106 protein-coding genes and 1 riboswitch (1 of these 107 only partly in view) are annotated in these 115,343 nt (G+C 46.4%); of the genes, 77 read left to right on the top strand and 29 right to left on the bottom strand.

Translation table 11 applies throughout. The features are described 5' to 3' along the window. The 5 genes from ACXHJ1_RS03185 to ACXHJ1_RS03165 all read left to right on the top strand — a co-directional run. Positions 1–869, top strand: the 3' portion of a protein-coding gene (locus tag ACXHJ1_RS03185; protein WP_457905583.1) for a sensor histidine kinase. It extends 931 nt beyond the left edge of the window; 869 of the gene's 1,800 nt are visible here — the last part of the coding sequence; its start codon lies beyond the left edge, outside the window; it ends in the stop codon at positions 867–869. Beyond that, positions 866–1,933, top strand: coding sequence for a response regulator transcription factor (locus tag ACXHJ1_RS03180; RefSeq protein ID WP_457905582.1), 1,068 nt, complete (start codon positions 866–868; stop codon positions 1,931–1,933). Before ACXHJ1_RS03185 ends, ACXHJ1_RS03180 begins: the two co-directional genes overlap by 4 nt. Positions 1,934–2,043: 110 nt before the next feature. After that, complete coding sequence (locus ACXHJ1_RS03175; protein ID WP_102999230.1) at positions 2,044–3,324, top strand: ABC transporter substrate-binding protein; 1,281 nt, start codon at positions 2,044–2,046, stop codon at positions 3,322–3,324. Between the two features lie 38 nt (positions 3,325–3,362). Then, a complete protein-coding gene (locus ACXHJ1_RS03170; protein WP_457905581.1) occupies positions 3,363–4,247 on the top strand; it encodes a carbohydrate ABC transporter permease in 885 nt (294 codons plus the stop codon). Further along, entirely contained in the window at positions 4,244–5,071 is an 828-nt protein-coding gene (locus tag ACXHJ1_RS03165) for a carbohydrate ABC transporter permease (RefSeq protein WP_017425736.1), read from the top strand. The genes ACXHJ1_RS03170 and ACXHJ1_RS03165 overlap by 4 nt, the downstream gene beginning before the upstream one ends. Before the next feature lie 271 nt (positions 5,072–5,342). Here the strand turns inward: ACXHJ1_RS03165 and ACXHJ1_RS03160 are convergent, their stop codons facing one another. Next, positions 5,343–6,293 (bottom strand): glycoside hydrolase family 26 protein, encoded by a 951-nt coding sequence (locus ACXHJ1_RS03160; protein WP_016819391.1) that lies wholly within the window; start codon positions 6,291–6,293, stop codon positions 5,343–5,345. Positions 6,294–6,885: 592 nt separating this feature from the next. After that, a complete protein-coding gene (locus ACXHJ1_RS03155) occupies positions 6,886–7,284 on the bottom strand; it encodes a hypothetical protein (protein WP_107734944.1) in 399 nt (132 codons plus the stop codon). A 217-nt stretch (positions 7,285–7,501) separates the two neighbouring features. Here ACXHJ1_RS03155 and ACXHJ1_RS03150 point away from each other — a divergent pair, with 217 nt between their 5' ends. Further along, positions 7,502–8,548 (top strand): hypothetical protein, encoded by a 1,047-nt coding sequence (locus tag ACXHJ1_RS03150; RefSeq protein WP_016819389.1) that lies wholly within the window; start codon positions 7,502–7,504, stop codon positions 8,546–8,548. Positions 8,549–8,847: 299 nt separating this feature from the next. Here the strand turns inward: ACXHJ1_RS03150 and ACXHJ1_RS03145 are convergent, their stop codons facing one another. Continuing rightward, positions 8,848–12,147: a DUF5695 domain-containing protein gene (locus ACXHJ1_RS03145; RefSeq protein ID WP_457905580.1), complete on the bottom strand. Its 3,300-nt coding sequence runs from the start codon at positions 12,145–12,147 to the stop codon at positions 8,848–8,850. 150 nt (positions 12,148–12,297) lie between these two features. On the opposite strand from ACXHJ1_RS03145, the gene ACXHJ1_RS03140 reads away from it, so the two are divergent. Further along, a complete protein-coding gene (locus ACXHJ1_RS03140) occupies positions 12,298–12,936 on the top strand; it encodes a pentapeptide repeat-containing protein (RefSeq protein WP_025363990.1) in 639 nt (212 codons plus the stop codon). Positions 12,937–13,008: 72 nt separating this feature from the next. On the opposite strand, the gene ACXHJ1_RS03135 is transcribed toward ACXHJ1_RS03140, so the two are convergent. Beyond that, positions 13,009–13,437, bottom strand: coding sequence for a DUF1259 domain-containing protein (locus tag ACXHJ1_RS03135; RefSeq protein ID WP_016819386.1), 429 nt, complete (start codon positions 13,435–13,437; stop codon positions 13,009–13,011). Positions 13,438–13,559: 122 nt separating this feature from the next. Beyond that, positions 13,560–15,098, bottom strand: coding sequence for a MocR-like pyridoxine biosynthesis transcription factor PdxR (pdxR, locus tag ACXHJ1_RS03130; protein WP_174821148.1), 1,539 nt, complete (start codon positions 15,096–15,098; stop codon positions 13,560–13,562). A 115-nt stretch (positions 15,099–15,213) separates the two neighbouring features. Between pdxR and ACXHJ1_RS03125 the strand changes: the two genes are divergently transcribed. From ACXHJ1_RS03125 to ACXHJ1_RS03090, 8 genes are all read left to right on the top strand, one after another. After that, positions 15,214–15,825, top strand: a complete 612-nt coding sequence (locus ACXHJ1_RS03125) for a pyridoxamine 5'-phosphate oxidase family protein (RefSeq protein WP_107734939.1) — start codon at positions 15,214–15,216, stop codon at positions 15,823–15,825. A 260-nt stretch (positions 15,826–16,085) separates the two neighbouring features. Then, positions 16,086–16,670, top strand: a complete 585-nt coding sequence (locus ACXHJ1_RS03120; RefSeq protein ID WP_167438665.1) for a TetR/AcrR family transcriptional regulator — start codon at positions 16,086–16,088, stop codon at positions 16,668–16,670. 106 nt (positions 16,671–16,776) lie between these two features. Further along, entirely contained in the window at positions 16,777–16,878 is a 102-nt protein-coding gene (locus tag ACXHJ1_RS03115; RefSeq protein ID WP_014599460.1) for a hypothetical protein, read from the top strand. Positions 16,879–17,227: 349 nt separating this feature from the next. After that, complete coding sequence (locus ACXHJ1_RS03110) at positions 17,228–17,683, top strand: MerR family transcriptional regulator (RefSeq protein WP_167438643.1); 456 nt, start codon at positions 17,228–17,230, stop codon at positions 17,681–17,683. 40 nt (positions 17,684–17,723) lie between these two features. Continuing rightward, on the top strand, positions 17,724–18,935 hold the full coding sequence (locus tag ACXHJ1_RS03105) for an MFS transporter (protein ID WP_016819379.1): 1,212 nt from the start codon (positions 17,724–17,726) through the stop codon (positions 18,933–18,935). Between the two features lie 27 nt (positions 18,936–18,962). Next, positions 18,963–19,391 (top strand): universal stress protein, encoded by a 429-nt coding sequence (locus ACXHJ1_RS03100; RefSeq protein WP_019686110.1) that lies wholly within the window; start codon positions 18,963–18,965, stop codon positions 19,389–19,391. 42 nt (positions 19,392–19,433) lie between these two features. Continuing rightward, positions 19,434–20,852, top strand: coding sequence for an aldehyde dehydrogenase family protein (locus tag ACXHJ1_RS03095; protein WP_457905579.1), 1,419 nt, complete (start codon positions 19,434–19,436; stop codon positions 20,850–20,852). Positions 20,853–21,204: 352 nt separating this feature from the next. Beyond that, positions 21,205–21,765, top strand: a complete 561-nt coding sequence (locus tag ACXHJ1_RS03090; RefSeq protein ID WP_025363996.1) for an NAD(P)H-dependent oxidoreductase — start codon at positions 21,205–21,207, stop codon at positions 21,763–21,765. 406 nt (positions 21,766–22,171) lie between these two features. On the opposite strand, the gene ACXHJ1_RS03085 is transcribed toward ACXHJ1_RS03090, so the two are convergent. Continuing rightward, complete coding sequence (locus ACXHJ1_RS03085; protein WP_016819375.1) at positions 22,172–22,636, bottom strand: AbrB/MazE/SpoVT family DNA-binding domain-containing protein; 465 nt, start codon at positions 22,634–22,636, stop codon at positions 22,172–22,174. A gap of 249 nt (positions 22,637–22,885) precedes the next feature. On the opposite strand from ACXHJ1_RS03085, the gene ACXHJ1_RS03080 reads away from it, so the two are divergent. The 3 genes from ACXHJ1_RS03080 (at position 22,886) to ACXHJ1_RS03070 (ending at position 25,248) form a co-directional block, all read left to right on the top strand. After that, complete coding sequence (locus tag ACXHJ1_RS03080; protein WP_017425719.1) at positions 22,886–23,758, top strand: hypothetical protein; 873 nt, start codon at positions 22,886–22,888, stop codon at positions 23,756–23,758. A 114-nt stretch (positions 23,759–23,872) separates the two neighbouring features. Then, positions 23,873–24,244 (top strand): MerR family transcriptional regulator, encoded by a 372-nt coding sequence (locus ACXHJ1_RS03075; RefSeq protein ID WP_019686119.1) that lies wholly within the window; start codon positions 23,873–23,875, stop codon positions 24,242–24,244. A gap of 239 nt (positions 24,245–24,483) precedes the next feature. Further along, a complete protein-coding gene (locus ACXHJ1_RS03070) occupies positions 24,484–25,248 on the top strand; it encodes a MerR family transcriptional regulator (protein WP_457905578.1) in 765 nt (254 codons plus the stop codon). Between the two features lie 97 nt (positions 25,249–25,345). Here the strand turns inward: ACXHJ1_RS03070 and ACXHJ1_RS03065 are convergent, their stop codons facing one another. After that, the gene (locus ACXHJ1_RS03065; protein ID WP_017425717.1) at positions 25,346–25,822 is read right to left on the bottom strand and encodes a hypothetical protein; all 477 of its coding nucleotides are present in this window, start codon (positions 25,820–25,822) and stop codon (positions 25,346–25,348) included. A 90-nt stretch (positions 25,823–25,912) separates the two neighbouring features. Continuing rightward, positions 25,913–26,392 (bottom strand): GAF domain-containing protein, encoded by a 480-nt coding sequence (locus ACXHJ1_RS03060; protein ID WP_040102158.1) that lies wholly within the window; start codon positions 26,390–26,392, stop codon positions 25,913–25,915. A gap of 349 nt (positions 26,393–26,741) precedes the next feature. Here ACXHJ1_RS03060 and ACXHJ1_RS03055 point away from each other — a divergent pair, with 349 nt between their 5' ends. From ACXHJ1_RS03055 to ACXHJ1_RS03020, 8 genes are all read left to right on the top strand, one after another. Beyond that, positions 26,742–27,047, top strand: a complete 306-nt coding sequence (locus tag ACXHJ1_RS03055; RefSeq protein ID WP_016819370.1) for a TIR domain-containing protein — start codon at positions 26,742–26,744, stop codon at positions 27,045–27,047. Positions 27,048–27,235: 188 nt separating this feature from the next. Then, positions 27,236–27,832, top strand: a complete 597-nt coding sequence (locus ACXHJ1_RS03050) for a GNAT family N-acetyltransferase (protein WP_039276759.1) — start codon at positions 27,236–27,238, stop codon at positions 27,830–27,832. Next, a complete protein-coding gene (locus ACXHJ1_RS03045) occupies positions 27,816–28,574 on the top strand; it encodes an energy-coupling factor transporter transmembrane component T family protein (RefSeq protein WP_290410427.1) in 759 nt (252 codons plus the stop codon). The genes ACXHJ1_RS03050 and ACXHJ1_RS03045 overlap by 17 nt, the downstream gene beginning before the upstream one ends. 158 nt (positions 28,575–28,732) lie before the next feature. Beyond that, positions 28,733–29,320: an ECF transporter S component gene (locus ACXHJ1_RS03040; protein WP_107734931.1), complete on the top strand. Its 588-nt coding sequence runs from the start codon at positions 28,733–28,735 to the stop codon at positions 29,318–29,320. A gap of 54 nt (positions 29,321–29,374) precedes the next feature. Then, on the top strand, positions 29,375–30,934 hold the full coding sequence (locus ACXHJ1_RS03035) for an ABC transporter ATP-binding protein (RefSeq protein ID WP_457905577.1): 1,560 nt from the start codon (positions 29,375–29,377) through the stop codon (positions 30,932–30,934). Positions 30,935–31,107: 173 nt separating this feature from the next. Further along, a complete protein-coding gene (locus ACXHJ1_RS03030; protein ID WP_457906158.1) occupies positions 31,108–32,622 on the top strand; it encodes an MDR family MFS transporter in 1,515 nt (504 codons plus the stop codon). Between the two features lie 612 nt (positions 32,623–33,234). Beyond that, positions 33,235–34,734, top strand: a complete 1,500-nt coding sequence (locus ACXHJ1_RS03025; RefSeq protein WP_457905576.1) for a glycoside hydrolase family 68 protein — start codon at positions 33,235–33,237, stop codon at positions 34,732–34,734. Between the two features lie 107 nt (positions 34,735–34,841). Further along, positions 34,842–36,434, top strand: coding sequence for a glycoside hydrolase family 32 protein (locus tag ACXHJ1_RS03020; RefSeq protein WP_457905575.1), 1,593 nt, complete (start codon positions 34,842–34,844; stop codon positions 36,432–36,434). Positions 36,435–36,602: 168 nt separating this feature from the next. Here ACXHJ1_RS03020 and ACXHJ1_RS03015 read toward each other — a convergent pair whose 3' ends face one another. Continuing rightward, complete coding sequence (locus ACXHJ1_RS03015; protein ID WP_013369372.1) at positions 36,603–37,067, bottom strand: MarR family winged helix-turn-helix transcriptional regulator; 465 nt, start codon at positions 37,065–37,067, stop codon at positions 36,603–36,605. Between the two features lie 286 nt (positions 37,068–37,353). Here ACXHJ1_RS03015 and ACXHJ1_RS03010 point away from each other — a divergent pair, with 286 nt between their 5' ends. From ACXHJ1_RS03010 to ACXHJ1_RS02995, 4 genes are all read left to right on the top strand, one after another. After that, entirely contained in the window at positions 37,354–37,776 is a 423-nt protein-coding gene (locus tag ACXHJ1_RS03010; RefSeq protein WP_017428453.1) for a hypothetical protein, read from the top strand. 194 nt (positions 37,777–37,970) lie between these two features. Next, entirely contained in the window at positions 37,971–38,156 is a 186-nt protein-coding gene (locus ACXHJ1_RS03005; protein WP_016819360.1) for a spore coat protein, read from the top strand. Between the two features lie 16 nt (positions 38,157–38,172). Next, the gene (locus ACXHJ1_RS03000; protein WP_016819359.1) at positions 38,173–38,472 is read left to right on the top strand and encodes a spore coat protein; all 300 of its coding nucleotides are present in this window, start codon (positions 38,173–38,175) and stop codon (positions 38,470–38,472) included. Positions 38,473–38,627: 155 nt separating this feature from the next. After that, a complete protein-coding gene (locus ACXHJ1_RS02995) occupies positions 38,628–39,968 on the top strand; it encodes an amino acid permease (protein ID WP_457905574.1) in 1,341 nt (446 codons plus the stop codon). A 20-nt stretch (positions 39,969–39,988) separates the two neighbouring features. Here the strand turns inward: ACXHJ1_RS02995 and ACXHJ1_RS02990 are convergent, their stop codons facing one another. Beyond that, entirely contained in the window at positions 39,989–40,621 is a 633-nt protein-coding gene (locus ACXHJ1_RS02990) for a LysE family transporter (RefSeq protein WP_029514328.1), read from the bottom strand. 276 nt (positions 40,622–40,897) lie between these two features. Between ACXHJ1_RS02990 and ACXHJ1_RS02985 the strand changes: the two genes are divergently transcribed. The 6 genes from ACXHJ1_RS02985 to ACXHJ1_RS02960 all read left to right on the top strand — a co-directional run bounded on the left by ACXHJ1_RS02985 (position 40,898) and on the right by ACXHJ1_RS02960 (position 48,509). Continuing rightward, positions 40,898–41,866, top strand: coding sequence for an SIS domain-containing protein (locus ACXHJ1_RS02985; RefSeq protein ID WP_019686129.1), 969 nt, complete (start codon positions 40,898–40,900; stop codon positions 41,864–41,866). 28 nt (positions 41,867–41,894) lie between these two features. Then, positions 41,895–42,707: a fructoselysine 6-kinase gene (locus ACXHJ1_RS02980; RefSeq protein ID WP_457905573.1), complete on the top strand. Its 813-nt coding sequence runs from the start codon at positions 41,895–41,897 to the stop codon at positions 42,705–42,707. A gap of 92 nt (positions 42,708–42,799) precedes the next feature. Then, positions 42,800–43,516, top strand: a complete 717-nt coding sequence (locus ACXHJ1_RS02975; protein WP_231124987.1) for a GntR family transcriptional regulator — start codon at positions 42,800–42,802, stop codon at positions 43,514–43,516. A 134-nt stretch (positions 43,517–43,650) separates the two neighbouring features. After that, positions 43,651–45,234, top strand: coding sequence for an amidohydrolase (locus ACXHJ1_RS02970; protein WP_457905572.1), 1,584 nt, complete (start codon positions 43,651–43,653; stop codon positions 45,232–45,234). A 2-nt stretch (positions 45,235–45,236) separates the two neighbouring features. Beyond that, positions 45,237–46,667, top strand: coding sequence for a YfcC family protein (locus ACXHJ1_RS02965; protein ID WP_017428446.1), 1,431 nt, complete (start codon positions 45,237–45,239; stop codon positions 46,665–46,667). A 171-nt stretch (positions 46,668–46,838) separates the two neighbouring features. Then, entirely contained in the window at positions 46,839–48,509 is a 1,671-nt protein-coding gene (locus ACXHJ1_RS02960; protein ID WP_016819351.1) for a ribonuclease J, read from the top strand. A gap of 150 nt (positions 48,510–48,659) precedes the next feature. Here ACXHJ1_RS02960 and ACXHJ1_RS02955 read toward each other — a convergent pair whose 3' ends face one another. Further along, positions 48,660–49,919, bottom strand: a complete 1,260-nt coding sequence (locus ACXHJ1_RS02955) for a BaiN/RdsA family NAD(P)/FAD-dependent oxidoreductase (protein ID WP_107734965.1) — start codon at positions 49,917–49,919, stop codon at positions 48,660–48,662. Positions 49,920–50,214: 295 nt separating this feature from the next. On the opposite strand from ACXHJ1_RS02955, the gene ACXHJ1_RS02950 reads away from it, so the two are divergent. The 3 genes from ACXHJ1_RS02950 to nadE all read left to right on the top strand — a co-directional run bounded on the left by ACXHJ1_RS02950 (position 50,215) and on the right by nadE (position 53,443). After that, positions 50,215–51,954 carry a two-component system sensor histidine kinase NtrB gene (locus ACXHJ1_RS02950; RefSeq protein WP_031462859.1) on the top strand — a complete coding sequence of 580 codons (1,740 nt, stop codon included), beginning with the start codon at positions 50,215–50,217 and terminating at the stop codon, positions 51,952–51,954. A 142-nt stretch (positions 51,955–52,096) separates the two neighbouring features. Beyond that, positions 52,097–52,531, top strand: a complete 435-nt coding sequence (locus ACXHJ1_RS02945; protein WP_016819348.1) for a BrxA/BrxB family bacilliredoxin — start codon at positions 52,097–52,099, stop codon at positions 52,529–52,531. Between the two features lie 102 nt (positions 52,532–52,633). Continuing rightward, positions 52,634–53,443 carry an ammonia-dependent NAD(+) synthetase gene (gene nadE, locus ACXHJ1_RS02940; RefSeq protein WP_016819347.1) on the top strand — a complete coding sequence of 270 codons (810 nt, stop codon included), beginning with the start codon at positions 52,634–52,636 and terminating at the stop codon, positions 53,441–53,443. 91 nt (positions 53,444–53,534) lie between these two features. Here the strand turns inward: nadE and ACXHJ1_RS02935 are convergent, their stop codons facing one another. Beyond that, positions 53,535–54,362, bottom strand: coding sequence for an alpha/beta hydrolase family protein (locus ACXHJ1_RS02935; protein WP_016819346.1), 828 nt, complete (start codon positions 54,360–54,362; stop codon positions 53,535–53,537). Positions 54,363–54,544: 182 nt separating this feature from the next. On the opposite strand from ACXHJ1_RS02935, the gene acpS reads away from it, so the two are divergent. Together acpS and mutY are read left to right on the top strand one after the other, a co-directional pair. Further along, entirely contained in the window at positions 54,545–54,949 is a 405-nt protein-coding gene (acpS, locus tag ACXHJ1_RS02930; RefSeq protein WP_016819345.1) for a holo-ACP synthase, read from the top strand. Positions 54,950–54,953: 4 nt separating this feature from the next. After that, positions 54,954–56,186 (top strand): A/G-specific adenine glycosylase, encoded by a 1,233-nt coding sequence (gene mutY / locus ACXHJ1_RS02925; RefSeq protein ID WP_457905571.1) that lies wholly within the window; start codon positions 54,954–54,956, stop codon positions 56,184–56,186. A gap of 103 nt (positions 56,187–56,289) precedes the next feature. Here the strand turns inward: mutY and ACXHJ1_RS02920 are convergent, their stop codons facing one another. Next, positions 56,290–57,111, bottom strand: coding sequence for an AraC family transcriptional regulator (locus ACXHJ1_RS02920; protein WP_107734921.1), 822 nt, complete (start codon positions 57,109–57,111; stop codon positions 56,290–56,292). A 174-nt stretch (positions 57,112–57,285) separates the two neighbouring features. Between ACXHJ1_RS02920 and ACXHJ1_RS02915 the strand changes: the two genes are divergently transcribed. Both ACXHJ1_RS02915 and ACXHJ1_RS02910 read left to right on the top strand, forming a co-directional pair. Further along, positions 57,286–59,478 carry an alpha-galactosidase gene (locus ACXHJ1_RS02915; protein ID WP_457905570.1) on the top strand — a complete coding sequence of 731 codons (2,193 nt, stop codon included), beginning with the start codon at positions 57,286–57,288 and terminating at the stop codon, positions 59,476–59,478. 24 nt (positions 59,479–59,502) lie between these two features. Further along, the gene (locus ACXHJ1_RS02910; RefSeq protein ID WP_016819341.1) at positions 59,503–60,942 is read left to right on the top strand and encodes a PTS transporter subunit EIIC; all 1,440 of its coding nucleotides are present in this window, start codon (positions 59,503–59,505) and stop codon (positions 60,940–60,942) included. An 85-nt stretch (positions 60,943–61,027) separates the two neighbouring features. Here ACXHJ1_RS02910 and ACXHJ1_RS02905 read toward each other — a convergent pair whose 3' ends face one another. Both ACXHJ1_RS02905 and ACXHJ1_RS02900 read right to left on the bottom strand, forming a co-directional pair. Beyond that, entirely contained in the window at positions 61,028–61,516 is a 489-nt protein-coding gene (locus ACXHJ1_RS02905) for a DinB family protein (RefSeq protein ID WP_016819340.1), read from the bottom strand. A 137-nt stretch (positions 61,517–61,653) separates the two neighbouring features. Continuing rightward, the gene (locus ACXHJ1_RS02900) at positions 61,654–62,268 is read right to left on the bottom strand and encodes a superoxide dismutase (RefSeq protein ID WP_107734919.1); all 615 of its coding nucleotides are present in this window, start codon (positions 62,266–62,268) and stop codon (positions 61,654–61,656) included. Positions 62,269–62,788: 520 nt separating this feature from the next. On the opposite strand from ACXHJ1_RS02900, the gene ACXHJ1_RS02895 reads away from it, so the two are divergent. The 7 genes from ACXHJ1_RS02895 (at position 62,789) to ACXHJ1_RS02865 (ending at position 68,332) form a co-directional block, all read left to right on the top strand. Further along, positions 62,789–63,214: a GNAT family N-acetyltransferase gene (locus tag ACXHJ1_RS02895; protein WP_013369410.1), complete on the top strand. Its 426-nt coding sequence runs from the start codon at positions 62,789–62,791 to the stop codon at positions 63,212–63,214. Positions 63,215–63,333: 119 nt separating this feature from the next. Further along, a complete protein-coding gene (lepB, locus tag ACXHJ1_RS02890) occupies positions 63,334–63,918 on the top strand; it encodes a signal peptidase I (RefSeq protein ID WP_117290627.1) in 585 nt (194 codons plus the stop codon). 93 nt (positions 63,919–64,011) lie between these two features. Beyond that, positions 64,012–64,449 (top strand): ribonuclease HI, encoded by a 438-nt coding sequence (rnhA, locus tag ACXHJ1_RS02885; protein WP_019686138.1) that lies wholly within the window; start codon positions 64,012–64,014, stop codon positions 64,447–64,449. A gap of 97 nt (positions 64,450–64,546) precedes the next feature. Further along, entirely contained in the window at positions 64,547–66,280 is a 1,734-nt protein-coding gene (gene queG, locus ACXHJ1_RS02880; RefSeq protein WP_457905569.1) for a tRNA epoxyqueuosine(34) reductase QueG, read from the top strand. 105 nt (positions 66,281–66,385) lie between these two features. Further along, a complete protein-coding gene (locus ACXHJ1_RS02875) occupies positions 66,386–66,640 on the top strand; it encodes a YneF family protein (protein ID WP_013369414.1) in 255 nt (84 codons plus the stop codon). A gap of 54 nt (positions 66,641–66,694) precedes the next feature. Further along, complete coding sequence (gene folE, locus ACXHJ1_RS02870; protein ID WP_013369415.1) at positions 66,695–67,288, top strand: GTP cyclohydrolase I FolE; 594 nt, start codon at positions 66,695–66,697, stop codon at positions 67,286–67,288. A 198-nt stretch (positions 67,289–67,486) separates the two neighbouring features. Continuing rightward, on the top strand, positions 67,487–68,332 hold the full coding sequence (locus tag ACXHJ1_RS02865) for a lipoate--protein ligase family protein (RefSeq protein WP_434659569.1): 846 nt from the start codon (positions 67,487–67,489) through the stop codon (positions 68,330–68,332). Between the two features lie 11 nt (positions 68,333–68,343). Here the strand turns inward: ACXHJ1_RS02865 and ACXHJ1_RS02860 are convergent, their stop codons facing one another. Both ACXHJ1_RS02860 and ACXHJ1_RS02855 read right to left on the bottom strand, forming a co-directional pair. Beyond that, positions 68,344–69,723 (bottom strand): Fe-Mn family superoxide dismutase, encoded by a 1,380-nt coding sequence (locus tag ACXHJ1_RS02860; protein WP_019686141.1) that lies wholly within the window; start codon positions 69,721–69,723, stop codon positions 68,344–68,346. A 252-nt stretch (positions 69,724–69,975) separates the two neighbouring features. Beyond that, positions 69,976–71,013 carry an alpha/beta hydrolase gene (locus ACXHJ1_RS02855; protein WP_017428436.1) on the bottom strand — a complete coding sequence of 346 codons (1,038 nt, stop codon included), beginning with the start codon at positions 71,011–71,013 and terminating at the stop codon, positions 69,976–69,978. Positions 71,014–71,290: 277 nt separating this feature from the next. Here ACXHJ1_RS02855 and ACXHJ1_RS02850 point away from each other — a divergent pair, with 277 nt between their 5' ends. Together ACXHJ1_RS02850 and thiC are read left to right on the top strand one after the other, a co-directional pair. Continuing rightward, complete coding sequence (locus ACXHJ1_RS02850) at positions 71,291–72,034, top strand: IclR family transcriptional regulator (protein ID WP_457905568.1); 744 nt, start codon at positions 71,291–71,293, stop codon at positions 72,032–72,034. A 117-nt stretch (positions 72,035–72,151) separates the two neighbouring features. Further along, positions 72,152–72,263, top strand: a riboswitch (TPP riboswitch). 186 nt (positions 72,264–72,449) lie between these two features. Then, positions 72,450–74,294, top strand: a complete 1,845-nt coding sequence (thiC, locus tag ACXHJ1_RS02845; protein WP_457905567.1) for a phosphomethylpyrimidine synthase ThiC — start codon at positions 72,450–72,452, stop codon at positions 74,292–74,294. A 206-nt stretch (positions 74,295–74,500) separates the two neighbouring features. On the opposite strand, the gene ACXHJ1_RS02840 is transcribed toward thiC, so the two are convergent. Further along, entirely contained in the window at positions 74,501–74,653 is a 153-nt protein-coding gene (locus tag ACXHJ1_RS02840) for a hypothetical protein (RefSeq protein WP_010348453.1), read from the bottom strand. 506 nt (positions 74,654–75,159) lie between these two features. Between ACXHJ1_RS02840 and ACXHJ1_RS02835 the strand changes: the two genes are divergently transcribed. Then, positions 75,160–75,996 (top strand): YitT family protein, encoded by an 837-nt coding sequence (locus ACXHJ1_RS02835; protein WP_013369422.1) that lies wholly within the window; start codon positions 75,160–75,162, stop codon positions 75,994–75,996. A 171-nt stretch (positions 75,997–76,167) separates the two neighbouring features. On the opposite strand, the gene acnA is transcribed toward ACXHJ1_RS02835, so the two are convergent. Beyond that, positions 76,168–78,879 carry an aconitate hydratase AcnA gene (acnA, locus tag ACXHJ1_RS02830; RefSeq protein WP_457905566.1) on the bottom strand — a complete coding sequence of 904 codons (2,712 nt, stop codon included), beginning with the start codon at positions 78,877–78,879 and terminating at the stop codon, positions 76,168–76,170. A 420-nt stretch (positions 78,880–79,299) separates the two neighbouring features. On the opposite strand from acnA, the gene ACXHJ1_RS02825 reads away from it, so the two are divergent. The 14 genes from ACXHJ1_RS02825 to ACXHJ1_RS02760 all read left to right on the top strand — a co-directional run bounded on the left by ACXHJ1_RS02825 (position 79,300) and on the right by ACXHJ1_RS02760 (position 93,979). Continuing rightward, positions 79,300–80,295, top strand: a complete 996-nt coding sequence (locus tag ACXHJ1_RS02825; protein WP_019686143.1) for an amidase domain-containing protein — start codon at positions 79,300–79,302, stop codon at positions 80,293–80,295. 73 nt (positions 80,296–80,368) lie between these two features. Continuing rightward, complete coding sequence (locus ACXHJ1_RS02820) at positions 80,369–81,457, top strand: D-alanine--D-alanine ligase (protein WP_019686144.1); 1,089 nt, start codon at positions 80,369–80,371, stop codon at positions 81,455–81,457. A 102-nt stretch (positions 81,458–81,559) separates the two neighbouring features. Further along, positions 81,560–81,883, top strand: coding sequence for a hypothetical protein (locus tag ACXHJ1_RS02815; RefSeq protein ID WP_016819326.1), 324 nt, complete (start codon positions 81,560–81,562; stop codon positions 81,881–81,883). Positions 81,884–82,022: 139 nt separating this feature from the next. Then, entirely contained in the window at positions 82,023–83,024 is a 1,002-nt protein-coding gene (gene uvsE / locus ACXHJ1_RS02810; protein WP_290410442.1) for a UV DNA damage repair endonuclease UvsE, read from the top strand. 173 nt (positions 83,025–83,197) lie between these two features. Then, positions 83,198–84,064, top strand: a complete 867-nt coding sequence (locus ACXHJ1_RS02805) for an inositol monophosphatase family protein (RefSeq protein ID WP_029514326.1) — start codon at positions 83,198–83,200, stop codon at positions 84,062–84,064. A gap of 37 nt (positions 84,065–84,101) precedes the next feature. Further along, positions 84,102–84,338 (top strand): hypothetical protein, encoded by a 237-nt coding sequence (locus tag ACXHJ1_RS02800; RefSeq protein ID WP_107734913.1) that lies wholly within the window; start codon positions 84,102–84,104, stop codon positions 84,336–84,338. Between the two features lie 171 nt (positions 84,339–84,509). After that, complete coding sequence (locus ACXHJ1_RS02795) at positions 84,510–86,240, top strand: sensor histidine kinase (RefSeq protein WP_217484939.1); 1,731 nt, start codon at positions 84,510–84,512, stop codon at positions 86,238–86,240. After that, positions 86,218–87,777 carry a response regulator transcription factor gene (locus tag ACXHJ1_RS02790; RefSeq protein ID WP_457905565.1) on the top strand — a complete coding sequence of 520 codons (1,560 nt, stop codon included), beginning with the start codon at positions 86,218–86,220 and terminating at the stop codon, positions 87,775–87,777. Before ACXHJ1_RS02795 ends, ACXHJ1_RS02790 begins: the two co-directional genes overlap by 23 nt. 174 nt (positions 87,778–87,951) lie before the next feature. Further along, a complete protein-coding gene (locus tag ACXHJ1_RS02785) occupies positions 87,952–89,244 on the top strand; it encodes an ABC transporter substrate-binding protein (RefSeq protein WP_016819320.1) in 1,293 nt (430 codons plus the stop codon). 190 nt (positions 89,245–89,434) lie between these two features. Next, positions 89,435–90,343: a carbohydrate ABC transporter permease gene (locus tag ACXHJ1_RS02780; protein WP_016819319.1), complete on the top strand. Its 909-nt coding sequence runs from the start codon at positions 89,435–89,437 to the stop codon at positions 90,341–90,343. 5 nt (positions 90,344–90,348) lie between these two features. Continuing rightward, positions 90,349–91,188: a carbohydrate ABC transporter permease gene (locus ACXHJ1_RS02775; RefSeq protein ID WP_013369435.1), complete on the top strand. Its 840-nt coding sequence runs from the start codon at positions 90,349–90,351 to the stop codon at positions 91,186–91,188. A gap of 116 nt (positions 91,189–91,304) precedes the next feature. After that, positions 91,305–92,417 (top strand): rhamnogalacturonan acetylesterase, encoded by a 1,113-nt coding sequence (locus ACXHJ1_RS02770; RefSeq protein ID WP_457905564.1) that lies wholly within the window; start codon positions 91,305–91,307, stop codon positions 92,415–92,417. 73 nt (positions 92,418–92,490) lie between these two features. Further along, entirely contained in the window at positions 92,491–93,525 is a 1,035-nt protein-coding gene (locus ACXHJ1_RS02765; RefSeq protein WP_117290635.1) for a glycoside hydrolase family 88/105 protein, read from the top strand. Between the two features lie 52 nt (positions 93,526–93,577). Beyond that, positions 93,578–93,979: a sensory rhodopsin transducer gene (locus tag ACXHJ1_RS02760; protein WP_019686151.1), complete on the top strand. Its 402-nt coding sequence runs from the start codon at positions 93,578–93,580 to the stop codon at positions 93,977–93,979. 102 nt (positions 93,980–94,081) lie between these two features. Here the strand turns inward: ACXHJ1_RS02760 and ACXHJ1_RS02755 are convergent, their stop codons facing one another. The 3 genes from ACXHJ1_RS02755 to ACXHJ1_RS02745 all read right to left on the bottom strand — a co-directional run bounded on the left by ACXHJ1_RS02755 (position 94,082) and on the right by ACXHJ1_RS02745 (position 97,760). After that, positions 94,082–95,032 carry a DMT family transporter gene (locus tag ACXHJ1_RS02755; RefSeq protein ID WP_457905563.1) on the bottom strand — a complete coding sequence of 317 codons (951 nt, stop codon included), beginning with the start codon at positions 95,030–95,032 and terminating at the stop codon, positions 94,082–94,084. 207 nt (positions 95,033–95,239) lie between these two features. Further along, positions 95,240–96,556 (bottom strand): glutamate-1-semialdehyde 2,1-aminomutase, encoded by a 1,317-nt coding sequence (locus ACXHJ1_RS02750; protein WP_457906157.1) that lies wholly within the window; start codon positions 96,554–96,556, stop codon positions 95,240–95,242. 82 nt (positions 96,557–96,638) lie between these two features. After that, positions 96,639–97,760 (bottom strand): LCP family protein, encoded by a 1,122-nt coding sequence (locus ACXHJ1_RS02745; protein WP_044788127.1) that lies wholly within the window; start codon positions 97,758–97,760, stop codon positions 96,639–96,641. Between the two features lie 103 nt (positions 97,761–97,863). On the opposite strand from ACXHJ1_RS02745, the gene ACXHJ1_RS02740 reads away from it, so the two are divergent. Genes ACXHJ1_RS02740 through bcp form a run of 4 tightly spaced genes read left to right on the top strand, consistent with a single transcriptional unit; the run spans position 97,864 to position 101,003 of the window. After that, positions 97,864–98,904 (top strand): ABC transporter ATP-binding protein, encoded by a 1,041-nt coding sequence (locus ACXHJ1_RS02740; protein WP_016819312.1) that lies wholly within the window; start codon positions 97,864–97,866, stop codon positions 98,902–98,904. Further along, complete coding sequence (locus ACXHJ1_RS02735; protein ID WP_016819311.1) at positions 98,897–99,691, top strand: ABC transporter permease; 795 nt, start codon at positions 98,897–98,899, stop codon at positions 99,689–99,691. Before ACXHJ1_RS02740 ends, ACXHJ1_RS02735 begins: the two co-directional genes overlap by 8 nt. A gap of 4 nt (positions 99,692–99,695) precedes the next feature. After that, positions 99,696–100,484 carry an ABC transporter permease gene (locus tag ACXHJ1_RS02730; RefSeq protein WP_019686156.1) on the top strand — a complete coding sequence of 263 codons (789 nt, stop codon included), beginning with the start codon at positions 99,696–99,698 and terminating at the stop codon, positions 100,482–100,484. A gap of 42 nt (positions 100,485–100,526) precedes the next feature. Then, on the top strand, positions 100,527–101,003 hold the full coding sequence (gene bcp / locus ACXHJ1_RS02725; protein ID WP_013369445.1) for a thioredoxin-dependent thiol peroxidase: 477 nt from the start codon (positions 100,527–100,529) through the stop codon (positions 101,001–101,003). A gap of 66 nt (positions 101,004–101,069) precedes the next feature. On the opposite strand, the gene ACXHJ1_RS02720 is transcribed toward bcp, so the two are convergent. From ACXHJ1_RS02720 to ACXHJ1_RS02695, 6 genes are all read right to left on the bottom strand, one after another. Then, positions 101,070–102,185, bottom strand: a complete 1,116-nt coding sequence (locus ACXHJ1_RS02720; RefSeq protein ID WP_457905562.1) for a GerAB/ArcD/ProY family transporter — start codon at positions 102,183–102,185, stop codon at positions 101,070–101,072. 15 nt (positions 102,186–102,200) lie between these two features. Beyond that, the gene (locus tag ACXHJ1_RS02715) at positions 102,201–102,437 is read right to left on the bottom strand and encodes a hypothetical protein (RefSeq protein WP_457905561.1); all 237 of its coding nucleotides are present in this window, start codon (positions 102,435–102,437) and stop codon (positions 102,201–102,203) included. 30 nt (positions 102,438–102,467) lie between these two features. After that, on the bottom strand, positions 102,468–103,577 hold the full coding sequence (locus ACXHJ1_RS02710) for a GerAB/ArcD/ProY family transporter (protein WP_457905560.1): 1,110 nt from the start codon (positions 103,575–103,577) through the stop codon (positions 102,468–102,470). A gap of 5 nt (positions 103,578–103,582) precedes the next feature. Next, complete coding sequence (locus ACXHJ1_RS02705; RefSeq protein ID WP_457905559.1) at positions 103,583–104,791, bottom strand: Ger(x)C family spore germination protein; 1,209 nt, start codon at positions 104,789–104,791, stop codon at positions 103,583–103,585. Next, entirely contained in the window at positions 104,788–106,329 is a 1,542-nt protein-coding gene (locus tag ACXHJ1_RS02700; protein WP_457905558.1) for a spore germination protein, read from the bottom strand. Before ACXHJ1_RS02700 ends, ACXHJ1_RS02705 begins: the two co-directional genes overlap by 4 nt. 515 nt (positions 106,330–106,844) lie before the next feature. Further along, the gene (locus ACXHJ1_RS02695) at positions 106,845–107,501 is read right to left on the bottom strand and encodes a DedA family protein (RefSeq protein WP_164965336.1); all 657 of its coding nucleotides are present in this window, start codon (positions 107,499–107,501) and stop codon (positions 106,845–106,847) included. A gap of 145 nt (positions 107,502–107,646) precedes the next feature. On the opposite strand from ACXHJ1_RS02695, the gene guaA reads away from it, so the two are divergent. After that, positions 107,647–109,185, top strand: a complete 1,539-nt coding sequence (gene guaA / locus ACXHJ1_RS02690) for a glutamine-hydrolyzing GMP synthase (protein WP_017428420.1) — start codon at positions 107,647–107,649, stop codon at positions 109,183–109,185. A 468-nt stretch (positions 109,186–109,653) separates the two neighbouring features. After that, positions 109,654–110,271, top strand: coding sequence for a Type 1 glutamine amidotransferase-like domain-containing protein (locus ACXHJ1_RS02685; RefSeq protein WP_019686161.1), 618 nt, complete (start codon positions 109,654–109,656; stop codon positions 110,269–110,271). Between the two features lie 99 nt (positions 110,272–110,370). On the opposite strand, the gene ACXHJ1_RS02680 is transcribed toward ACXHJ1_RS02685, so the two are convergent. Beyond that, positions 110,371–111,501, bottom strand: coding sequence for a Gfo/Idh/MocA family protein (locus ACXHJ1_RS02680; protein WP_457905557.1), 1,131 nt, complete (start codon positions 111,499–111,501; stop codon positions 110,371–110,373). 129 nt (positions 111,502–111,630) lie between these two features. Between ACXHJ1_RS02680 and ACXHJ1_RS02675 the strand changes: the two genes are divergently transcribed. The 4 genes from ACXHJ1_RS02675 (at position 111,631) to ACXHJ1_RS02660 (ending at position 115,154) form a co-directional block, all read left to right on the top strand. Continuing rightward, entirely contained in the window at positions 111,631–112,476 is an 846-nt protein-coding gene (locus ACXHJ1_RS02675; protein ID WP_107734907.1) for a LysR family transcriptional regulator, read from the top strand. A 186-nt stretch (positions 112,477–112,662) separates the two neighbouring features. Beyond that, on the top strand, positions 112,663–113,136 hold the full coding sequence (locus tag ACXHJ1_RS02670; RefSeq protein WP_126666919.1) for a MarR family winged helix-turn-helix transcriptional regulator: 474 nt from the start codon (positions 112,663–112,665) through the stop codon (positions 113,134–113,136). Positions 113,137–113,173: 37 nt separating this feature from the next. Continuing rightward, positions 113,174–113,563, top strand: a complete 390-nt coding sequence (locus tag ACXHJ1_RS02665) for a hypothetical protein (protein WP_457905556.1) — start codon at positions 113,174–113,176, stop codon at positions 113,561–113,563. Between the two features lie 220 nt (positions 113,564–113,783). Continuing rightward, complete coding sequence (locus ACXHJ1_RS02660; protein WP_016819288.1) at positions 113,784–115,154, top strand: NCS2 family permease; 1,371 nt, start codon at positions 113,784–113,786, stop codon at positions 115,152–115,154. Positions 115,155–115,343: the final 189 nt, after the last annotated feature.

Here is a 115,343-nt window from a genome sequence, read left to right as displayed (position 1 = left end):
TTTCCATCTGCATCGCTATTTTCATCGCATGGCGGACCGCACGCCCGATTGTCCGTTTGGCGCGTTCGGTGCAGGAACTGGATATGATCAAGGGACCGGTTGGAGAACCAAGTATACGACCGGATGAGATTGGGTTGCTGGAAAGAAGTTTGCATGGGATGGCAGGCCGAATACGCGAACATATCCAGACAGAATACAGTATCAATTTGCAAAAAAAGACGGCTGAATTGAAAGCGCTCCAGGCGCAGATTCATCCTCATTTTCTGCAAAATACGCTGCAAATGATCGGAAGTATGGTGTTTTCCCAAAAGCCGGAGGATACCTATGAAGTCATTCGTTCGCTGAGTGAGATGTTCCGTTACGTGGTGAGGGAGCCTCAGGATATGGCCTCTCTGCGCGCAGAGCTCGATCATGTGGGACATTATATGCGCATCCAGCAGCGTCGTTTTCCGCAAAGATTGGTATTTCAGGTGGAGACAGAAGAGCAGGCAATGGATATTCGTTTGCCGAAGCTATCGCTTCAACCATTGTTGGAAAACGCATTTCAGCATGGTCTTGATCGCAAGGCAGGGGCGTGGAAAATAACAATCCGCGTGGAGATTATGAAAGAAGATGTGTGCATTACGGTCAGCGATAATGGTAACGGTATGCCCCCCGACAAGCTGGAAAAAGTTCGAGCTAGGCTGGAAAACGCATCGGAGGAACCAATTTGGGCGCAGGGCAGTCATATTGGATTAAGCAATGTGTCTTCACGTATACGGATGAATTTTGGAGTGCATTACGGAGTGACGATAGATAGTGAGCAGGGAGTCGGTACATGTGTCACTATTCGTATTCCATTCACCTCAGCAGAGGAGGGCAAAGTATGATCAAGGTATTAATCGTTGACGATGAGCCGTGGAACCGCGATATTTTGAAGACATTTGGCACATGGGAAAAGCTTGGAATGGTGGTGGTGGGTGAGGCAGAGGACGGAGATGAAGCATTCAGGCTGGTCGGGGAGTTAGCTCCCCACATTGTGATTACGGACATGCACATGCCAGGTGCGGACGGAGTGGAGCTGCTACAAGCGCTAAATAACCAATGTCCTGATGTGAAAATCATTGTCGTGAGCGGATATGATGACTTCGCGTATGCCAAACATGCGATCCGTTACAAGGCTGTTGATTATTTGCTAAAGCCTGTCAATCCTGTCGAGCTGAATGCGGTGCTGCTCAAATGCAAAAACGATCTGGAGGTCAAGTTGGCCGAACAGCAACCAGAAGCAACAGAACTGGATTATGAGTTTTTTCACAAGTTAACCCGGTATAAGCAACTGCTGCGTCTTTATTTTAATGAGCTGAATCGTGACGGGGTGAACTTAACATGCAGACAGGTTGTGCAGGAGTTGGAGAGTTATGGAGCACCAACTCCACATATGCTGGGCAGGCTGGTGCAGGAGCTGCTTTCTCTGCTGAAAGAGCTGTCAGCGGATAACGGGCTGGATACTTCTACGGCAAAGGGTGGATTTCCGCTTTCGCAGGCTGTTCTATCCTCTGTAGAACATGCGCTGGAATTCGTATCGTCATGCTATGTTCAGGAACTGGATCAGCTGATTCGGCAGCGGAAATACAAAAACAAGCTGAATTTGGAGGAGGTACGGCGGTATATCGATAGTTACTATGCTGGGCCGATCACACTGGAGCAGTTGGCGAAAAACTTTTTTGTGAGCAAAGAGTATATGAGCAAGGTATTTAAGCAGGAGTACGGTCAGAATGTAACGGACTACATTGTAGAACGGAGAATGGAAAAGGCGCGGGAATGGCTGGCCAATAAACAGATTTCAATTAAAGCCGTTGCAGAGATGGCTGGGTACGAGGATGTGTCTTATTTTTATCGGGTATTTAAAAAGCATTTTGGCATGGCCCCCGGTGAAATGAGAAAGGAAGTTTAAAAAAATCCAATTCAATATGCTAACGGTGTCCAATGGCAGAAGTGGCCTCCCATCCTATAATGAAAGCGTATACAAAATCGTTATTTTCAACTTAGGGGAGGTCATTTTGCATGAAGATGTGGAAAGGTGTATTGAGTACGATGCTGGTTGGCACGTTGTTGGCCGGATGTGGAGCGAATTCTTCAGGCAGTGACAGCAGCGGTGCCAGTGGAGACGGCAAAACCGTAAATCTCAAAATGTTTATTGCTCAGCCCCGTTTGAAGGAGCACTACGATAAATACATTAATGCATTTATAGCCAAAGAGAAGAAAGATAAAAATATCGACGTCACCGTTCAATTGGAGATGCCGCCTGCTGACAATGCCGCACAAATTTTGAAGACAAGGCTCGCATCCAACGATGCACCGGACGTATTCGCACTGCATGCGGTGAATGAAATTCCACCGTTTTACAAAGCGGGATACTTGGAGGATTTGTCCGGTCAGCCATTTGTCAGCAAATTGATGGACAGTGTGAAGCCCTCGGTGACAACTCAAGACGGCAAGGTTGTAGCGGTTCCTTTGGAAACGATCTCCTGGGGCTATTTGTACAATAAAAAGATATTTAAGGATTTGGATTTGAAGCCGCCGGGAACGTTGACCGAAATGAAGGCTGTCGTCGAGAAGCTGAAAGCGAATCATGTAAAACCGTTCCTGTTGTCCTACAAGGAATCCTGGATTCCACAGTTGTTCGTGCCGCTCACTGCAGGTGCAATGATGAACACACAGAATAAGGATTTTATCGAACGGATGAATCAGGACAAAGGCTCATTCTCGGAAATGAAGAGCATGTTCGATATTATTGATCTGGTGAACAGTAATGGTACAGATAAGGCGCTGGAAATTGGCGGGGATGATGGGTCGGCGGCATTTGCCTCAGGTAAAGCGGCGATGTGGATTCAGGGGCCGTGGTTTGCGGAAACGATTTTAAAATCGGATCCGAAGATGGACTTTGGAGTAGCCCCGCTACCGATTAATGACGATCCGAATGCGACCTTGATCAATCTGTCCACTTCGACTTCGCTGGCTGTATCCTCTACAAGCAAGAATAAGGAGGTTGCACTCGATTTTGTTAACTATGTGTTGGACGACAAGGATTCCAGCGCGTTCTATGAAGCATTGAAATTTAACCCTATCTCCAAAGTGCATACGTTCAAAAGCTATCCTTGGGTTAATGACGCTACCGAATATGTGAAAGCAGGCAAGTCGTACCAAGATCCATCCATCCCGCAGGCGGTCAAGGACGAGGCAGGCAAGTCGCTACAATCCTATTATGCTGGTCAGCTCTCGCAGGATGACGTCATTAAGGCGCTGGATAAGGCATGGAAATCGTATAACAAAGTGAACAAGTAGCGGGAACCTACAGAATGACATCGGGAGGGAGAGACTCCATGCCTTTTAAAATCTACAAAAAATACGTCATGCTGCTGGCGTTTACTGCCCCGGCACTGATCTTTTACGCCATCTTCCTGCTTATTCCAACGATCAGCGGCATGTACTACAGCTTTACAGACTGGAACGGATTAAATCCCAATTACAACTTTATCGGCTTGGGGAACTTTGTGGAATCCTTGAAGGAAGACCCCGATTTTCTCAATTCCCTTTGGTTTACACTTAAATACGTGTTGGTCATGATCGTGCTACAAAATGTACTTGCGCTAGTACTGGCAGTGTTGATTGAATCACGCACACGTAGCAAAGGATTTTTTCGGACGATATTTTTTATGCCCAATATGATCAGTACTATTATTAGCGCATTTATGTGGACATTCGTTTTTTCCTCTGTGCTGCCGCAGATTGCCGAAAAGACGGCTATCGCCTTTTTAGGTCAATCATGGCTGGGTGATCCGAAAGTATCGTTCTTTTCCATCATTATTGTCTCGCTCTGGAATGGTGTGGGATATATGATGATCATCTATCTGGCTGCGCTTCAGGGTGTACCGCAGAGCTTGAAGGAGGCTGCTATTATTGATGGAGCGAACGCAATTCAGACATTGCGAAGTGTGACGCTGCCGATGATTACCCACGCGATTACGATCTGTTTCTTCCTGACACTTAACGGTGCTTTCAAGGTGTATGAGGTTGTGTATGGACTGACTGGCGGAGGACCGGGACGCAGCACACAGGTAATTACGATGAACATTTATGAGGAGGCCTTCTCGAATAATTTCCGCTATGGCTATGCGAGTGCTAAATCCGTTATTTTGTTCGCCATTGTGCTCATCTTTACTCTGATCCAGCTGCGTGTCATGAAGAAGAGGGAGGTGGAGGCATGAGGCTGAAAAAGGCTAATTCCTTGCTGATCACGCTGATGCTGTGCGTGGGCGCAGTCGTGTCCTTCTTCCCAATCTACATGGCGGTCATTAATTCGTTTAAAACACAGGGTGAGATGTTTGCATCCTTTACGGCGCTGCCGACGAAGCTTCACTTTGAAAATTACAGCCAGGCCTTTCATCAGACCCATTTGCTGAACAGCGCTCTGAATTCTACGATTATTTCTTTTATCGGCATTGGCGGGATCGTGGTCTGTTCGGCACTGGCAGGCTACAAGCTGTCTCGTACAAGTGGAAAACTGAGCAGTGCGATTTTCTTTCTGTTTGTTGCGTCCATGCTGGTGCCTTTTCACTCTATAATGATACCGCTTACACGAATGGCAAAAGATTTGTCTGTTCAAGGCAGTACGTACGGCTTGGCTTTGATCTATATCGGTTTGGGCGTGAACATGGCCATCTTCTTGTATCATGGATTCGTCAAATCCATCCCGCGTGAGCTGGAAGAATCCGCGCAAATGGACGGCTGCAATGAGTTCCAAACGTTCTTTCGCATTATATTTCCCTTGCTGCTGCCGATCACCGTCACAATTGCCATTTTGGATTTCCTGTGGATTTGGAATGACTTTTTACTTCCACTTTTGATGCTGACGGATGTGAACCATTACACCCTGATTCTCTCGACCAATATGTTGTTTGGAGAATACAACAAGGATTGGTCGCTCATTCTGGCTGCGCTCGTGCTGACCTCCATCCCGGTTATTCTGATCTATGCCTTTTTTCAAAAATTCATTATGGAAGGCATTGCGGAGGGAGCAGTTAAGGGATAAGCTGTGCTTCTCATTGCTAAAAAAAGCCTTTCTTAACCACGAACGTTTTCAAAAGAGACTAAACAGCCTGAGCCCCTACGAATATGGGACTCAGGCTGTTTAAATAGGGCTTATTAATAACTGGCTGCTTGATAGGGAACTTCAGTTCATAAGGGCATGCTTTTTTGTCGTGCTTGATGACGTCCTAATCTTCCAGGAACTTGCTGTCTTCTTGGGATAACACGTACGATGCCTTGCTGCCGAACCGGGAGCCGAATGCTTACTGTGAGCTTTACTTCGCAAACAGCGTGCTGCTATTCGTATTGTTCTGCGGAGCATAGGCACCGTCCCAGGTGATAAAGAAGCTTGCTCCAGTATAGATCTCATTCAGGGCATTGCTCCAAAGCGAATAATCGAATTCCTTGAGCTGATTATTGTTGCGATCCACATGGTCGCCGCCCACGGCTGGTCCAATCTCACAGAAGCCATAAGTTTTGCCAAGTCCTTTGATGTCATTGTAAGCCATCTTGATTTCATTGTCATTGGATGGATCGTCGCTGTAGGCGTCGATGCCAATCCAAGTGACATAGCTGGAGCCGGGATAATAAGCGGCCGCGTTGGCTCCTTTATTTGGAGCATAGACAAAATTGACGTTGGACATGCCATGGGTCGTTACGATGTAATCGTACAGATTGATGTACAGGTTCTTATAGTCCGTCGTGTTCTTGTTTCCCCACCAGAACCAGCCTCCGTTCATTTCATGGAAGGGTCTGTAATAGACGGGGGATGAGTCAAACTTTTGCAGGCTAGTCACAACATTGTCAATCTGAGCCTTATAATTTTGCAGCCATACGGGGCTGGATGAATTGATGGATGAAATGTCTGTATTGGCCAAGATCTTAAAATCGGAATCAGACATCGGGGCGTTTACATTTCCACCCTGGGGATTGGGCATGTGGGTAGAAATGGTAACGATTTTACCTAAGCCTTGGATGGCTGAAGCGCTATGGGAGGTAATGGAGGCTGCATCGCTTCCCCCGTAGTTCCAGTTCAGCAGATCATAAGAGACGATGTCAGGGTTGTAGGTCTGGACAGGACTGGTGTCTACACTTCCGTCATAGCCCAGGAACATGCCAGTATAATTGATATTACTCTCCGCGCCTGCCGTCATCGGTAGCGCGAATAATAACGCAGCCCCGGTCAGGGCGGTGATCAAGCTCTTCGTTTTCTTGAATGAATTCATATTGGTTGGTTATCCTCCTAATGTTTTATATCTTGCTATCGGTTAACGCAAGATAAGGTGTGTTAAGTGAAAAATGTTCTAGTACACTACCTCCTCGGATCGGCTGGTTGACTTTTACTATCAATCACAACGTACATTATTTTTAGCGAGTTGATCCCATCTTCCTATAGGAAAGGGCTTTTTGGCGAACCCTCAATTATATCGACTGCAAGGAAAAAAACTAAAATAGTTCTATTGAAGTAAAAATTATTTCATATAACAATAAACTATCAATTTCTGCAAACAGTGGTAGAGGCTAAGTATGTGAAAAAGAAAATATTTCCGGTTCATTTTTATGAATTTTTAATTCACTCTTATGAATTTTGATTGCAATTATTGTTATTCTTGTACTATATAGAGAATTCATACTCGCACACTTGACGTTACATCTATTTCTACACACCATTGTTTTTAACAGAAATTAAGCAGCCTAAGACCGTATGAATATCGGACTTAGGCTGCTTAAGGTTGCTTTTTTATTACTGTTTACTTAACAGAGATCAGTTCAATTATAGAAAGGCCTCTTATTTTGGAATGACCACACATCCAACTTTCACTTCGACAAACAGCTTATTATGAAAAATAAAAGCGAAATGATGATTATAATTAGATAAATACTAGAAATTCGTCTTCCAATAAGAGCTCCAAAATCTTCAGGATTTTTATATCCAATGATTAAGCTAGGAATAAAAAAAATACTCGATACAAAAATAGTGTAGTGGAACCCAGTATTATTAACAGGATTGGACCATGCTGACATTCCTAAAAAGGAAAGCAACTGGTCTCCGAATATGTAATCGCCAAATTCAAAAGAAACAGCCATGCCAAGAAGAGATAACAGCAGTGAAAGTGATCCCCGGCCTATTTTCTTTCTGTTGTTTCTCAACACTGTGAAGATAATCAGTAAAATTACAATTGCCTGTATGCTGTATGTCAATATCATTGAAAACATGAAATACCTCCTCGAACATTAGAATCAAATGATCGAATGCCAATTTCGCGAGTGATTATACCATATTTTGTAATTCCTTCATATATAGTTCGATACGGAGTTCGGTAGCGCAGCGGTCCGTTTGGAGCTAGAGAAGCAACAGCGATCGTAAGATCAAATGGAACGCAGAGCGGCCTTAGCCATACAATATTTCATCTGAAAGTAAAAGGAGATGATTATGTTGGCTACCTTCTCGGCCGCGCTTCAGGTGAAAAAGCGGATGGCCAAGCGAGTCTTAAAAATGTCCGGTGTTCACGGCATTGGCGTAGGCTACAGGGACCCTGCGCACCCCAAAAAGGGAGCCGCTGTCATTGTGTACACGGACCGTCTAGCGTCGGCCTCTACTGGACTCTTGTCGGCCACTGCCTTAGGGAAGAAATCGAACGTTCCTGTCCGAATTGTAAAGACTGGAAAAATCAGGGCTAATGCTACGGACTACAAAGTGCGCATCCGCCCGGTCATCGCCGGCTACAGTGTCGGGACAATTGAAGGCTCCGGTACAACCGGACTTATCGTTGCCCCAACTGGAGCGCCGGCTACACGTTATCTTTTAAGCAATAACCATGTGCTCAATCCCTCCAATACAGACAATCGGGAGGCTACAATTCAGCCAGGCGGAGCCGATGGGGGGACGGTTGCCCAGGATCGTATAGGACGACTGTATCGTTACGTACGCTTAAATCCCACTGGAACGAACCTGATTGATGCAGCGCTTTCGCTTCCGACCCGCAACAACCTGCTCAATCCCCGTTATGCTACAGTGGGAGCGATTCCGGGTCATGTTACCGCCTATCGCATAGGAGAAAGATTGAAGAAGGTAGGGCGTACGAGCGGGCGGGTTAATGGCACGGTAGAGTCCGTCTATACGGACTTGCAAATCAATTATGGTGGTGAGTTGGGCCTGCTGACCTTCGAAGATCAGACGGTTATTAGAGGTACGACTCCTGTATCACTACCCGGGGATTCCGGCTCTGTATGGCTCAGACAGTCCGATAATTATGCAGCCGCGGTCAACTATGCAGGCACGGCAGATGGTCGCTTATCCATAGCCTTTCCAGTGCAGTGGGTCATGCAGGTATTCAACACACGAGTAGCCCGCCCCAGCGGGGCAGGCAGGGTACTCAGGGTAGATACAGGATCTTCCCCTCGTTCCTATACTAGACAACTCACCAGTGAGGAGCTCGTTCGCTTAAGACCAAGAACGACACGTATTAGACGAAGCTAATTGCTCTGCAGATGGAAGAGCTACGGCTAGACCCCTCGGTAAAGTGGTCGATTTACCAGCTTTCCATAGGAAGGCTCGCTTCGGAAGCATCATCTCCCCGGATTTCTCCCCTGATTGCAGAATTAAGATAAGAAATCCGGGGCGGAGGCGATGGGAAGCACCCGCAAAAATAATTCACGATACCAATCATTTACGACGCCAATGATTCACGGTACGAATCATTCATAATACAAATCATTCACAATCTAAAACGTTAATGGCATGAAAGGAATGCATTAAATTAAATTTATAATTACATTCTAATCGGCCCCTTCAGCATATGCTTGGACTCTCAAATCATGGGCTGTAATGGTGCTGCTTGCCGAGGCCAAGCCCCTGATTTCCTGAGCAGTCAGAGCTCTGTTGTAAATGATCAGCTCATCTACTGCACCGTTAAGATAAGGATCATCAAACTGGGATTTCCCAATGTAGTTCCAATCTGTCAGTCCAAGGCTGGAAGGTCTCAGCGTCATACCCGTGTTACGTGTCGCCTCTATACCGTCCACATACATAATTCCCGTAGTGCCTGACAGAGTCACTGCGACATGCTTCCACACCCCTGTCGCCAGTTCCGGGGCGTTCAGCTGCTGTTCCTCTCCGTTCCCCAAGACAGTGATGGCAAAACGCATACCTGTCCCTTCGGCCTTCGGGGTCAAAAACATATACCGATCTGTTCCTGCTCCAAAATCAAACAGACGAGCCCAGCCATTATGCGTGTTCACTCGTACCCATGCTGCAATCGTAAAGTCATTTAAACTGCTAACTATTCCGCCGGGCAGGCTGGCATAGGCGCCAATACCGTTAAGGCGCAGGGCATTGCCATTCCGCCCCGCGCTCCACGAGCCGCCAATTACACTGGCCTGCTGCCCATAACCTGACGAATCGGCTGCGGTTGATCCGGCCGTTTCGTTAAATTCATAATGGGCTATAATGTCCCCAGCGGGAGCTGGATTGCCTGTACTGGACTGAATGCGGATATCGTAGTTGGCTGCCGTACCGATATTCAGGCTGGTTGTAGTCGCAGCACTGTTAACAGCAGTGACTGAGCCGGTTTTTGTGCCGTCTACCAGTACGTCATACGTACCTGTCGCGAGTCCGGTTATTGTCACAATAGTAGTATGAGCTGTGCCTGGTGTCGTATTTTTCAACATCAGACGGATGTTGTTCTTGGATTTGGACACGACGGCCAAGGTATATTGGTCCCGGTTCAACTCCAGACTCAGCTTCTGGGTAATCAGATGCAGACGTTGGAATACGCCGTCTTTTGAAGTAACCGTATAGCTGTTATTGCTTTCTGTAACGTCACAGCCATAACCGAACAATCCGAATATGGGATCGACAGCAACATCCGAACTTAGGATTTTAATGGCTCCAAACAGCCCCAGATCGGCTTCCCCGGACATGCCACGCCATCCGTTAAAGAGAGGGCCGCCGTCCAGACCAAGGGCGCCGTAATTGCCCTTACCTGCCTGATATGTCCACGATACTGCCCCGATATTGGCAGGGTCCGGGCTGATCTGTCCTGAATTAATCGCCCCGATGTTCGCCAGTTTGGCGGCATAGGATAGGCGCTGGTCCACTTCTGGCTTGGACGAATAACGACGTGTCCAGTCATCCATCGCATAGCCCGCCAGCGAAGTGGTGTACTGGAAGTTCCACCAATTCTCTCCGGTGATTGTGACCGGATCGGCGTAATAGTACCAGACAGGCATATGTCCGCGTGCGGCACGTGTTTTGGCATTGATTTTGCTCATCATTGTCGTATTGCCGTTCATTTTGGCAAGTGTATATACCGCCTCTTCGCCTGTATTGTCATAGTTGTACTCAGAGCCATAGGGATAGGTGGTGTTTTTGAAATTGTTGTACTTGGTAGCCATTTTGGCAATCATGTCGTTAGCCTCAGTAGTCAATCCTTCTTCCTGAAGCGCCTTAATCATATCAGGTGTGGTCAGCTCACCCATAAGCCCTGTGTTCCAGTTATAAGCAACAGGACCTTCATACAACGCTTTAAAAATACGATAAGCACGTAGCAAATATGTGTTTTTGCTATTGCGATAGCTGACCAGGTTGGGATACAGCTTGGCAAGTTTATACATGCTGAAAAACGTATTATAAATGTGCGGATAGGCATAGCCCCGGTATGTTGGTGTCGTATTAGGTTGTGGCATCAGGAAATCAGGGACCAAATAATCGGTATGATGGCCTTCCATCAGATTCGTCCAGATAGCCACCTCCAGATAATCATCGACAGCCTTGATCTCAGAGGCCACGGGCTTCTGGACATTTTTCTCCGCTAGAAACTGGCCGTGAGTTAATCCCCAATCATCACCCCAGCCCCAGTAGCCAGCAAAGCTGTTGCGTTTGGCCTTATATTGCATCATCCAGTCGTCAAACACCTTGTCCCGCAGGTCTCCCGGTACGTTCCATTGGGTGCTGTTGACCATGAAGGTGGAGTGACGCTGAAGTGCAGTGTCAACCGGCTCAATGGCATAGAACTGGAGAACGGTTTTTTCGCCGTTACCGTAATTTACTGTAATATTGTTGTGACCCAATCGTCCCAGTGTAAGCTCATATATTTTGTGGTTTGTAGGGGCATTTTCCAAATAGCTGATGGTCGTTTCGGAGGGATACTGCGCTGTGACAGAGGTAATGGATTTACGGGTATGCAGATCGAATTTAGCTTTGAGATTGGTCGGGACAATCATACCCGGAACCACAGTCACATCCACATGCCCCTCGCTGTATAGCCTGTCCTTTACAGCCTGCTCGTCCGTTACCTTGTAGAATTTAAAGGCATACGTTTTGCTTTCACCAGGGGCCAGCGACAGACTGTTGCTTCCGAGATAACCACGGTTGGTGCTTTTGATGACATTGGAGTGGATATAGAACACATTCAGTCCCTCAGACCAGCCGCCTTGCTCCATAGCCCATGTACTGCCAGGATGCTCCTCGACTCTCCAGTGGTCCTGATATTCGAGACCAGCACCCGTTGCGGCATCAGGTAGCAGCAGGATATACGGTCCGATGCCGCTAGGTCGTCCAGCTGTAATAAAGGAACTGTGATGACCTACAAAGGAGTGAGAGAGTACCCTTGTTTCATAGATTTGTTCATTATTGCCACCGGACCAGTATTCGTTAAAAGGAAGCGGCAGCCCCCAATCTCCGATTTCCAGTGCTTGATTAGAAGTATTCGTTACTTTCATTTGCCAATGTAAATAGTCGTTAACCAATGAATAGGTTTCTTGTAAAGTGAAGTTGCGTATTCCCTGATGGTTGGAGGAATTTTGATAGGATACCTGGACGCTGTTACCAGAAGAGATGATCTGGCGCACATCAGCAGAATTGCTTGTCCATGCCCGAGTCCACGCCCCGTTACCGAGACGATAGGTGAACATGAGTTCACCCAGCCACTGATGATCTGACGTATTTTGTTTAGGTGCGTTAGAGCCGTTCATGACATAATTCGTATTGAAGGTGTCTCCTGTCAGACGTAAGGAAGAGATATCCCCATAATCCCCGATTGAGATGGAGAATATTTGATTAGATAGCTGTACTGCCATGCTATCAACCTCCTAACAAAGGTTCGTGAGTTTGCTCACATGTTAATATATGTGTCAAAAATACTTTTGCTACCCTATGCGTGAGAATTAATAGAAAATAGATTCATATAGATATCCTAGAAATATATTCATAGTGGAGGTAGAGCTATAATGAAAAATAAAATGGAGTCACCGAAGATTCCTGCGGACTTACCCGTATTAAATGAAGAAATACGCTCCATACGATCCAAAGACGAACTTAGTACAGGGTCTGTAGAGGATATTATTTTGGACAATATGGAAGCAGTTAAGGTTTCATTAGAGAAGATGGTCTTCAAAAATGTCACCATCATGGAATCATCATTGCCGGAAAGTGAATGGACAGACATCATTTTTGATAAATGCGATCTGTCTAATATTAATTTTTCCGGCTCCTTTATCCATCGGGTAGAGTTCAGAAATTGTAAATTGCTCGGAACGGATTTTTCGAGAAGTAGGCTCCAAAACGTTCGTTTTCTGGATTGCCTAGGGGATTATTCGATGTTCCGTTTTGCTAATTTCAAGCAAGTTGGTTTTGAGGATTGTTCTTTGATAAGTGCAGATCTTTATCATGCAACACTACAAAAAACCTCTTTTGCCCGTTGCAATCTGGATCAAGCCATCCTGTCGGGGGCCAAGCTCAAGGGAATTGATCTCAGTGATTGCGAATTTGACGGATTACAAGTGGAGATAGAAGACTTGAATGGTTGCATCATCTCACCGCATCAGGCTTCATCCTTTGTTGGCCTTTTGGGGCTAGTGATTAAATAAGGGGTTCAGGGCAAAGGTAGCCATAACAAAGAAAAGATCCGCCTAAGCGGATCTCTTGCATTTATTGATAGCTTATTTCTTTTTAATCACCGGACGTACAGGCTTCGTTGTCAAGACATTAAGCGCGTCACGTACTTCTGTGGCGAAAACAAGCGGCTTTTCTACTTTTTCAAAGTGGATGTACCAAAGGTTAGGGTTATCGAATAGCCAGTGATTGTGGAGTGCCGTCACTTTGATATCATGGTTACGAAGTCGAGAAATAAACGGATTAATTTCTGCGGTCAGAATCACAGTTTCGCCAAGACATAAACCTTTTCCGTTACGGCCAATGCTTTCGAAAGAAAAAGCTTGGGGGATGGCAAGAAAGGATCTGGCCCTTTTCCCCAAAATGATCGGCTTGATGTTATTTCTGACTGTAGATGCAGTACAAACTCCGTTAATGATTTGAGGTGTTGCTTTTAATATATCGGCAAACCGTTTACAAAGTGGACTAACTGCCATTTCTCTCACTCCAATTCTTTTAAGTTACTAGCATCATATGAAAAAGTAAGGGAATGGAAAGGGCAAGTCTTCTTTATCGTTAGTCCAATTTGCTATATATAAAGTGCGAATGGAGCACCCTTTTAAAGCCTCAGCTTTGCTCCGTGATACTCATGTTTGATACGGTCCCAGGCCTGGCGCAGACGCTTAACACCTTCGATAATCTGCTGCTCCGTTAAGTGAGCAAAGTTAAAGCAGGCTGAAGGAGGCCCCGGTGTCAGTTGGTAATCAGCAGCATCACGCCATGTGACTCCATAAAATTGTGCTGTCTGCATCAAATGATGATACTGGGCAGGTCCATGCTTCCAGATGGCATAGGCGTGTAGACCGCAATCGTTCTGCTGCCAGTGAAACAGCTCACTCAACGGCTGTATTTCATGCTGGAATACGTCGTAGCGTGATCTGTATATTCGAGTCATCCGCCGCAAATGACGAATGTAGTCTCCGCGCATCATAAAACGTGCCAGTGCACGCTGTTCCAAGCGGGCAGGCGGCAGGGGATCGTATAGTCGTTTGGCAGCAGTCAGCGCTTGAGCTAATGCCACAGGCAGGATGGCAAACCCGAGTCGAAGGCTGCTGAACATGCTTTTGGAAAAGGAACCGACATAGATGACACATTCCGCGCGATCCAGTGCTTTTAATGGTTCAATGGGGCGTCCTGCCCAGCGGAATTCACTGTCATAATCATCCTCAATGATCCACGCCCCCTTGGACGCTGCCCATTGCAGAATATGTTGACGGCGCGTTAATGGCAATACAGCACCGGTTGGAAACTGTCGTCCAGGCGTAACAAACAGGAGCTTGGCATCCCAATCCTGTGGAATAATTCCATGCTGATCCAGCTCAGCAGCGTATATCTGTCCGCCTGAGGCAGTAACTGCACGGTAGATGCCGGAATAACAGGGATTCTCCAGTACAATGTTATCTTGTTCATGAATAAGCAGCTGACTTAATAACGTGATCACTTCCATGGAACCACTGCATAATACGACTTGATCCGGGGTAGCCGTAATTCCGCGTGTTCTGCCAACATGATGGCAAATCGCTTCACGCAGCCCTTTATCACCGTTCACTGGTGCAGGCGTCGAGTCATCCGAAGGCTTTTGCAGGTCCTTGCCAGCGGCAGCCAATGCACTTTTCCATGCGATCTGTGAGCTGCCCTCCAATACATCTTCTTCTGCTTGAAAAGAAATCAAAGGCTGCTCTGCACCGTCTCTATCCGTAGCAGACACAGGAGCCGAGTATAAGGCCCGTTCTCTTTCGAGCTGCATTATTCGTTGTCCCCATGCTGACAGAGCAGGGGCTTTTTGTTTTGCAATAGGCGGGGGTTGGTTCTGCTGATCGATTAGAGATTCGTCTGGCAGCATTGCAGTCTGTTCCATAACAAAGGTTCCTCTGCCTACTAGCGAATTCACATATCCTTCTGCCAACAGCATATCGTATGCTTCTTTAACACTTCCGCGCGAAATGCCATACATCACAGCCAGATCACGACTGGAAGGCAGGCGCGTACCGCTGGCAAGGGAGCCAGTGAGAATCCCCTCTCGAAGAGCGTGATACAATGCCAAGTATTTCAAATGATATTTTTGAATTGCACGCTGATAAGCAATCGTAATGTCCATACTTTTCTCCTTATATTGGACCAGTCATTTCCGTTCATATTGGATCTTTTTAATAATCCATTTTCAACATAATCTGAAATGTATCATTGGTCAATAGATGGAAGGAGAGTCCCCTATGAGAAGAAAGGAATTTACGGTAGAAGAATTAGAGGAAATAGAGCAGTTTCTAAGCGAGGTCAGTTTCGGATTTTTAGGCATGAACAGCGAGGATGGTTTTCCGCGTGTGGTTCCCTTGAATTTCGCTTATGGAAATGGCGTTTTTTATATTCATGGCAGCCGTGCTGGAGAAAAGATGGAACGGATGAAAGAGGATAATCGGGTTACTTTTTCAGCTGCGAAAGAATATGCGCTCATTCCATCTTATTTCACGGATGAACATATGGCATGTCCTGCGACCTCATTTTTTAAAAGTATTACCGTGCGTGGTCATGCGGAGCATGTAGTGGATTTGGAAGAAAAAGCATCAGCATTTTCCATTTTTATGAGTAAGCTGCAACCGGAAGGCGGATATGACACGATTGATGCCAGCGATTCTCGATATGCCTCACGTTTGAAAGGGGTCGCTCTGATCAAAATTGTACCCGAGGAATGGACCGCCAAGTTTAAATTCGGACAAAATGTTAAAGATCAGGAGCGTCAGCAAATTATCGACGGCTTGCAACAACGGGGGCTGGATGATGATCTGATAACGATTGAAATGATGCGCAAATATGGTCCTCATCACTGATATATATATATCGAAAGTCTGGATTTCACAAAATTCTCAAGTATAAATTTTTAAATTCGGCGTAATAATTCCTGCTCGCTTATCTATCTAATTGGTTAATTATACCTTGTAGGGGGAATACCCTTGATTTTCCATAACATTCAGTCCTTCTATATTAGGACTTTTGAAGGAAAGGTATATATCATCCTCAAGCCCGTTGTTCTTACTGCAAAGGAACTTTATAATACGATAGATTTGTGGTGTAAGGGGGCAAAACCGTGATGAGAGCAGGAGTCAGAAGTCGGGAAGGTCGGCGGTTGTTACTGGAAGCGGGGGCTGAAGAGTTCGCTCAGACGGGGTTTTACCAAACTAAGGTAAGTTCGATTGCGGCACGTGCAGGATTGACGCAGCCGGATTTTTATATTCATTTTGAAAGCAAGGAACAAATGTATGAGGAGCTTGTGGAGAGCTTCCGTACTTTGGTGAATGAGACGGTACAAAGTATGAAGATTGGCCCGGACCTAAGCGAAGCTGAAGTTTTGAGACGGGGACAAGCTTTTCTGGAAGCTATTTTTCGCATGTTGTCTAATAATCCGGCGATCACTCGTGTCGGTTTTTATCAGGCGGCAGACTCGGTACACATCAAGGCGGAAATGGCAGAGCATATCAAGAAGCATCTGCTGGCGGCACAACGATGGGGTTCCTGCCGTGAGGAACTTGACCCTGAACTGACAGCAGAATGCGTGATCGGTTTGATAGAACGACTGACGTTAACGAAATTGCTGCCTGGACGTGAAAGCCCGTCTGTACTTGCCAAGCAGGCAAGAAATCTCCTGTATCACGGAATGCTCGCATCCGAGGAATAACTGAACCCCAAATCCACATTTGGGCGGCAGGCGCGGCATTTGTCCCTATCATGGACGGTGGCATAAGCATAAGATGCTTTTGTAAACCATGAAGGGAGGAATCACCATGTCTGGAGTAGGCGCTGGTTATGGAGCTTTTACATCTACAGGAGCGATTCTGGTACTTTTCATTCTGCTCGTTATTATTTCCAAAGCATTCGTTATCTAATTCTCAGTTGAAGAATTTGATTTCGGGCGATTTGTTGTAATCGACAGAGGGAGGAGGAATTTGAGATGGGTGAAGTAGATAGAAGCTGTGGCGGTGGCGGCTACGGCATGTGGACTTCCACTGGTGTAATTTTGGTACTCTTCATATTGCTGGTTATCATCACACGGACTATTTTCATCTAAGCGATATTCATGGGCTTGAGCGCCGATGCTTCGGGTCTATGACTATGCAATCCCAAATAGGAACCGTCTCTAACAGAGGCGGTTTCTTTTTAATTCAAAGTTTACGTTGACGTTAACGTTATATAGGCGTAGTATTTATATATAATCTTTTTCATAAGGTGGGTGTCATGGTTACGTATAAAATTGATGAGGTCGCGAAGCAAAGCGGTTTGACCAAGCGAACTATTCGTTATTATGAGGAAATCGGCTTATTGCCCTCTCCGCAGCGCAGTGAAGGAAATATGCGGCTGTATACGCAGGAGGATGTGGATTTACTAAAAAAAATAGTGAGTGCCAAGGAAGTGCTTGGCTTTTCTTTGCAAGAACTTCAGCGTTACATGTCCGCAGCAGAAATGCTCAAGGGGCAGCGGGAGGAATATCGCGAGCGCACAGAGCATTTGCAGCCAATCGAGCGACGGGCCATGTTGGAGGATATGGAACGTACGCTGAACGAACAGTTGGACTTAATGGTGGGGAAAATCAACAGTATCCGTATGCTCCAGACAGAGCTGGAGGAGCTGCGGGTTAGGGTGCGTGAACGTAAGATTCTTCTGGATGAGGAACTTGAGCGCGATCCATCATAACAAGAACATTGACATTCAGATGTGGAGGTAACATCCTATTATGAGTTCACAACATGCATTACCTGAAGAGTTAAAAGAACGCTCAGGCTTGCTGTCTCAACCTAAAGCGGTATGGGCAGTCGCCTTTGCCTGTGTTATTTCATTTATGGGTCTGGGATTGGTCGATCCGATCCTGCCGGCCATTGCCGATCAGCTTCATGCTACGAAAAGCCAAGTGTCGCTGCTGTTCACCAGCTATAATCTGGTGACGGGCGTTGCGATGCTGATTACGGGCGTTGTATCTAGTCGTTTGGGTGTCAAATGGACGTTATTAACCGGCATATTATTTATTATTGTGTTTGCCGGACTGGGCGGCACGGCTAGTACAGTTGGCGGAATTGTGGGCTACCGGGCAGGCTGGGGCCTGGGAAACGCTTTGTTTATCGCAACAGCGTTGTCTGCGATTGTAGGTCTGTCCACTTCTGGAACAGCTAAAGCGATTATTTTGTATGAAGCGGCCTTGGGGCTTGGGATTTCAGTCGGCCCGCTGCTAGGCGGTGAGTTAGGTTCCATTTCCTGGCGCGGTCCATTTTTCGGTGTAGCTGGATTGATGGTTATTGGCTTTTTGTTCATTACGTTTATGCTGCCTTCGATTCCAAAGCCGAAAAAACGCGGTTCCATTGCGGACCCATTCAAAGCGTTAAGTTATCCTGCCTTGTTCACGCTCGGCATTGTAGCATTGTTATATAACTTTGGATTCTTTACGTTGATGGCGTATTCTCCATATGTCATGCATTTAGACGAGCATGGTTTGGGTTATGTGTTTTTTGGTTGGGGAATTATGCTGGCCTTTACCTCGGTGTTTGTAGCTCCAAAGATTCAAGCACGCTTGAGCGTGGTATCTTCCATTAGTATCATGCTGACGTTGTTTGCCATTGATTTAGGTGTTATGGCGATTGGGACTTTAGCTGGTTCGCCAACGACTGTCATTGTAGCGGTCATTGTGGCTGGTATTTTTCTGGGGATTAACAATACATTGATTACAACCGCTGTTATGCAGGCTGCTCCAGTGGAGCGCTCCACAGCATCTGCGGCTTACAGCTTTATGCGTTTTTTGGGCGGGGCCATCTCACCATGGCTTGCAGGGAAGCTGTCAGAGTGGTATGCAGCAGAAACTCCGTTTTATTTTGGAGCATTGATGGTACTGATTGGCGTAGCTGTGCTGATCGTACGTCGCCGACATATGCAGGATATTCAGGTAGATGCACACTAACATTGAACTTCTGGGGAGGAAAAGAGTATGAGCGAATTCAAACAGATTCTGGTCGCGATTGATGGCTCGGAACACGCTATGAAGGCATTGGAGACAGCCAAAACGTTATCCAAGCAGCTTCAGGGAAACCTGCATCTGACCGTATTGCATGTAAATCCGACTTTATCCATGAATGAGCCCCCGGTTGGGATTGATGTGGATGAGCGGATCGAAGAGGAAGGTCGTCATATTCTGGAGCCTGCAGCCGACTATTTGAAGGACGAGGGCATTTCGTACCGTATGCTGGCAGGTCATGGTGATCCGGCGAGTTTCATTTGTAAAATTGCAGATCAGGAAAAGGCAGATCTGATCATTATGGGAACACGGGGACAGGGACTTGTTTCGGAGCTGATCCTGGGTAGCGTGAGCCATCATGTGATTCAGCATGCACCTTGTCCAGTGCTGACAGTGAAATAGTATTAAATGAGACATTGATATAGAGCAAAGGAGGAAAAAAGCATGCAGCAGCACTTATTTATTGGCGGTGAATGGAAAGCAGCTTCATCATATACGACGCTGAAATCACCGTATTCCGGGGAAGTCATTGCCGAGGTAGCAGAGGCCACTGCTGAGGATGCCAAGACCGCTATTCAGGCGGCTTCTGATGCACGTGCAGAGATGCGGGTCATGCCAGCCCACCAGCGGTCAGCTATTTTGGAGAAGCTGGCTGACCTGCTGGAAGAGCGGCGTGAGGATGCAGCGCGTATCATTGCACGCGAAGCGTCCAAGCCATGGAAGGCTGCGCTTGCGGAAGTTGATCGGACGGTACAAACCTACAAGTTTGCAGCCGAAGAAGCCAAGCGCATTCACGGAGAGACCATTCCGCTGGATGCTGCACCAGGCGGCGAGGGCCGTATGGCCTACACGCTCAAAGAACCCGTCGGGGTAGTAGGAGCTATTACACCATTTAACTTCCCGATGAACTTGGTCGCTCATAAAGTGGGCCCTGCGCTGGCAGCAGGCAATACGGTCGTATTGAAGCCTGCGGAGCAGACACCACTGTCGGCTTACTTGATCGCGGAGCTGTTGGAGCAGGCCGGGTTGCCAGCGGGCGCTCTTAACGTGATCAGCGGCGATGGCAAAACCATTGGCGACGTACTTGTCACTGATCCACGTGTCAGCTATATCACCTTCACCGGTAGCCCGGCAGTCGGTACAGAAATTCGCTCCAAGGCTGGCTTGAAGCGGGTTACGCTGGAGCTGGGTTCCAACGCGGCTGTTATTATTGACCGTGATACAGATGTGGACGCGATCATCGACCGTTGTGTGAGTGGAGCCTTTGCCAATCAGGGGCAGGTATGTATCTCGGTTCAACGTATTTACGTTGTCGGTGAGCTGTATGATACGTTCGTATCCCGATTTATAGAAGCGACTCAACGTTTAAAAATCGGAGATCCGCTAGACCCGGACACGGACGTATCGGCGCTCATCTCAGCCAAGGATGTCGAGCGTGTTCGTGAGTGGCTGGAGGAAGCAGTCCAAGCAGGCGGGAGAATCGCTCTGGGTGGTCATGCCGAAGGTGGGATTCTGGAGCCGACCGTATTGCTCAATGTGGACCCGACTTCCAAGGTGTCTTGTCGCGAAGTGTTTGCCCCACTTGTGCTGATTCATTCCGTTAGCTCTGTAGATGAGGCTGTGAGCCATGTGAATGATTCAATTTATGGCTTACAGGCGGGGATTTACACACGTAATATCACGACCGCGCTGGATGCAGCGGACAAGCTTGAGGTAGGGGGCGTGATGATCAATGACATACCAAGCTTCCGTGTTGACCATATGCCGTATGGCGGTGTGAAGCAAAGTGGCACTGGACGCGAAGGTGTAAAGTACGCTATGGAAGAAATGTTGGAAACCAAGCTGATCGTTATTAAACGGTAAATAGCTGTATAAAAGCCTATCTGATGGACATGGATAATGCGTTTTACGTATGCTACTCATCAGATAGGCTTTTTTGCGTCTTCTGCGCGATAGTAACAGTGGCAAGTTGAACCAAAAGCACTTGCGAAATAAAAAGGAATAAACTATACTGAGACCAATCAATTAGTGATTGATCAATTACTAACTGATTAACAATCAACGTTAGGTGACATTTATGAGCAGCATACGCTTCAAGTTGACTGAACGTATCTGTATTGGAACTATGAATTGATGCAGATTCAGTTAGATGAAGAAGTATGAAACTAAGTAATTGATCAATCACTCATTTTATTAGTAAATGGAGGAGAAGAAAATGAAACATCTTATTATTTACGCGCATCCATCACATGAAAGCTTTAACCATGCAATTTTGACCACAGCATTGAAGGGGCTAAAGCAAAAAGGGCATGATGTGGTGGTTCGTGATCTATATGATATCGGCTTTCAACCTGTAGTCAGCAGTAGCGAGATTATTGGAGGAATCGGAGAAGATATTGTGCGGGAACAGAAGTTTTTGCAATGGGCAGAGGTGGTCACCTTTATTTATCCGATATGGTGGACGGGGATGCCAGCCATAATGAAAGGGTATATTGACCGCGTATTCTCTTACGGCTTTGCTTACAAATATGTAAACGGGGTGCAGATGGGGCTGCTCAAGGGGAAGAAAGTCATCATCCTCAACACACAAGGGAAATCACATGCGGAATATGCCAGCAATGGCATGGATCAAGCACTTCACTTGACGTCCGACAAAGGCATATTTGAATATTGCGGACTTGACGTTATGTATCATATATTTTTCGAGTCGGTACCCCAATCCGATGAAGATACACGTAAAGAATGGCTTCGCCAGATTGCAGGCATACTTGGATAAGGGCTTGAGCCTGGCTGATTTGAGTAACATCAATATAAGACTGTGTACCAAGTTCCTTTAAGATATTTTTTGAAACTCACTGTCCCCAAAAATGCACATCTTTACAGGTAAAAGTATTTTGGATGAGTTGAAACAACATTAAAATGAATAAATAAACGAAATGACCTTCTTTACGTAGAGAAGGTCATTTCGTTTAATTTAGGCGTTACTATTAATTGGCATAGTTTTATTAATAAGGCGTTGTCGCTTGCAAGTCATCTAGTAGTTCTTTGTACCTAGTTCGAGGATTTCGCAAATGTGTTTCCTGCTTTTTGTCGGTTAGCTATGATGCTGCGTATCACGGTTCAAAATTAGCTGTACATGATGAAATCTCTGGTGTATACCTATGTAGGATAGCAAGCTGTAGTTATAGCATTTTTTTGAGCTGGGATATACGGGCTTGGGAAACCTCAAGCATTTTGGCATATTCGTGCTGTGCTGCATTGGGTTGCTTTTGCATTAATTCTTTGAGGCTTTCAATCATCTGCTGTGTCGATCTCCGTAGACGTTTGGACTCTTTAATTGACCGTTGTCCGTTGGCTAAAGCCGATTTGGCTGGTCTTAGGACAGGGCTAAAATTTAACCCCTTCTTTAAACTTTCAATACATTCTTTACAAATAAAACTATCTCTAAAATAAGTCAATTGTTCGGCTGAACCACACATTTTACACGTCACCCCGGTATATTTTCGAAAGGCGAGAATACCGGTTTCCTCATCTGCGAAAATCTCAACGGGGTCACCCACATTAAAATCCATAGAAATTCGCATTTCTTTGGGAATGACGATACGGCCTAACGCATCTAGGGGACGTGTCATACCTGTACTTTTCAAATGATAACCTCCTTTTTTTATATCCTTATAATACTAAATAATTATAGTAAAAAAGAATAGGCTTAGAGAAGCAATCGCATATATTAAGTAAACTGTTGAAAAGTATACAAGTAATTCCCAAAATATGTTTTTTTAATCGTGGAAAACGTGTTGAGAAATTATAGGGGATTACCGATATATATTCAGAATGAATATTCTAGTTGGCGAAGGAATTTTTAGTAATATACGATAAGGAGCTGTGAATTACATATGGCAATCGATTTGGACACTGCTATTCCTGCAGTCATTATAAAGGTCGGCGGATTAGTAGATCAGCCCGAGCAATTCACCGCCGAGGCGAAGAAGGCTGCTGCTATGCTGGGAGAAGAGGCATTGCCTCTATTCCCGCGTTATTTTTTTGGAACTGAGTTGCAGAAGCCTGAGAGTTTGGCAGGAAAGTACGAAGGGTTGGGCGACTGGCTGCATATTCAACAGGATGCGATTTTTGAGATTATCTACAATTACAGGGAAAAAGCGATTCCCATGCTGTATGAGGTGGCGTTCGGGGTGTACGATTGGACGCAGTATAAGGCAGTGAGGATACTAACTCGGTTAGCCCGTGAAGGTGTTCAGACCGAGCAGATTGTGGACGATATTATCAGCCATGTCGATGATTTTCGTTATGAGGCACAAATGCCTACATTTTATTTTCTGTCGGGACTGACGGGCAATAAGAAGGTTGCCGCACTGCTGCAAAGGCACTTCCTTGAGAATTTGGAATACGATCCGATTGATGCCTTTGATATTTTTGAGAATTTGTACCGTTGTTCGCCTGATGTTGCTAGGAGACATGCCGATTTTCTCAAAGCCATTGCCCGTGGTGAAGGCCTAGAAGGTCGTTCCCCGTTACTGGATGGAGCGATAGGGACTACCGATGAGAACGGCAAGCAAGAGTACCACTGGCCTGGTGATGAACCTGTCGAAGAGCAGCACCAATTACGAGCGGCCATATTCTATTACCAGTTGAATTCTCAGGATGAGGAGGTCAATCGGCGGTTAGATCAATGGGAAGTGAGCCATCCAGAGGAGAATGTAAGGAGTTATATTGGGAGATTACGAGGGGAAGGACAGGGAGAGAGCTAACTGTTCAGTTGGTGAATAGAGAAATGTTAATTTTGCACTCTTTTCTATGAAAACTTATACTTATCGTTACAGCTGGCTTGAAGCGAAAATAAAAGAATCAGGAGGGGATCAACCATGTACTCCATTAAAGAAGTTGAAATCAGGAGTGGATTGCCCGCATCTACCCTTCGTTATTATGAAAAAGAGGGCATTCTACCTGATGTTGGTCGGGATGAGGGTGGGAGAAGGGTATATACCGAGAAACAAATGGATTGGATCAGGTTTCTTATGGCTATGAAAGATACGGGAATGACCATTGAAGAAATTAAGGCATATCTTGAGCTAAATGTAAAAGGAGAAGCCACAATCCAAGAGAGAAGAGACTTCCTGGTTGCCCACAAAAAGAAAGTGGAAGAACAGATGGCCCAAACGCAGCGCAATTTGGAGAAAATTATTCAAAAGATAGCCTTTTACGATCATGTGGTCATGGGAAGAAGCTTCTCTTAGTCGCCAAATTCAATTGAATATAAGAAGCCCGCAGCCTATTTGAAATACGCTGTAGGGCTTTTTTTGCATAGATATCTAAAGATACCTACTGTAGGTCGCAAGTATGAAAAATCGTTGGCAATTAGCGGTTCACGATGTGCTTACAGGGTAAAAGTGTATTACCAAGGTGGGGAAGTGGGGGCGTTGACTCTCACGCCACGTGAGACTGTAGACTGTGAAAGCAAGAGAGGTGAAGCGGAATGGCTTATACAGTAAAGGAAGTATCTAATCTGTCGGGAATCAGCGTTCGAACTTTGCATTATTATGATGAAATTGGATTGCTGAAACCACATCATATCGGAAATAATGGATATCGCTATTACGAGCAGGAACAACTGTTGAGGCTTCAACAAATCATGGTGTACAGGGAACTGGATTTGCCTTTATCCGAAATTGGCAATGTGCTAAAGCAAACCAAGGAGCAGAAAGCCGAGGTTTTGCAGGTGCATCGAGCCAAGATTGAGGCCAAGGTCTTCCGCTTGCATACTCTCCTTCAGACCATCGACGAAACGGTGGCTCATTTGAAAGGAGAACAAACGATGGAACCAGAGCAAATGTACCAAGGGTTTAACCCGGAAAAGCAGGAAATGTATGAACGTGATCTGACGGAACGTTATGGTTCACAGGTCGAAGAAAAGATCCAGGAGAGTAAGACCGCGACGACGAACTGGAGCAAAGAGGATTATTTGGATTCACAGGCAGAGGCAGATCAGATTCATCGGGAGCTGGCTGAAGCCATGCATAAGGGATTGAAGCATAACAGTGCAGAAGTACAGGCGCTGATCCGCCGTCATCTTCAATGGGTAAGCCGATTCTATACCCCTACAGCAGAAATTTATAGCGGGCTGGGAGACTTGTATGTAGAACATGAGGACTTCAGTAAAATGTATGAAGGCTATCGCCCTGGGCTAGCTGAATATTTGCGAGACGGAATGAAGGAGCTGGCCAAACGGGAATTAACCTAGAGCAACAGCTGATGAAAAGGGCTATAAGTAATATGAAAAAGGGTGAACAACAAACCCATCGACGGCCTGCTGTTCACCCTTTTTTGTGTAAAGCAGCTTACATGCTGCTTGGTGCTGTTCTCATGCTTTGCTGACTGCTGTTTCCGTACTGCTGCATGCTACCACTGCTTGCAAAATGCTGCCCGGTCGTCCCCATGTGTTGCGGAAAGCTGTGGTTCATGTGGCTTCCTGCACTAAAGGTGGATGGTTGCATACTGCGAGAAGCATAGTTATCGCCAAATCCAGGTTGAGTCATTTGGCTGCTTGAGCGGATGGAGTTTTCCAATTGGCTACACAGTTGAATGACTTGCTGGTATTGCTGCATTGCTTGCTGGTGATGCTGAATTGCGGTTTGAATCATTTGAGCTGCGCTACGTTCGCGTTGCACTAGGCTTTCAAGGCTGGATGCGTTTTGTTGCTCTTGTTGCAGCAATTGCTGATACATAGCAGTTCCTTGCTGTGTTTGTTGTACCAATTGCTGCATAATTTGTTCACATTGATGAAGTTGTTGTTGTGGAGCCATGTTGTTGAACATTGATCATCAATCTCCTTCGCCGGATAGTTTAGGTTTTAGGACCCTCATATATTGTGGCGAAGGAAGACTATATATATGCACAATTTTTGGTTACAGGCTGGATACCAGAATAGCCGTAAATTCCTCTAGGAATACACGATCTTCCTGATCAAATCGGTTTTTTAGCGGGCTGTCAATGTCCAGCACTCCAATCAGCTCATCGTTTTTGATTAGAGGGATAACGATTTCGCTATTGGAAGCAGCGTCACAGGCGATATGTCCTGGAAATGCATGTACATCGTCTATGACAAGTGTTCGCCGTTCAGCTGCTGCGGTACCGCAAACACCACGTCCCAGTGGAATCCGTATACATGCGGGTAAACCCTGGAAAGGTCCTAGTACAAGCTCAGTCCCATCATAAAGATAGAAGCCACTCCAGTTCACATCTGGAAGAAAGTGACCCAGTAAAGCTGAAGCGTTCGCTAAATTGGCAATCCTATTGGATTCATCGTGAACAAGTGCCCGGAGTTGTCCGAGAACGGATTCGAATTGTTCCTGACGTGTTCCTTCGTAAGGGATAGTTTGAAACATGTAGAGTCCACGCTCCTAACATTAAATTTTCATATTAACTGTTGTATATATCACCAAAAATAGGTAATTGTGCAAATCACTTTTACCATTGGTTAATTAATTTAAGATATAACGATTGTACATATTCAGTCAAGTAGAAAATAGCACTACTGCCTTGGAATAAGCTCCTTTCTCTAGCACCACAATTCCCTTCTCTACAAGCAACGCTGACGGCAAAGCATTATGTTTTAGCGGGACATATAATATAGAAAGTAATTCAATGAAGGGTTGCCCTCATCTGTTTCCAGCTTCTCCCCTATGGGTAAAAACAATGTAACATGTTGGCTTAGGCCAGGGAGGAGTTACAATTATGCATGCAGATGTTCAGAACTTGTTTATCCGTATACAGATGCTTTCTTATGCACATCAGGACGATTTGACCGTGAGAGATATACAACCAGTTCTCGAAGAACGCGGATACCGTGTAGGAGAACGTGAAGTCAAGCAGGAGCTGGAAAACCTGACACAGGAAAACTTTCTGACACCACATGATGATATGTTCAGCCTTACCGGCGCAGGGATCGAAGAATTGCAGGAAATTCAGTCGATGCTAGGCGTATTGTACGAAGATGTTGTGAAAAATCCAGCGCATGTCACTGCCCGTGCCTCTTCTTAAAAGGATAAGAGACGCAAAAAATCTTATAACAATAAAAGGTAGCCCTCTTCATTCCTGATTCCAGGAAGCGGAGGGCTAATTTGATTTATAAGGGCCTGTCCACTTTAATAAGGTTGTGTTTGTTGGAGGTGTATGCTTAAATGTAGCGTATATTTGTTGTCATTGAAATGCTGGAAGGATGATGGAACATGTGTGCATATGCATGTAAGGGGCATATCCCACTGCTGGAAAGCCCGCGTCTTCGGCTGCGAAGGATGGAAAGCCGGGATGCGGCTACGATGTTCGCTTGCTGGTCTGACCCGGAGGTTCACCGTTATATGAACCTTACCGGTATGTCAGGACGAGAGGATGCAGAGGATATGATTGAGCTGTTGAATGAGCTGGCGAAGACGGAAGATGCGCTGCGCTGGGGGATCGAGCTGAAGGAGAACGGGAGGCTGATTGGAAGCTGCGGCTTTAATTATTGGCAGACGGAGGGAGCTTATAAAGCCGAGATTGGTTATGAGTTGGCCCAGCCTTATTGGCGCAATGGCTATATGACTGAGGCGCTTCGCTTAGTGCTTTCATTCGGATATGACACGATTCGATTAAATCGGATCGAAGCGCTGGTGGACCCGCGCAATACAGGCTCGCAAGCCCTGCTGTCCTCGATGGGCTGGACCCAGGAAGGGCTGTTACGGCAGGTACAGCATACATCTACAGGCTTTAAGGATATGCTGATGTATTCATTACTGCATGAAGAATGGCTCAGATTGGAGGCACAACGAAATGCTGTTTCAGTATAACGGCGGTTCGTCGCCGCTGCACAGGCTTGGACCGTTAAGTAAGCTTATATGGGTGGGATGCTTTAGCCTCCTGTCGATGGCATGGGATTCGACAATACGGGAAGCGGCACTCTTGGTGGCACTGATCGCTGTGGCTGGCTTCGGCGCACGGTTGACCCTAGCACGCCAACTTCGCGCTATGTCGTTCCTGATTGGTTTAGGTATTCCGTATTTTATACTGTCTATCCTAGCGATTCGAGAAGGGAATACTGTCGCTTCATGGGGACCCATTGTGATTACAGCGGAGGGACTGGATATCGCGGGGGCATTAACGCTGCGGATTTTTGTATTGTTTTTGGCATCCTATATCTATCTCTCGACGACCGATCCCCGAGATTTTGTGCAGGCTTTGAATCTGCGCTTGCGTGTACCTTATCGATTTGCGTTCGGAATTTCAGTGGCGCTGACGTTCCTGCCCTTATTGGAAGAAGAGGGGCGAACCATTATGGCTGCACGGCGTGTTCGGGGGCAGGAGCCACCACGAGGATGGGGCAAGCGGATATCATGGTGGAGCGGGTATGCGGCTGCTGTGTTGGTGAATGCTGTGAGACGGGTTCAGCAGACGGCACTGGCTATGGAGGGCAAAGGTTTTGGCGCATATGCAGAACGGACGTATCTTCGTACACTGGAAAATGGGCGTTTAGGCTACGTATGTGCTGTGATTGCTGTATTCGCTACGACTGTTTTAGGGTGGGTATTATAAAGAAGCAGCCCCTTTTTTTGTCCTCATTGTCAACTGGTAAAATAAAATTAGGTTGACAATAAGACAGCGGATGAATACATTTATACAGTAACAGTTTGTACAAGGACCAGAGCTATGACCTTGTATACTAGATTATGGAGAGGAGTCAAGAAATACATATGAAGGGATCTCGTATTTTTGCCAAGTTTACAACGCTGGATATCGTGTTAATGGCCATGCTGGCTACGTTGAACGGCGTCATGACTGTGTATTTGTCGATGATTAACAAAACGTTAAACAGTCTGGGAGGGCCGATCGCAACTTCCGCTATTGTCGGGCTGTACATGATATATGGTTTGCTGGCCTATTATATTATTCGTAAGCCAGGTACGGCGGTAATTGCTTATGCCTTTGGCGCGGTAGTGCAGTCTTTTATGGGCTCTGCCTATGGAATTGCATCTATCATTGCGGCAGCTGTCTGCTATATGGTTGCGGCGGAGCTGGTATTTGCTCTTTTGCGGTATCGCCGCTGGAATGCAGTTTCACTAATGCTGGTGGGCGGAGCCATGGTTCCGCTGTGGTTTATCGTGGCAGCCAATATGTTTGGCTATATGCATTGGGGCTGGAAGGTACTGACGATTGCACTGGTCGTTCGTATCCTGAGCGGCATTGTCCTGTGTGGTCTGCTGACGAAAGTACTGGGCGATGCCTTAAATGGTACGGGTCTGTTAAAACGCTTTGAACTGGGACGCACTTCACGGGCATAACCAAGGCTATACATGGTTATAGCCTGAACAATAGGGATCGAGGGTATTTCGGCTATGAATGAACGTAGTGATCATGATGCAGAAAATAGAATAGCTGTCTCCTTAAGGGATTTTGGCTATCGCTATGACGACCAGGTGGAGCCAGCGTTACATGGTCTGACGCTGGACATTGCGGTGGGTGAGCACATAGCCATTGTTGGAGCTAGTGGGAGTGGAAAGTCTACGCTGTGCCAGCTACTTCATGGCGGGTTGTCCCGTTCCGGCGAGGGCGAACGGACTGGCGAGCTGACCGTGTACGGGATGGACCCCGCCACCGCTGAATTGGCTACGGTCGCCACCACTGTCGGCGTCGTGCTTCAGGACCCGGATGCCCAGCTAGTGCAGGGAATCGTCGAAGACGAAATTGCTTTTGGGCCGGAGAACCTGCGCGTGCCTCCGGCAGAAATAGAGCAGCGCCTGGCCGCTGCACTGGAGGCCGTCGGCCTGGCATCCGAGCGCGGCTCCTTCGTGCGGCGCCTCTCGGGAGGTCAGCGCCAACGCACCGCCATTGCTGCGGTGCTGGCGCTGGAAACGCCGCTGGTCGTGTTCGACGACGCAGCTGCGCAGTTGGACCCACCGGCGGTACGGGACTTCGTCCTGCTATGTCGGCGGCTCCATGCCGCAGGCCGGACGGTGATCACTGCGTCCGGTCGCATAGACGATGGTGCGCGTGCAGCGCAGCGCCTCATCGTGCTGAAGGGCGGGACTATGCTGCTGCAAGGCCCGCCCGAAAAGCTGCTGCGCGAGCATGGTGCGCAGCTGGTAGCCTGGGGGCTGCTTCCCTCTTCCGCGGGGAGGGAAGACATGCCGCGTGAGCCGGAAGGGAATGCTGGCTCGGCAGCTTATTGCGCTGGGCAGCCGTTGCTGGAGGTGAAGGGATTGCCCTTCACCTACCCCGGCAGCCAGCGCGCGGCGCTCAAGGGCGTGAGTCTTGCCCTTGCGCCTGGCGAACGAGCCGTAATGCTGGGCGAGAACGGCTCTGGCAAAACCACGCTGGGCAAGCTCCTTATGGGCTTGCTCCCCGCGCCGAAGGGATGCATGTGGTGGGAAGGGCAGGATATGTCGAAGCTGCCCATTCACCGACTGGCTGCCGGAATCGGCTATGTATTCCAGCAGCCAGAGCATCAGTTTGCAGCTGCAACGGTGTGGGAAGAGTGCTTGTACAGTGTGCGGGTCAAGCTTGGTTTACGGATCGGAGATCCGGTTCCCGTCGACTATGAGGAACGGGCGTATCGCTTGCTGACAGCCGCCAGGCTGGATCACCGACTGGAGGTCTCGCCGTATCTGCTAAGTGGAGGCGAAAAAAGGCTTTTGAGCGTTGCGGCACAGTTTATCCTCCCCAAAAAGCTTTACATTTTGGATGAGCCGACTGCGGGAACGGATTACGAAGGGGCAAACATCCTGCTCCATATGTGCTCAGAGCAGTCTGCTGAAGGCGCGGCTTTTCTGATCATTACCCACGATTTGCAGATAGCTGAACGCTTTGCCAGCCATGTTCTGCGCATGGAAGAGGGGTATCTCTATAAAACGGAAGATAGCTGGATTAATCATACGATTACAGTTGACAAAAATTAAGGATATGTAGACAATAATATATATACATCGTACATAACAGGCGGCCTATATAGGCCGCCTGTTTACGATTATACAGTGCGGGTAATCATCCAAGCTGGGAAGGAAAACCGTACAGATACAGCACAGTTTATACAAGGAAGGGATTTGTGATTTGCTTGGGAAACGATAAACCTATGAAGCGCGGACTCGTGCTGACAGGTGTTCTATTGGCCACCTTTCTGGCCGCGATTGAAGGAACGGTTATCGGTCCAGCGGGACCGACAATTGTTAGTGAACTGGGCAGTGTGAATTTGCTCAGCTGGATTTTTACAGCATATTTGTTGACGATGGCTGTAACTACGCCTATTTTCGGCAAGCTTAGCGATTTGTTTGGCCGTAAACCCATTTTTCTAATTGGGTGCTCGTTATTTGTGATTGGCTCTTTGCTTTGTATGCTGGCTGGTAGTATGGAGCAGCTTATTTTATACCGAGCCATTCAAGGGATTGGAGCAGGCGGCGTTATTCCTGTTACCTTTACCATCATCGGTGATATATACAAAATGGAGGAACGTGGTAAAGTCCAAGGCATGATCAGCTCGGTGTGGGGGATTTCTTCCCTTGTCGGGCCTCTCTTGGGCGGTTACGTGGTCACCTATTTTGGCTGGGAATGGATTTTTGGTTTTAACGTTCCCTTTGGATTACTGGCTATGTTCTTCATCGCCCGTTACCTGCGGGAGCAGGTAAGCACGCGTACCGCGCGTATCGACGTGGCGGGGGCAGTTACCTTTACCATCGGGATGACGGCACTCTTGCTTGTATTGGCCCTGGGGGGACAGTATATCGATTGGACTTCTCCTGAATTGCTGGCCTTGGCTGCCGTGGCCATTTTGTTCCTGGTTTTGTTTTTGGTTATCGAAAAGCGCGCTCAGGAACCGATGGTGCCACTGAAGCTGTTTCGGATACGGGATATCGCTTTTTCCTGTGCCGCTGCACTACTCGTCAGTACCCTGTTAATTGGGCTGACTAGCTATCTTCCCCTATGGATTCAAGGCGTACACGGTGGAGATGCCGCTTCATCTGGTCTGGCGCTGGCTCCAATGTCGGTAGGCTGGCTGTTTGGCTCCATGATCGGAGGACGCATTTTGCTGACGCTGGGCTCGCGTCGAACCTCTTTGATCGGGCTGACTCTGATTGTATTGGGAGCCTTCGTCATGACCTTGATGAACCTAACAACTCCAATCTGGCTTCTGTTCCTGTCTACGTTATTGTATGGACTGGGATTTGGCTTCTCGATAACCGTGTTCACGATTATTGCTCAGTCCTCGGTCGGATTCCAGCTACGTGGCGCGTCTACAGCCTTGAATACGTTCCTGCGCACATTGGGACAAACGATTGGGGTTGCAGCCTTCGGTTCATGGCTGAATTATCGTATTGCTGCCCAGACAGCGGACGGACAGCTCACTCAGCAAGGGGTTACACAGGAGGATATTAATGGTCTGCTTGCCCCGCATGCTTCACAAAGTCTAAGTGACAAGGTTGCCGGATTACTCCGGTCTTTACTGGAAAACAGTCTGCATTCCCTATTCGTGATCATGGTCGTTATTGCGGTGATTAGCTGGTTTGTTGTCCTCGGATTGCGGAACCGCCCACCGGGTACGGAAGAAGAGGCAGATCAGCGTGTGAAGACACCACAAAGAGAACACGCATAAAAAATAATATACTTCTTTCATATTAAAGAGACAGTCCGGTACACCAATAAGGGGCCGGGCTGTTTCTTTATGCTAAGGTCTCTTCTCCTACTGATTTAGCAAAATAGCCACTTCGTATAGGACCGATAAATTCCCCAATATACAAAAAGGAAATAAAAATCCCATAGAGATTGCGATATATTCATATGATATAGGTTACAAAGTGGTAAAAAAGTCTTAAAAAATTGTAACAAAAAAGCTGTTTCTAAATTGAGCTATAGGGTACTAAGGAACCATTTTTTTGCACCCGCTTACAAATCGAGCATTTTATGAGTATATTTTGAACAATTTTGCATGTGAATGAAGCAACCAACCAAGCAAAATGGGATACGGAAAAAAATCAAGTAACAAATTTTTCTGAATGTAATAGGAATGAAAAAAATAGGTATTTTCAGAAAATTACTAGGAAAATATGAGGATGAAATTCATAGAGGAATCTGTTTTCTTCCCTCACATAATAGGGCTTTTCAGTCTATATCAATCGTTTGACATACCATATAAAATGGCCCTAGCCAACGAAAAAGTTGGGCTTCAACACTAGAAAGCATAATTACATTAAGGGAGATGGAGTACTTGAAGTTTAACAAATGGTTCAGTAAAGCAGCCACTGCAACAGTAGCAACTACCTTGCTGTTAGGAGGCGGCGTTCAGGCTTTTGCAAAAGAAAATGATAAGGCTGATTTCAATGCAGACAATGCATTCACCCAAATTACGCGTAATGACATGCTGAATATTTTCAAACAGCAAGGCAAAGAGAAATATGAGGTTCCATCCTTCGATGCCTCTACAATTAAGAATATTCCTTCTGCTATTGGTCACGATAGCTCAGGCAAGCAGATTGATCTGGATGTTTGGGACAGCTGGCCGTTGCAAAATGCCGATGGTACAGTAGCTAATTACAAGGGATATAATATCGTATTTGGACTGGCAGGCGATCCTAAAAGAGGCGAGGATACATTTATATATCTGTTCTATCAAAAAGCGGGTGATACTTCACTGAGCGGCTGGAAAAATGCTGGTAGAGTCTTTAAAGACAATGATAAACTGCTCTCCAACGATCCGATTCTCAAAAATCAGTCAGAAGAATGGTCAGGTTCTGCTACCTTAACCTCTGATGGACATGTACGTTTATTTTATACCAGCAGACAGCCCTATGATCCGAATAACAAATTATACGGCAAGCAAACCTTGAGCACAGCTCAAATTAATGTCTCTCAGCCTGATGATAAGACACTGAAAGTAGATGGAGTCGAGGATTTGAAATCGATCTATGACGGTGGAGATGGTAAAACCTATCAAAATGTACAACAAAGCGTCGGAGTGGATATGGATAATCATACCCTTAGAGACCCTCACTATGTCGAGGATCAAGGCCACAAATATATTATATTTGAAGCCAACACAGGGACAGAAACAGGCTACCAGGGCGAAGATTCGCTTCAAAACTCAGCTTATTATGGCGGCAATAAAAAATTCTTCACGGAAGAGCAACAAAACTTGCAACAAAGTCCTAAGAAAAAAGGAGCTGAGCTGGCGAACGGCGCACTGGGCATCGTTGAATTGAATGATGATTATACATTGAAAAATGTAATGCCCCCTTTGCTTGCATCCAATCTGGTAACAGATGAAATTGAACGGGCAAATGTGTTCAAAATGAACGGTTTGTGGTATTTATTTACGAGTACAAGAGGTTCCAAGGTGACTGTAGATGCGATCGGTGACGATGATATTTACATGTTGGGTTATGTTTCTACTTCCTTGACAGGGCCTTATAAACCCTTGAATGGAACCGGTCTCGTTCTTCATCAGGATCTGGATCGTGATGATATTACCTGGACATATGCTCATTTTGCTATCCCGCAAGGCAAAGGCAATAACGTAGTCGTTTCGAGTTATATGACCAATCGTGGACTCTTCCCAGATCACAAATCTACTTTCGCACCAAGCTTCCTGCTGAATATTAAAGGCTCGAAAACCTCTGTTGTGAAGAACGGTATTCTGGAGCAAGGTCAAATTACGATTGATCCAGGAAATGACAAAAAAGATAACCAAAATGAGTATGGAAAGAAATAAGTAGTTATAAGCAGCATGTCCGAAGGCGACAGCTTTGGTAGATTACCGATCTGTCGTCCGTCGGACGATACATAACAATGCAATGAGGGGTAAGGAGGATCGTCATAATGAGAAAAAAAGCTTTCAAGAACATTGGAATACGATCCGTAGTAGTTATCACAGGCTTAACTATTTTCATAGCTATGGGGTGGAGTATGTACCAACAGGATGCAGGCAAACCTCAAAAACCTGCAGCAGCTCCAAAAAACCAAGCCAATCAAAGCAAGCATACAACACCGACCTATCGGGCCGCCTATCATTTTACCGTCCCGGATAAGTGGAAAAATGATCCACAGCGGCCTATTTATATGGATGGGCAATATCATTACTACTATTTATATAATCGTGATTACCCTCATAAGAACGGTACAGAATGGCGACATGCCACATCCACCGACCTGGTTCATTGGAAAGATGAAGGGGTGGCAATTCCTAAATATACGAATCCGAATGGAGACCCTTGGTCCGGTTCGGTCGTGATCGACAATAATGGCACCGCAGGTTTTGGAAAAGGCGCACTTGTAGCCATTGTCACACAGCCCTCCGCAGATGGAGGAAAGCAGGAACAATTTCTGTGGTACAGTAAGGACAAAGGCAAGACGTTTACTTCTTATCGCAACAAGCCCGTGATGTCCAACCCTGGCACGAAGGATTTCAGAGATCCCAAGATCATCCGGGATATTCAACGTAATCAATGGGTGATGGTCATGGCGGAGGGAACGAAGATTGGCTTTTATAAGTCGAAAAATTTAAAGGATTGGCAGTTTACGAGCGGCTTTCAAACGGAAAATATCGGACTTGTAGAATGTCCTGACCTTTACCAGATGCGCGCGGATGATGGGACCTATCAATGGATTCTAGGTGCAAGCGCCAATAGTAAACCAACCGGCGGACCCAATACGTATGCCTACTGGACGGGGGATTTTAATGGAGAAGCATTTCTCCCTGATCGCAATGATCCTGGTTGGCTGGATTATGGCTTTGACTGGTATGGTGCGGTTACGTTCGAGGACGGCAAAGCCAAAGACCAATACAGTCACCGTTATGCGCTGGCTTGGATGAACAATTGGGATTATGCCAACAACACGCCTACTTTGAAGGAAGGCTTTAATGGCATGGATTCGGTTGTTCGCCAAATTCGGTTGAAGCGTACAACTGATGTCGGCTATCGCTTGCTTTCACAGCCTGTATCAGCTTTGGAGCAATTCCCAGCTGCAACGGAGTCATTGGGGAAGATCCAAGTAGAGGGGACTCACAAGCTTCCGGTAGCAGGTGATGCCTATCAGTTAGAAGCAGATGTATCTTGGTCAACGATCAAAAATACAGGCTTGAGGCTTCGAGAGTCTGCGGATGGCAAGCGTCATGTAGATGTAGGTGTTTCGGTGGAGGGTCAATACTCTTATGTAAACAGAGCAAACACCGGGCAGCCGGATCAGAGTGGTAAATATGTAGAGAGTAAGGCGCCTTTTGATACCAATAAAAAAAATGTCCATTTGAAGATTCTTGTCGATAAAACCAGCATCGAAGTCTTTGTAGATGATGGAGAAGTAGCTTATTCCTCCTTAATATTTCCACGCTTAGAGGATCAGGGAATTACTCTTTTTTCAGATGGCGGTAAGGCTATTTTTAATAATGTAGTGATCAAACATTTTAGTCGATAACAGGTCTTATGCTGCTCGTAAGCTTAGGCATATTTCGCTCAGGTATATATAAAGTCCACCCATAAATATAAGGGTGGACTTTTCTGTGTAAATCTAAATTTTCGTTAGCACAGCTATAGGATTGTTCTTTTATTCACAATTGGACAGTTGCTAAAATTACTATTCATTCTATTTGTGATAAGGTGACAGATTATCAGCGCTACGGCCCAATTTTTTGAGCAAGCCGATGAGTTGATCTCTTTCGGTTTCGCTGATTCCGCTAAAGGCACGTTCAATCTGACGTGTATAATCAGGATAAATTTCGTCCATGACGCGTTGTCCTTCGTCCGTCAACTCTGCATATATAATACGACGATCTTGGTCGCACGGGTGACGGTGCAAATAACCACGGCTCTCCAGCTTGTCGATAACATAAGTGACATTTCCGCTTTGCAGAAGCAGTTTGGCTCCAATTTGTTGAATTGGTTGTGCTCCCTTGTGATATAAAACTTCCATCACGGCGAAGGCCGTTGGGTTGAAGCCCACCGTTTTGATGCCAGCAACCGCATGTTCGTTTACACTTTTGAATGACTTGGCAAACACGCTATACAAATGCATAGATTGCTGTGTCACCAATGTTCGGTAATCTATCATCTTCATTCCGCCTTTATGTATGGATTTGGGCATCCTTTGACCGCTCGGTTCGGATGACCGGGCAACCATACCCTTACTACTAGCATAAAGGGATTTACGTAGGGAAAACATGCGATTTGTCACAGTAGCTGCTTTTTTAATTATTTAATTTCAAAGCTTTAAGGTAAATTTTTGAAAAATAAAGGTTTCGAATGTAAAAATACCGTTCCGATTGGTTATATTAACAAATAACATACCTAATGGACCCAAATAACAAAATAAGATAAATTCAGAGGAGATGAAGCACATGGATACGGGTTCTTTCCGTTTTCAATTTCGTGATCCGCAGCAAGCCGCCCAAGCCTGTGAAACATTAAAGGAAATTGGATACTCTGCCAGCACGAACGGTGATACAGGCCTCAGTGTTCACGTTGAGAACCAGGATGTGCTGTCTGCATTAGAGATTTGCCAAGCTTATGAAGGAAGTATAATTGAGACAGGAGTTCTCACTTATCGTCCAGGTAAGCAAAGTAATATCGGTGTGCAAAATCCAGGTTATAGCCCGGAGGATTGGATTATTCCAGCGCACATCATTAATGAGGACTGGAGCGAGGCGTATAAAAGCGGCTCTTCCCAAACGTTTACGAACACAACACAGGAACACAACGTCAGCTCTGATCAACAACCGGAAGACGATGTGGACGGTTTTTCAGGTAGCGTCCATACCTAAATAATGGTGTTCACGCTTGCTGCTCATTTTGGAACAAAAAGGTTTCTTCAAACCATGACTAATGGTTTGAAGAAACCTTTTTTCATAATGAGAAAAAGTGAAAAGGACATTGTGAAAACTAAGGTTCTTGGATCGTGCATAAGGGCAGTAATCGTAGGAAATACCAAAAGAAGTTCAGAAAGGAGGTTTTGATCTTGCAAAAACTCGGAGTTCACGAAAAATTGGAATTGCATGAGCTGCTTACGTTTAAAACAACTTGTATCACAAAAACTCAAACCATGCTTCCTTTAGTCTCAGATTCAAACTTAAAAAATATTTTACAGCAGGACATTAGCTGCGGTACACAAGATATTCAACAGCTTAGAAATTTGCTTGTATAATTTAAGGAGGAATAACGTGAATTCTTTTATTGAGAATATGACCGGTACGACCCCTATGACCGATCAGGTGATTGCTTCAGATCTGTTAATTTCAGCTAAAAGCGGGATCAAAAACTACGCCGCAGCGTTAACAGAGTCCACTAGCCCAGAAGTTCGAAATGTCCTTTGTGACCAATTGAACAAAGCTGTTAATCTTCATGAGCAAATTTTTAATTATATGAAGAACAATGGTTACTACAACGCCTATGATCCAGATCAGCAAATTCAAATGGATATTCAAAATGCAGACAAGGCACTTTCTTTGCCCAAAATGTGAAACGTTTAATTAAAAAGAAGCACCAGCAAACTTTATTCGAGTTTGCTGGTGCTTCTTTATTACAAATTGAATGAACTTCACATGAAATATGGAGAAGAAGGGAATCATAAAAAAACAAGGTATCGGTCTCAAATTTAGAATAGGGTGATTTTCTTATGGGCAATTCGTCAGCGGGCAAACAAAAAGATCAAAAACTAAAATGGTGGCAGCTGAGCTTGTTAGGAGTTGCAGGAACTATCGGTACAGGGTACTTCCTCGGGTCAAGTTTAGCGATTTCCATTGGTGGTCCAGCTGTGCTGATTGCATACTTCTTGGCAGCAGTTGGGACGTATGTGGTGTTTGACGCCCTTTCGCGCATGACGGCAGATCATCCAGAACAGGGCTCTTTCCGTTCCTATGCCCAAAAAGCATTTGGTAATTGGGCAGGCTTCGGCAGTGGCTGGGTATATTGGTTCTCAGAATTGCTTATTAATGGGAGTCAACTAACCGCGCTGTCTATATTTTCACGTTTTTGGTTTCCTCAGGTACCGATGTGGATTTTTGCGGCAGGCTTCGGGCTCTTAGGGCTTGTGATTGTTTTTTTTGGCAATAAGGGCTTTGATCGTGTAGAAAATGTACTCGCCATTATTAAGATGGCGGCTCTTGTGATGTTTCTGGTCCTAGCGATTGCGCTTTTGGCAGGCTGGATCGGAGGAAGTAAATATAATCCGAAGTTTCCCCTCAGCTACAAAGACTTTTTTCCAACCGGTGGCATAGGATTATGGTCATCTTTTATTTTTGCCTTTTATGCATACGGAGGTATCGAAGTGCTCGGAATTATGTCTAACCGACTTCAAAACCCGGAGGAAGCACCCAAAGCAGGAAAAGTCATGCTGATTACGCTGGTTGTAGTGTATGTGCTATCAATTGGGCTCGCTGTGTCTATGGTACCATTAAGTGCCTTTAATCCGAAGGAAAGTCCTTTTGTGCTTGCGCTTAGTAGCGATCATCTGGCCTTTGTACCTCATTTGTTTAACGGAGTCCTGATTATTGCAGGATTCTCAACGATGACAGCATCGCTATATGCAGAGACTTCGATGATGATTACTCTTGCCCAGGAAGGAGATGCGCCCACACTGTTCTCACGGAAGTGGAAGGGCAAATATCCTCTGTATGCACTTAGTTTGATCTCTGTTGGATTAATTTCAGCAATCGTATTATCGTTGCTGCTACCAGGAAAAGTGTATGAATATATTACAACAGCTGCGGGCTTAATGCTGTTATATAACTGGTGCTTTATTTTGCTGTCTTCAGGTAAGTTACTGGAATCAAGCACATCAAGCAATATCAAACGCTGGATTGGATTATTGCTGATCGCTTTGGCTGTAGTAGGGGCCTTTTTTCATAAGCTTAGCCGCCCTGGGGTTTACGTCAGTTTGCTGTTAGTCTTGTTAATTGCCATATGTGACTTCATTGTACAATGGGTGCGTCGAAAGCACGGCAAGGAACCTCGTTAACTTTATCAAGAAGACAAGCGTTAGCGTAAAAAAAGTAATTGAAATGCCTGTACACCAAAATAAAAGCCAAAGCCTACAAGAGACAGACCTGACATCCAAGAGATGGTTTTAAGCAATCCGGGTCTGAGAAATCGACGGAAAACACTTGAAGCGGCTGCCATCGTCACATCCCAGGCCAATACGCCTAGTACAATCGCTCCGCTGTAAATCAATAGCTGTTGTACTGGATATGTATTAGCGACGTTGGCCAGTATGGATCCGTAAATCCCAAGCCAGAAAAGGATGGAGAGAGGATTAAACAACGACATCAGAAAGCCGGCTACAAAGGAGTTGGTCAGGGTATTACTATTTCCCCTTAATTCGGATTCTGAAATTACACCAGCATTTTTGATGCTTTCAAGACCTGTATACACAAGCACGAAAAAGCCAAACAGCCATAAAAAAGCTTTGACAAATGGGGAATTAAGAAGATGGATCATTCCCAAATAGACAAGCATCATATAGATAATGTCTGCTGTGATTGCACCTAGCCCAATAAACCAGGCGTGCCAGAATCCATTTTTAATACCTCGATCCAACTGCGCGGCATTGATAGGTCCAATGGGAGCTGAAAGTGACAGACCCAGAAAAACATACCCGATAAATGTATTAATGGGGGGTTCCTCCTTGATTATTTATTGGACGTTATGTATTTGTCTCATTTAGTTTATTCGGACAAACCCATGTGTAAGACCATATTTTTGTGCGTATATGTAGCCACAGCCTCGTTATTTGCTAACCCAATGAATTCAATCCCAAAGGAGCTCTAATCCTTATACAAAAGGGTTAGAGCTTTTTTTAATGAGGGGCTTGACACTTTTAATGAAAGCGCTTATATTTATCTCGTAAACAATACGTTATATAACGTTATATAAAAGGAGAGATAAAAAATGAATGTACAACAGACGGTTCAGACGATTTTTGAACAAGCGAATGGGAAGATTTCCGAGGTTTATTTAGTGGCCTGCGGGGGCTCACTAGTGGATATGTATCCTTCAAAATATTTTCTGGATAGTGAAGCAAGAAAACTGGTAGCAGGCATGTATACAGCAAATGAGTTTGTACATGCGTTGCCTAAACGATTGGGAGCACACTCAGTGGTCATCGTTTGTTCCCACGGTGGAAATACTCCAGAATCGGTCGCGGCTGCTAAATCAGCCAAAGAGAAAGGTGCTTATACCATCGGCTTAACCCACAACAGTGAAGCGAACCTGCTCAACTATTCGGATTATTCCTTCCTCTACGAGTGGGGTGATGAGAGCGATGTTAAAAACAACCCGATGGCCATTATTTTAGAACTTACGGTTGAACTGCTGCAAATCGCTGAGGGATATGCGCATTACCCGGCTTTCCAGAACGGATTGGGGGCAATCAATGGGATTATTAACCGTGCCAAAGTCCAAGTTGAACCACGTGCCCAAGTATTCGCAGACAGATACCGCAACGAGGAACTCTTCTATATCCTGACCAGCGGAGCGTCTTATGGACATGCTTACGGATTTGCCATCTGCTCACTGATGGAAATGCAATGGCTCCATGCAGCTTCTATTCATTCCGGTGAATTCTTCCATGGCCCATTTGAAGTAACGGATAAGGAAACTCCATTTATTCTGATGATCAACGAAGGACGTACACGAGCGCTGGATGAGCGGGCACAGACTTTCCTGAATCAGTATGCCGAGAAAGTGGAAGTGATTGATGCAAAGGAGCTTGGCATCGGAACGATTGCAGACGAAGTAGTAGAGTTTTTTAACCCGGTGTTATTCTACAGCATTGTATGTGTGTATCGTGAAGCACTAGCAAATGTACGCAATCACCCATTGGAAACTCGCCGTTATATGGGCAAAGTAGCTTACTAAGCGCACCTACCAACAGGAGGAAACCATCATGAAGGTTCTAGGCATTGGCGATAATGTGGTAGATAAATATGTTCATCTGCGTATGATGTACCCTGGCGGCAATGCGCTTAATTTTAGTGTGTTTGCCAAAAAAGCGGGAGTGGATGCAGCCTTTATAGGCGTGTTCGGGGACGACAACGAAGCACGGCATGTAGAACACACCCTGCGTGAGCTTGACATTGATATTTCACGGTGCAGATATCACAGCGGTGAGAACGGCTGCGCACGTGTAACTCTAGAAGACGGAGACAGAGTATTTCTCGGCAGTAATGAGGGGGGAGTGACACGTCTCCATCCATTGGAATTGAGCGAAGATGACAAGGACTATCTTGGCGGATTCGATCTGATTCATACTGGCTTGTACAGTCATACAGGTCACTTGCTGCCTGAATTAGAGACGCTAGGAATCCCTATTTCTTTTGATTTTTCAGATGATTTTACAGATACACAAGTAGAACAAAATATTACGTATGCCGATTTTGCATTTTTCTCTTGCAGCCATATGACGGATGAAGAGACACAGAATTATATCCGCTCCAATCGAAAAAAAGAGGGACAAATTCTGGTCGCCACACGTGGCGGTGACCGATCCATCGCCTATGATGGTACGAAGTTCTATTTTCAAATGCCTGATTCCGTTGACGCTGTGGATACTATGGGGGCAGGCGACTCTTATATAACTGCTTTTTTACTAAGCTTTTTGGAAAAAGGCAACATTCAGGATGCTATGGCAGAAGGCTCAAGGCTTGCCGCCCAGAGCTGTCTGGTAGAAGGTTCCTTCGGATACGGCGTTCATTATTGACGAGCCTTTTCGAATATCTTCACTTGTAAGAATATGTAACCTTTGATACTCTAAGTGAGAGTGATATAACGTTATATGACAAGTGAGGGTACATGATGTTAAATTCAGACCAAGCGGAGCCATTATATATTCAGTTACAAAAAGCGGTCAAAACCGCTATTCATAATGGAACATTTACGCAGGGAAGCCGTATACCGACCGAAACAGAGTTAAGCGAAATGTATAATGTAAGTCGTATTACCGTAAGAAAAGCAATTGCCGAATTAGTTCATGAAGGATATCTGACCAAACGTCAGGGAAAGGGCACCTTTGTCAACATCCCCAAAATTGGACGGAAGATTGAACATGTCATCAGCTTTACGGCTGCTTGCAAGTCCAATGGTCTTTCTTCACATAGTGTGGTCACAAAACGTGAAATCGTAGAAGCAGATGAGGAAATTGCACATCAGTTGCAGCTATCGCCAGGAGAAAAGGTGCTATTTATCCAGCGTAAAAGATATGCGGATGATCGCCCCCTGATGCTGGAAAACAATTTTTATCCTTATGACCGTTTTGCATTTCTAATGAACGAGCAGTTGGAGGGGTCTGTATACGAGCTGCTGCGGCAAAAATACAGCATCGATCCTAACCAGCCGGGAGAGACGATATTACAAATTGCTTTGGCGGATGAAAATCAGGCCAAGCTACTGGAGACGGCGATCGGACAGGCGTTGTTTTACATGCATACAATGATCTATGACCAGCACGGAAGCCCGGTTCATGTAGGAAAGCAGTACATCATCGGAGACCGTTATCAATTCTCCATATAATCCGTTGCCTGTTATGCAAGGTAGTTCAGGTATGTGTGGCTTCTGCTTCCATCCAGTAGGGAGAAGCAGAAGCTCCAACATAACGTTATATTACGTCATGTTGTTAGATGAATCAATCGTGAGGTGGTGAAACTGTGCAAGGGAAGAACGATACATTAGCAGACAAAGTTTTACTCTCCCATGCTATTTTTAATGGATTGGAAGATGAAGCTTCGCCCGGGTTTGTTGCAGTCCGAGGAGAACGTATTGCAGCGGTGGGGCGTCCGGAAGAGGCACAAGCCTGGATAGGAGCCGAAACGGTTGTCTATGATCTGGGCGATGCCTTTATCATGCCGGGAATTCATGACAGCCATGTATTTTTTACCGGATACATGTCGATGCATCGGGGCGTCGATCTGACGCATACATCCTCCAGTGAAGAAGCGATGGAACTCTTGCTACAAGAGGCAAACAGCCTTCCGCCAGGAAAAGATGTAACCGCTTTCGGTTGGAGCGAGGACAGATGGGGGAAGCTGCCTGATTCAAGCTTGTTGGATGGATTGTTTCCCGATCGGGCGGTCATCGCTATCAACCGAAATAAAAGCTACTGCTGGATGAACCGATTGGCTGAGGAGAGATATCAGTTTTCGCCGGATCAATGCAGTGCCGAAGCACGAGCTTTACTGCTCCAAGTTATGATGCAGGACCGTAGCCTTGTCCAACAAGAGTTTATGAAATTTTGCCGTATGCTGGCTGCACGAGGAGTTACTTCTATAAAAGATATTGGCTTTGACCGGCATAGCGAGCTGCTTCCCATTCTAGAAGAATTGAAAGAAACAGGTGAATTGCCACTGAGATTTCATTTCTCGCTGGAACCAGTTGTTGAACCGTTTGATATAAACATTGGTATCAAATATAAAGCACTTTACAATGGAGACCTTATTCGTTTCCAAGGTTACAAGCTGATGCTTGACGGCGTTGTAGCAGATCATACAGGGGACATGTTGGAGCCTTACGCAGATATGCCTGGGGTCACGAATTTGAGGACAGTTGATTATGAGAAGATTGAAGCCTCTGTTCTGGAAGCGGACAGCCAGGGGATCAAATGCTGCCTAACTGCAGAAGGCGATGCAGCAATTCGCCAAGCAGTATCCATGATTGAAAAATGCCGCTTGCAGCAGGGCAATCACCTTATCAGACATTCGATCAGTGATCTGGAGTATCCTCATCCAGATGATCTGACCAGAATGGGAGAGAACGAAATTTTTGCCGAGGTCTATGCCCAGATTCTGCTGCTCAATCCCTCTTACGAAGAGGCTTATATGTCTGCAGTGGCAGGCAAACAGAATGAAAACCGCTTTTATAATTATAAGTCCATGCTGGAAGCTAACGTGCCGATCACCATAGGTACTGATTTGCCTTTATTTATCACCAGTGTCCCCGATTCGCTGTATGCAGCCTCTCACCGATTATTCCCGGATGGCTCGCCTGCTAGAGGCTGGTATCCTGACCAAGGAATGCCGCCATCCGAAGTTTTAAAGGCATGGACGATTAATGGAGCCAAACATTGTTATATGGAAGAGGTGACAGGTACGCTGGAGGCTGGAAAATATGCTGACATCGCCGTTTTTGATCGCGACCTCCTTAATGCATCCGCTGGTGACATCAGGGATGCCCAAGTGATATTGACCATTATGGGAGGGAAGGTTACGTATAACCATTCTTGGAATGAGGGATAAACATGAACATCACGAATAAGAAATGGAAATTATCCTTGCCCCATAGCTATACCTTAATATTTTTGATTATTATTACAGTCGCCGCGTTGACATGGATTGTACCCAGCGGTCAATTTGAGCGTCATGAAGTGACAGTGAACGGTGTGACCAAAACGGCAATCGTTTCAGGAACCTATCACTCTGTACCCAAAACGGGAGAGAATGGTGATTTAAGACAGGGTATCCCCCAAATCCTTAGCGCCCCGATTGAGGGGATTATCAATGCCGCCGATGTCGTCTCTTTTGTTCTTATCGTAGGCGGCTCCTTCGGTATTATTCTGCAGACAGGGGCCATTGATCGTGCGCTGACAGCTCTTGCCAGGCGGCTAAAGAATAAGGGGATTTTGCTTATTCCCATTGCTATGGTGATCTTCAGTCTCGGAGGTTCTACTTTTGGGATGAGTGAAGAAATTATCCCACTTTATGCGATTTTCATTCCGTTAATGTTTGCCTTGGGTTTTGACTCTATGACCGCGATTCTTATTTTATTTCTGGGAACGCAAATTGGCTATGTTGGTTCGACGGTCAATCCATTTTCGGTGTTGATTGCCCAGGGGATCGCAGGAGTGGAGGGGAATCCTCAGCTCTGGCTGAGATTTATCGAATGGCTTGTATTTACGGCGATTTCTATTGCTTTTACGATGTGGTATGCGCACCGGGTTAAGCGAAATCCAGAGAAATCCATCGTGTTTCAGAGTGATATTATAAACCGCGAGCAGTTTATAAAGGAAAGCACAGATGAGGACGTCGTCTTCACATTTCGGGACAAATTAATTATAGGTGGATTTATTGTAACGCTTGGAGCAATTGTTTGGGGGATTTTGGTCAAAGGCTGGTATATGACGGAGATCGGCGCCCTTTTCTTTGCCCTTGGTATTTTTGTTGGGGTTGTCACCAAAATGAGTCAGAAGGAAATAGCTGAGAATTTTGTAAAAGGATGCGGTGAATTTATCTACGCCGCGGTGATCATAGGCCTCGCCCGCGGAATTCTGATTATCGCAGAACAGGGGATGATTATAGATACCGTATTGAATGCACTTGCAAGCGTCCTGGAAGGATTGCCAAGTTATTTATTCACGACTATTATGCTGCTTGCGCATAATATCATTACTTTCCTCGTTCCCTCTTCTTCAGGGGAAGCTGCACTAACCATGCCTGTACTTGCACCGCTTGGCGATCTTGTAGGCATCAATCGTGAAGCTGTAGTCACAGCGTACCAATTTGGTAACGGGTTAACCAATCTCATTTCACCAACAGGCGGAGTGTTGCTGGCAGGATTGGCCATTGCCCGAATCAGCTTTGGACAGTGGCTGAAGGTAATCTTCAAACTATTCCCGATCCTATGGCTGATTGCTGCTATTTTTGCTGCTATATCGGCTGCGGTGGGTATCTAATCAATCAAGTGAGGGCCCCTGTCTGTTAGAGACAAGGGTTTCTTTTTGTGTTGGTGAAACAAGTCCTCTCTTATGTAGGAAGGCTACTCATTTCTTTCCCAATAGGGTGTATAAGTTTACGTGGAAAATAAATAATATGGATAGCATTTTCCTAAGGAGGAAATAAACTTGATGCTTGCTGATAACAGATTACTCATTGCTGCTTTAGGCGGTGTTAATGAGATTGGTAAAAATATGTACCTTATCCAATATGATCAGGATATTGTCGTCATTGATTGTGGTTCCAAGTTTCCTAATGAAAATTTGCCTGGTATTGACCTCATTGTACCAGATGTCACCTATCTACAGGAGAATCAGGATAAAGTCAGAGCGCTCATTGTAACGCATGGCCATGAGGATCACATCGGGGGCATTCCTTATTTACTGAAGCAGATTAATATCCCCGTATATGGCACAAAACTCACTATCGAATTGATTAAAATTAAGCTAAAGGAACATAACCTTTTACGTGATGCTGAGCTTCATCTTATAGATGCGGATTCAACGATTCAGGCGGGTTCGATTCAGGCATCCTTTTTCACCACTGTACACAGCATCCCTGATTGCTTGGGCGTCTTTTTCAAGACACCAGAAGGAAATGTGGTTCATACCGGGGATTTTAAATTCGACATGTCTCCTGTCAGCGGACCTTTCCCTGACCTTCATCGCATGGCTGAGATTGGAAAACAAGGAGTTAAAGTGCTTCTTTCCGAAAGTACAAATGCCGAAAGACCAGGCTTTACTCCTTCGGAGCGTTTGGTTGGCGGGCATATTTTGGACGCTTTTGCCAGAGCCAAACAGCAAGTTTTCATTTCTACATTTGCTTCCAATGTTAACCGTGTCCAACAGGTCATTGATGCGGCTGTGGAGACAGGCAGAAAACTTGTTTTACTGGGGCGCAGTATGATCAATGTGGTGTCCGTGGCTAAGGAGCTGGGATTCTTGCACATGCCGGAGGACTTGTTGATTGAGGCTGGAGAAACAGAGCGGTATCCTGCAGAAGAAATTGCAGTATTATGTACAGGAAGTCAGGGAGAACCGATGGCTGCACTGTCCCGACTTGCCAATTCTCTGCACCCCAAAATCGAAATTTTGCCTGGTGATACTGTGATCATCGCTGCAGGAGCTATACCCGGGAATGAACGAAATCTTTCCCAAGTCATCGATAATCTGTACGTACTGGGCGCCAACGTGATTTATGGATCAGGCAGCGCCACGGGGATGCACGTATCCGGTCATGGCAGCCAAGAAGAGTTAAAATTAATGATGACCCTAATGAAACCCCAGTATTTGATTCCTATACATGGTGAATTCAGAATGCTGCATCAGCATCGTCAGCTAGCAGAGTCAGTAGGGATTCCGATGGAGAATGTATTTATCGTCCAAAACGGTGAGACGATTCAAATCGCAGAGGGAAGGGCATCCCTGGGTCCCAAAGTACCATCCGGCAATAGCCTGGTAGACGGGCTGGTAACTGGTGATGTAGGTAATATTGTATTGCGGGACCGTAAAAAACTTTCCTCAGACGGTATGCTGATTATTGTGATGACTCTGAGCAAAAATGAGAAGCAAATGCTCGCTGCGCCAGAGGTTATATCCAGAGGCTTTGTATATGTTAAGGATTCCGAAGAATTGATGAATCAGATTCGCGACACGATTATGACCACAGTGAACGAGTTAACAGAAATCGAAATGAGTCAGTGGGGCCTGATTAAGCAGATGTTAAAAGATAATGTGGGTCAGTTTATTTACAGTCAGACTAAAAGAAGACCTATGATTTTACCTATCATTATTGAGGTTTAGGAATAGCGGTAAACGTCAAAACAAGATAGAGTTTGTTCAATACGCGACGACTCAAAAAAAGACTTAAATCAGCAATGCAACTGATTTAAGTCTTTTTAATTTCCTTGTCCTAAAAAACGCGGTTGTAATGGCGGGTTGTAGCGCAGCGTCTTAAGTGTTTACGGCCGCTTGCGTCCCTGCTGTATGCCCTGTCGTAAACGCAGCTGTAATATTATAGCCTCCAGTGTAGCCGTGAATATCCAGAATCTCACCGCAGAAAAACAATCCAGGCATCAGCTTGGATTCCATTGTTTTCGGATTAATTTCCTTCAAGTTCACACCGCCCCCGGTAACAAATGCTTCTTTCAGAGAGAGCGTACCATTCACACGAATGGGAAACGCCTTGATTCGCTGGGCGAGTTCTTGCCATTGCTGCTTGGGAATATGATCATAGGTCAAATCTTCACGCAGTTCAGCTTGCTGAAGCAGTAACGGAATCATGCGTTCCGGTAAATAAGACTTAAGTACGTTTTTGATCGCCTTTTTTGCATCAACCGATGCCAGTTCCAGCGTCTCACGGTAGACTTCATCAGCATGTTTATGAGGCTGTAAATCGAGAGTTAATAACACCGTGTTTACCTTATCTTTTTTCAGTCCCTTGACGACAAACTGACTGCAACGCAAAGCAGTTGGGCCAGATAAACCAAAATGTGTGAAAATCATATCTCCTTCATGAACGACAACCTTCTTTTGTTTCGCATTCCATACGGTCAGGCTGATGTTTCGTAAGGAGAGTCCCTGAAGCTCTTTTGTCTGGATGAATGTCTCGCCTGACGTTAGCGGGACCTCTGTTGGATATAGTTCCGTAATGGTATGCCCTGCTTGCTCTGCCCATGCATAGCCGTCACCTTCCGAGCCTGTATGAGGGACGGACTTGCCACCGACAGCGACTATGACGTTACGGCTACGCAGCATTTCACCGGAACGCAGCCGCACGCCAGCCGTATGACCTGCTTTGTAAATCACTTCTTGAACAGGACAGCTTGTCCGAATTTCGACTCCTTGAGAGCGTACCTTATTAATCAAAGCGTCGACGACCGTTTTGGCTTTGTCCGTCACTGGGAACATGCGCCCGTTGTCTTCTTCCTTTAAGGCTATACCTAGTTGTTCAAAGAAGGCGATGATATCCCGATTGCCGAAAGCAGCCAGGGCACTGTGCAGAAAACGGCCATTGCCGGGAATGTGGCGAATGAGTTCATCCAGCTCTTTTGCATTCGTGACATTGCAGCGACCTCCACCGGAGATCCCCAGCTTTCGTCCGAGTTTATTTCCCTTTTCCACTAAAAGCACCTTGGCGCCCTCGCCACTAGCAGCCGCCGCGGCCATTAAGCCGGCTGAGCCGCCTCCGATCACAATTACGTCGTAAGTCATAAACCTCTTCCTTTTCGTCGACAAATTTTCAAAAAATTCAGAATCGCGTAACAAATTTTCCATCATATCGTAATCCCGTCTCTTTAGATAGACTCTGAGCACAGTAGCTGTGTATATCTTCTATTTTATAGGAGTAAGTAAAAAAAACGTAAAAACGATCCTCTTATATATATCCGGTATTTAGCAGAATTTGTCGTTCTACACCGGGATTTTAACACATATATTGTAATATATTGTAGCCTGTGCTTTAATTCAACTAACGGCGTCAAGGAAAGATGATGAGGGGGAGAAGTCCTTGTTAATTGCGTTAAAGGAAAGTGTGCTCCAAGTTCTCCTTGCCGTTATATCGGCGGGTTTTTTCTCTATATTAACGGATTATGGAGACAAGAAAAAGGTTTGGGCAGGCCATCTGCTTCCCGGACCTCATCAAGGAATACTTTATTTGTGTTGCTTGCCAGCCATATTGCTATGTTCGCTCTTTCAATACCAGCCTCCATATGGCCTACCTTCCAATCTCGGTATTATTCCCCTTACTGTGGGCGTCATGTACGGTACACGTCGCACTTCCTTTGTACTCGCTGCTTCTGCATTGACGGGTGTCCTAATTATAGCGCAGTCGATAGAAATGTCCCCAATGTATGTGGGCACTGCTTTTATCCTTTTTCCTTTTATGCTACTGCATGTCAAGTTTTTTCAAAGAGGAACGCTGTTGGACAAAAAGCTCGTAATTTTCACATATGTGGTGGCTGATATGCTGCTTAAGGCTTTATTACCGCTATTGTGGGGCAAACAGAACATTTCAGTATACATTCCTGATCTGCTTACAACGTTTTGGAATGTTGCTGTAGGTGTGTTGGCAAGTTTTGCGGTCGTAAGTCTGATGCATAATTCCTTTGAGAAACTGACGCTGCGGCGAGATGTAACTGAGTTTACGAGCAAATATTTAATCGAAGTGGATAAGCTGCGTCAAGTCATGGATTTGATGCCGTTATCTCTTGTTACTTTGGACAGCGAAGAACGAGTTATACATATGAACAAAACGATGCTGGAGCTCTACCGGGACTTCGATCCCTATATTACGCTGCCTGAGGTCGTAGGGCGTCCCTTAAACACGTTGTACGGTTTTAGCGCTTCGCCTGTAGTTAACGAACGAGTTGCGAAAGCATTGGAAGGAGAAGCAGGCGCTGATTTTATAAATGTATCTCCCAAAGTATTCTTTTCAAGTTTCCTCCCTTTTCGGGATAAACATATGAATCAAACCACAGGCGTCATTATCGCCTTGCAGGACATTACAGAGCTGGAGACGCTCCGCAGTGAGCTGGGCAATTTTGAGAGGCTCAGTCTGGTCGGGCAGATGGCCGCGGGCATTACTCATGAAATACGTAATCCGATGGCGGTTGTGCGCGGGTTTTTACAGCTTATGCGCGAGAAAAGCCCTGATTCTCTAGGCCACTACTACCGCATCGTAATGGAGGAGCTGGATCGGGCGAACGGGATTATTAATGATTTTCTTTCCCTGGCCCAGAATCGGATTGTCGAGAAGGAGCAGTGTCATCTGCATGATATCATTCGTGAACTAACACCTCTATTGTGGGCAGATGCCAACCTGAGGGGACAGACGATTGAGTTAAAGCTGGAGGATCATGTAACGATGCTGCATCTGAACCCTAAGGAGATCAAGCAATTGCTGCTTAATTTATCGCGTAATGCGATGGAAGCTATGGGGGAAAAGGGCGTGCTGACCATTTCTACTCATGAGGAAGGGGATTTTGTCGAACTGGAAGTAAGGGATACCGGTCCGGGAATTCCGCCAAAACAGCTTGAAAAGCTGTTCCAGCCTTTTTACACAACCAAAACGAAAGGTACAGGTTTGGGTCTGGCCTTATGCCAAAGTATAGTGGAGCGTCATCACGGTACGATTGCCGTAGATTCGGTGGAGGGAATGGGCACACAGTTTAAAGTACGTCTGCGCAGAACCATTCCGACTTATCGGGAGCATTCTGAGCCTCCTGTCATAAATTCGATACAGAAATAATTGTGCAAAGATGTAACCGGATTTTTTGCAAATTACGTGAAAAAGATTGTATAATGGGCTTTAGATGTCCATGCCTTTACTACGGCACAGGATGAAATTAGAAACGTAGTATACATGATTTAATGAAAAGGAGTGAAAGAATATGTCTATGTCTTTCGATCAATATATGAGAGATTCAGTTCAGCCTATGCGCGATGAACTGACGAATCTTGGGATTCAGGAATTGCGTACTTCTGAAGATGTGGAGGCCAAGCTGCCTGATGCTAAAGGTACAGTGCTGGTGGTTGTGAACTCGGTATGCGGTTGTGCCGCAGGCCAATGCCGCCCGGGTATAGCTGAAGCGCTGAAGCATGATATTACGCCGGATCATCTGTATACGGTTTTTGCGGGACAGGATAAGGAAGCAACGGCGAAGGCTCGCGAATTTTTCGCACCGTATCCGCCATCTTCCCCTTCGATCGCGCTGCTGAAAGACGGCGAACTGGTTCACTTCATCGAGCGTCATCAGATCGAAGATCGTTCGGCAGATCAGATTGCTGCTGATTTGACCGGTGCATTTGACCGTTTTTGCCGGTAAGACTGCTCAAGCTATGCCCCCGCATTTTTCGCCTGCGAAACTTGCCGGGGCTTTTGCGTGTTGGCTTGTGAAGGAAATTCCTAAAAAAGAGGTGCTTATCTGATGAGTTTGCAGGAACAGATTATTGCTGAATTGGGAGTACAGCCTACGATCAACGTAGAGGCGGAGGTCCGCAAGCGTGTGGATTTCCTCAAGTCGTACGTAACAAAAACAGGAAGCAAAGGGCTGTTGATCGCCATTAGTGGCGGAATTGACAGTGCCGTAGCTGCCGCCTTGTGCAAGCAGGCTACAGATGAGTTGACGCAGGAGCAAGGGCAAGAATACAAAACGCTAGGTGTATTCCAGCCATATGGTCAACAGGAAGATATCGATCATAGCTACGCAGTGGCTAAAGCGTTCAATTTGAAATATGCTGGGGAAACGAACATTAAGGAAGCCGTGGATGAGGTTGCCGTGGAAGTGGAGCATGCATTAAAGGATATGGGTCTGGAACGTTCCATCACTCCGCAAGTGAGAGGGAATGTAAAGGCAAGAACACGTATGGTGGTTCAGTACGCACTCGCGAATGAACTGAACCTGCTCGTCGTGGGTACAGATCATGCTTCAGAAGCCATTACAGGCTTTTATACCAAATGGGGTGATGGTGCGGTCGATATTACACCGCTCAGTACGCTCAACAAACGTCAGGTACGTTTGTTAGCCAGCTATCTTGGAGTTCCGCAGGCTATTTTGGACAAAGCGCCTACAGCAGGATTGTGGGAAGGCCAGACGGATGAAAAGGAACTGGGGATCTCCTACGAAGCGAACAGCGACTATCTGGAAGGCAAGGAAATTGACCCCGCAGCCCGTGAAAAGCTGGAAAGCTTTTTTACACGTACAGCACATAAGCGGACAAGCATTCCAGGAGTGTAAGCATGAATCATTTTGGAATTGTAAAATGCTAAACTAAATAAATGCGGCGATCCGCCCGGCGGATCGCCGTTTGTATTGAGGGGGCTATTGCCTAATTGGTGATCCAGTCAATGAAGCGGCGGGTTTCGGTAATCGCCTGATCCAGTTGAAGACTGCCTCCCTGGAATGGGTGAACCGTGTTAAAAGTATGATTGCCGCCTTGAATTTGTACCCACTCGATATCGGGACGAACGGAGGTGAGCTGGGCAGAGCCTTCCCGTAGACGTTTGGAGTCTTCGGTTCCCTGGATAAGCACAACTGGGAGCTGGCTGTTGGCAAGTCTGTCTACAATGGCAAAACGCTCACGATTGTGCTCCAGGTCGTCCAGAATGACAGCATCCAGCGGAAGCTGTTGCCCGGTTCTGGCGTTCTGCACATAGCTGCGTCCCTTGGCACGCATTTCTTCTTTTTGCGGTAAAGTAAACAGATCAAGATCCGTTACGCCATTCCATGAAATGACGCCAGCAATCTCGCCGGGATGATCTAGAGCATATACAAAGCAGCTTCCCGCACCTCGGCTATGTCCTAACAGAAACAACGGCAATTCTCTGAATTCATGGCGTGCTCTCAGATTGGACAGCAATAGTACCAAATCTTCTTGTTCGCGGCTATAGGTGTTGCGTGCGAACTTTTCCAGCTCGGTAAAATTCTCCAGATCCTCACCTATGCCATTATGTGAAAAGTTGAAGGTTACCACATGGTTATCCATACTCAATGCTTCTGCTATAAAGGGGAACATACCCCAATCCTTAAATCCTTTGTAGCCATGAGCGATGATGAGCAGGCTTTTGGCCGTATTTTTAGCGGGAAACCAGGAGGCACGGATCACCGCATCTGTTCCTGCATCGGTACCTGCTTCAACCACAATCGTTTCTGACATCCTATCCTTCCTTTCTAAGGGAGTTTTTAAACCGGCATATCCGCGAATTTCAAGCATTCACTGATTGCCTCTCTCATTTTAACATATTTTGGTGGCGCTTTTACGCCTTTGCGACTCGCCAGGGTGTGGACGCACTGTTACAATAGATCCAGTAAAGTAAAAAAAGGGCGGGGAATACCCAAATGATCTACGGAATTGGACATGATGTGCTGGAAATAAGCCGTATGGCTCATATTCTGGCAGGTAAGTATGCAGATGCATTTTTGAATCGGGTGCTGACCCCGGCAGAACGCGAGCTTGCAGTGGAACGTAAGGGAAGGCTAGCGGAGTTCGTAGCAGGGCGCTTTGCCGCCAAGGAAGCGGTAACGAAAGCCTTCGGCTGTGGAATTGGACAAATCATCGGGTTCAGTGATATGGATATTTTACCTGAACCTGGGGGGAAGCCCGTAGTTTATTTGTCTTCGTCTGCGTGGGATCGACTGAGATTGCCGAATACGGGTGACTCGAATTACAGCATTCACTTGAGTATTACACATCAGCCTAACATTGCCTCTGCTTTTGTGATTGTCGAATATAAGGAGACGTGATGGGATGACTACAAATACATTGGAACAAAAGCGTTATTTTAGCTTTGAACTGTTGAATTGGTATACACGTAACAAACGCGACTTGCCGTGGCGCCGCCATCGCAATCCTTTTTATATCTGGATTTCGGAAATTATGCTTCAACAGACACGTGTCGATACGGTCATTCCGTATTTTAATCGCTTTATTGCACGTTTTCCGACGATTGAAGCGCTGGCGGAAGCGCCCGAGGAGGATGTGCTCAAGCTATGGGAAGGGCTGGGGTATTATTCACGGGCCCGAAATTTGCAAACGGCAGCGAAACAGGTAGTTGAGCTTCACGGTGGGCAGGTGCCGGATGATACGCAGGCTGTTGCGGCACTGAAAGGTGTAGGTCCATATACGACGGGGGCCATTATGAGCATTGCCTTTAATCGACCAGAGCCTGCTGTAGACGGGAATGTGATGCGTGTGCTGTCACGTTATTTCCTCATTGAAGAGGATATTATGAAGGGTAGCACGCGGTCGCATATGGAAAGTCTGGTCAGGGAGCTGATCCCCGAAGGGAGAGCCTCTGATTTTAATCAGGCGCTGATGGAACTGGGAGCGCTAGTCTGCACGCCAAAGTCGCCCCATTGCCTGACCTGTCCGGTCATGGAGCATTGCTCGGGCAGGCTGGCAGGCCGCGAGGAGACGCTGCCAGTCAAAACAAAAGCGAAGCCGCCGCGTCTGGAGCCGCGTTCCGTCGCCCTCATCGAGGGCAGCGGCGCGAACGCAGGTCGCCTGCTTGTACGGCAACGCCCGGCCAAGGGCCTGTTGGCCCGCATGTGGGAACTGCCGCATGAGCTTGCCGGGCCGGAGGGCTACAACGGCCCGGTGCCGGATGAGCCAGCCATGGACCATCTGGCGGCTCATTTGTTGGCAGAGGGCGTGCATGCGCGCCCGGTGCGGTTTGTACGTGAGGCGGAGCACACGTTCAGCCACATTCACTGGAACCTGCGTGTGTTCCAGTGTGAAGAGGTCGCCGCCCCTGCCGGGAAGGCGGGCGAACAGCCGCTGGCTGCCGAGCAGCGGGCCAGCTACAGCACCGCGGCGAAGCCAGGTGCGTTGATTGCGCTCGCTGAGCAGGCGGATCAGGCGAGTAGCACCTTGCCAGCGGGGTACCGCTGGATCAGCGAGGCGGATATGTCCACCTTGGCGTTTCCCAAGGTGTTCCTTGATCTGATCACCGAGTATTATACGAAGCAAAAAGAGAACTGATGTTGATAAAATAGCGGCAGTATGGACTTAAGGTTACTCCATGCTGCCGCTATTTTTTTGTTTCTGGAATGAAAATGCCTAACTTAGTTGCGAACAAAGCGTGTTATTTTTGGTGATGTTTTCGGTATTCGGATGGAGTTAATTTGTTGACCGTTTTGAACATCTTGGAGAATAGGAGTACATCTTTATACCCTACAGACCGAGCAATATCTCCGATTTTAAGGGAAGTATTTTTTAATAGGGAGCAAGATTTTTCAATCCTCAAATGCAATAAAAATTCCTGTGGTGACTTATTGAGTTGCTGTTTAAATAACCGGTGCAAATATGAACGGTCAATTGAAATGTATTTGGCAATGTCACTTACGGTAATGAAATGTGAATAGTTTTGCTGAATAAAGAGAAGCGCTTCTTTAATATACCGCTGCTGTCTTACTTCATTGTTGACTTCCTGATTAGGATAAAGTTCAAACATCAGATATAGAAATTCATACAACTTGGATGCAAGCAGCAGGTCTTTGTTGGATTTCAGCGTAGAAGAAACGACGATGCTCTCCATACAGCGGGCAAGGCTGCCCTCGGCTTCGAACTGGAAAATGGGATTATCCCTATTGATACAGGTTCGGCTTAGATATTCTTTGGCTTGCACCCCATTAAAACCGATCCAAGCATATTCCCACGGGTCGACTTCATCCGCTTCGTAGTAAATTAAAACCTTCGGCTCAATAAAGAAAGCATCGTTTTTCTCCAAATGATAGATTTTATCGTTGACTTTAAAGATCCCTTTTCCTTTTAAAATAAAATGCACCATATACCCGCTTCGAATGGCTGGACCATAAGAGTGTCTGCTGGTACAGCTCTCTTTGCCACATGTGTATAAATTAAGATCCAGGTTGTTATAGGAATGATTGGAAAAATGCGAACTCATTTGGTTTCACCTCTTAATTCATCTCTGCATATTATCACACCGTTTCATATAGAGTCTACATTATTCCATATAATTATTAAAACTATTCAATTATTATTAGGGTGTAAGAAACAAGGAAACAACATAATTTATATTTTTTGAAAATATTACTATTGGCGCTACAAGGGGGTTACTATGGCTATATACATTGATAAAGAGAAGCTTTTATTCCATTTACAAGGCAGCAATACGAGTTATGTCATGCAGGTTATACGTGATGGTTATTTAGCTCATCTGTATTGGGGGAAGAGAATTCAGACCTATCGGGGGAGCAACAAAATCATCTTCATGGATAGAGGATATTCACCTAATCCCGATGGGGCGGATCGAGCCTTTTCACTGGATACCATCCCACAGGAATACCCGTCATTTGGAAATAGTGACTTCAGGATTCCTGCGTATCAGCTTCAATTAGAGAATGGTTCTACAGTGACAGATTTTCGGTATAAAGAACATCGGGTTTACCAAGGCAAACCAAAATTGAAAGGGCTTCCTTCTACGTATGCGGAGGATGATGGCGAAGTAGAAACACTGGAAATCATCCTGGAAGACCCATTAATTGATGTAAGGGTTGTACTATCCTATAGCCTATATCAAAAAGGGGATGTCATTACCCGTTCAGTCCGTTTCGATAATGAAGGTCAGCAGCAGCTAAAGTTGCTTAGAGCATTAAGTGCTAGTGTGGATTTTCGTGATGATGAGTACGAACTCATTACCTTGTACGGTGCGCATAATAATGAAAAAAATATAGCAAGACGAAAAATTTTACCCGGGATTCAAATGGTAGACAGCTGCCGCGGAGCCAGCAGCCCTCAACAGGCACCCTTTATGGCACTTGTAAGGGAAGGGACAGATGAAGAACAGGGCGAAGTGTACGCCTTTAATCTGGTGTACAGCGGGAACTTTACGGCCCAGACTCAGGTTGATTCCTATCGGAACACTAGAGTTACGATGGGGATTAATCCTTTTGATTTTACATGGTTGCTTGAACCAGAGGAATCCTTCCAAACGCCAGAAGTCGTCATGGTATACACCGAAAATGGCTTGGGTGGTATGTCGAGAATTTATCATGATTTATACAGGAACAGATTATGTCGTGGACCATTTCGTGACAAGGAACGACCGATCCTGATTAATAACTGGGAAGCCACCTACTTTAACTTTGATGCCGACAAGATTGAGCAGTTGGCCAAGGAAGCTCAAAGTGTAGGAGTGGAGCTGTTTGTATTGGATGATGGGTGGTTTGGCAAACGGGATGATGACAATACATCATTAGGCGATTGGGTGGTGGATCGACGCAAACTTCCAGATGGCTTGCCGGATCTTGCCAACCGCATTCGAAATCTGGGTATGGAGTTTGGCTTGTGGTTTGAACCTGAAATGGTATCCATAGACAGCGATTTATACAGAAAGCATCCCGATTGGTGTATCCATGTCCCTGATCGTCCGTATACGTTGGGCAGAAATCAGCTTATGTTGGATTTATCGAGGAAGGAAGTGTGTGAGTACATCGTTAAGTCGGTTTCCGACATTTTATCGGATGTTCCAATTACTTATGTGAAATGGGACATGAATCGTCACATGACAGATGTGGGTTCGGCCGCTTTACCACCTGAAAGACAAAGGGAGACGGCGCATCGTTATATTCTGGGGCTCTACAGTGTTATGGAAGAGCTTACATCGAAGTTTCCTAATGTCTTATTCGAGAGCTGCTCTAGTGGAGGAGGCCGTTTTGATGCCGGTATGCTCTATTACATGCCTCAGACCTGGACAAGTGATAATACGGATGCCATTTGCCGACTGAAAATTCAATGGGGAACAAGTCTTGTCTACCCTCCGATTACGATGGGCGCACACGTCTCCACGGTACCTAACCATCAAGTGGGCAGAATAACTCCATTGGAGACCAGAGGTTATGTCGCCATGGCCGGGAATTTAGGATATGAGCTGGATCTGACGGCATTAACCGTTGAAGAAAAAGAAGTGGTAAAACAACAGATAGCTCTGTATAAAGAAATGAGATCGCTCATTCAGTTTGGAAAGTTTTACAGAATTATTAATCCATTTGATGAAAATGAAGCCGCATGGAGCTTTGTGTCAGAGGATCAAACGGAAATGGCGGCCAGCTATTTCAAGGTTTTATCCCAACCGGCTGCTGCGATTAAAACGTTAAAATTCAAAGGTCTGAATCCAGACTACGTTTACAGAAATATAGAAACGGGTGAGCTGTTCGGTGGTGATGAATTAATGCATGTTGGCATAACGCTTGCCAGGGTGAAGCAGGACTTTTTAGGCATGTTCTGGAGATTTGTTAAAGAGGACATCTGATTCAGCTAGAGGAGGTTTTACTAGATGGAAGCAAAAGAAAAGCATTATAAGCAAATATCTCAAGAAATTTTAAAATATATCGGTGGTGAAGAGAACATTATCGGTGTGGCCCATTGTGCCACAAGACTAAGAATTGTCCTTGAGGACAATGAAAAAGCGGAATTAAAGAAGATTGAAGATATTGATCTGGTTAAAGGTGTTTTCATAGCAGGGGATCAACTGCAGATCATTTTTGGAGCAGGGTTGGTCAATAATATCTATGCTGTGTTCTCCAAACTGACTGGAACGGAAGATATGTCATTAAGTGATGTCAAATCGAAGTCCGCACAAAAGCAAAATCCTTTTCAGAAAGCGATTAAATCGCTGTCAGATGTCTTCATTGAGATCATGCCTGGAATTCTTGCCGCCGCATTGTTAATGGGGATCACCGGGCTGCTAGGTCAGAAGGGGCTTTTCGGCCCTAAATCGATTGTGGAGATGTATCCAATTTTCCAAGGGATCAATCGCTTTGTTCAGATCGTTTCCACAGGTATTTTCACCATCCTGCCGCTGCTTGTTGTGTATTCTGCAACCAAGAGATACGGTGGTCGTCCAATTCTCGGGCTTGTGCTAGGTGCGATTATGCTTCATCCGGCCTTGGCGGATGCTTTTGAGGTAGCTAAAGGAAGCCAAAATCCGGAATCGATCAGTCTTTTCGGGCTTCCCGTACAGTTGGTTGGCTTTCAGGGCGGTATTATTATTGCTCTAATGATGGGATATGTGGTAGCCAAGTTGGATCAGTTTTTTAACAAAAAGGTTCCAGACATGATTAAACTATTTTTGGCCCCTTTGCTGACGGTCTTTGTTTCTTCCCTGCTATTGTTTACCATTATCGGCCCTCTTGGGCGAGAGTTGGCCAGTCTGGTGACTGTTTCGTTGCTTTGGATGACGCAAAACCTGGGGATATTTGGATTTATGTTTTTTGCAGGTATTCAGCAGATCATCGTTATTACGGGTTTGCACCATGTTATGGGCGCGGTAGAAGCACAGTTGTTAACCGATACAGGCAGAAATTTTATTAATCCGTTGGCATCGGTAGCTTTGATGGCTCAAGGGGGCGCCGTTTTGGGGTATGTTCTTTTGAATCGCAAAGACACCAAGGTTAAAGAACTGGGTTACTCTGCATTCGGGTCTGTACTTTTTGGAATCTCGGAACCAGCCATCTTCGGGGTCACTTTAAAGTATAAATTCCCTTTAATTGCTGGTTGCCTTGGAGGAATGGTTGCAGGGGCATATGTATATTTAAGCAAGCTGACAGCCATAGGATTCGGAACCACGGCTCTTCCTGGCTTTGCAATTGCAGCATCAGATAACCACGGTCATATCAATTATCTTGTTGCTCATCTGATTGCCCTGTTATGCGGAGCATTATTTACATTGGCTTACGGTATGATCAAGAGCAAGAGGTCAAAAGTAATATCTTAAGGAATGAATCGAAGTTTATGAATAAAAAGGAGTAGAAAGAGCTTGCAGGCTCTTTTCTACTCCTTTTTATTTGGGGGTATCGTACTTATAGGGAGGGATCGCTCTCAATCAGCCCTTTGCCGATCACATTGGCTGATACCGGAGGCTTGCCAAGCTCGCGCGACCATACGGATAACTGCCCGATATGATGAATCTGGTGGGCAATGACATGGCGCATTACCTCGCCCCAGGCATCAATCGCAATTCTGCCGTCCGGGAGGTGATCTTCAAACCTTTTTCGTTCCAGACCTTCATGCCAGGCGAGTACGAACGGCTCTACATCGAGTCGAAACTTTGCATCCAGCTCGCGGACTTTATTCAGCGTATTATACTGAGAGAAGTCTTCCTGAAAATCAGGTTTGCCTTGAATGATTTGAATCCAGCTCCATTCTACATCAACGATATGAAAGAGCGTTTTTAGAATGCCGCCAACCCCGCCGATGCGTTCTTTCAGCAGTTCCTCCTGCGGCACCTCTTCACACCAGCGGTACCATTGTTCCCGAACCATCCAATTGTAACGAAAAAAAGTCTGCATCCATTACCCTCCAGGGACTGTAATAAAGAATGATTTCCACCAGTTTACCACAGAATGCCAAAAGGGCTGTCTCATTCGTAGAAAATCTACTTTAGAGACAGCCCTTCATGATTTAGGATAAGAATGTTGTTACTGGCTTATTTCTTTGCAGCCGCGTAACGTTTGTTAACTTCATCCCAGTTGATTACATTGTAGAAAGCTGCAATGTAGTCTGGGCGTTTGTTTTGATATTTCAGGTAGTAAGAATGCTCCCAAACGTCCAGTCCAAGGACCGGAGTCAGACCTTCGAACAGCGGGCTATCTTGGTTTGGAGTGCTAGTGATCGCCAATTTGCCGTCTTTGCCGACAACCAGCCAAGCCCAGCCGCTACCAAAACGAGTTGTAGCTGCTTTAGTGAAGTCTTCTTTAAATTTGTCATAGCCGCCCAGTTCATTGTTGATGGCTTCAGCAATTGCACCTGTTGGCTGTCCACCGCCGTTAGGACCGATAACTTCCCAGAACAGGCTGTGGTTGTGGTGTCCACCACCGTTATTGCGAACCGCAGTGCGGATGCTTTCAGGAACGCTGTCCAGATTGGAGATCAGATCCTCCAGGCTTTTGCTTTGCAGTTCAGGAGCGCTTTCCAGAGCTGCATTTAAGTTCGTAACATATGTGTTATGATGACGATCATGGTGAATTTCCATTGTCAGTGCATCAAAATGTGGTTCCAGTGCGTCTTTTGCGTAAGGAAGTTCAGGTAATTGAAATGCCATAATAAAATCCCTCCTGGTTATATGGTTGGGTAAGTGTTCCTATGTAATAATACCCTCGATAGTTATATTAAACCGCATTCAGCCTATTTTTTCAACATTTTTGTTTGTAAAATACCAAACTGGGCAATTGGGCCTGGTAGCTAGCATGTCCAAAAACACGATTGGAATACATAATACATAGGTAATAAGAGGTAAATTGTGAACATTAAAATGTAAACGCTTTATATACAGCGCTTACATGAGAAAAAGGGATGTATTCCGTCAAAAAGTATGGTTTAATGGTCAAGGAAGCAGAATTTTGGGCTTTTTTGTCGTCTGCTATAAACTGTCATGTCTATGACACGACAAACTTGAGGGCATACACCCTTTTCCTGTTCTTCATTTCATATATAGCAGATCGTATGCATTTTTATCATAATGCCTTGTGATTAACACCATGATAAGCGCTTTATGGATTTATGTAAAAATGACGGTGCTGTCTCAATTTATTTATTATGCTTACGAAAAGGGAGATATTACTATGCACGTTCGTTCCTTTCAATTAAGTGATGTGAATTCAGTAACGGAGCTCATGCAAATTGCCTTGTCGGAGGAGTGCTACAAAGAGACGGTGGGTGCTTTTGCCCGTCAGCTTTCGTGGGATTCCGGTTTGATCGTCGTTGCCGAAGAAGAGGGAGAGATCGTTGGTGCCCTGATTGGCACGATTGATCAGAATCATGGTTGTTATTATCGTATTGCTATTCACCCGGATCATCGTCGGATGGGAATCGGGAAATCGCTTGTGGAGTCCATGGAGCAGCGTTTTCAGCAACGTAAGGTTAGCCGTATTTGGGTAGCAGGGGACAAGCATAACAGTGCGGCCATGCCGTTGTACGAAGCTATGGGCTACGGAGCAAGCCAGATTTTACAGGCGTTTCAGAAGCTGAGTATTTTGGCACCTCATTAATCGGTATTCGATATACAGAAACGAAGTATAATATTTACATTTAGAGCATATCTGAGTAACCGTTGCAATCGGGTACGGGATATGCTTTTCTATTTATAACAGGGTTGAGGAGGTTAATTATGGACGCTTTGGCTCCTTCGTCAGACCCGCTTCCTTCACCGGAAACGTCCAAACAGGCAGGTCGCTCTGGTTACATACGCGATTGGTTAGTCACTCTGCTGATCGCGATGGTTGTCTTGCTGCTTCTGAACCTGTTTGTATTTAACTTGTCTACGGTCAGAGGACATTCGATGCAGCCGACGCTAATGGAAAGCCAGCATTTGTTCGTTAACAAGCTGGTTTATAATTTTCATGATCCGGGAAGAGGGGACATTGTGATTTTAAAAGATCCCGATTCCAAACTGTCCAGCCCAAGATTTTTAGTGAAAAGAGTCATAGGTATTCCCGGAGATGTCATTCGGATTGAGCATAATCATTTATATGTAAACGGTGAGCTGCTAAATGAACCGTACACCAACTCGGACGTGGAGGATGGTGATTACGGTCCTTTTACGGTGGAGCCAGAACACTTCTTTGTCATGGGAGATAATCGCCATACGGCTGCAAGCAAGGATAGCCGGTATTTTGGCAGCGTTAAGTCTGAAGATTTACTGGGACGTGCAGAGTTTATATTTTGGCCGATCTTGGAGTGGAAGTGGCTATAGAGCAGTTATGAGTCTGAAATCAATGGGGAACACGCACAAACAGATCAGAGTTATAACGGATCAGCGATTCCCAATCAGGAAAGGAAGAGGACGATGAAAGAAGTGATGGTTTATACCGACGGTGCTTGTTCGGGGAACCCGGGCCCAGGGGGCTGGGGGATTGTTTTGCTGTATGGAGAGCATCGTAAGGAGCTGTCGGGTGCCGAAAAAATGACGACAAACAACCGCATGGAGATCAAGTCGGTGATTGAAGCGCTGAAGCTGCTCAAGGAGCCGTGCCGTGTAAAAGTACACAGTGACTCTGCCTATGTCGTCAATTGCTTCAAACAAGGCTGGATTAAGAATTGGCTCCGTAATGGCTGGCGCAACAGTAAAAATCAGCCGGTGGAGAACAAGGAACTTTGGGAAGAACTATGGGAACTAATGGGTAAGCATGAGGTTGAATATGTGAAGGTGAAGGGCCACAGTGACAACGAACTGAATAATCGCTGTGATTTTCTGGCGACGAGTGCTGTTAAAAATTTACGGTAGCATCTGCTGCTATTTTCTGTTGAAATTTGAGATAGGAGAATGATACATCATTCTCCTATCTGTCAACGAAGAATTGTGAAAGAGAGGTGAGTATCGGATGCAACGCGAACTAACTCGGACGGCGACCGGAACGGCTTCGACTTGGGCTTCGCTCAAGCAGGAAATTATTGAGGCAGCTCCAGGGCTGGGGATTGATTCTATCGGGTTCGCATCCGCCGATCCCTTTCTGTCTCTGAAAGCTATATTGGAAGAGCATCGTGCTAAAGGCTATGAATCAGGATTTGAGGAGCCCGATATTGATAAGCGTATCTATCCAGAGCTGTATGGCTCGCAGCCCGCATCCCTGATTGCCATTGCGGTGGCGTATCCTTCGAAAATGAAGGACCCGCCGAAGTCGGACAAGGGCAAATACCGTGGTATTATGGCGCGTTCAGCCTGGGGCAAAGATTATCATCTGGTACTGCGCGAAGCGATGGAAAAGCTGGAGGCTTTTATAAGTGAGCGGGTACCTGATGCACTGTTGAAAAACATGGTGGATACCGGAGAATTGTCGGACCGAGCCGTTGCGGAACGCGCAGGAATTGGCTTTAGCGGCAAAAATACGATGATGATTTCACCGACACTGGGGTCATGGATTTATCTCGGGGAGCTGTTGACGAACATTCCCTTCCAGCCCGATGAACCGGTTACGAATGGTTGCGGAGAGTGCACCAAATGTTTGGATGCATGTCCTACCGGCGCGCTTGTAGGTCCGGGACAGCTGAATGCCCAGCGGTGTGTGTCCTTTTTGACGCAAACCAAGGGCTTTTTGGACGAGGAGTTTATGCTGAAAATAGGGAATCGGCTGTATGGATGTGATACGTGTCAAATCGTATGTCCCAAAAATCGAGGCCTTAACTGGGATCATCATCCCGAGCTTACACCCGATCCTGAAATTGTAAAGCCGTTGCTGTTACCGTTACTGGATTTGAGCAATCGTGAATTCAAAGACCGGTTTGGTCAAAGTGCAGCGGCTTGGCGGGGGAAGAAGCCGATTCAACGCAATGCAGTCATTGGTCTTGGCAATTTCAAGGATGTTAGCGCGGTGCCCAAATTGACGGAGGTTTTATTGGATGATCCGCGTCCCGAGCTGCGAGGCACGGCGGCGTGGGCTTTGAGTCGAATAGGAGGGGAAAACGCTATGACAGCGATCAAGCAAGCATCAGAGAAGGAACAACATGAGCAAGTACGCGAAATGATCGCGCAGGCGCATTCCAAACTAGCGGAACAAGAGCAGGCAGAGCAGCAAACTTCTGCTGAATTAAAGACGGAGGATTCACAGGGTCCAACTAAGATTTATTATGACGAAATGGAGACGCCTGTGGGCACTCTGACGCTGTGTGCTACGGATCGAGGGCTATGCCGAATTGACTATGGCTCTTTTTATGCGAAGGAAGCATTGCTTCAGCAATGGGCCCGGACATGGGTCGGGGAATATGTCTATGTACAGGAGCCGGAAAAGCTGCGCGAAGCTGCAGAACAACTGCGTGAATATTTTGCGGGAGAACGACGGGAATTCAGTATAGCCTATGATTTGAGAGGCACTCCTTTTCAAGAGCAGGTATGGCGCGCACTGCAAAATATTCCGTACGGACAAAGTGTGTCCTATCAAGATATTGCAGAATCGATTGGACGAGCCAAGGCGATACGTGCTGTCGGCGAAGCCAATAACAAAAATCCATTGCCTATCCTGTTTCCATGCCACCGTGTATCGGGTGCAAACGGTAGTTTGGTTGGCTATGCCGGAGGCTTGCCAGTCAAAATGAAGCTGCTGGATTTGGAGAAGGAATAAGGACATATGTTTGCAAAAAGTAATTTGCTAGCTGTCCCATGTTTTGCTATGATAGGTTCGTGTAATTCAAGATGTCTCATATAAATATACAGAGGTGACGACTTCGTGGTGTGGAATATTGTCATTCCGATTATTACCCTGATTGTTGGCTTGGTCGGGGGATTTTTCATCGGTGCTTATTATCTTCGCAAACAGCTTGAAAAGATGCAGAACGACCCTGAAACGCTGCAAAAGATGGCCAAACAGATGGGCTACAACCTGAATGGGAAACAGATGCAAAAAGCCCAGCAGATGATGAAGAACCAACAGTTCTCCAAAAATCAGCCTGGTGCGCGTAAAAATCAGGGCCGTCGGAAATAATGAGCAACGTGAGTACGGATGCCGCATGAGGTTGCTGCATAGAGGAGGATTACTGTGGCTGGCGTAAAAGATTATATTAACCGCAAAGCTGCGGATAACCGGGATAAAATCGAGTACCATGTGGAGCAGATTTTAAAACTGATCGGTGAGGACCCCAAGCGTGAAGGTTTGTTGGAAACACCAGCACGTGTTGCGCGCATGTATGAGGAAATATTTGCGGGTTATGAGGTTGATCCACGAGATGCGCTGGGTGTGACATTTGACGAGAATCACGAGGAGCTTGTAATCGTGAAGGATATTGTCTACTACAGTCAGTGTGAACACCATATGGCTCCTTTCTTCGGAAAAGTGCATATCGGCTATGTACCCAGCGGTAAAATTGTAGGACTAAGCAAGCTAGCCCGTTTGGTGGAGGCGGTGACCCGCCGATTGCAGGTACAAGAGCGTATTACATCGCAGATCGCTGATATTTTAAATGAAGCGGTTTCCGCTCACGGAGTTATGGTGGTCGTGGAAGGCGAACACTTGTGCATGTGTGCCAGAGGTGTCAAAAAGCCTGGCAGCAAAACGGTAACGTCTGCCGTACGCGGTACGTTCCGTGATAATGCAGCACAACGCGCAGAGTTCTTGTCCCTGATCAAGGAATAATTGAACAGAATGCAATGGTTAGTGATAAAAAAAGGGTGGTTTACGCATAGGCGTAGCCGCCTTTTTTTGTTAACATCGGTAATAGTGACAATGGGATAGCTACTGTGAAGAAGATGAAATAAAAAAATAGCAGCATGCTGCCTTGAAAATTACGATTAGCCTATGGATAACAGTTATTTTTAAGATAGGGGATAACGTATGGACCATATACATAGCTCAACAGAAATAACAACAGCATTGCCTGAGTTGCAATGGTTGGAAGCGCCACTGATGACTACTCAGGAAGACGTATTGTTTCCGCTGGCTTGGGAGGAGCTGGCTTGTCGGCAAGTAGGGAAAGGAGCTGCGCCCATTTTGCATGTATGGCGGCATCCGGCAGCGCTTGTGATTGGTCACCGGGACCGCAGGCTTCCCAACGCTCCACAGGCGATGGAGCGAGTGCGCAGTTCAGGAACGTCGGTATGCGTGCGTCCTTCAGGTGGAGCAGCTGTCATGCTGGACAGGGGGGTACTGAACCTGTCCTTGATCTTGCCGAATCCGCAGCGGGCCATCAGCCTGCATGAGGATTTTCGGCTCATGGCAGGGCTGATTGCCGATGCGCTGGCCCCGTGGTCTGCCGAGGCGCAGACTGGAGAAATCATCGGGTCCTTCTGTCCCGGGGATTACGATGTGAGCGTCCGAGGACGCAAGTTTTGCGGCATTGCGCAACGGCGTCAAGCCAAGGCGTATATCATCACAGCCTTCGTGATGATTGAGGGCCACGGAGCAGAGCGCGCACAGGCGGTGCAGCAGTTTTATCGGGAGGCAGCCGGGGATACACCGGCAGGCGTGCTGCAGCCGGATTATCCCCGGGTTAATCCGGCAACGATGGGCAGCCTGGCAGAGCTGGCCGGAGTGCCGTCTGTCGAGGCGTACACAGCATCGCTACGCCGTGTAGTCGAGAGTCGGGCGGCCATTTTGCCTGCCGATGGCTCGCTGGTGCAACCGGAAGAATTGACTGGACAAATAGAAGCGCTCAGAGAGCGGTACGATTTGCAGGTGTAGTTTATTCTAGCTTAGAATGGTTGCCATCTCAGCTTGGAGGCTTGAGCGTAGCGCGCTTCCACTTCAGGCCAGTTGACGACATGCCACCAATCTTCGATGTATTTATTGCGTTCAGCCTGATGCTTTAAGTAATATGCGTGTTCCCACACATCGATCGCCAGCAGCGGAATAGACTCCCATTGAGTCAGGTTCTGGTGCTTTTCGGCCTGCAAAATTTCAAGCCGCCCGGCGCGCGGACTCCACACCAGAATGGCCCAGCCGCCGCCTTCGACCTTTTCGGCTGCTGAACTAAATTGCTTTTTGAAGGCATCGTAGCTGCCAAAATCCTTTTTAATCTGTTCAGCCAGCGGTCCGCTTGGGTTTCCACCGCCTTGAGGGCTCATGATCGTCCAAAAAAGAGTATGCAGATAATGACCTGCACCGTTAAATGCCAGTTCACGTTCCCAATGCTTTACGAGATCAAAATCACCTGTTTTTCGGGCTTCTTCCAGTTTCTTTTCCGCTTTATTCAGATCATTCACATAGCTCAAATGATGCTTGTCATGGTGAATACGCATCGTTTTTTCATCAATGTACGGTTCAAGCGCATTATAAGGGTAAGGAAGCGGAGGGAGCCGATGTCCGCCAATAGGGACCGGGCGACCGATTAAGGACTTTTCCGCTGGCGAAGGTTGAGCCTGGCCGGACTGGACGCCTTTAGTAGCCCCAGAACCTTCTCCTCTCATGCCGGCATGCCGCTCTCGAAACGCTTGTTCCGGGTAATCCTTACCCTCTGCCGCTACATGATACAGCCCAGCGGCTCGCGCGATGGAGCCGGGCTCTTGAAAGGGAGTGGTTGAGATCAGGAAATATTGACTTTCATGTGCTGCGTGTATTACAACTCCGGCGGATTTTGGCTGTTGACGCAATGCATGACTGTGTTCAGTCAGCAAACCTAGCTGCCGTACATATTCTTGTGATTGACGGTTCGCGGTTTGCAGCAAATCGTCCAATCGACGATTTAATTCCTGTGAGGCAGGCTGTGAATTCAAGCCTGATTCAGACAACGATTTCTCTCCAGTCGCTGATGCGTCTGATCCCCTTGAATGTGCTGATGATTCATCCAGCTGGTGTGTATGTGCTTGAGGAACAGACGACTCTTTTTTCCATTGATGCTGCCATGCCTGTTCTGCCGGATCAAGCGCGCTCCGTTGCTCTTCGAGCAGCTCGATGGCGGTGCGTTCCGTTTGTTCGAATACGGTTCGCCAATCATCCAGCAGCCGCACATAAGCAGGTTCTAGCCCTTCAGTAGCAGATTTAATTACTTCCACGTGCCAACTTTCCTGCTGCTTCCAATGACGAATTTCCTCCAGCACACGTAAGGGCAGGAAAGACCCATAAGTACTCAGCATTCGTTTTTACCTCCCGTATCCCGCTATGGCTATCCGGCAGATCTAGCAGATCTGTCCTGGATGCATATGTACCCAGTATATTCGCCGTCTCACCGTGAATATGTCTATGAACTTCCTTCATCAGGTTATACCTGTTGCGCAGAACAATAATTACTCATGGAAAATAAAAAAAGAAGCCCGTCTACGGCACGGGTTAAGTGTCCATAGGCAGGCTTCTTTAAGACGATGAATACTTGTTTTAAAAATAATTTCTTACTTCGTAGTCGTTTGTTTATGGGCAGCAGCAGTGGTTTTCTTGTCCTCTAGCTCCTGCACACTGCTTAGAAATGTCGATACCCGTCGCAAATATTCACGGGGATGCTCTCTGAAAATAAGCTCATGTATCCCGTTTTTGACAATCCATACACTGGAAAGCGGGTTGGTTTGATTGGCAGCAAGCTTTTCCGCAATGGGGTAAGGAGCCTTTTCATCCTGTGTACCATGCACAAACATGATTGGAAACGGATAGTTCTCCTTTTTAACCTCTTGATATGGAATCTGATGCAAGCTGGTGCCGTTTAAGACTGGAAACAGCAACTCCAAAATTTCCAAAGACGGATGTCTCGGCAGATTAATTTGATTGTGAATGTTATGGTACAGTGTATCTGGCTCCAGCAGGAAGGTACTGTCCAAAATCATTGCGTCCACATCCTTGGTTTGCAAGCCCGCCTGAAGAGCGGTTCCTGCTCCCATAGAAAAGCCCCATACGATAATTTCCGACGAGCCGCGTTGCTTCGCAAGCTGAATCGCTCCAAGAAGCTGCTGGGATTCCGCCTTACCTCCGGTTGCGACGGCCTTGCTGTTTTGTGACGCGAATCCATAATCAAACATGACCACATTAAAGTTCAGACTGTGGGCATAATGCGCCAGATCATACATAGGAATCCAGCTTTCTTCGCGATTAGCCCCGTAACCATGACTGAAAATAATGGTTTTCCGCGATTGATCCGCCGGGATATACCAGCCTTGTACGATACGGCTACCATCCTTGGCTGGGAAGCTGACATCTTCATAAGGCATGCCTTTGGCCTGCATCGGATTAGAGTACAAGGGTGCGACGGTGGGATTCGTAAGCACCCAGGCGATGTAAGCATGCAAGGCAATAAAGCAAAACAACAGAAAAAATACGACCGACAGCAGCAGAGCAATCACAACGTGCTTGAACCGCAGCATACGGGGATTAAAGAGTGGGGTGGACGGCTCCTGAACAGCGGTCTGTAGCTGAGCGTTGCGCTGGGATGTCGAAATCATGTAAGAGCCTCCTTATATAAAATTAGGTATAATTCCACTTGAAAATAGTAGGGTATGTCCGTATAGATACCTATTATCGTATGATGGCTATTATCCAAAGTCAACGCCTGAACCGGAAAAGTAAAAATGATGCAAAGAATTGTCGATGTTTGTTCTTGTTCTGTAATATGGTTGTCACAAAAACATCGGTTTACAGTAGCCGCGACTATTCTATATAATTTATGTAACCATGTTTCATAGTGTGAAACGAATATGGATACAAGAGGAGCGGTTCACGATGGAAGACCGTAAATTAACCGTCCGCGCTGTAGAGCGTGCACTTGATATACTGCTGTGTTTTACCGCAGAATCTGATCTTGGTCTAACGGAGATTGCCTCCCAAATTGGTCTACATAAAAGCACTGTTCATCGTCTTTTGACTACGCTGGAGGATCGGGGATTTGTCGTTCGGAATGCCGAAACGGAAAAATATAGGCTTGGTTTTCGCATATGGGAGCTGTCCACGCATCTGTCCCAAAGCGATGAGCCGGCGGTGTTGTTACAGCCTGCAATGGAAGGACTGCGTGATCGCTTAGGGGAAACGGTCAGCTTGTACCTGCGGGATGGAAGCATGCGTATTCGCATACAAGCCGTGCAGAGCAATCAGGCGATCCGCAGGGTTGCGCCTGTGGGTGCGTGTATGCCGCTGGCTGTGGGAGCCTCCAGCAAGGTGCTGGCGGCCTTTATGCCACCACAGGAGCTGGAGGTGTTGCTAAGCAGTGAAGAATGGCCACCTTCGGTAGACCCGGAGGTTTATAAAGCCCAGCTGCAGGACATTCGTGAGAAGGGCTATGCGACCAGCTATGAAGAACGTGAGCCAGGAGCTGCGGCTGTGGCCGCGCCTATTGTGAACCGAAAGGGACAGGTCACGGCGGCTTTATCTGTATCCGGCCCGGTCAGTCGACTTGCGCCCGAGACGCTGCATGAGTTTGCACCGATTTTGATCGAAGCAGCCAAGGAAATGGGGCTTATGCTTCCGTGACAGTAATCAATACAAAAGGAAATCATACAAGGGTTGCCAAAGCTATAAATTTAAAGTAGTCTGATAGAGATGGCGGTATGTCTGTTATAGCCACCAATTCATGTGAATAGAAAGTATCACAGTTACTGGGGGAGCCTGTAATGCGGGCTGAGATGGAATCAGGCAAGATTCCGGACCCTTTGCACCTGATCTGGATCATACCAGCGTAGGGAAGTAATCGGCCATTGAAATGTATACGCAGCTGCTGTCTACGACCGCGCATTGGAATATGATTATTCCACGTGCGATCGGTTTGGATAGCTGTTTCGTTTGATTAGCCGGTTCCCTAGGGAACCGGCTTTTTTGCATAGATCAGCGCCACCCTGGGAATGGTTCGGATCGGTGTGTCATTTCAACGAAACGGGAGGAATGGACCATGAAACCGACAGAAACAAAAGGAACAAAAGAAACAGGAGTGAAATCAGCAGATGCAGGATTGGCAGGAATAATAGAAGTAGAGGGAGAGAAGGCCAAAGCGGAGCAAGCCAGTGGGCTAAAGCCCTTTCCGGGGAGCCGTAAGGTGTATATTCAAGGTTCTCGGCCGGATATTGCTGTGCCTGAGCGTGAAATCGCGCTAAAACCCACACATACGCCGCAGGGAACCGAGTATCATGAGCCACTGCGTGTATACGATACCAGCGGTCCGATGACGGACGAAGCCTACCAGGTCGACATCCGTCAGGGATTGCCACCATTACGGCGAGCTTGGGCACTGGAACGGGGAGATGTGGAGGCTTATGAGGGCCGCGCCGTCAAGCCGGAGGATAACGGGATGAAGCCTGGTTCCAAACGGGAGACAGTGGAATTTCCCGGCGTGACCAACCGTCCGCTACGGGCCTCGCAAGGACGCACCGTGACGCAAATGCACTATGCGCGGCAAGGGATCATTACGCCTGAAATGGAATTCGCGGCGATCCGCGAAGGCGTAGAGCCCGAGTTTGTACGACAGGAGCTGGCGGCTGGACGAGCTATTTTACCTTCAAATATCAATCACCCGGAAAGCGAACCCATGGTCATTGGGCGCCAATTTCACGTAAAGATCAATGCAAACATTGGAAATTCCGCGGTTACGTCCTCCATCGAGGAGGAAGTGGAGAAGATGGCCTGGGCTGTACGCTGGGGCTCAGACACCGTCATGGACCTGTCTACAGGCCGGAATATTCATACAACGCGCGAATGGATCATCAGGAATTCTCCCGTACCGATTGGAACGGTGCCGCTATATCAGGCACTGGAAAAGGTGAACGGCGAAGCTGAGAAGCTGACGTGGGAGCTGTATCGAGACACGCTGATTGAGCAGGCGGAGCAGGGAGTGGACTATTTTACGATCCATGCGGGTGTATTGCTGCGATATATACCGATGACGGCGAATAGAATGACGGGAATTGTATCCCGGGGCGGGTCGATCATGGCAGCCTGGTGCCTTGCACACCATCAGGAGAATTTTTTGTATACGCATTTTGAAGAAATCTGTGAAATTATGAAAGCCTACGATGTGGCCTTTTCTCTCGGGGATGGTCTGCGTCCAGGGAGTATCTATGATGCGAATGATGAAGCACAATTTGCAGAGCTGGAGACGTTGGGCGAGCTCACGCAAATTGCATGGAAGCATGATGTCCAGGTCATGATTGAAGGGCCAGGACATGTCCCTATGCACAAAATCAAGGAGAATGTGGATTTACAAATGGAGATTTGTAAGGAAGCCCCCTTTTATACTTTAGGGCCGCTGACGACGGATATCGCACCAGGATATGATCATATTACCTCAGCTATCGGGGCGGCGATGATCGGTTGGTTCGGGACGTCCATGTTGTGCTACGTTACGCCGAAGGAGCACTTGGGTCTGCCGAACAAAGATGATGTCCGCGAAGGAGTTATTACCTACAAAATTGCCGCGCATGTTGCTGATCTGGCGAAGGGTCATCCGCGGGCACAGCAGCGGGATGATGCTTTGTCCAAGGCGCGTTTTGAATTCCGCTGGCGCGATCAGTTCAATCTCTCGCTTGACCCTGAGCGGGCATTGTCCTACCATGATGAAACGCTACCAGCAGAGGGGGCCAAGGAAGCCCACTTTTGCTCGATGTGCGGTCCCAAGTTTTGCAGTATGCGTATCACGCAGGACATTCGTGCCTATGCGGCCGATAAGGGACTGAATACTGAGGAAGCCGTTGCCGCCGGGATGCGAGAGAAGGCAGAGCAGTATCGGGAAGCTGGGCAGTAAAAATCGGTAGCGATACAAAAGTCAATCAACTGGGAAGCCTCAACGAAAATTACAGTTAAGCTCGTCAGAGGTTTATTTCCATAAACGTATGAGCAAGGTTTAGAAACGCGTGAGTAACAAAAAGCCGTGGTTCTCTACAGTCGATGTAGAAACCACGGCTTTTCAGCTTATGTAAAGCGGGATCATGCTACCGGATTAACGGAGCTTTATTTTTTACCCATTTTTTCATTCAAAATGTCCTGAAAGCTGAGCTTCTTCTCCGAGCTGTCTTCTTTCTTCTGCATACTCACCGCGTTGGCACGTTGGTATTGGTGGTGAAAAGGCATCAGGGTGTGGACAGTTAAGTTCATTGTATTCATGTGGTCATTCCTCCAATTCCATTTTGTCAAATTCAGATTGAGTTGCTTAGGACGTCTGTATAGGACTATGTATATGTACTTGATGTCGTAATGCCGTGTAGGTTGCTTGGTAATGTTTCAATCATTATACCCGCATTTATCCAAAGTAAAACGCTTTTGACATAAAACAGGAAGATGGTCGTATGTGTCCAAAATGTGTATTAGGAGGATGGTCATTTTAGGGGAAAATGTGCCTAGGGCCTAAACAAGGGCTAGAGGCCCGTTTTCTCAGTTTAGTAGTCGGGATTGTGTTTTTTTGTCGAATAACCTTGTATTAGCGGAATTTTGCGGAATTATAAGGTTGGACTAAGGCAGTCTGGTGGCGAATTAAAGTGTCAAAGATGTATTGACTTTATGTTGGGTAGTGGATACCATGAACTGGTTGTCAGCGTATTTTGGCAAGAAGAGTCAGCCAATCCATCTGGCAATTCATCCGTTGAAATGTTAGAGAGAGGATTAGAGCATATATGAAAAAAAGTATTGCAGATATCGTATTTATTATTCTAGGTGCGTTTTTTTTCGCGCTCGCTGTTAATCTGTATGTGATCCCGAATGAATTTGGTGAGGGGGGCGTTACAGGGGTCACGATCATCTTGTACTACCTGTTTCAGTGGTCTCCCTCGATCGTCAATCTGGTCATTAATGGCTTGCTGCTGATTGTCGGATATAAATTTTTGGACAAGAGAACGACTCTGTATACTATAATTGCGGTCGCTTTTAACTCGCTGTTTTTACATTTAACAGTCAACTGGCGGATTGATTCGCATGAGCCGACGATTAATGCCGTATTTGCCGGAGTTTTGGTAGGGGTCGGCATTGGCTTAATTGTACGGGTTGGTGGTACAACGGCAGGAACAGTCATTTTAGCCCGGATTGCCAACAAGTATCTGGATTGGAATATCAGCTATGCCTTGTTGTTTTTTGATCTGATTGTCGCCTTCTCTTCCTACTTTATTATTGGCCCGGAAAAATTAATGCTAACTATCGTTATTTTGTACGTCGGTACGAAAGTTATGGATTTCATGATTGAAGGATTGAATCCGAAAAAAGCGGTCATGATCATTTCGGAGCATCAAGACAAAATTGCCGAGATGGTCATTACACAAATGGATCGTGGAGTCACCGTCCTGTCAGGCCACGGATATTACACCAAAAATCCAAAAGAAGTTTTATATATCGTCATTAGCAAACAAGAGGTGTCAGCGCTTAAAAAGATTGTGAAAGCTATCGATACAGCAGCATTTATCACCATTCATGACGTACGGGACGTATTCGGAGAGGGCTTTTTGGATATTTCGAAGTAATTGGCGTGTGAAGCTAAGGTTATAAGAGAACGTGGCTAGAAGTCGGTCCTGAGAGGATCGACTTTTTTTGTCCTGTTTGTTGCCTTACATAGGGCCTCATACAGATAAAAAACACCCCTTAATCGCAGATGAATCTGCAATCAGGGGTGTTGTATATATGATGCTATATCATTACGCTTGAATCATTTGACGCAGTACGGTTTGCAAGATACCACCGTTGTGGTAGTAGTCGATGTCGACGGTGCTGTCCAGACGAGCAGTGACCGGGAATTCGAACTTGGTGCCATCCTCGCGTTTGGCTACAACCGTAAGTTCTTGACCTGGTTTCACGTCATTGTCAATGCCGAGAATGTCGAAGGTTTCGCGACCGTTCAGGCCCAAGCTGGACCAGCCATAGCCTTCCTGGAATTGCAGCGGCAATACACCCATACCGACCAGGTTACTGCGGTGAATCCGCTCGAAGCTTTCAGCAATGACGGCTTTAACACCTAACAACAACGTACCTTTGGCCGCCCAGTCACGTGAGCTGCCTGTGCCGTATTCCTTGCCGGCGATGACGATCAGGTTCTGATCGGCTGCCTGATATTTCATGGACGCATCATAGATGGACATTTCCTCATCTGTAGGCAAGTACTTGGTCACACCGCCTTCGGTGCCTGGAGCTACATTGTTGCGGATACGGATGTTGGCGAATGTACCGCGCATCATGACTTCATGGTTACCGCGGCGGGAGCCGTAGGAGTTGAAGTCCTTGCGTTCCACGCCATGCTCCTTCAAGTACAGTCCTGCCGGGCTGGAAGGGGCGATATTGCCTGCTGGTGAGATGTGGTCCGTCGTGACCGAATCATTCAGCAGGGCAAGTACACGGGCATTACGGATTTCCTTGATATCCTGCACACCATCCTGAAGTCCTTCAAAGAACGGCGGATTTTGAATATAAGTTGAGTTTTCATCCCATTCATACAGTTCGCCTTCAGGAACCGGAATGGAATTCCATTTTTCGTTGGCCGTAAATACATTTTCATATTTGCGACGGAACATATCCGGGCTCAGAGACAGGCTGATCGCTTCCTTGATTTCTTCGGAAGTAGGCCAGATATCTTTCAGGTAGACAGGCTGATTGTCCTGATCGTAACCGAGTGGTTCGTTCACCATATCAATATTTACCGTGCCGGCGAGAGCATAAGCGACTACCAGTGGCGGTGAGCCGAGATAGTTGGCTTTGACTTGCGCATGCACCCGTCCTTCAAAGTTCCGGTTACCGGAAATAACTGCGCCAACGGTCAGATCATTGTCTGTAATGGCCTGACTCACTTCGTCAGGAAGGGGTCCGGAGTTACCGATACAGGTCGCGCAGCCATAGCCTGCCACATGGAAGCCGAGGGCTTCAAGCGGTTCGATCAGCCCGGCTTTTTGCAGGTACTCCGTTACGACAAGCGAGCCTGGTGTCAAGCTTGTTTTAACATAGCCTGGCTTTTTGAGCCCGCGCTGTACTGCCTTTTTGGCGAGCAAGCCCGCGCCTAGCATAACGCTTGGGTTGGAGGTGTTCGTGCAGCTTGTAATCGCTGCAATCACGACTGAGCCAGTACCCAGCTCACTGGTGGAGCCGTCCGGATGGGTCAGTGGAACCTTCTGTGCGATCTTTTCATCGCTCAGTCCATAGCCGCCTTTGTCTACTGGGGTACGGATAATGCCTTCGAAGGTTTCTTTCATGCGGCTTAGCTCAACACGGTCCTGCGGACGTTTGGGTCCGGCGAGACTCGGTACAACCGAAGCCAGATCCAGCTCAATCGTATCGCTGAACACAGGATCTGGGGTATCGGCTGTGCGGAACATGCCTTGAGCTTTGTAATATTCCTCTACGAGGCTGACTTGCTCATCGGAACGTCCGGTGCTGCGCAGGTAAGCCAGCGTTTCGGCATCAACCGGGAAAAAGCCGATCGTTGCGCCGTATTCCGGTGCCATGTTGGCCACAGTCGCACGGTCAGCCAAGCTGATGTTGGCCAGACCTGGGCCGTAAAATTCTACGAATTTCCCGACCACGCCTTTTTTACGCAGCATTTGCGTAACTGTTAGCGCCAGGTCCGTAGCGGTAGCACCTTCTGACAGACTGCCTGTCAGTTTGAAGCCGATCACATCGGGAGTGACAAAATACAACGGCTGCCCCAGCATACCCGCCTCTGCCTCAATCCCGCCGACACCCCAGCCCACGACACCGAGTCCGTTAATCATCGTCGTATGGGAGTCCGTTCCCACAAGGGAATCCGGGAAGACAACAGTTTCGCCGTCGATGGTTTTGGTGGCAGCCACGGAAGCGAGATACTCTAGATTAACCTGATGAACGATACCGGTGGACGGCGGCACCGCACGGAAGTTATTGAATGCCGTTTGCGCCCAGCGCAAAAAACGATACCGTTCTTCGTTACGTTCAAACTCTACATTAATATTGTAGTCCAGCGCGTCACCGGTACCGAAAGCATCAACCATGACCGAGTGGTCGATTACGAGATCGACGGGAACGAGCGGGTTGATTTGTTTCGGATCGCCGCCCGCTTTTTTCACCGTATCACGCATAGCTGCCAAATCGACAACCACCGGGACGCCAGTAAAATCCTGAAGCACGATACGTGCAGGAATGAACGGAATTTCCTTGTTGGTGTCACGATCCTCAGCCCAGCCTGTCAGCTGCTGCACGTGTTCTTCCGTAATGGCGCGTCCGTCAAACTGGCGAACCGCTGCTTCCAGCAACACTTTAATGGAGAAAGGCAGCTTGGCAACACCGCTTTTTCCTTGTTCCTCCAGTGCCTTAAGACTGTAGTAGCGATAAGGCTTCCCGTTAACTTCCAAACTACGGGCAATGGAGAATTGATCTTTTCCTGACATAAGTATTACCTCCTTGAAGTGGATGCTTGCGGGAAAATAGGGATGTCTTTTTCGACGTCATGCACATTTGGTTTTAATTGGTTGCGTTCTCAATTTCATCTTCAGTAGTACATTGTAAGTTAAGAGGTTGAGATGAATGTAATTCGTTTCATTAGATGAAACATGATTTCAAAATGATTGCTTTTGGATTAAGTATACCGTTTTCAGACGGTTCCGTAAAGTTTTTTTGACCTAAATTATGCGTGTTCAGACTGGAAAATAAAACGTTCCGTTCCCCCGCGTTTCGATGTTCATACCAAGCTTTAGAGATTCATACTTATAGATAGAGAGCATATCCGACCAGAGAGGAAAGAAGGAAGTTATATATCAGCGTGGTTATCCCCGAATAAGGATAGCGAGACGAAAAATGGAGGGATAGGGATGGGGGAGCGGGAATGGAAACAGGCCCTTTTTGCTTATGTGAATCAGTACAATCGCAGTGAGGTAAATGGTGTACCACAGCCGGATGAGTACCTGGAGGTGGGCCAGCGAATGGAGCGGGCGGCACGTGCGGCCAGATTGGAGCAGTGGTACAACGAACGGGACGCTGTTCCCCTGCGCAGCGAGACACGCGCCAAGCCGCTACGAATAGTGCAGGATACCCCGGATGAGGCAGTGGTCGATGTACAACTGCATGTGAGGCTCTTTTATGAGAAAGGCGGGATGACGCACCGGGAGGATCGGATTGAACGGGAGCGTCTAACGTTTACACGCGAGGGCGAAGCCTGGCAGGTGACGAGGATCGAGCGCGATCCGGCAGAAAGAAAGCCGGCGGGAGGAGAGGTTCCTTTTGAACAAGCGTCTTTTAATCAGGGAGGAAGTCTGCCGCTGCTGAATCGTGGTGTGCTGGGCTTCGGCTCATCAGCACGCCCCAGTCGATATCGTCGTGAAGAAGCAGCGGCCTATGCAGATCAGTGGTGGGATAACTTTAACCCGGAGTTTGAGGCGTTTGATGTGGATTGCACCAATTATATCTCGCAGTGCCTCTTTGCAGGTGGTGCACCGATCCACTATACTGGTAAAAGAGAATCGGGCTGGTGGTATAAAGGACGGGTCGCCGGACGTGAGCTGTGGAGCTATAGCTGGGCGGTTTCCAACAGTCTGGAGCGGTATTTGGGCTCCAGCTCCTGGGGGTTGACCGCAGAGCAGGTGAGTCGACCGGAGCAGCTCATGCTGGGGGACGTCATTTTTTATGATTGGGATGGTGACGGAACTTTCCAGCACAGCACGGTGGTAACGGCCTTTGATGCTGGCGGCATGCCGCTAGTCAATGCACATACGGTAAGCTCTAGACATCGTTATTGGGACTATAAAAATTCGTATGCGTGGACGGACAATACGGTATATCGCTTTTATCACATCGCCGACTATTTTTAAATGAGATGATGGATAACAGGTACAGTGAAGCAAATCAGGCACAATGACGAAAGCAGGAAAGCGGAGGATAGGCATGGCAAATCAAAAATTGACCGTAGGGCTGGTGTACGGTGGTAAATCGGGTGAACATGAGGTATCGCTGCAAACGGCGTATGCGGTAATGAACGCTTTTAACTATGAGAAATACGAGATTATTCCTTTTTATATTACGAAGGCTGGCGATTGGCGTAGAGGGACGCTGTTAAGTGCGCCTTTGACTACTGTAGACCAATTGAAGCTGGAGCACGCTGAGGGCGGCACCAAGGCGGCATTAGATACGTTGTTCGGTAAGTTGTATGGAGAGCAGACGCTGGATGTACTGTTTCCGCTGCTGCACGGCACCTTTGGCGAGGACGGAACGATTCAGGGTCTGTTCGAAATGGCTGATATGCCCTATGTCGGGGCAGGCGTGCTGGCTTCGGCAGCAGGTATGGATAAAGGCGTCATGAAGAAGCTGTTTGAGCATGCAGGATTGCCGCAAGTGAAATACTGCTATTTTAATAGTACACAGTGGGCACAAACCGGTCATGACTTGGTGCGTAACATAGAGACTGAGTTGGGTTATCCTTGCTTTGTCAAACCAGCCAATCTGGGATCGAGTGTTGGTATTTCCAAAGCGAGTAACCGAGAAGAACTGGAAAAGGCTGTAGATCTGGCTCTGCAATTTGACCTGAAGGTGATTGTGGAGGAGTACGTCGATGCCCGTGAGATTGAAGTCAGCGTACTTGGCAATGACGAGCCGATTGCCTCGGTACCGGGTGAAATTGTGTCGTCGAGTGATTACTACGACTATGCTGCCAAATATACCGATGGTCAATCGGAAATGCTCATTCCGGCACCACTGGACGAGGAAGTGGCAGATCGTATCCGTGAAGCCGCATTGCAAGCTTTCCGTGCTCTGGAAGGTTGCGGGATTTCCCGTGCCGATTTCTTCGTCAGACGCTCAGATGGACATATCCTTATTAATGAAGTGAATACAATGCCTGGCTTTACACCGTTCAGCATGTATCCATTATTGTGGAGAGAAACCGGCGTATCCTATGTAAGTCTGCTGGATCGCATGATTGCTCTTGCACTGGAGCGTTATGAGCGCAGGTCGGCACTGCACTATGAGAACTCATAAACGAAAAACGAAGGGGAGCTGATCACTCTCCTTTTTGTTCATATACATTGATAGACTTGAGCATTTTACCAAACCCTTAAGTATGAAAGGTGGCGGCTACACATGGGCTTTCAAACTGAATTTAACTCGGTGTGCAAATTCAAGAGTGAACAAGAACTTTATGAACTGCTGGAATATGGACGTGGCAAAATGGTTAAATCCGGCCTGCGTGTTTTTCCGACAGGACAGAAGGTTATCGCTTACAGCGTGGATAACGTGGCAGTAGCCATCGTTCAGATTGTGGGCTGTATCGCTGAAATCAATTTCCAAGGTGACGAAGTGACCGAGGTAGAAATGACTCTTATTCGTAAGCTGAACGAAGAAGAATCGAGAATTCAGACCGCATTGGCGGATGAAATGTTTTTTGGAGCACAGCAGCAATCCTAGCTGTTTGTTTCTTACATTTTTGTGCAATACACCGAATCAGCAGGTGCTTTTCCGGGTATGATCAGTAGAAAAGGGGTTTAGGTCACAGAATGAAATCGGCCTTGCCATCTACTGCGAACTGCTGAAAGGAAGGACATCTATGATCGTAAGGTTCGGTTATGTTGCCATGTCGGTCACCGTGCAAAATGCATCCCCTTCTAAAACCATGACCATGGCCAGCTTTAACAAGATCGGAGACCGAGAAGCCGCGATCCGTAAGTTAGAACGAATTGCAGCCGAAAATCTCCATAATACATTGAGGCTGCTGCGTCATAATCGTGCGAGTGATATTCAGGTCTATCGTTTCTCATCCAAGCTGATTCCGCTTGCGACCCATCAAGATCTGAGGGATTGGGACCCATTTCAGGCGCTTGCTGCTGATTTTGCAGAGGTGGGGGACTATGTCAAGGCGAATAAGATGAGGGTATCGTTTCACCCCGATCATTTTACAGTGCTGAGCACTCCCCGTCCTGAAGTGTTGCAAAGCTCCATTCATGATCTGAAGTACCACGTGGCGATGCTGGAGGCTATGGGACTTAGTGCCGAAGCCAAGAACAACATTCATATTGGTGGTGCATACGGAGATAAGGTGACCTCAGGTCAGCGTTTTGTAGAGCAGGTTAGTGCGCTGGATCTTTCATTAAGAGAACGGTTAACATTGGAAAATGATGATAAAACGTTTAATGCGGTGGAAACACTGGAAGCTTGCAAAATAACAGGCTTGCCGATGGTTCTTGATATTCATCATCAATGGGTCAATAACGAGGGGGAGAAGCCGTGGGAGCTTTGGCCGGATATATTGGATACCTGGAAAGGGGAATTGGCCCAAGCCGGATCTTCTGCGGATCATCCATTGCCGCCCAAAATCCATGCGTCCAGTCCCAAAAGTGAAAAAGACCCTCGTGGTCATGCAGACGGTGTTCTGATGGAGCCATTGCTGACCTTTCTGCGTAATATTGCTGGATATACGGATCGGATTGATGTCATGCTTGAAGCCAAACTTAAGGATGAAGCGTTGTTCGGATTAATGAATGAACTGCGTCTTCAGGAAGATAACGGGGTCAAAGTGTTGGATGGGGCTTCCATAGAAATTACGCCTTAGAAAGCAGTATTTCGCGGATAAAGCTTCCATATGGAGAAACTTTATGAAGCTTATTGTGTATACTAGAATGTGTAAACTAGCAAACTTGTACTGAAACAGAGATGGTTAAGAGAATGTCTGTTGGGCAGGCTCGTAAACCACGTAACAATGATATAGAAAGTAGAGTGAACACGTTGAACGAACATGAAAACGAAAAGGTTCCCTATATCGTATCAGGAAAAAGCTATACGGCCGTGGCTATTAATGCGGCATCCAAAGCCGGGGAATGGATTAAAAGCAGGCTGGGCACAGTTGAACAATTGAATACCAAGCAGTCGCCGACCGATCTAGTGACCGAGGTAGATAAAGGTGCAGAACAGATGATTCGTAGACTCATTCTCACCCATTTTCCCGATCATGCCATCTTGGGTGAAGAAGGGGTAGAGCCGGGAGCCGAAGCTTCAGCCCGAGCATTAGAAGCTGCCCGTGAAGAGGAATATTTATGGATTATTGATCCGGTAGACGGCACTACCAATTTCGTGCACAGTCTGCCGTACTACAGTGTGTCTATTGCCTTGGCTCATCGTGGTGAAGTGATTGTCGGGGTAATTTATGATCCGTCCCGTGATGAAATGTTTGTAGCGGAAAAAGGAAAAGGCGCATATGTCCACGGCAATCGCATGCAAGCATCGAGAGAAGAGACGCTGGGAGATAGTTTGGTGTGCATCGGTTTCCCGCCGGATCGTACGTATGCACAACCGTTGAATATGAAAATTACGCAGGTTCTTACACCTCAGGTACGCGGCATTCGGGCGCTCGGCTCGGCAGCATTGCATCTGGCTTATGTGGCGTCGGGACGTTTGTCTGCTTATTGCGAAATCGGTTTGAATGCCTGGGATGTGGCCGCGGGCGCTTTGCTGGTACAGGAATCAGGAGGTACTATTACGGACACATTGGGCCAACCTTATGACCTGAGTGTGCGGCATATTGTAGCTACGAATACAGCTATTCATTCTCAACTTATTCAAGTGCTGAAAGAAGCAGACGCAACCGGGTTATAATACTACGTACACCATCATCCTGAAGGAGGAAATCGCGATGAGCCAGTCCGAAGAATTGGAACGCCAGCTCAGTGAACTGCTGACGGAAGGCGAAATTCGTGAGAATGAGGCCAAAAAACGGGAACGACTCAGTCCCAAATATGAGGTGCGGGTTCAGACTCAAATGGACCCTATTGTCGAGGAGACGCGTAAATACCGGAGTATGGCACGTGAGCTTGATGATCGATATGATGAATATATGAGCAAGGCGGACAAATCGAAAGCAAACGATTAACGCTAAGCAAGCCCAAATACCTCTTGCCGAATGACCAAGGCATGGGGTATTTTGTATAATATATAGAGTTTTCTCCATTTTGAGCTGGACGGGCAGGACGTGCGAAGGAGGCGACGTGTACTGATTACCTATTTTAAGAGCGCTTACAAAAATGCCGGAATCCATCATAAGATGGTACTGCTGATTACGGTGCTCATGCTGGTTAATTTTGCGGTTGTTGCAGTCATACTTAAATACGTATTTCATATTTATGATAATCAAATGTATAAAAAGACATCTGAAGTACTCAATATTTCTTCGATTGGCATTGAAAATGAACTGAAGGATGTTGAAAAAGTTACGTTTAAGGTAATAACGGACGAGCAGCTTCAGCGTTATTTGCTCCAATTGGAAAAGGAAACATCACCTTATGTCAAAACAGTACTGCGCAAAAAAATAACGAATAGGCTTATTGCCTTCGCCGGCTCTGAAACCTATGTCTATTCTATGATGGTAATCGACAAAGAGGGACAGGTCATGAGTGCGGGCAACCGCGAAGGTATCCCCCAAGAGCTTCGATCCACCCTGTCGGAGTTGGCAGACGAATATGACGGCTCCCATGCATGGTATGCGGCAGGTCACTCCTCCTTGCTGGCAGCGCGGCAATTCAAATCCTTTACCGATTCCAATTTTACGCTGAACGGGCTCGGCACGCTTGCGATTCGTGTACGAATTGACCGGATTGTAGCGGATCGAGTGCAGACTTCCGGCCGTGACGGACAGTTGATGATTACAGACGGAAGACGGATGATTTATCCCGAAACACCGCTTTTGAGTGAGAGCGATATTCAGGCAGAGCTTGCGCGGAAGCAGCCTTACGGGATCGCGACCTATACAGGCGGAACCTTTTTTGCTGCTCAGATCAAATCCTCATATACGGGCTGGACGTATTTACATATGACTCCCTTTGATGATATGTTCCGCAGTATTACGATAATCAAAGAAATTGTAAGCGCTATTTTTGTCATTATGCTGCTTATTGCATTGGCGCTGGGCGCGAGGCTGTCGGGCAGCATTACTCAACCGATCGTTCAGTTGATCCAGAACATGCGTAAAATAGAAAAAGGCGACCTCGACCGTCTGGAAGAGGAAGCGCTTGGGGCGGTACCCCTTTCCACACAGGATGAGGTTGGTCTCTTGCATCGGACGTATAAGAAGATGATCCGCCGTATCCGCGAGCTTATTAATGAGAATGTTGCCAAGCAGCTATTGCTGCGGGAAACAGAGCTAAAGGCGCTACAGGCACAGATTAATCCACATTTTCTATACAATACGTTAGAATCTGTGAACTGGCTCGCCAAGGCCAATAAGCAGGATCGGATTTCAGAAATGGTGGAAGCCCTTGCTTTTCTACTACGCAGCACGGTCAGTTTTGAAGAGCAGTTGATTCCACTTCAAAAAGAGCTGGATATCGTAAGGAGCTACGTAACGATCCAAAAAACACGTTTTGATGAGCGCCTCGATTTCCACCTCGATGTCCCGGAAGAGCTGATGGATGCACAAATTCCGAAGCTAACGCTTCAGCCCTTGGTGGAGAATGCGATCCATTATGCGCTGGAGCCGCGTATTGAACCGTGTCGGATCACGATTGTGGCCAGAGAAAGCGAGGGAGCGCTGTTCCTGCGGGTTGAAGATGACGGGCCTGGAATGACCCCGGATTTCTTGGAAAAGCTACGCAGCGGACAGATCACAACCCGTGGGCGGGGCATTGGACTTGCGAATATTCAGGAACGGATTAACCTGACATTTGGTACACCTTGGGGGATAGAACTGCACAGCGAGTCAGGAACAGGAACGTCAATTCATGTCTGTATTCCATATGTGAAAGGGGATCAGGGTCGTGTACAAGGTGCTACTGGTTGATGATGAGCGTATGATTTTAGAAGGCATATCACAGGTGGTTGATTGGGGCAAGGCCGGAACACAGCTGGTAGGTACGGCGCGTAATGGGATTGAGGCATATGATCAGATCCAGGCGAGCCCGCCTGATTTTGTGATCAGCGATATTTCCATGCCAGGACTGGACGGTATCGGACTCGTTGCCAAAACGACGGAGCATTTTCCAGATGTTCGTTTTATTCTGCTGTCTGGCTACAAAGATTTTGACTATGCCTGTCGGGCCATGCAATACGGGGTAAAGCACTACTTGTTGAAGCCCTGCAATGAGCGGCAAATTCATGAGGCTCTGACTGAGCTGGGACAGGAGCGAGAGGAACAGGAAGAACGCAAGCAGTTTGTGAACCGGATGAAGCTTGATTTTCAGCGTATGCTACCGCATGTGAAGGAGCATTTTTTGAAGGAGTTTATTTCCTATAAGACTTACGGTAGCCGTGATATCGCTTTTTATGAGCGTTTGTTCGGTCTGGAGTTGCAAGATAAGCAGGTTCGAATGCTGCTGCTGCGGGTAGAGGAGTCCCATGAGCCGGAGCATTTGTTTGCTTTGCAAAATATAGCAGGGGATTTAATGGATCATGTCTTGCTCAGTACGACGATGCAAGGGCAGCTGCTGATTGTGCTGGAAAGTGCGGATGACACGTCTGGGTTTATGAAACAGATTGAAGCGGTACGTACGACGTTCCACCGTTTTTATAAGCTAGAGGTGACCGTCGCAGTTAGCGAGTCGGATAGCATGCAGCATTCGCGGGGGATGTACCGGGAGACATTGCATTGTATGAATCACCGCTTTTACACCGGGGAGGGCAGCCTCATTACGAAGGAAGATTTGGCGGCTGATGACACCCGGGAGATGGCAGATTTGGAACTGGACGAAGAGAAGTTCGGTCTGCTGATCAAGGCTGGAAATAGGGAGGAAGTTGCACAGGAAGTGGATCGGCTGTTCGGCATCCTGTCCCGTATGAAGCTAGAAATCTCCGTAACCCGTTCTTATGTGCTACAGCTATATGCGGCCATGATTCGTATATGTCCTGAAGAAGAGCGTGCGGCGTTCACGAGTCGAATGGTCGTGCTGGCAGAGCAAAAAACATTGGCATGCCTCAAATCTTTTGTACAGGAAGCCGCCGAACGAATGACCGCAATTTATTATAAAAGCAATGTATATCGCCAATCTTCCACGGTGGATAAAATGATCACTATTATTGAGCAAAACTATAGAAAATCCGATCTTTCGCTGAACGGTGTGGCGGGTCAAATGCTCTATATGAATTCCGACTATTTAGGGAAAATTTTCAAAAAAGTGACAGGCAAAAACTTTTCGCATTACGTCAATCGTTACCGGATCGAACGTGCGGCTGAGCATATTCGGGAGACGGGAGACGTAAAGGTGTTTGAGCTGGCGGAATGGTTCGGCTTCGGCGGGAACGCGCAATATTTTAGCCAGGTGTTCAAAAAATGGGCAGGTATGACACCCTCCGAGTACATTAAATCACACGAACGGGGATGAGCTGCTGAGTCCCTCTGTTTTTTAAACCTTTGAAATCTGATTTGTGTATTCCAATGTTTCTCTGCTTTTGGGAAAATAACAACAGGAGCAAATGTAAACGCTATCAAACAAGCGTAAGTACATTGTTACTCGTAATAAGGCTCCTTTCTAGAACAGCGAAAAGGGGAGAGATAGGTGGGCAAAAAGGGATGGTTTCTGGTCATAGCGATGCTGCTTGTGTTGACGACGGCATGTAGTGGAGCAGACGGTGGAGGCAATTCGGGCACAAGTGCAGACGGGAAAGTAAAGTTGCGGATTGCTTGGTGGGGATCGGATACGCGCCACGAATATACGCAGAAGGTTATCGATTTGTATAAGCAAAAAAATCCGAATGTAACGATTGATGTGGAATATGCCTCTTTTGATGACTACTGGAAGAAGCTCGCACCGCAGGCGGCAGCAAACCAACTGCCGGATATCGTGCAGATGGACATTTCGTATATTAGCCAATATGCGAAGAACGGCCAGCTGGAAGATATGGCGCCTTACTTGAATCAGAAAATCCAAGTCGCTGATGTAAACGAAAATGTACTCAAAACCGGAATCATTGCCGGAAAGCAATATGGTATTCCAACAGGTGTCAATGTGCTGGGCTTCCAGTACGATCCGGCACTGCTCAAAAAAGCGGGCATAGACAAAATTCCTGATGACTGGACATGGGACCAATACAAAGAGCTGGCTTTGAAGGCAGCCTCCAATAAAGTTTACTTTGACAGCTCCATGGCTGCGGATATTTTCTTCCACTACTATTTGCGGACACATGGAAAATCTCTCTACAATACGGAAGGAACAGGATTGGGGTATGATGACGATAAGCTGTTTGTTGATTTCTTCGGTGGTTTAGCTGAGCTGATTAAGAAGGGGGCGACACCGACTCCTGAAGTCATGAACCAAACCAAGGGAATTCTTGAGGAATCGGATATCGTAAAAGGAACAGGTATCGGCATTTGGCAGTGGTCTAATCAGTATGTGGGCTTACAACAGGTCGTTAATCGCCCAATGGCGCTTGCTCCGATGTTTGGACCGAATATGGAAAAAGGCGTGTATATGCAGCCTACCATGTACTGGGCGGTGGCTTCCCGTTCACAGGTGAAGGATGAGGCCGCAAAGTTTATTGATTTCTGGATGAACGATGTTGAAGCGAATAAATTGATTAAAGGCGAACGCGGCGTACCGATTTCTGCCAAAATCAAGGAAGCTGTAGCGCCGGAGTTGAGCGAGGCAACGAAGCAGGTGTTTGAATTTGTGGCTTCCATGGAGCCAAAAGCTTCTCCAATGAGCCCGCCGCCACCGGTTGGATCGCCGGAAGTGATTGCTACATTGACCGATTACATTGAGCAAGTCAATTTCGGACAGATGACGCCTGAAGACGCAGCGGTCAAATTCCGGGCTGATGCGAATACCATCCTTGCGAATAACAAGCAGTAATAATGCAGGGTTGAAGGACCGATTCGTTAGGTTAACCGTGCGTAGTGCAAAGCATGACCTGCGCACGGTTGATCCGACGAACCCATTGCAGAAGAAACCTTTGTAGATATCACAAAATAATTCATATAACAACGCATAGTTTATATTTACATGTACGCAAATTCTTAAAATGCAACAGAAGGGAGGCTTGATGAGCTTGCGAAATCATCAGAGCTTGAAAGCCAATATGACCGGATATGCGTTTATCAGCCCGTTTATTGTGGGCTTTCTGGCATTTACGTTAATTCCAATGTTTATTTCGCTGTATCTGTCCTTTACGAGCTACAATCTGTTCACCCCGCCCAAATGGATTGGTCTGGGTAACTTCGAAAAAATGTTCACAGGTGATCCGAAATATTGGAATTCGATCAGGGTCACATTTACGTATGTATTGGTCGGTGTACCGTTGCGACTGATTTTCGCGTTGTTTGTGGCGATGATTTTGAATACCAAGTCACGCATGGTAGGCACCTATCGGACGATGTATTATCTGCCTTCTATTATCGGGGGTAGCGTTGCAGTGTCCATCATGTGGCGCAATATTTTCAGTAATGAGGGCATTGTTAACAGCTTGCTTTCGGCCTTGGGGGCAACCCCAGTGAAATGGTTTGGTGATCCGAATGCTTCGCTCATGATGCTGATCACCTTGTCTGTATGGCAATTTGGTTCATCCATGCTTATTTTTCTGGCAGGGCTGAAAAACATTCCGCTTGAAATGTACGAGGCATCCAGTGTAGATGGCGCTACGCCAGTACGAAAATTTTTCAGTATTACGCTGCCACTGCTGAGTCCGATTATTTTATTTAACTTGATTATGCAGACGATCAGTGCGTTTATGACCTTCGTCCCAGCCTATGTTATCTCCAAGGGTGAGGGTGGTCCAATGGATGGAACGATGCTGCATTCACTGTATCTGTTCCGGCAGGCGTTTATGTTCAGCAATATGGGATATGCGGCAGCTATGGCCTGGGTCATGCTCATTATGATTGCGATACTGACAGCGATTTTATTTATGACATCCAAGTTCTGGGTGTTCTATGAAACGGAAAAGGGGCGCTGATACCAATGGCATGGAAAACGTTCAAATGGCCAATTTATCACATTCTGGTTGCTGCACTGGCGCTCCTAATGCTGTATCCCGTGTTCTGGATGCTGTTCAGCTCTTTTAAAGAAAGTCGGACGATATTCGTCACGGCCTCCTCACTTTTCCCTACAGAATGGATTTGGCAAAACTATGTAACAGGCTGGAAAGGCACGACTGGTTATAACTTTGGCACATATATTCTGAATTCGCTCACGATCGTAGTGATTTCCACGATTGGCGCTGTGCTTTCCTCCTCATTGATCGCATTTGGCTTCGCACGTTTGAAATTCAAAGGGCGTAACTTGTGGTTTGCTCTGATGATGGTGACGCTGATGCTGCCGGGGGATGTAGTGCTGGTACCGCAATATATTATTTTCACCAAGCTTGGATGGATCAATACGATCTTACCGTTGGTAGTGCCATCCTTTTTCGGGATGCCGTTCTTCATCTTTCTGATGGTGCAGTTTATACGGACGATTCCAGCAGAGCTGGATGAAGCGGCGACGATTGACGGATGCGGCAAGTTCCGGTTGTATTTTCGAATTATTTTACCCTTGCTCAAATCCTCGCTGGCTACGGCGGCAATCTTCTCTTTCTACTGGAAGTGGGAGGATTTGTTAGGCCCGGTACTGTATCTGAACTCGCCAGAAAAATATACCGTATCGATTGCACTCAAAATGTTCCTCGACAGCGAGTCAGCCTCCAACTGGGGAGGAATGTTCGCGATGTCCATCCTAAGCCTGCTGCCTGTCATCGCTGTATTCTTCGCTTTCCAAAAGCAAATCGTAGAAGGAATGAGCACGAGTGGTCTGAAGGGATAAGACCTAAAAAATGTATAGTCTGAGGATATAAAGCTCGCGCATAGAAATGGGCTGCATCTGGATATGCATACAATTGATGGTGAGGATTTAAGGGTGAAGGCCGAGGAGTGAGTAAAATGTGGAAGTTTGACTTTGGTCCGGGGGAACCTGCGGAGGGCTACAAGGCCGTGTCCCCGGATTGCATATATACGGCTGAGCAAGGCTATGGCTTCGAGACTACGGAGCATGTGTATGGCCGACAAAGGCAGAATCCAGCCAAGGATGCACATACACGGCTGCGAAGCAGCTTTTGTATTCCACTGAACGCTTCGTTTGTTGCAGATGTACCGGACGGAATAGTTTTGGTCACCGTATTGCTTGGCGATCCACTGGCGGAAACGATCACGCGGCTCCGGGCTGGTGAGGGCAAGCATATGCTGCCTCCCGTCCACACGTTGCCAGGCCAGTTCACCGAGGCAATGTTTACGGTGCCTATCCGGGATGGTAAACTGCGCCTCATCGTATCTGGCACCGCACCGAGACTCAATGCGCTGGAGATTGTGCCAGCACCACAGAATCTCCGGCTATTCCTAGCCGGAGATTCCACGGTTACGGATCAAGGGATGTCCGGCTATCCGTACACAGGCTGGGGACAGGCTTTGCCGGCCCTGTTCAAGCATGATGTGTGCGTGGATAATCACGCTGTATCGGGGCGAAGCTCCAAGAGCTTCGTGGACGAGGGACGGTTGAACGTTATTTTGGAGGAAATGAAGACAGGAGACTTCTTGTTCATCCAGTTCGGTCATAATGATCAGAAGCCCGATCTGGAGCGGGCCACGGAGCCTTTTACGACCTACAAGGAGCATCTGCGTCTGTATGTCGACGGAGCGAGAAGCAAGGGCGGAACCCCGGTGCTGATTACGCCTGTACATCGTCGCTATTTTAACGTGGACGGTACGTTGTCCGACACACATGGCGACTATATAACGGCGGTTCGCGAGCTGGCCGAAGAAGCGAACGTGCCGCTTATTGATCTGTCTGCCCGCACGCAGGAGTTATATGAAGAGCTTGGCCCCGAAGAGAGCAAGGAGCTTTTTATGTGGCTGCTGCCTGGGGAATATATGAACTTTTCCGGCGGTCTAGAGGATAATACACATTTTCATGAGAACGGTGCGGTTCGGATTGCAAATATGGTGACGAGGACTGTGCAGGAACTGAATTTGCAACCGCTGCGCATGTACTTACGTTGACGGATGACCTTTTTTGGAACAGGTGGCAAGGAGGGCAACTAACGTGAAGCTTACCAAGGGAGGAGACGTGGAAATGCCCGCATTGAGTTTTGATGAAGAACAGATTAAACAGGTGATTGACCGGGTAGTGGAACGCACGTTTCAAATGCACTATAGCTGGGATTGGCCTGGCGGAGTAGCCTTTTATGGAGTATGCGAAGCCTATGAAGCGACAGGCAATGAACAGTATTTGATCAAGCTGAAAGAATGGGTTGACGAAAATATTGAGGATGGACTTCCGCCTCTGTCGGTGAACGGCGTTTCTGTCGGGCATTGTTTGTTGACACTACATCAGGCTACAGGTGAGCAAAAATACCTGGATATCGCTATCGAGATGGCAGAATTTTTGACCAAAAAAGCTGAGCGGTTTGCCGACGGCATTTTCCAGCACACCGTGAATTCACTACATGATGTATTTCCGCAGCAAGCATGGGTGGATACGATGTTTATGGCTGGTTATTATTTGCTGCGGATCGGTCATTTGCTGGGCAACAAGACATATTGGGAGGATGGAATCCGGCAATATCACGGGCATGAGGAATTTTTGCAGGACCCGGATACGAATTTGTATTACCATGGCTGGGATCATGCGAACCAAAGCCGCATGTCGGGCATATACTGGGCGCGCGGCAATTCATGGGCAGCACTCACGATGGCCAAGGCGCTGAAATGTGTGGAGGTCCAGCATCCATCCTATATGATCATTGACGGCTCGCTGCGTGACCAGCTCAATGCACTGGTGCGGCTGCAATCCCCAGAAGGATTGTGGCATACGGTGCTGAACGATGATACCTCTTATCTGGAAACCTCTGGTTCGGCAGGAATTGCGACTGCTTTGCTTATGCAGGGCCGATTGTTTAACAAATACACGCAAAAGGCGATTGACGGTATCCTTTCCCGCATTAAAGAGGACGGCACAGTGACTGGCGTATCCGCTGGAACTGCTGTAATGAACGATATAGATGGCTACCGAAACGTACCCTACAAACGCATTCAGGGGTGGGGTCAGGGCTTGGCGCTTGCTTTTCTGGCTGAACTGCTGCGTACCCAGGAGAATCCGTACGGGTAGAAAAGAGGCATAGAGATGTAAAAGTATTCATAGCTGAAAGGAGGCCATTGGCATGGGAGATACTGAACGGTCACAGGAAAAGGCGGCTAATCAGCCGCGAGGAAGCTTATTCTGGGTCATCCCCGACGGGTATATTCCGCCGGAAAGCCGGGGAGAGCTGCTCAGTCATGAAAGTATATGTGTGCTGAACTGTGGAAACTGTGCGGCAAAGCTGAGCATAGACATTTATTTTGAAGACCGCGAGCCGTTGGAGGGAATGATCGAGGTGGTGGAAGGAAGACGAACCCGCCATATCCGAACAGCCTCGCTGGAAAAGTCCGGCGAACGGATTCCGACAGGTATTCCTTACGCAATTACGGTCACTAGCGATGTGCCCATCATCGTACAATATAGTAGACTGGACACGACACAGCCGGAGCTGGCATTAATGAGTGTCATGGCGTACCCGGTTTAGTCCGACGAAGGCAAAGAAGATAAAAAAAGAAATCTCCAGGCTGGAATTGCCCAGCTTGGAGATTTCTTTTTTAAGACAAGATTTGTGCCTGCTCTTAGTCCATTATTGCGATTTTGCCGAAGTTGTTTTGATCGGCGCGAAGCTTTTTCGTCCTCCGAAATTGGTGCCCACCACACCGATAATGATCACCACAGCACCAATAATGTGATAGTAGGCAAGCTGTTCCTTCAAAATGTAGGCACCGGCAATCATGGAGATAAGCGTGGATAAATTACCGATCACACTCATTTTGGAGGCTTCGATCCACTTCAAGGCAAAGCTGGACAACAGCGAAGTCACGAGAGTAGACAGTATACCCAGATAAGCCAGTGCCATCCAGTAATCAGGCTTTACCAGTGGAGCTGTATAGGCGCTCATGGAACCATCTATGGCATGATACCCCAAGGCCGCCAGGTTAAAAACGATACATCCTAAAATGGAGGTAACGTAGGTCAACTCCATCGGACTGTATTTTTGCGTTAATGGACGAGCCAGCACGTTATAGCCAGATAGGCATATAGCAGAGAGCACGAGCAGAACAATACCGCCAAAGCTATTGGAAGCCAGCGGTGCTCCGCTCTTCATCACAAATATAAAAACCACACCAAAAACAGAGAGCAGTAAGGATATCTTTTGAAGCACTGTTGTGCGCTCTTTAAGAAAATAGGAGGCTAACAGAAGTGTAAAGATAGGAACGGTAGCTTGAATTATTCCGCCCTCCGATGAAGAAGTGCTCATCAGCCCGAACGCTTGTAAGGGGAAAAAAAGTAAAGGTGAAAGCATCGCCAATGGCAATATGCACAGCATATCACGCCACTTGATATTGATTTTAATCCAACCAAACAGCACTGGAATGGTCAAAGCGATCAATGACAACGCAAAGCGGTGGGCGATCACATCCAGTGGGCTTGCCTCCGTCACTGTCAGTTTTACAAATAAAAATGAGAAGCCAAGTATAGCTGCATAGCTGAGAGCTGCCAGATAGGCGACCCCATTTCTGGAACGACTGTGCATAATAAACCTCCGTAATCATGATCTCAACTTGTGGTTCTCTCAATATAACCGGATGGCATAACCAGATACAATTCATAAATTCTGCAACTGTACGGGTACAGTTGTGAAATGAAAAAGAGCCGGAACGCAGTCTCAGACGTCGGATACCCATCTTTAAGACTACTTCCAGCTCTCATTCTATTCATATTTTATCGCTTACTGCTCTGCTTATTTACCTTGTGACATCGCACGGAACGAATCGTCCGCTGCTTCCAGCGTGGCATCCACATCTTCGTCCGTATGCGCTGTTGTGAGGAACCACGCTTCGAACTTGGATGGTGCCAGATGGATGCCGCGATCCAGCATGTGACGAAAGAAGGATGCGAACGCTTCGCTATCCGTGTCCTGCGCCTGTGCGTAATTCGTGATCGGATGATCACAGAAATGCGTTGAGAACGCTCCGCGAATGCGGTTGATCGTCAATGGCACGCCGTAGCGATCAGCGGAAGACTGAATACCGTCCGTCAGTCTCACAGCCAGACGCTCCATCTCTTCATACACGCCTTCCCCTTGAAGAACTTCAAGACAGGCGATGCCTGAAGAGATGGAAGCCGGGTTGCCTGCCATTGTACCTGCCTGATAGGCTGGGCCGAGTGGGGCAACCTGCTCCATGATCTGCTTGCTGCCGCCGTAGGCACCAATCGGCAGACCACCGCCAATGATTTTGCCCAGCGCGGTCAAATCCGGCTGAATCGCATCATGATTGTCCAGACCTGCATACGTTTGGGTTGAGCCGTAGTGGAAGCGGAAGGCGGTAATGACCTCGTCATAAATGACAAGGGAGCCGTTCGCCCGCGCCATCGAGCACAGCCCTTCCAGATAGCCTGGCAGCGGCATCACCATGCCAAAATTACCGACAATCGGCTCCACCATGACTGCCGCCACATCGTCGCTCCAGTGCTCCAAAGCTTGGCGCAATGCGTCAAGGTCGTTGAATGGCACAGTAATGACCTCGCTCGCAATGTTGGTTGTAATACCTGCGCTGTCAGGTATGCCCAGTGTGGAAGGGCCGGAGCCTGCGGCTACAAGTACCAGATCCGAGTGACCGTGGTAGCAGCCGGCAAATTTGATGATCTTGTTCCGCCCCGTATAGGCTCGTGCTACACGAATCGTCGTCATGACTGCCTCTGTGCCGGAATTCACAAACCGGACTTTATCCATAGAAGGAATAGCCTCCTTCAGCATCTTGGCCAGTTTGATTTCCAATGCCGTCGAGGTTCCGTACAATACGCCATTCGCAGCCGCTTCGCTGATGGCCTTGGTAATATGGGGATGAGCATGTCCGGTAATAATTGGACCGTAGGCCGCCAAATAATCGATATACCGATTATCATCCTCATCCCAGAAATGAGCACCTTGGGCGCGTTTCATGAATACTGGAGCGCCACCGCCCACAGCTTTAAAGGAGCGTGAAGGGCTGTTAACGCCCCCGACAATATGCTCCAGGGCTTCTTTATATAGTGCTTCGGAGTTTTCCCGTTTCATCATCAAAACTTCCTTTCCGTTCATTAAAATAGGGTATACACACGCCAAAGGGCAGCGTTCACGGCTGCCCCTGCATACATCATTATAGCTCTTTTTGTCCTGTCTTTGTTGTTGATTGTGTGGAAGCATCCTCAGTACTGGTTTTATTGCCTCCTGTAAAGGAAGCTTTATCCGTCTTGGAGGACGATGCACTATCCGGCTGTTTCGTTTCGTTTTGATCCTTATTTTGTTCCTGTGTTTGTGTAGGAGGATTATTAAATATATCCTGTACATAAGATTTCAGTTCTTCCGGATCACGGACGGTAAGAACTGCCGCGCCGCCCACATTTTCTTCGCCAAGCAGCTTCATCGGTGGAACCTGTTCGCTGCCTGCAAAGCTGCTTTGGTACCCCACATTCGCTAGCTTCCACATATCGTTAACACTGAGATTCGTATCAATGTACGGGTTAACCTGCTCTAAAATGCTTGGCAGATTAGCAATGGAAGTCGTAGTCTGCATTTTCTGGGCTACAGCCTCCAAAAATGCCCGTTGCCGTCCGGAACGGGAGAAGTCGGACATGGCATCGTGGCGGAATCGCACATATTGAAGCGCCGTCTTGCCGTCCAGATGCTGCATACCCTTTTTCAAATCAATATCGTATTCATGCTTATCCGCATTACTTGTATAATGCATATCCTTTTCCACTTCAAAATCAATGCCGCCTACAGCGTCCACTAGTTTAATAAAGCCTTGGAAATCCGTATACACATAATATTGCACTGGTATGCCCAATAGATCGCCAGCCGTCTTCATGGCCGTATTGGGTCCGTGGGTAATGGCGGTGTTGATCCGATTTTTTCCGTAGCCGGGAATATCCACGTACGTATCACGCAAAATAGAGAACAGGTGCATTTTTTTCTTCACAGGGTCCAGCGATACAACCATCATGCTGTCCGATCGGGGGACTTCCCCTTTCTGGATGCCACGACCATCGACACCCATCAGCAAAATGTTGACCATATCGGTACCTTCCCACTTGGGCGGTTCTGGTGTACGAACCTGATCGACCTGCTTTACATTTTTGAAGGGGGAGTTAGCACCCTCTTTATGCAGATTATCCAGCTGATTATAAATGGATGTAAAATAGTACACGGCAAAGCCGACAATCGCGACGATTACCACGGCTAGAACCGACCATATCGTCCTTTTGGTTCTGCTTGTCATGGATGCTCTCCCTTTCGCTTTTCAGTTCATTACATTATAATTTCTTTTTGGAGCACAATCAATTTAACTATGGATTTTACAAATCCTGATTGAGAGGTATAACATGCTGGCAATTGATGTGCAGGATCTGCGCAAAACATTTAAGGTTCAAAAAAACCGCGAGGGCTTAAAAGGCGCCTTCCTTGATTTATTCGCCCGCGAATACAACGAGGTGGCTGCGGTCAAAGATATATCCTTCCGTATTCCGCAAGGGGAAATATGCGGTTATATTGGTGAGAACGGGGCCGGAAAGTCCACCACGATTAAGATGTTGACAGGTATTCTCGTGCCAACATCGGGACATCTCAAGGTGGGGGGCTATGTCCCTTATGAGGATCGCGAGAAGTTTGTAGGTAACATAGGCGTTGTTTTTGGTCAGCGCAGCCAGCTTTGGTGGGACATCGGCGTGATCGAGTCTTTTCAACTGCTGCGCAAAGTATATCAGGTTCCAGCTATGGACTTCAAACGCAGGCTGGATGAGCTGGTAGAAAGGCTGCAATTGCAGGATTTGCTAAGCCGCCCGGTGCGTAAACTTAGTCTTGGACAACGGATGCGTTGTGAGCTGGTAGCTGCTTTGCTGCACAATCCGTCGATTGTTTTTCTGGACGAGCCGACCATTGGGCTTGATATCATGGTGAAGTCCGAAATTCGTGAGTTTTTGAAGGACATGAACCGGGAACACGGGACCACTATTTTGCTGACGACCCATGATTTGCAGGATATTGAGGCGCTGTGCTCGCGTGTCATTATGTTGGATGATGGGAATATCATTTATGATGGTGGACTGGATGACCTCAAGGCTCGTTGGGGGACAGGTCGGGAAGTACGGTTCCAATTTGGTACGACGACTGTGCTGGAGCAATTGCAGGCATGGACAGCCGATATGCCATTGACGTGGACTATGGATAACGATTTGGCTGCCAAGGTGTGGATTCCTCTTCATATTAATGTATCGGATGTGCTGGCTAGCGTAGTTGGCCGCACGGACATTACGGATATCAAAATCATTGAAACCAACACGGATGATATCGTTCGCAGTATCTATCAGTCTGGCTCGGCAGAACGCCAAGGCAATCCGCTAGTGGAGGCCAAAGTTCATGCTTAGCGTATATACCGATTTTATTCGTATCCGGTTTCTCACGATGCTTGCTTATCGTGTGAACTATTATTCGGGCATACTTATTTATTCCATGAATATCGGCGTGTATTATTTCACATACAAAGCGATATATGGCGATGCGGGTAGTATTGGAGGCTTTACTGCTGCTCAGATGACGACCTATGTAGCCGTATCGTGGATGGCGAGAGCCTTTTATTTTAACAATCTGGATCGCGAAATATCGACAGATATTCGTGATGGAAGCATTGCTATTCAGATGATCCGACCTTATAACTATGTACTTGTTAAGTTTATGCAGGGACTCGGTGAGGGGATGTTTCGCTTCCTCTTGTTTATGATTCCGGGCATGGCGATTGCGATGCTGCTGTTCCCCGTGAAGCTTCCCAGTGACCCGGTAGCCTGGATTGGTTTTCTGGTCATGCTGTTTTTCAGCTTTCTGATCAACACTCAGATTAATATTATTACGGGATTGACGGCCTTTTTTATCGAAAATAATGAGGGCATGATGCGCATGAAGCGCGTAGTCGTAGACCTGTTTTCAGGGTTGATTTTGCCAATTAGCTTGTTTCCGGGCTGGCTGGCAACAATTTCCCAATGGATGCCTTTTCAGGCAATTACTTATTTGCCGGGCTCTGTATTTACGGGACGTGTAAAAGGCGTTGGCATATGGAATGTGCTGGGTATTCAAATCATTTGGCTGGTCGTTCTGCTCGTGCCGATGATCATCATTTGGCGGCTGGCGCGCAGACGTCTGTTCGTGCAGGGAGGGTAAGCCGATGATGTACTATTTGGGTCTCATTAGCGAATATTTGAAAAATTACATGAAGTCACGGCTCACCTATCGTGCCGACTTTTGGGTAGAAGTCATTTCGGATCTGCTCTTTCAGGCCACGAATCTTATTTTTATTTTAGTTATATTTATGCATACAGACAGCTTGGGTGGCTGGAGTGAAAATGAGGTCGTGTTCGTTTATGGATTTTTTATGGTTCCTTACGGACTGTTTAGTTGTTTCGTTAATCTTTGGAACTTTAGCGAGCGTTATATTGTAAAAGGTGAACTCGACCGAGTAATGACCCGTCCTGCGTATAATCTGTTCCAGATTTTCCTTGAAAATGTGGACCCACCCGCGCTGGTTGGCTCAGTGATTGGTCTGATTATTATGGGGATCAGCGGCGCACAGATGGATTTGGCTATGGAGTGGTGGTTTATACCAGCGTTGATCGTTTTGAGTTTAAGTGCCGTGGCGATCTATACGGGTATATACACCATATTGACTTCTCTTTCATTCTTTTCGGATGCGCCCACAGGAATTATTCCGCTCATGTACAATATTCAGGGCTACGGACGTTATCCGGTAACGATCTATAACCGTGCCATTCAGGTTGTGCTGACTTGGATACTGCCTTTTGCTTTTGTTGGCGTATATCCCGCTTCCCTGTTCCTTCAACGAGAGGACATGCGCCATATGGCGCTCTTAACTCCTGTGATGGGAATTGTCTTTCTCACACTAGGCTTATTGGCTTGGAACTGGGGGATTCGGCGTTACCGGGGTGCTGGCTCATAGGGCGGATGATATAAGAACCCCTACAAGATAGGAGATGATAAGATGTCCACGACATTGACCGTTATTGGACAAGCGGCACCAGACTTTGAATTGCCTGGGAGTGAGGGAAAGAGTGTCAAGCTGTCGGATTATCGAGGCAGTAGAGTATTGTTGTACTTTTATCCCAAGGATCTGACCTCTAGTTGTTCGACCCAAGCTTGCGATTTTCGGGATAAACATGCGGAGTTTGAAGGTTTGAACACCGTAATTCTCGGCATAAGCCCTGATCCACTCAAGCAGCATGATAAGTTTATTGCCAAGTATGGTCTACCTTTTCAGTTGCTTTCTGATGAAGAGCATCAGGTGGCTGAGACGTATGGTGTATGGCAGCAAAAACAGATGTACGGCAAGCAGTACATGGGCATTGTTCGTTCTACGTTCCTTATTGATGAGAATGGCATTTTAGTTCATGAATGGCGTGGTTTAAGAGTCAAAGGGCATATTGATGCTGCGCTGGCATACATTCAGGACATGGCGTAAATAAAGAAAAAAACCTTTTGGAATCGGGTTATGCTTTTATAAGCATCGGTTTCAAAAGGTTTTTTGTTAGTTTTTCGGTACGTTTTGCCGATGCTTCCACTTTCGCCGACAGAGGTAAACAACCCACAAAAGAAGCGGAATGAACAAGCCGTTCGTATAATGCCAGGCAGCCATGGGATAAACAAGAGTTCTTACATAATAAAACACATTGGGGGTTACCAAAATGGTCATTCCATACACAAGCGCCCCCGCAGGTATAATAAAAGGTTGAACATTAGAAATTCGAAACAACTGGGTTATACCGAAAGTAAAGGCAAAGAAGAAAATGACTCCCTTAAAATAAGCGACTAGTGCCCATAGCAAAGCAACCAGTGATTCAATGCGTGTAATATAATTCAGCTCATTAATTTTGGTTGAAAGTGCAGATGAAATGTATGGACTGTAGTTGGTCACGAAGGGTCCAATGACAAGCAGGGAGAGCAGCAGAAAGAGGTTAATCAGTACTCCGCCTAGAAGCGATGCGAGCAGCATATCCCTTTTAAAATGACCTTTTTTGTTGACAAAAGGGAAAACCATGAGCATGATAGACATTCCGGCAAAAGGCATTGCCGCGCCTGGAACCATCCCTTTAGCAACAGGAGCGAGCCCGTTTTCCAAAACAGGACGTACATTAGAAAGGTGAATTTGTGGTAGCAGCGCTAGGATCAAGCCACTAAAAACGAATACATACACAGGTATCAAAATCTCGCTAACCCGACTAAAGGCTTCAATTCCCACTAATGCAGCAAGCACAAGCATCAAAACTTCCATCGCCAGTAGAACGCGCAAAGGAGTGTTCTCAAATATCTGTGTAGTCAGATAATCTCCTACCTCTCTTGCATTCAGGGCACTACCCATGAAGAAATAAAACAGATACCAGCAAGAAACAATAGATCCGAACACGGGCCCCAAAATTTTGTGAATCGCTTCAATAAGTGTAAGGTTCGGGTAGAGCTCATGAACGCGAATAAGCACGTAAATAATGATTAAGCCCAGCGGGATGGACAGTATAGAGCTGATCCAGGCGTCCTGATGAGCAATATGTGTAATCATAGTCGGATAGATTAAGAGCATATCCCCGATTAAACTCATAAACATCAGGACAGTCACTTGCCGAACGCTAATACGTGTTTTTTTTAACATGTGGCTGTCTCCTTTCTAAAAACCAAATACATGTGACACAAAAGCGTTAACAGGGTTGTAGATGATTTCAATCAGCACCAGCGGGCTTGGCGTAACCTCTGATTTAGCGGCAAGGACACTAAGCCATGTGCCTATTCCGAGCATAATGATATACACGAACATATCTTTAAAGCGATGTTTTCGATACAATCCAGGCAAATCTTTGGCAGCAATGGCTAGACCGATACAGATAATAACAATGGTGATCAGCACTGTGAAGGCTCCTTCCGTTAAGGGTGTGGGTCAACCGGTTCCCAGGCTGGTGCGGCCTTTCGATCTTAACTTGTAAACGATAAGCAGCAGCGAAGGAAGGACAACGGAATCTGTCAAATCCCAATAAATCCAGGCGTGGACGATCGTATCCAGATAATAAGTAATATTAGGCGCCGACACGATAATTAGACCAAACAGGATCATGAAGCTTGGACCCAGGAAGGTCCGAACATTATTTAATCGCAGTAGCTGAGTCATTCCTAAAGTAAAGGCAAAGAAGTGTAAAATGGTTTTAACAAAAGTAGTGATAATCCAGGCAGTACTCATCATGGATTCAATTCTCTGTAAGAAATTTCCTATGTTGATCTTTTTAGATAGCGTATAAGAGGTATACACACTATGTTCGGTTACAAAAGGGCCTAGAACCAGGAGAGAAACCAGGAGTAGTATGCTTAACAGAAGGCTGGCAGCAAGTCCGGCTAGTAAAACGGACCTTTTTAGACCCGGTTGTTTGCTCACATAGGGAAAAATCATGAGTAAAAAAGCTAATTCTCCGAATGGGTAGGACAATGCAAAAATGCCGCCTTCCATAATTGTAGGAATGCCTTGCTCCATTATAGGCTTAAGTTGCTGACTGTCACATTGGGGAAGCAAACACAGAATTAAAAACAAAGTGAAAGCCAAGCATAATGGAAACAAGATTTGAGCCGTACGCGCAATAGGCTCCAGCCCCATATACATGCCCCACATCAGCACAAGGATTAAGAGTAAATTGATAACGGGAAGAGGTGTCATCACATAGGTTTGGTTATTCATAAAATCCCCGACTTCTCTTAAATAAATCGCAGAATTCATTAATAAATGGAACAAATACCATATGGAGATGAGGGCGCCTAGCCACCGACCCAAAATTCGCTGACTGAGCTGAATAAAGGTGAGATCAGGATATAGCTGATGTACCCGCAGGAGTAGCATTAGTAAAGCCAGTCCTGCAGGAATACTTAAGAATGAGCTGATCCAGGCATCCTGCTTGGATATAGCTGTGATGAGGGAGGGATACACCAGTACACAGTCTCCGATAATACTCAAAAATACGAGTACGGCTATATTTGTAATGCTGATACGCCCTTTCTCCTCCACCAAGCTCACTCCTTCATTTCTTTTTGGAACGATTCAAACAAGGAACCAATTTTTTTGATCTTGGTTTTTGCCTTGTATTCAATCTGTAAATCCATAAACGGATTTTCTTTTTCTTCTTTTAGTCTTTTCCAAAGCTCTGGTTTGGACTGGTGAATCAGCTGACCAAAGCCAAAAATGTCTGACTTAAACTCACGTCGAACGGTCTCGACGGAATGCTTCATAATTTCAACGATTTTTTCATTGCTTGCGGCCTCAATTTCTTTGATATCCGCCATACTGCTTAACTTCATATGCTGGCAGTTGACCTCTCGTACTGTGCTGTCGTTGGTAACGGATATGGAGATAACAGGCTCTCCATCGCGAATAAGCACTTTTTTTTGGGTGTTACTGCTTAAGGTTAATAAGGCAATGTCCCCCCCTCCCTGACAGTCCACGTGTCCCATAGTAGAATCCACTGTATTCCGAATGTAATTGAACCCTTTACTGTCTCTTTCGTTGATCCAGCCCAACAAGCGGTCTTTTTTTAATACACCGATACCAGAGAACCTTAATATGGTTTCAGGAGATATGTTTTTGGTGTCATCTTCACCTTTATCTACAGACGACTCTACATTTCCGACAGCTTCCAATGCGGGTAGAGTGGACTGGATGTCAGGATTAGCCAAGTTACTAAGCAATTGATCCATAGTTACTTTGGTGGCAGGAGCCCATGTTTTGGTTAACGTATCCAACGAAGCAAACATTTTATTGGCTGGCAACTTTTCCAGTGGGGTGGGGATTTTTAAAATCGTTGAGGCTTTGTTGTTTTTGGCTATCGCAATATAAAAGTCGCTTCTGGTAAAGGGCTCTCGCATCAAGGCTTCAATCGCATCAGAAATTCCCTTTCTCGCATACTCCTCGCCTAAAATCAGCATACGAATGTGAGATAAATAGATAGAGCGCGGGCTTGTATCCGTCATTTTTTGAATAGCCTCATGAATCGTGGGCGCAGTGGCCTGATAAGTAACAACCGGAGAGCCTGCACTCGGTGAAGACTTGGAAGCTACTGCAGAAGGAATAACCACCTGAGCAGTCACCTTATACTGGTCTCCTTCCATATCCACTCCGATCCCAATAGCGATGCCCAGCTCGTTTAATTCTGTTCGATCCCAGCACCCACCCAATAGTAAAGCAATCAGCCCCCAAGCGATGAGCAAATGTTTGGTCTGCTTCATGGTTGATCCCTTCTGGTATTTGATTTATTGCCAATCCGTCTTTTCTTTGTTTTTTGGCGGATTGTATTTTGGATAGGCATGGATTGAGGTCGTGACTTCATACGAGGCCAAGGTAGGCGAAACAGCGTATCTTTTATATCACTTTCAACATATGGGCCGAACGGGCTCATATAAGATACACCGAACGATCGCAGACTAGTTAAGTGCAGTAAAAGTACGATTAACCCCATCAATATTCCAAGAAGTCCGAAGGCTGCGGCTAGCATCATTAAAGCGAAGCGTACAATACGAACCGCTATCGACAAACCGTTTTCTGGAATCACATAGCTGGAGATTGCTGTAATGGACACTACAATGACCATAGCCGCCGAGACAACCCCTGCATCTACGGCTGCTTGCCCAATAACCAGTGTGCCTACAATCGAGACAGCTTGTCCGACGGTCTTGGGTATTCGGACTCCTGCTTCACGCAAAATCTCATAAGTAATTTCCATAAGCATCGCCTCGATAAAAGCTGGAAACGGTACGCCTTCCCTTTGTGCGGCGAGACTGACCAACAGGTTTGTAGGAATCATCTCTTGATGAAAGGTAGTTACCGCAATATACACTGCGGGTGCAAGCATGGCGATAAAGAAGGAAAAGAAACGCAGCAAACGCAGCAACGTACTGATGTCAGCACGCTGGTAATAATCCTCGGCCGACTGGAAAAATTGAACGAACAATGCAGGTATCAACAGAACAAAGGGTGTTCCATCCACTAATATAGCAATTCGGCCTTCCAGCAGGCTGGCAGCGACTGAATCCGGACGCTCGCTGTTATAAATGGTCGGAAATGGGGTGAAGGTCTCATCCTGAATCTCCTCTTCGATGTAACCCCCTTCCAGAATTCCGTCAATATCAATTCGGTCCAAACGATCTCTCAGTTCCTGAATAACCCCTTCGTCAGCGATTCCCTTGATATACATTACGGACACATTGGTATGAGTCACTTGACCAATCTGTCTTGTTTCCATCCACAGCCGCGGATCACGGATTCGCCTACGTATTAGAGCTGTATTGGTACGCAAATTTTCAGTAAAACCCTCCATTGGACCCCGTACAACAGTCTGGGATTGGGGCTCGCTGACATTGCGATCCTCCCAACCGACCGCATCAATCCATATGCCCTTTGCGTATCCATCCAGCAAAATGATAATACTGCCGGATAACATTTGATTGAATAGGGCGTCCATTTCATCCACACTACCTGAGTGACCCGCAATTAAAACCTGATCCTTTAAATAGTCAAATGGCTCTACGTCCTCCGGTACATGATGTTCGTTTACCCGCATCAATGAACGCAGGACGGAATCATGAAGTAATTGAGTGTTGACCAGACCATCGATATAAAACAGAGCTGCTGGCCATTTTTGCATCCATAATAGCTCTTTAATGATTACATCTCCGCTGTTTCCAAAGGAGCTCTCGATATGATTTACATTATCTTTCAAGTTAGAGGATACATGAGTAAGTGGACAACTTTTATTCTGATTTGGCATACGTAAAATCCTCCGATATTGGAGTTTGTTGGCTTAGTATGCTCTGAATATATGAATTTATGCCTTGACGGCTGCAAAGTAATCTGATGATTAGTGCTAAATGGTTAATTATATTTTTGTTTAATTTATGGAGTCTGTCGTATTAGAACTGATTAGAATGGTAGATTGGCAGTACAGGGAGTTATTCGCTGTAGGTAACATTAATGGAATTGGGGGGGCGTTTCTCCGTATCGCTTTGTTGGCTTTAATATAACGGCTTATGGGTTCGGGATTTAGCGTAGGTGTCTTACTGTCTAGTGGGTGATTCCTTTTTTGGTCCTGTCATCTGCGGAGGGTCTGCTTATTACCCGCATATTTGGAAACATTATTAATGCAGGAGACCCCATTGTATTTACAGGGTCCATTGTTGGGTATGCTGACGACGTAGAACCAAGGTATCATCGGATTGTCTATGTTTGGAGCAGGGGTAGCTCGAATCATGAGCCGCGAATGTGGGCTCGGCTGAAGGAGTTTAACTATTCCGTGTCATCCTTGTGGCTGGTTTTTACTGATTTTTTGGATTTGTATAGCGATCCAAACAGGAAGCTTCTCCATCGATATATAAAATACAGCAGGATTACGAATCCAACCGCTGCTGCGATTCGTAGTGCGTACAGCTCTACCAAATGGAAAATAGCATCCCATTGCGGGCCAAACAGCTTGCCGATGCTTAGAAAGAGGACGACCCAGAATAAAGCACCGCTGTAAGCATACAGGACAAATTTACGGAAAGAAAGAGCTATAATTCCAGCAAAATAGCCGGTAAAATGCCTGACACCTGGGATGAAATATCCAAGGAAAATAAGCCAGTATCCATAACGTTGAAACCATTTTTGTGTTTTCTGTAGCTTGTCCGGCGATAACAAAACCCATTTGCCATATTTCTGAATAAAGGGAAGTCCAGCCCATTTTCCAATAAAGTAGGTAATGGTCATACCGATGGTTGTGCCCAAAAAAGCTAACAGCACCAGCTTGCTGAAATCCAGAGCACCGGCATAGGAGAGATATCCCGCATAAGCCATCGTGGTTTCCCCGGGAAAAGGCAAGGCAATAAACTCCAGCAGCAAGCCGAAAAAAAGGACGCCGTATCCATATTCTTCGAACAATTGCGCAATCCATTTCAGCACATCCATCGTGTACACTCCTACGGGCAGATTAAGTAATTTAGAATCAATTTATTTTATCAATCTTTTCATGACCACTCAACTATGGTTGATTTCTTGACGTGTTGTTTTATCGTTGCGTATAATGAAACGAACAATTGAGGGAGGCACGGTAATGAATAAGCCTAATGAAATCGTTGTAGTTCTCGATTTTGGAGGACAATACAACCAGTTAATTGCAAGAAGAATTCGGGATCTCGGCGTATATAGCGAGCTCCTTCCATACAATACGCCTGCGGAGAAGCTGAGAGAGCTGGCGCCGAAAGGAATTGTTTTCTCAGGCGGACCTTCTAGCGTATACACAGACAATGCTCCTCAGGTGGATCGGGCAATTTATGATCTTGGCATCCCTATCTTTGGTATTTGTTATGGCATGCAGCTGATGGCCCACCAACTGGACGGTAAAGTAGAACGTGCGGGCAAGCGTGAATATGGCAAAGCAGACGTGCAATTCAATGAGGATGCCCGTTTGACTAAAGGGCTGGATTCTCGTCAAACGGTATGGATGAGCCATGGCGATCACGTTACAGATCTGCCAACTGGCTTTACACTGGATGCGGGAACAGAGAGTGCTCCGATTGCTGCGATGAGTAACCTGGAGCGGAATCTGTATGCGGTACAATTCCATCCAGAGGTGCGTCATTCTGTTCAAGGTAATGAGATGATTAGCAACTTCCTGTATGAAGTGTGTGGTTGTGAAGGCAACTGGACCATGGAATCGTTCATTGAAGAGCAAATCCGTGAAATCCGCCAGCAAGTAGGCGACAAGAAAGTACTGTGCGCTTTAAGTGGCGGCGTGGATTCTTCCGTCGTAGCCATGCTTATTCACAGAGCTATCGGCGACCAACTGACATGTATGTTCATTGATCACGGACTGCTGCGCAAAGGTGAAGCCGAAAGTGTAATGGAGACGTTCGTTGGTAAATTTGATATGAAAGTTGTCAAAATTGATGCACGTGAGCGTTTCCTGTCCAAACTGGCAGGAGTGGATGATCCAGAACAAAAACGTAAAATCATCGGTAACGAGTTTATTTACGTTTTTGAAGAAGAATCAGCTAAATTCGATGATTTTGACTTCCTGGCACAAGGCACGTTGTACACAGATATTGTAGAGAGCGGAACAGCAACGGCACAAACTATCAAGTCGCACCATAACGTGGGCGGTTTACCGGAAGACATGAAATTCAAACTGATCGAGCCACTGAATGCTTTGTTCAAGGATGAAGTGCGTAAAGTCGGCGAAGAATGTGGACTTCCGGCCGAAATTGTATGGCGTCAGCCATTCCCAGGTCCGGGTCTTGCCATCCGTGTATTGGGCGAAGTGACAGAGGACAAGCTCAAGATTGTCCGTGATTCTGACTTTATTTTGCGCGAGGAGATTGCCAAAGCGGGTCTGGATCGGGAGATTTGGCAATACTTCACCGCTCTGCCGAATATGAAGAGTGTTGGCGTTATGGGCGATGCCCGTACGTATTCCTACACTGTAGGTATTCGCGCAGTAACGTCGATCGACGGTATGACCGCCGACTGGGCACGTATCCCTTGGGACGTGTTGGAGAAAATCTCCGTTCGTATTGTCAACGAAGTGGACAACGTCAATCGTATCGTGTACGACGTAACTTCCAAACCACCAGCAACAATCGAGTGGGAATAAGCGTGGAGACTCCCGCATCGTAACCACGAACCTTTTGAGATTCACCAATACAACATCAGGCTCCTCCGCATCGGCGAATTATCGCTATGCGGTTGGAGTCTTTTTTTACGGGGGTAAGGTCGAAACTTTGCTCGGGAAAGTTTTACTGCACGGCAACCTCAATCGACGAGGTTTAGCTAAAGGCGAACAGCATGGCCTCATGCGACGGATATATAAAGTCATTTGTTATTACAAAACAGAATATGAAGTTGAAAAAAGGAGATATTATTCAATGGTAATGTCTCCTCTTTTTATATGAATTTATTAGCTCAAGCTATAAATAGCTTAAATCAAGTATGGAATTAAACGTTTGTTTTTCATGTCATCCTCTAATGGTGTCATGTTTTGATACCAATATATTTTATAATTTATCTAGATTAAAGTGTTACATATCCCGGTTCATTGAACGCTACTAAGGAGAATAAAGAGATGAAAAAATTATTTTTGTCGTCCTCATTTAAGGATGTTGCACCATGCTTAGTCCATTTCGCCGATGAAAACTTGGAAGGAAAAAAAGTCACTTTCATCCCAACCGCAAGTATTCCAGAGAAAGTTAAGTTTTATGTGAATACAGGGAAAAAAGCATTAGAGAATTTAGGATTAATCGTGGATGAAATCGAAATCAGCACAGCAACATGGAATGAAATAGAGAGTAAAATTAGAGGAAATGACTATATTTATATGACCGGAGGCAACACATTTTATTTACTTCAAGAGTTAAGAAGAACCGGAGCTGACAAAATCATTGCTGAGGAAGTTAATGCAGGGAAGTTGTATATAGGCGAATCGGCAGGTTCGATGATTTTATCACCTAATATCGAATATGCCCGACTTATGGACAATGTGCAGGAGGCGCCTGCTTTGGATTCCTTTGCTGCACTCAGGGCAATTGAATTCTATCCAGTCCCTCACCATACGAACATCCCGTTTAAAAAAGCAGTGGAGAACATCATTGAGGAATATGGCAGCCAATTAAATTTATATCCAATCAGCAACGAAGAGGTTATTTTGGTTGAAGGTGATAGTATAAAAGTCGAGAATGCATGACTTCATTAAATAAAGGAGAATTTTAACTGATAAATATTTTAAAGAACCTTCAATCCACATCTATCATGGTATTGAAGGTTCTTTTTTTAAAATTCTAACTTACCATACGATCTTTTTCCCAGTTGTAGCCGATTCCTCGATGCGGTCCAGTAACTGATGCAGTTTTAAGGCATGGTTGAAGTCGGGGGCGAGACGGGTGTCCGTCAAAATATCCCTGGCAAATACATGATGAGCTTTGGCTACATTCAGGGTTACCCCTTCTCTTGGGAAATCCAGGGTACTATCAGGTTCATGAGCTATACTGATTGTTTCAAAAACACCGTTAGGCGCATGACTCTGCTCACTACTTGGATCATATATCAGTTTTTCAAGCGTCAGATTCCCAAATTGAATATGCCCAAGCGAAGGATTCTGTGACAAACGCAAAATGCCCTTTTTCCCCTGAATCTCTAGCTCAAACTTAGAATTCACTCCACCTTGAATGTGAACGGATGTCGGTGCTCCATTTTCCATTAGTCCGTGAATCAGAATTTGATCGGCAGTATCCTTGGGAATGACTTCACCCGTTTCATGAATAATGGCTTCATTATAACGGGAGGATGTGATGGCCGATAGCTCACGGAATTCGCCAACGATGTATTGTAGCGCATCCAAGGAATGCCCTCCGTTAATGGTCAGTAGGTTGGCACCACTGGCTCTATTCAGCAGATAAGACGTATCCTGATTTGTTCGTCCTCCTTTGCCGGGAGTAGCTACTTGCATATGACAGGATACTATTTCACCAATTGTCCCGTCTTCCACCAGCTTTTTCATCATTTGCACCTCAAAATCCTGACGTGCCTGCAAGCCGACGGTATGATGGATGCCCGCCAGTTCCGCCGCCTTAGCCATTTCAGTAGCTTCCGCAGTGTTGGCCCCCAGAGGCCACTCACAAAAAATATGCTTTCCCTCTTGAATAGCCGCCATCACCGCCTCATAATGATGGGGAACTTTAACGCTCACCACGACCATGTCCACATCCTCGGCAGCTGCGAGCTTTTTGGCATCGTCAAAAGCTAATGTTGCCCCTACGTCCTCTGCACTTTTTCGTGCACTCTCCATACGGGAAGTGCCGATGGCCGTGATATCTAAGCTCGGGTGCTTGAGCAAAGCAGGAATATGCGTTTGGCTGGCCCATTTGTTATTCATCGAACCTCCTATGATACCTGCACGAATCTTCTGTTTAACCATGTGCCATCCCTCCTAATTTTAAAATGTGAGTAGAAAATAACGCTTAAGCCCAATATAATACACTTAACTCATAAAGAATAATGCTTGTTAATGATGTAGATATCATTTTATTTGATGGGAGGTAAAGCGGTGGATATTCAAAATATGCAGGCATTCGTTTCGGTGGCAGAGCTTAGAAGTCTAACAGAAGCTGCCCAGAAGCTGAATCATCTGCAATCGAATATGACGGCAAAAATAAAGAAGCTGGAGACCTATTATGGCACAGTGTTATTTTACAGAAAGCCTCGTGGTATGGAACTGACACCCGCAGGCGAAATTTTATACGCTCAGTACAAGCAAATTTTGCTGCTATGGCAAGACACGGAGATGAAAATGAGACCCCAGGAGGAAAAACTGCGCGTCGGTACAATGCAGTCCATTGTAGCAGGCGAAACAACAAGGGCGCTAACGAAGGTATATGAGATGTATCCGCAGGTTTCGGTGACATTAAAAACGGGAACCACCACGGAAATGGAACAATTCATCCTCGACGGAGAGCTTGATATTGCTTTTGTTACAGGATATCCTACCAACCCATATATTCATTATCAAAAAATATGCCGTGAAGAGCTGGTGCTGGTGGGGAAAGGTATACACGAAGGTTCGGATCTCCAGCAAGTACTACAAGGAGCTTCTATTATCATATTGTCGGATAGCTGCCTATACCTCACGCATTTAGAGAAGATGTATCAGGACATGCAATTGACCCATGGTGAGGTTGTCGAGGTTGGAATATTTGATACGATGGTGGAATTCGCTCTAATGGGAATGGGAATTACCCTTATGTCCAAAAAGCTGGCCCGGCAATTTAAAGTAGCATCCTATTTACTCGTTCCTCCGGTTTTTGGCTACATGGATACATATTTAATATCCCGTCCCAATCACAAAATGACAGCAATCGAACATAAATTTATCGAAATCAACAATACGATCTAATAGATAGGAGAGACATCGAATGCCAATTAATCAAGGCAAATACCAAGGTAGCCATGCTGTATTTCTGGGCGATAGCATTACGTTTGGATATGACTTGCGTGATGGAGAAAAGCCATAGTCCCAACTTTTTTGTGATATGTAGACTTGTCTCATGGCTTGTTTATTTATAGTGAGGGTGTATAATACTTGATATATCAATTGATGGATCAAGTATCAGAAGGAGGCGAGGTAGTCATCGAACATTGCTCTGAAAAAAGCCAGTTATTTTATCGTATGCATCTTTTGTGTAAAGAAATGAATAACGCTTTTGAAGCACAGTTAAAAACCAGCTTTACCAAGGTCGAAATTTTGTATCATATTGACCATCGTCAGGAATTAAGTCAGCTGGAGCTTCAACATCTGCTCGTTCTGGATGGTGCAGCAGTGACCCGGCATCTGAAAAGGCTGGAAGAGGAAGGTCTGATTTTACGCAGTAAAAAAGAGCAGGATAAGCGTGTAACTTATATACGTTTAACCGAATTAGGGATTCAAGAGCTGCAAGTTTTGACAGAGCAAAGACAAGCCTTTCAGGAACAACTTCTCTACAATTTTCAAGACGAGGAAATTGTGGCTTTAACAGATGCACTACAGCGTATGTCTAGCAATGTGAAGAATATGTAAAAATATGCGAGGACAAAATGATTTTGGAGGCCACTCGATGAAGATTTTAGAAGACTATTTTCACTACTATGATTTAGCAAAAGATGATGAGACGAGCAGAGAACGTTTAATCAGCCTTTTTTCCGAGAAGATTGAGTTTGTATTGAATGGTAATCGAAAACAAGGCATGAACAGATGGAAAAGCTTTTTGAACATGTTCTTCGAGGGGACGCTCGAAATCAAGCATATGTATGAGGGGTGGAAGCTTTTTTCCGAAGAAGCTGATACCTATCAAACTAAATGGGCAGTGTGCGGTAAAAAAGTAACAGGCGAAGTTTATACACTTACTGGAGTGGACAAAGCCCGACTGGATACAGAAGGGAAGATCGTTTATCTGGAAAATATACCAGATACAGCGGATGCCTTTGATAAGTATAAAAATATCTGATTATCCTAAATAATAATCCGCCAGCTGTATAATAGCTTGCGGGTTATCTATTTTCCGAACAATACATATGTGTTCAATTTGTAACATTCGTTTTTTCTGTTGACAAGCCGTAGGCGAGAGCCTAAAATAACGGATGTAATATAGCGTATATGAAGGCGAATATTACAGCAATTGAACGACAACAATACGAGTATGCTTTGCGTAGGAGGAATTACGACTCATGGAGCGTTTCTTTAAATTAAAGGAACATGGCACGAACGTCCGCACCGAGATTATTGCGGGGATCACTACTTTTATGACTATGGCTTATATCCTGGTGGTCAACAATACCTTTTTGGGACCAACTGGAGCTGGGATGCCTAGTGAAGCTGTTTTCTTTGCGACAGCAGTAGGTGCAGGTTTAGTAACCATTCTGATGGGCTTGTTTGTAAATGTGCCGATCGGTATGGCACCAGGGATGGGCTTGAATGCTTATTTTATGACTGTAGTCTTGAGTTCTAATGGGATGATTACTTGGCAAGCGGCACTTGGCGCTGTATTTATATCCGGTATCGTCTTTCTGATTTTAACTGTTACCCGGGTTAGACAGATGCTGCTTGTTGCAGTTCCGGAGAATTTAAAAACCGCTATTACAGTTGGTATCGGCTTGTTTATCACAATTGTTGGCTTCAAGCTTTGTAATCTGGTTATGGTGAGTATTGTTCCAGGGACAGATGTTGGTCAACCGGTTCCGGGTCATGCTTTTAATTTGGTTCTGGGTAGCCTGGTACATCAAAAGGATGCGCTGCTGGCGCTAATCGGGTTGCTCATTATCGCAGCGTTGATGGTCGTTCGGGTCAAAGGCGCATTGCTGATTGGAATCGTAGCTACTACATTAATCGGTATTCCGATGGGTGTAACGAATCTGAGTAGCTTGACAACAGGCCACTGGATTCCAAATTTCAGCAATTTGGCAGTAGGTCAGCTAGACCTGAAGGCAGCTTTGCATATTGGTTTGTTTGATATTATTTTCATCTTCACATTTGTAGAGTTGTTTGATACGTTCGGTACGTTGGTAGGTACAGCTACACGCGCAGGCATAATGAAAGATAAGAAAAAAGGCGAGAAAATTATCGGTAAAGCGATGCTGGTAGATGCTGTTGGCGTAAGTACTGGTGCGGTATTGGGTACAAGTACAATTACAGCATTTGTAGAAAGCTCCGCAGGGGTAGAAGAAGGTGGCCGTACAGGTCTCACTGCTGTAACGACAGGCGTTCTGTTCTTGTTGGCCCTCTTTATTGCGCCGCTGGCACTGGTTGTGCCCTCTGCGGCTACTGCTCCGGCTCTGATTATCGTTGGGGTGTTGATGATGAGTCAGGTTCGTAATATTGACTGGGATAACTTCCTGTTGGCATTCCCAGCGTTTCTGACTATTGTTTTGATGCCTTTTACAGGTGGAATTGCGAATGGTATTTCTGCTGGTATTCTGTCTTACGTTGTGCTGGCTGTGTTCAGTAATTTGTTTACCAGCAATAAAGTTAAAATTCACTGGCTTATGTGGGTGCTTGCTATAATTGTAGTAATCCGCTTTGCCTTTATGGGCTCCGAATAATTCAGTAGATATAAAATACAGAACCTCTTTCCTGTTGGTTTAAAAGGGAGGAGGTTCTTTTTTATAGTTAAGCACGAGTAAAAACAAAAGAGTTAATATATGAAAGAAAACGATTAATAAATATGTGTTGTGAAAATTTATATAAATAATACTTGCAAACTAAAATTACATATGGTATATTCTAATTCC

This window comes from Paenibacillus sp. ALE2, from assembly GCF_054113385.1.
Note: the sequence above shows the minus strand (reverse complement) of the source record. Positions and strands in the feature narration are given on the sequence as shown.

What these genes read in the sequence shown, in the direction of transcription:
- ACXHJ1_RS03180 (WP_457905582.1), top strand. Translation starts at nt 866, where the DNA reads ATGATCAAGGTATTAATCGTTGACGATGAGCCGTGGAACCGCGATATT.
- ACXHJ1_RS02900 (WP_107734919.1), bottom strand. Translation starts at nt 62,268, where the DNA reads ATGGCATTTCAATTACCTGAACTTCCTTACGCAAAAGACGCACTGGAA.
- ACXHJ1_RS02700 (WP_457905558.1), bottom strand. Translation starts at nt 106,329, where the DNA reads ATGCCAAATCAGAATAAAAGTTGTCCACTTACTCATGTATCCTCTAAC.
- ACXHJ1_RS03020 (WP_457905575.1), top strand. Translation starts at nt 34,842, where the DNA reads ATGAGAAAAAAAGCTTTCAAGAACATTGGAATACGATCCGTAGTAGTT.
- ACXHJ1_RS03070 (WP_457905578.1), top strand. Translation starts at nt 24,484, where the DNA reads ATGGCTTATACAGTAAAGGAAGTATCTAATCTGTCGGGAATCAGCGTT.
- ACXHJ1_RS02755 (WP_457905563.1), bottom strand. Translation starts at nt 95,032, where the DNA reads ATGCACAGTCGTTCCAGAAATGGGGTCGCCTATCTGGCAGCTCTCAGC.
- ACXHJ1_RS02730 (WP_019686156.1), top strand. Translation starts at nt 99,696, where the DNA reads ATGATGTACTATTTGGGTCTCATTAGCGAATATTTGAAAAATTACATG.
- ACXHJ1_RS02965 (WP_017428446.1), top strand. Translation starts at nt 45,237, where the DNA reads ATGAACATCACGAATAAGAAATGGAAATTATCCTTGCCCCATAGCTAT.
- ACXHJ1_RS02840 (WP_010348453.1), bottom strand. Translation starts at nt 74,653, where the DNA reads ATGAATACAATGAACTTAACTGTCCACACCCTGATGCCTTTTCACCAC.
- ACXHJ1_RS02995 (WP_457905574.1), top strand. Translation starts at nt 38,628, where the DNA reads ATGGGCAATTCGTCAGCGGGCAAACAAAAAGATCAAAAACTAAAATGG.
- ACXHJ1_RS03140 (WP_025363990.1), top strand. Translation starts at nt 12,298, where the DNA reads ATGAAAAATAAAATGGAGTCACCGAAGATTCCTGCGGACTTACCCGTA.
- ACXHJ1_RS03145 (WP_457905580.1), bottom strand. Translation starts at nt 12,147, where the DNA reads ATGGCAGTACAGCTATCTAATCAAATATTCTCCATCTCAATCGGGGAT.
- ACXHJ1_RS03160 (WP_016819391.1), bottom strand. Translation starts at nt 6,293, where the DNA reads ATGAATTCATTCAAGAAAACGAAGAGCTTGATCACCGCCCTGACCGGG.
- bcp (WP_013369445.1), top strand. Translation starts at nt 100,527, where the DNA reads ATGTCCACGACATTGACCGTTATTGGACAAGCGGCACCAGACTTTGAA.
- uvsE (WP_290410442.1), top strand. Translation starts at nt 82,023, where the DNA reads ATGATCGTAAGGTTCGGTTATGTTGCCATGTCGGTCACCGTGCAAAAT.
- ACXHJ1_RS02945 (WP_016819348.1), top strand. Translation starts at nt 52,097, where the DNA reads ATGTCTATGTCTTTCGATCAATATATGAGAGATTCAGTTCAGCCTATG.
- ACXHJ1_RS02660 (WP_016819288.1), top strand. Translation starts at nt 113,784, where the DNA reads ATGGAGCGTTTCTTTAAATTAAAGGAACATGGCACGAACGTCCGCACC.
- ACXHJ1_RS02860 (WP_019686141.1), bottom strand. Translation starts at nt 69,723, where the DNA reads ATGCTGAGTACTTATGGGTCTTTCCTGCCCTTACGTGTGCTGGAGGAA.
- ACXHJ1_RS02905 (WP_016819340.1), bottom strand. Translation starts at nt 61,516, where the DNA reads ATGCAGACTTTTTTTCGTTACAATTGGATGGTTCGGGAACAATGGTAC.
- ACXHJ1_RS02740 (WP_016819312.1), top strand. Translation starts at nt 97,864, where the DNA reads ATGCTGGCAATTGATGTGCAGGATCTGCGCAAAACATTTAAGGTTCAA.
- ACXHJ1_RS03065 (WP_017425717.1), bottom strand. Translation starts at nt 25,822, where the DNA reads ATGTTCAACAACATGGCTCCACAACAACAACTTCATCAATGTGAACAA.
- ACXHJ1_RS02800 (WP_107734913.1), top strand. Translation starts at nt 84,102, where the DNA reads ATGAGCCAGTCCGAAGAATTGGAACGCCAGCTCAGTGAACTGCTGACG.
- ACXHJ1_RS03155 (WP_107734944.1), bottom strand. Translation starts at nt 7,284, where the DNA reads ATGTTTTCAATGATATTGACATACAGCATACAGGCAATTGTAATTTTA.
- ACXHJ1_RS03120 (WP_167438665.1), top strand. Translation starts at nt 16,086, where the DNA reads ATGAGAGCAGGAGTCAGAAGTCGGGAAGGTCGGCGGTTGTTACTGGAA.
- ACXHJ1_RS03175 (WP_102999230.1), top strand. Translation starts at nt 2,044, where the DNA reads ATGAAGATGTGGAAAGGTGTATTGAGTACGATGCTGGTTGGCACGTTG.
- ACXHJ1_RS02820 (WP_019686144.1), top strand. Translation starts at nt 80,369, where the DNA reads ATGGCAAATCAAAAATTGACCGTAGGGCTGGTGTACGGTGGTAAATCG.
- ACXHJ1_RS02705 (WP_457905559.1), bottom strand. Translation starts at nt 104,791, where the DNA reads ATGAAGCAGACCAAACATTTGCTCATCGCTTGGGGGCTGATTGCTTTA.
- guaA (WP_017428420.1), top strand. Translation starts at nt 107,647, where the DNA reads ATGAATAAGCCTAATGAAATCGTTGTAGTTCTCGATTTTGGAGGACAA.
- ACXHJ1_RS02855 (WP_017428436.1), bottom strand. Translation starts at nt 71,013, where the DNA reads ATGATTTCGACATCCCAGCGCAACGCTCAGCTACAGACCGCTGTTCAG.
- ACXHJ1_RS02780 (WP_016819319.1), top strand. Translation starts at nt 89,435, where the DNA reads ATGAGCTTGCGAAATCATCAGAGCTTGAAAGCCAATATGACCGGATAT.
- ACXHJ1_RS02685 (WP_019686161.1), top strand. Translation starts at nt 109,654, where the DNA reads ATGAAAAAATTATTTTTGTCGTCCTCATTTAAGGATGTTGCACCATGC.
- ACXHJ1_RS02980 (WP_457905573.1), top strand. Translation starts at nt 41,895, where the DNA reads ATGAAGGTTCTAGGCATTGGCGATAATGTGGTAGATAAATATGTTCAT.
- ACXHJ1_RS02765 (WP_117290635.1), top strand. Translation starts at nt 92,491, where the DNA reads ATGCCCGCATTGAGTTTTGATGAAGAACAGATTAAACAGGTGATTGAC.
- acnA (WP_457905566.1), bottom strand. Translation starts at nt 78,879, where the DNA reads ATGTCAGGAAAAGATCAATTCTCCATTGCCCGTAGTTTGGAAGTTAAC.
- ACXHJ1_RS02720 (WP_457905562.1), bottom strand. Translation starts at nt 102,185, where the DNA reads ATGTTAAAAAAAACACGTATTAGCGTTCGGCAAGTGACTGTCCTGATG.
- ACXHJ1_RS03165 (WP_017425736.1), top strand. Translation starts at nt 4,244, where the DNA reads ATGAGGCTGAAAAAGGCTAATTCCTTGCTGATCACGCTGATGCTGTGC.
- ACXHJ1_RS02910 (WP_016819341.1), top strand. Translation starts at nt 59,503, where the DNA reads ATGGAAGCAAAAGAAAAGCATTATAAGCAAATATCTCAAGAAATTTTA.
- ACXHJ1_RS03110 (WP_167438643.1), top strand. Translation starts at nt 17,228, where the DNA reads ATGGTTACGTATAAAATTGATGAGGTCGCGAAGCAAAGCGGTTTGACC.
- ACXHJ1_RS03125 (WP_107734939.1), top strand. Translation starts at nt 15,214, where the DNA reads ATGAGAAGAAAGGAATTTACGGTAGAAGAATTAGAGGAAATAGAGCAG.
- ACXHJ1_RS03060 (WP_040102158.1), bottom strand. Translation starts at nt 26,392, where the DNA reads ATGTTTCAAACTATCCCTTACGAAGGAACACGTCAGGAACAATTCGAA.
- ACXHJ1_RS02760 (WP_019686151.1), top strand. Translation starts at nt 93,578, where the DNA reads ATGGGAGATACTGAACGGTCACAGGAAAAGGCGGCTAATCAGCCGCGA.
- rnhA (WP_019686138.1), top strand. Translation starts at nt 64,012, where the DNA reads ATGAAAGAAGTGATGGTTTATACCGACGGTGCTTGTTCGGGGAACCCG.
- lepB (WP_117290627.1), top strand. Translation starts at nt 63,334, where the DNA reads ATGGACGCTTTGGCTCCTTCGTCAGACCCGCTTCCTTCACCGGAAACG.
- ACXHJ1_RS03075 (WP_019686119.1), top strand. Translation starts at nt 23,873, where the DNA reads ATGTACTCCATTAAAGAAGTTGAAATCAGGAGTGGATTGCCCGCATCT.
- ACXHJ1_RS02895 (WP_013369410.1), top strand. Translation starts at nt 62,789, where the DNA reads ATGCACGTTCGTTCCTTTCAATTAAGTGATGTGAATTCAGTAACGGAG.
- ACXHJ1_RS02745 (WP_044788127.1), bottom strand. Translation starts at nt 97,760, where the DNA reads ATGACAAGCAGAACCAAAAGGACGATATGGTCGGTTCTAGCCGTGGTA.
- ACXHJ1_RS03035 (WP_457905577.1), top strand. Translation starts at nt 29,375, where the DNA reads ATGAATGAACGTAGTGATCATGATGCAGAAAATAGAATAGCTGTCTCC.
- ACXHJ1_RS02835 (WP_013369422.1), top strand. Translation starts at nt 75,160, where the DNA reads ATGAAAAAAAGTATTGCAGATATCGTATTTATTATTCTAGGTGCGTTT.
- ACXHJ1_RS03080 (WP_017425719.1), top strand. Translation starts at nt 22,886, where the DNA reads ATGGCAATCGATTTGGACACTGCTATTCCTGCAGTCATTATAAAGGTC.
- ACXHJ1_RS02695 (WP_164965336.1), bottom strand. Translation starts at nt 107,501, where the DNA reads ATGGATGTGCTGAAATGGATTGCGCAATTGTTCGAAGAATATGGATAC.
- ACXHJ1_RS03040 (WP_107734931.1), top strand. Translation starts at nt 28,733, where the DNA reads ATGAAGGGATCTCGTATTTTTGCCAAGTTTACAACGCTGGATATCGTG.
- nadE (WP_016819347.1), top strand. Translation starts at nt 52,634, where the DNA reads ATGAGTTTGCAGGAACAGATTATTGCTGAATTGGGAGTACAGCCTACG.
- ACXHJ1_RS03030 (WP_457906158.1), top strand. Translation starts at nt 31,108, where the DNA reads ATGAAGCGCGGACTCGTGCTGACAGGTGTTCTATTGGCCACCTTTCTG.
- ACXHJ1_RS02915 (WP_457905570.1), top strand. Translation starts at nt 57,286, where the DNA reads ATGGCTATATACATTGATAAAGAGAAGCTTTTATTCCATTTACAAGGC.
- ACXHJ1_RS02850 (WP_457905568.1), top strand. Translation starts at nt 71,291, where the DNA reads ATGGAAGACCGTAAATTAACCGTCCGCGCTGTAGAGCGTGCACTTGAT.
- ACXHJ1_RS02770 (WP_457905564.1), top strand. Translation starts at nt 91,305, where the DNA reads ATGTGGAAGTTTGACTTTGGTCCGGGGGAACCTGCGGAGGGCTACAAG.
- ACXHJ1_RS02920 (WP_107734921.1), bottom strand. Translation starts at nt 57,111, where the DNA reads ATGAGTTCGCATTTTTCCAATCATTCCTATAACAACCTGGATCTTAAT.
- ACXHJ1_RS02985 (WP_019686129.1), top strand. Translation starts at nt 40,898, where the DNA reads ATGAATGTACAACAGACGGTTCAGACGATTTTTGAACAAGCGAATGGG.
- ACXHJ1_RS02815 (WP_016819326.1), top strand. Translation starts at nt 81,560, where the DNA reads ATGGGCTTTCAAACTGAATTTAACTCGGTGTGCAAATTCAAGAGTGAA.
- ACXHJ1_RS03055 (WP_016819370.1), top strand. Translation starts at nt 26,742, where the DNA reads ATGCATGCAGATGTTCAGAACTTGTTTATCCGTATACAGATGCTTTCT.
- ACXHJ1_RS03095 (WP_457905579.1), top strand. Translation starts at nt 19,434, where the DNA reads ATGCAGCAGCACTTATTTATTGGCGGTGAATGGAAAGCAGCTTCATCA.
- ACXHJ1_RS03090 (WP_025363996.1), top strand. Translation starts at nt 21,205, where the DNA reads ATGAAACATCTTATTATTTACGCGCATCCATCACATGAAAGCTTTAAC.
- ACXHJ1_RS02975 (WP_231124987.1), top strand. Translation starts at nt 42,800, where the DNA reads ATGATGTTAAATTCAGACCAAGCGGAGCCATTATATATTCAGTTACAA.
- ACXHJ1_RS03050 (WP_039276759.1), top strand. Translation starts at nt 27,236, where the DNA reads ATGTGTGCATATGCATGTAAGGGGCATATCCCACTGCTGGAAAGCCCG.
- ACXHJ1_RS02955 (WP_107734965.1), bottom strand. Translation starts at nt 49,919, where the DNA reads ATGACTTACGACGTAATTGTGATCGGAGGCGGCTCAGCCGGCTTAATG.
- ACXHJ1_RS03010 (WP_017428453.1), top strand. Translation starts at nt 37,354, where the DNA reads ATGGATACGGGTTCTTTCCGTTTTCAATTTCGTGATCCGCAGCAAGCC.
- acpS (WP_016819345.1), top strand. Translation starts at nt 54,545, where the DNA reads ATGATCTACGGAATTGGACATGATGTGCTGGAAATAAGCCGTATGGCT.
- ACXHJ1_RS02795 (WP_217484939.1), top strand. Translation starts at nt 84,510, where the DNA reads ATGGTACTGCTGATTACGGTGCTCATGCTGGTTAATTTTGCGGTTGTT.
- ACXHJ1_RS02750 (WP_457906157.1), bottom strand. Translation starts at nt 96,556, where the DNA reads ATGAAACGGGAAAACTCCGAAGCACTATATAAAGAAGCCCTGGAGCAT.
- ACXHJ1_RS02935 (WP_016819346.1), bottom strand. Translation starts at nt 54,362, where the DNA reads ATGTCAGAAACGATTGTGGTTGAAGCAGGTACCGATGCAGGAACAGAT.
- ACXHJ1_RS03045 (WP_290410427.1), top strand. Translation starts at nt 27,816, where the DNA reads ATGCTGTTTCAGTATAACGGCGGTTCGTCGCCGCTGCACAGGCTTGGA.
- ACXHJ1_RS03105 (WP_016819379.1), top strand. Translation starts at nt 17,724, where the DNA reads ATGAGTTCACAACATGCATTACCTGAAGAGTTAAAAGAACGCTCAGGC.
- thiC (WP_457905567.1), top strand. Translation starts at nt 72,450, where the DNA reads ATGAAACCGACAGAAACAAAAGGAACAAAAGAAACAGGAGTGAAATCA.
- ACXHJ1_RS02960 (WP_016819351.1), top strand. Translation starts at nt 46,839, where the DNA reads ATGCTTGCTGATAACAGATTACTCATTGCTGCTTTAGGCGGTGTTAAT.
- ACXHJ1_RS03015 (WP_013369372.1), bottom strand. Translation starts at nt 37,067, where the DNA reads ATGATAGATTACCGAACATTGGTGACACAGCAATCTATGCATTTGTAT.
- ACXHJ1_RS03150 (WP_016819389.1), top strand. Translation starts at nt 7,502, where the DNA reads ATGTTGGCTACCTTCTCGGCCGCGCTTCAGGTGAAAAAGCGGATGGCC.
- ACXHJ1_RS02735 (WP_016819311.1), top strand. Translation starts at nt 98,897, where the DNA reads ATGCTTAGCGTATATACCGATTTTATTCGTATCCGGTTTCTCACGATG.
- ACXHJ1_RS02775 (WP_013369435.1), top strand. Translation starts at nt 90,349, where the DNA reads ATGGCATGGAAAACGTTCAAATGGCCAATTTATCACATTCTGGTTGCT.
- ACXHJ1_RS03100 (WP_019686110.1), top strand. Translation starts at nt 18,963, where the DNA reads ATGAGCGAATTCAAACAGATTCTGGTCGCGATTGATGGCTCGGAACAC.
- ACXHJ1_RS02825 (WP_019686143.1), top strand. Translation starts at nt 79,300, where the DNA reads ATGGGGGAGCGGGAATGGAAACAGGCCCTTTTTGCTTATGTGAATCAG.
- pdxR (WP_174821148.1), bottom strand. Translation starts at nt 15,098, where the DNA reads ATGGACATTACGATTGCTTATCAGCGTGCAATTCAAAAATATCATTTG.
- ACXHJ1_RS03115 (WP_014599460.1), top strand. Translation starts at nt 16,777, where the DNA reads ATGTCTGGAGTAGGCGCTGGTTATGGAGCTTTTACATCTACAGGAGCG.
- ACXHJ1_RS03170 (WP_457905581.1), top strand. Translation starts at nt 3,363, where the DNA reads ATGCCTTTTAAAATCTACAAAAAATACGTCATGCTGCTGGCGTTTACT.
- queG (WP_457905569.1), top strand. Translation starts at nt 64,547, where the DNA reads ATGCAACGCGAACTAACTCGGACGGCGACCGGAACGGCTTCGACTTGG.
- mutY (WP_457905571.1), top strand. Translation starts at nt 54,954, where the DNA reads ATGACTACAAATACATTGGAACAAAAGCGTTATTTTAGCTTTGAACTG.
- ACXHJ1_RS03135 (WP_016819386.1), bottom strand. Translation starts at nt 13,437, where the DNA reads ATGGCAGTTAGTCCACTTTGTAAACGGTTTGCCGATATATTAAAAGCA.
- ACXHJ1_RS02665 (WP_457905556.1), top strand. Translation starts at nt 113,174, where the DNA reads ATGAAGATTTTAGAAGACTATTTTCACTACTATGATTTAGCAAAAGAT.
- ACXHJ1_RS02865 (WP_434659569.1), top strand. Translation starts at nt 67,487, where the DNA reads ATGGACCATATACATAGCTCAACAGAAATAACAACAGCATTGCCTGAG.
- ACXHJ1_RS02680 (WP_457905557.1), bottom strand. Translation starts at nt 111,501, where the DNA reads ATGGTTAAACAGAAGATTCGTGCAGGTATCATAGGAGGTTCGATGAAT.